At 31.8% G+C, this 115,343-nt stretch carries 119 protein-coding genes (2 of these 119 only partly in view); 42 read left to right on the top strand and 77 right to left on the bottom strand.

Annotated features, from left to right (window positions below):
* The 10 genes from Q0829_RS19420 to Q0829_RS19375 form a co-directional block, all read right to left on the bottom strand.
* A protein-coding gene (locus Q0829_RS19420; protein ID WP_298546169.1) for a site-specific DNA-methyltransferase crosses the window boundary here: on the bottom strand, positions 1-1,212 show its 5' portion. It extends 669 nt beyond the left edge of the window; the window shows 1,212 of its 1,881 coding nt (coding positions 1-1,212); the start codon lies at positions 1,210-1,212; its stop codon lies beyond the left edge, outside the window.
* Position 1,213: 1 nt separating this feature from the next.
* On the bottom strand, positions 1,214-3,199 hold the full coding sequence (locus Q0829_RS19415) for a DUF262 domain-containing protein (protein ID WP_298546167.1): 1,986 nt from the start codon (positions 3,197-3,199) through the stop codon (positions 1,214-1,216).
* A 1-nt stretch (position 3,200) separates the two neighbouring features.
* The gene (locus tag Q0829_RS19410; protein ID WP_298546165.1) at positions 3,201-4,091 is read right to left on the bottom strand and encodes a PD-(D/E)XK nuclease family protein; all 891 of its coding nucleotides are present in this window, start codon (positions 4,089-4,091) and stop codon (positions 3,201-3,203) included.
* A complete protein-coding gene (locus tag Q0829_RS19405) occupies positions 4,088-6,691 on the bottom strand; it encodes an ATP-dependent helicase (protein ID WP_298546163.1) in 2,604 nt (867 codons plus the stop codon). Before Q0829_RS19405 ends, Q0829_RS19410 begins: the two co-directional genes overlap by 4 nt.
* 331 nt (positions 6,692-7,022) lie before the next feature.
* Complete coding sequence (locus tag Q0829_RS19400) at positions 7,023-7,544, bottom strand: FKBP-type peptidyl-prolyl cis-trans isomerase (RefSeq protein WP_298546161.1); 522 nt, start codon at positions 7,542-7,544, stop codon at positions 7,023-7,025.
* A gap of 161 nt (positions 7,545-7,705) precedes the next feature.
* Positions 7,706-8,305 carry a hypothetical protein gene (locus Q0829_RS19395; protein ID WP_298546159.1) on the bottom strand — a complete coding sequence of 200 codons (600 nt, stop codon included), beginning with the start codon at positions 8,303-8,305 and terminating at the stop codon, positions 7,706-7,708.
* Position 8,306: 1 nt separating this feature from the next.
* Entirely contained in the window at positions 8,307-8,543 is a 237-nt protein-coding gene (locus tag Q0829_RS19390; protein WP_298546157.1) for a hypothetical protein, read from the bottom strand.
* Between the two features lie 10 nt (positions 8,544-8,553).
* Positions 8,554-9,135 carry a hypothetical protein gene (locus Q0829_RS19385; RefSeq protein WP_298546155.1) on the bottom strand — a complete coding sequence of 194 codons (582 nt, stop codon included), beginning with the start codon at positions 9,133-9,135 and terminating at the stop codon, positions 8,554-8,556.
* Positions 9,136-9,145: 10 nt separating this feature from the next.
* Positions 9,146-11,377: a hypothetical protein gene (locus Q0829_RS19380; protein ID WP_298546153.1), complete on the bottom strand. Its 2,232-nt coding sequence runs from the start codon at positions 11,375-11,377 to the stop codon at positions 9,146-9,148.
* Positions 11,378-11,394: 17 nt separating this feature from the next.
* Complete coding sequence (locus Q0829_RS19375) at positions 11,395-12,867, bottom strand: tetratricopeptide repeat protein (RefSeq protein ID WP_298546151.1); 1,473 nt, start codon at positions 12,865-12,867, stop codon at positions 11,395-11,397.
* Positions 12,868-13,535: 668 nt separating this feature from the next.
* Here Q0829_RS19375 and Q0829_RS19370 point away from each other — a divergent pair.
* From Q0829_RS19370 to Q0829_RS19235, 28 genes are all read left to right on the top strand, one after another.
* Entirely contained in the window at positions 13,536-13,706 is a 171-nt protein-coding gene (locus Q0829_RS19370; protein WP_298546150.1) for a hypothetical protein, read from the top strand.
* 103 nt (positions 13,707-13,809) lie between these two features.
* Positions 13,810-14,718, top strand: coding sequence for a hypothetical protein (locus tag Q0829_RS19365; RefSeq protein WP_298546149.1), 909 nt, complete (start codon positions 13,810-13,812; stop codon positions 14,716-14,718).
* 111 nt (positions 14,719-14,829) lie between these two features.
* Positions 14,830-15,471 (top strand): hypothetical protein, encoded by a 642-nt coding sequence (locus tag Q0829_RS19360; protein WP_298546148.1) that lies wholly within the window; start codon positions 14,830-14,832, stop codon positions 15,469-15,471.
* Positions 15,472-15,487: 16 nt separating this feature from the next.
* Entirely contained in the window at positions 15,488-16,222 is a 735-nt protein-coding gene (locus Q0829_RS19355) for a hypothetical protein (RefSeq protein ID WP_298546146.1), read from the top strand.
* A gap of 25 nt (positions 16,223-16,247) precedes the next feature.
* Complete coding sequence (locus Q0829_RS19350; protein ID WP_298546145.1) at positions 16,248-17,033, top strand: hypothetical protein; 786 nt, start codon at positions 16,248-16,250, stop codon at positions 17,031-17,033.
* A complete protein-coding gene (locus Q0829_RS19345; RefSeq protein WP_298546144.1) occupies positions 17,017-17,244 on the top strand; it encodes a hypothetical protein in 228 nt (75 codons plus the stop codon). The genes Q0829_RS19350 and Q0829_RS19345 overlap by 17 nt, the downstream gene beginning before the upstream one ends.
* Before the next feature lie 25 nt (positions 17,245-17,269).
* On the top strand, positions 17,270-17,728 hold the full coding sequence (locus tag Q0829_RS19340; protein ID WP_298546143.1) for a hypothetical protein: 459 nt from the start codon (positions 17,270-17,272) through the stop codon (positions 17,726-17,728).
* 30 nt (positions 17,729-17,758) lie between these two features.
* Positions 17,759-18,514 carry a hypothetical protein gene (locus Q0829_RS19335; protein ID WP_298546142.1) on the top strand — a complete coding sequence of 252 codons (756 nt, stop codon included), beginning with the start codon at positions 17,759-17,761 and terminating at the stop codon, positions 18,512-18,514.
* Entirely contained in the window at positions 18,511-20,226 is a 1,716-nt protein-coding gene (locus Q0829_RS19330) for a hypothetical protein (RefSeq protein ID WP_298546140.1), read from the top strand. The genes Q0829_RS19335 and Q0829_RS19330 overlap by 4 nt, the downstream gene beginning before the upstream one ends.
* A gap of 5 nt (positions 20,227-20,231) precedes the next feature.
* Positions 20,232-20,690, top strand: coding sequence for a TIGR02594 family protein (locus Q0829_RS19325; RefSeq protein WP_298546138.1), 459 nt, complete (start codon positions 20,232-20,234; stop codon positions 20,688-20,690).
* 38 nt (positions 20,691-20,728) lie between these two features.
* Positions 20,729-21,232, top strand: a complete 504-nt coding sequence (locus Q0829_RS19320; protein WP_298546136.1) for an N-acetylmuramoyl-L-alanine amidase — start codon at positions 20,729-20,731, stop codon at positions 21,230-21,232.
* A 2-nt stretch (positions 21,233-21,234) separates the two neighbouring features.
* Positions 21,235-21,423 carry a hypothetical protein gene (locus Q0829_RS19315; RefSeq protein WP_298546134.1) on the top strand — a complete coding sequence of 63 codons (189 nt, stop codon included), beginning with the start codon at positions 21,235-21,237 and terminating at the stop codon, positions 21,421-21,423.
* Positions 21,424-21,433: 10 nt separating this feature from the next.
* Complete coding sequence (locus Q0829_RS19310; RefSeq protein ID WP_298546132.1) at positions 21,434-21,892, top strand: hypothetical protein; 459 nt, start codon at positions 21,434-21,436, stop codon at positions 21,890-21,892.
* Positions 21,889-22,383 carry a hypothetical protein gene (locus Q0829_RS19305; RefSeq protein WP_298546131.1) on the top strand — a complete coding sequence of 165 codons (495 nt, stop codon included), beginning with the start codon at positions 21,889-21,891 and terminating at the stop codon, positions 22,381-22,383. Before Q0829_RS19310 ends, Q0829_RS19305 begins: the two co-directional genes overlap by 4 nt.
* Positions 22,384-22,393: 10 nt before the next feature.
* Complete coding sequence (locus tag Q0829_RS19300) at positions 22,394-22,915, top strand: hypothetical protein (RefSeq protein WP_298546129.1); 522 nt, start codon at positions 22,394-22,396, stop codon at positions 22,913-22,915.
* 41 nt (positions 22,916-22,956) lie between these two features.
* Positions 22,957-23,445: a peptidoglycan-binding protein gene (locus Q0829_RS19295; RefSeq protein WP_298546127.1), complete on the top strand. Its 489-nt coding sequence runs from the start codon at positions 22,957-22,959 to the stop codon at positions 23,443-23,445.
* Positions 23,442-23,870 (top strand): hypothetical protein, encoded by a 429-nt coding sequence (locus Q0829_RS19290; protein ID WP_298546126.1) that lies wholly within the window; start codon positions 23,442-23,444, stop codon positions 23,868-23,870. The genes Q0829_RS19295 and Q0829_RS19290 overlap by 4 nt, the downstream gene beginning before the upstream one ends.
* A gap of 5 nt (positions 23,871-23,875) precedes the next feature.
* A complete protein-coding gene (locus tag Q0829_RS19285; RefSeq protein ID WP_298546124.1) occupies positions 23,876-24,115 on the top strand; it encodes a hypothetical protein in 240 nt (79 codons plus the stop codon).
* Between the two features lie 8 nt (positions 24,116-24,123).
* The gene (locus Q0829_RS19280; RefSeq protein ID WP_298546122.1) at positions 24,124-24,453 is read left to right on the top strand and encodes a hypothetical protein; all 330 of its coding nucleotides are present in this window, start codon (positions 24,124-24,126) and stop codon (positions 24,451-24,453) included.
* A gap of 32 nt (positions 24,454-24,485) precedes the next feature.
* On the top strand, positions 24,486-24,845 hold the full coding sequence (locus Q0829_RS19275) for a hypothetical protein (RefSeq protein ID WP_298546120.1): 360 nt from the start codon (positions 24,486-24,488) through the stop codon (positions 24,843-24,845).
* Positions 24,751-25,170, top strand: coding sequence for a hypothetical protein (locus Q0829_RS19270; protein WP_298546119.1), 420 nt, complete (start codon positions 24,751-24,753; stop codon positions 25,168-25,170). Before Q0829_RS19275 ends, Q0829_RS19270 begins: the two co-directional genes overlap by 95 nt.
* A gap of 6 nt (positions 25,171-25,176) precedes the next feature.
* Entirely contained in the window at positions 25,177-25,962 is a 786-nt protein-coding gene (locus tag Q0829_RS19265; RefSeq protein ID WP_298546117.1) for a hypothetical protein, read from the top strand.
* Between the two features lie 11 nt (positions 25,963-25,973).
* On the top strand, positions 25,974-26,606 hold the full coding sequence (locus tag Q0829_RS19260) for a glucosaminidase domain-containing protein (RefSeq protein ID WP_298546116.1): 633 nt from the start codon (positions 25,974-25,976) through the stop codon (positions 26,604-26,606).
* A 4-nt stretch (positions 26,607-26,610) separates the two neighbouring features.
* The gene (locus Q0829_RS19255) at positions 26,611-26,937 is read left to right on the top strand and encodes a hypothetical protein (protein WP_298546115.1); all 327 of its coding nucleotides are present in this window, start codon (positions 26,611-26,613) and stop codon (positions 26,935-26,937) included.
* On the top strand, positions 26,924-27,082 hold the full coding sequence (locus Q0829_RS19250; protein ID WP_298546198.1) for a hypothetical protein: 159 nt from the start codon (positions 26,924-26,926) through the stop codon (positions 27,080-27,082). The genes Q0829_RS19255 and Q0829_RS19250 overlap by 14 nt, the downstream gene beginning before the upstream one ends.
* A complete protein-coding gene (locus Q0829_RS19245) occupies positions 27,069-27,563 on the top strand; it encodes a D-Ala-D-Ala carboxypeptidase family metallohydrolase (protein ID WP_366893614.1) in 495 nt (164 codons plus the stop codon). The genes Q0829_RS19250 and Q0829_RS19245 overlap by 14 nt, the downstream gene beginning before the upstream one ends.
* A gap of 13 nt (positions 27,564-27,576) precedes the next feature.
* Positions 27,577-28,116: a hypothetical protein gene (locus Q0829_RS19240; RefSeq protein ID WP_298546114.1), complete on the top strand. Its 540-nt coding sequence runs from the start codon at positions 27,577-27,579 to the stop codon at positions 28,114-28,116.
* A 5-nt stretch (positions 28,117-28,121) separates the two neighbouring features.
* Complete coding sequence (locus Q0829_RS19235; protein ID WP_298546113.1) at positions 28,122-29,105, top strand: hypothetical protein; 984 nt, start codon at positions 28,122-28,124, stop codon at positions 29,103-29,105.
* Between the two features lie 27 nt (positions 29,106-29,132).
* Here Q0829_RS19235 and Q0829_RS19230 read toward each other — a convergent pair whose 3' ends face one another.
* The 22 genes from Q0829_RS19230 to Q0829_RS19125 all read right to left on the bottom strand — a co-directional run bounded on the left by Q0829_RS19230 (position 29,133) and on the right by Q0829_RS19125 (position 51,571).
* Positions 29,133-31,229 carry a hypothetical protein gene (locus Q0829_RS19230; protein ID WP_298546112.1) on the bottom strand — a complete coding sequence of 699 codons (2,097 nt, stop codon included), beginning with the start codon at positions 31,227-31,229 and terminating at the stop codon, positions 29,133-29,135.
* A gap of 149 nt (positions 31,230-31,378) precedes the next feature.
* Positions 31,379-32,596, bottom strand: a complete 1,218-nt coding sequence (locus Q0829_RS19225; protein WP_298546111.1) for a hypothetical protein — start codon at positions 32,594-32,596, stop codon at positions 31,379-31,381.
* Between the two features lie 235 nt (positions 32,597-32,831).
* Positions 32,832-33,788: a hypothetical protein gene (locus Q0829_RS19220; protein WP_298546110.1), complete on the bottom strand. Its 957-nt coding sequence runs from the start codon at positions 33,786-33,788 to the stop codon at positions 32,832-32,834.
* Between the two features lie 226 nt (positions 33,789-34,014).
* Positions 34,015-34,962, bottom strand: a complete 948-nt coding sequence (locus Q0829_RS19215) for a hypothetical protein (protein ID WP_298546109.1) — start codon at positions 34,960-34,962, stop codon at positions 34,015-34,017.
* Positions 34,963-35,138: 176 nt separating this feature from the next.
* The gene (locus Q0829_RS19210) at positions 35,139-36,191 is read right to left on the bottom strand and encodes a hypothetical protein (protein ID WP_298546108.1); all 1,053 of its coding nucleotides are present in this window, start codon (positions 36,189-36,191) and stop codon (positions 35,139-35,141) included.
* A 2-nt stretch (positions 36,192-36,193) separates the two neighbouring features.
* Positions 36,194-39,136, bottom strand: a complete 2,943-nt coding sequence (locus Q0829_RS19205; protein ID WP_298546107.1) for a hypothetical protein — start codon at positions 39,134-39,136, stop codon at positions 36,194-36,196.
* Positions 39,137-39,157: 21 nt separating this feature from the next.
* The gene (locus Q0829_RS19200; RefSeq protein ID WP_298546106.1) at positions 39,158-39,640 is read right to left on the bottom strand and encodes a DUF4280 domain-containing protein; all 483 of its coding nucleotides are present in this window, start codon (positions 39,638-39,640) and stop codon (positions 39,158-39,160) included.
* Positions 39,641-39,650: 10 nt separating this feature from the next.
* On the bottom strand, positions 39,651-40,607 hold the full coding sequence (locus Q0829_RS19195) for a hypothetical protein (protein WP_298546105.1): 957 nt from the start codon (positions 40,605-40,607) through the stop codon (positions 39,651-39,653).
* Positions 40,608-40,636: 29 nt separating this feature from the next.
* Entirely contained in the window at positions 40,637-42,406 is a 1,770-nt protein-coding gene (locus Q0829_RS19190) for a phage baseplate assembly protein V (RefSeq protein ID WP_298546104.1), read from the bottom strand.
* Between the two features lie 200 nt (positions 42,407-42,606).
* On the bottom strand, positions 42,607-43,467 hold the full coding sequence (locus tag Q0829_RS19185; protein WP_298546103.1) for a hypothetical protein: 861 nt from the start codon (positions 43,465-43,467) through the stop codon (positions 42,607-42,609).
* Positions 43,468-43,494: 27 nt separating this feature from the next.
* Entirely contained in the window at positions 43,495-44,424 is a 930-nt protein-coding gene (locus Q0829_RS19180; RefSeq protein WP_298546102.1) for a hypothetical protein, read from the bottom strand.
* A 16-nt stretch (positions 44,425-44,440) separates the two neighbouring features.
* Positions 44,441-45,457 (bottom strand): grasp-with-spasm system SPASM domain peptide maturase, encoded by a 1,017-nt coding sequence (gene gwsS, locus Q0829_RS19175; protein ID WP_298546101.1) that lies wholly within the window; start codon positions 45,455-45,457, stop codon positions 44,441-44,443.
* Between the two features lie 181 nt (positions 45,458-45,638).
* Positions 45,639-46,622 (bottom strand): grasp-with-spasm system ATP-grasp peptide maturase, encoded by a 984-nt coding sequence (gwsG, locus tag Q0829_RS19170; RefSeq protein ID WP_298546100.1) that lies wholly within the window; start codon positions 46,620-46,622, stop codon positions 45,639-45,641.
* Between the two features lie 73 nt (positions 46,623-46,695).
* Positions 46,696-46,866 (bottom strand): hypothetical protein, encoded by a 171-nt coding sequence (locus Q0829_RS19165; protein WP_155839674.1) that lies wholly within the window; start codon positions 46,864-46,866, stop codon positions 46,696-46,698.
* A 27-nt stretch (positions 46,867-46,893) separates the two neighbouring features.
* Entirely contained in the window at positions 46,894-47,070 is a 177-nt protein-coding gene (locus Q0829_RS19160; RefSeq protein ID WP_298546099.1) for a hypothetical protein, read from the bottom strand.
* A gap of 461 nt (positions 47,071-47,531) precedes the next feature.
* On the bottom strand, positions 47,532-48,026 hold the full coding sequence (locus tag Q0829_RS19155) for a hypothetical protein (RefSeq protein ID WP_298546098.1): 495 nt from the start codon (positions 48,024-48,026) through the stop codon (positions 47,532-47,534).
* 119 nt (positions 48,027-48,145) lie between these two features.
* The gene (locus tag Q0829_RS19150) at positions 48,146-48,700 is read right to left on the bottom strand and encodes a hypothetical protein (protein ID WP_298546096.1); all 555 of its coding nucleotides are present in this window, start codon (positions 48,698-48,700) and stop codon (positions 48,146-48,148) included.
* A gap of 230 nt (positions 48,701-48,930) precedes the next feature.
* Positions 48,931-49,422 carry a helix-turn-helix transcriptional regulator gene (locus Q0829_RS19145; RefSeq protein ID WP_298546095.1) on the bottom strand — a complete coding sequence of 164 codons (492 nt, stop codon included), beginning with the start codon at positions 49,420-49,422 and terminating at the stop codon, positions 48,931-48,933.
* A gap of 469 nt (positions 49,423-49,891) precedes the next feature.
* Positions 49,892-50,380 (bottom strand): asparaginase domain-containing protein, encoded by a 489-nt coding sequence (locus Q0829_RS19140; RefSeq protein ID WP_298546093.1) that lies wholly within the window; start codon positions 50,378-50,380, stop codon positions 49,892-49,894.
* A 16-nt stretch (positions 50,381-50,396) separates the two neighbouring features.
* Complete coding sequence (locus Q0829_RS19135) at positions 50,397-50,726, bottom strand: hypothetical protein (RefSeq protein ID WP_298546091.1); 330 nt, start codon at positions 50,724-50,726, stop codon at positions 50,397-50,399.
* Between the two features lie 12 nt (positions 50,727-50,738).
* Positions 50,739-51,314: a hypothetical protein gene (locus tag Q0829_RS19130; protein WP_298546089.1), complete on the bottom strand. Its 576-nt coding sequence runs from the start codon at positions 51,312-51,314 to the stop codon at positions 50,739-50,741.
* A gap of 35 nt (positions 51,315-51,349) precedes the next feature.
* Positions 51,350-51,571, bottom strand: coding sequence for a hypothetical protein (locus tag Q0829_RS19125; RefSeq protein WP_298546087.1), 222 nt, complete (start codon positions 51,569-51,571; stop codon positions 51,350-51,352).
* A 229-nt stretch (positions 51,572-51,800) separates the two neighbouring features.
* Here Q0829_RS19125 and Q0829_RS19120 point away from each other — a divergent pair, with 229 nt between their 5' ends.
* Positions 51,801-52,232 carry a hypothetical protein gene (locus Q0829_RS19120; RefSeq protein WP_298546085.1) on the top strand — a complete coding sequence of 144 codons (432 nt, stop codon included), beginning with the start codon at positions 51,801-51,803 and terminating at the stop codon, positions 52,230-52,232.
* 4 nt (positions 52,233-52,236) lie between these two features.
* Here Q0829_RS19120 and Q0829_RS19115 read toward each other — a convergent pair whose 3' ends face one another.
* The 11 genes from Q0829_RS19115 to Q0829_RS19065 form a co-directional block, all read right to left on the bottom strand.
* On the bottom strand, positions 52,237-52,431 hold the full coding sequence (locus Q0829_RS19115) for a hypothetical protein (protein WP_298546083.1): 195 nt from the start codon (positions 52,429-52,431) through the stop codon (positions 52,237-52,239).
* 17 nt (positions 52,432-52,448) lie between these two features.
* Entirely contained in the window at positions 52,449-53,279 is an 831-nt protein-coding gene (locus tag Q0829_RS19110; RefSeq protein WP_298546081.1) for a hypothetical protein, read from the bottom strand.
* Positions 53,248-53,478 carry a hypothetical protein gene (locus Q0829_RS19105; RefSeq protein ID WP_298546080.1) on the bottom strand — a complete coding sequence of 77 codons (231 nt, stop codon included), beginning with the start codon at positions 53,476-53,478 and terminating at the stop codon, positions 53,248-53,250. Before Q0829_RS19105 ends, Q0829_RS19110 begins: the two co-directional genes overlap by 32 nt.
* Positions 53,479-54,175: 697 nt before the next feature.
* Positions 54,176-56,008 (bottom strand): ABC transporter ATP-binding protein, encoded by a 1,833-nt coding sequence (locus tag Q0829_RS19100; protein WP_298546079.1) that lies wholly within the window; start codon positions 56,006-56,008, stop codon positions 54,176-54,178.
* A gap of 30 nt (positions 56,009-56,038) precedes the next feature.
* Positions 56,039-57,766 carry a phospho-sugar mutase gene (locus Q0829_RS19095; protein WP_298546078.1) on the bottom strand — a complete coding sequence of 576 codons (1,728 nt, stop codon included), beginning with the start codon at positions 57,764-57,766 and terminating at the stop codon, positions 56,039-56,041.
* 388 nt (positions 57,767-58,154) lie between these two features.
* Positions 58,155-59,102: a glycosyltransferase family 2 protein gene (locus Q0829_RS19090; protein WP_298546077.1), complete on the bottom strand. Its 948-nt coding sequence runs from the start codon at positions 59,100-59,102 to the stop codon at positions 58,155-58,157.
* A gap of 1 nt (position 59,103) precedes the next feature.
* Positions 59,104-59,613, bottom strand: a complete 510-nt coding sequence (locus Q0829_RS19085; protein ID WP_298546076.1) for a DUF4199 domain-containing protein — start codon at positions 59,611-59,613, stop codon at positions 59,104-59,106.
* Between the two features lie 185 nt (positions 59,614-59,798).
* Entirely contained in the window at positions 59,799-60,326 is a 528-nt protein-coding gene (locus Q0829_RS19080; protein ID WP_298546075.1) for a DUF4199 domain-containing protein, read from the bottom strand.
* Between the two features lie 138 nt (positions 60,327-60,464).
* The gene (locus Q0829_RS19075; protein ID WP_298546074.1) at positions 60,465-60,974 is read right to left on the bottom strand and encodes a DUF4199 domain-containing protein; all 510 of its coding nucleotides are present in this window, start codon (positions 60,972-60,974) and stop codon (positions 60,465-60,467) included.
* Between the two features lie 54 nt (positions 60,975-61,028).
* A complete protein-coding gene (locus Q0829_RS19070) occupies positions 61,029-61,556 on the bottom strand; it encodes a DUF4199 domain-containing protein (RefSeq protein ID WP_298546073.1) in 528 nt (175 codons plus the stop codon).
* Between the two features lie 46 nt (positions 61,557-61,602).
* A complete protein-coding gene (locus Q0829_RS19065) occupies positions 61,603-62,172 on the bottom strand; it encodes a sigma-70 family RNA polymerase sigma factor (RefSeq protein ID WP_298546072.1) in 570 nt (189 codons plus the stop codon).
* Between the two features lie 215 nt (positions 62,173-62,387).
* On the opposite strand from Q0829_RS19065, the gene Q0829_RS19060 reads away from it, so the two are divergent.
* Positions 62,388-64,121, top strand: coding sequence for a helix-turn-helix domain-containing protein (locus tag Q0829_RS19060; protein WP_298546071.1), 1,734 nt, complete (start codon positions 62,388-62,390; stop codon positions 64,119-64,121).
* Between the two features lie 40 nt (positions 64,122-64,161).
* Here the strand turns inward: Q0829_RS19060 and Q0829_RS19055 are convergent, their stop codons facing one another.
* On the bottom strand, positions 64,162-64,692 hold the full coding sequence (locus Q0829_RS19055) for a DUF4199 domain-containing protein (protein ID WP_298546069.1): 531 nt from the start codon (positions 64,690-64,692) through the stop codon (positions 64,162-64,164).
* 233 nt (positions 64,693-64,925) lie between these two features.
* Here Q0829_RS19055 and Q0829_RS19050 point away from each other — a divergent pair, with 233 nt between their 5' ends.
* The 3 genes from Q0829_RS19050 to Q0829_RS19040 all read left to right on the top strand — a co-directional run bounded on the left by Q0829_RS19050 (position 64,926) and on the right by Q0829_RS19040 (position 67,341).
* Complete coding sequence (locus Q0829_RS19050; RefSeq protein WP_298546068.1) at positions 64,926-65,372, top strand: hypothetical protein; 447 nt, start codon at positions 64,926-64,928, stop codon at positions 65,370-65,372.
* A gap of 193 nt (positions 65,373-65,565) precedes the next feature.
* Positions 65,566-65,817 (top strand): type B 50S ribosomal protein L31, encoded by a 252-nt coding sequence (locus tag Q0829_RS19045; RefSeq protein WP_027392055.1) that lies wholly within the window; start codon positions 65,566-65,568, stop codon positions 65,815-65,817.
* Between the two features lie 345 nt (positions 65,818-66,162).
* Positions 66,163-67,341 carry a GlmU family protein gene (locus Q0829_RS19040; RefSeq protein WP_298546066.1) on the top strand — a complete coding sequence of 393 codons (1,179 nt, stop codon included), beginning with the start codon at positions 66,163-66,165 and terminating at the stop codon, positions 67,339-67,341.
* Between the two features lie 97 nt (positions 67,342-67,438).
* Here Q0829_RS19040 and Q0829_RS19035 read toward each other — a convergent pair whose 3' ends face one another.
* Both Q0829_RS19035 and Q0829_RS19030 read right to left on the bottom strand, forming a co-directional pair.
* Positions 67,439-68,506, bottom strand: coding sequence for a hypothetical protein (locus tag Q0829_RS19035; RefSeq protein ID WP_298546065.1), 1,068 nt, complete (start codon positions 68,504-68,506; stop codon positions 67,439-67,441).
* 123 nt (positions 68,507-68,629) lie between these two features.
* Positions 68,630-70,261, bottom strand: a complete 1,632-nt coding sequence (locus tag Q0829_RS19030; protein WP_298546064.1) for an ABC transporter substrate-binding protein — start codon at positions 70,259-70,261, stop codon at positions 68,630-68,632.
* Between the two features lie 137 nt (positions 70,262-70,398).
* Between Q0829_RS19030 and mtaB the strand changes: the two genes are divergently transcribed.
* Positions 70,399-71,724: a tRNA (N(6)-L-threonylcarbamoyladenosine(37)-C(2))-methylthiotransferase MtaB gene (gene mtaB / locus Q0829_RS19025; RefSeq protein ID WP_298546063.1), complete on the top strand. Its 1,326-nt coding sequence runs from the start codon at positions 70,399-70,401 to the stop codon at positions 71,722-71,724.
* Positions 71,725-72,015: 291 nt separating this feature from the next.
* Here mtaB and Q0829_RS19020 read toward each other — a convergent pair whose 3' ends face one another.
* Positions 72,016-72,318: an N-acetyltransferase gene (locus tag Q0829_RS19020; RefSeq protein WP_298546192.1), complete on the bottom strand. Its 303-nt coding sequence runs from the start codon at positions 72,316-72,318 to the stop codon at positions 72,016-72,018.
* Positions 72,319-72,613: 295 nt separating this feature from the next.
* Here Q0829_RS19020 and Q0829_RS19015 point away from each other — a divergent pair, with 295 nt between their 5' ends.
* From Q0829_RS19015 to Q0829_RS19005, 3 genes are all read left to right on the top strand, one after another.
* A complete protein-coding gene (locus tag Q0829_RS19015) occupies positions 72,614-73,273 on the top strand; it encodes an alpha/beta hydrolase (protein ID WP_298546061.1) in 660 nt (219 codons plus the stop codon).
* A 72-nt stretch (positions 73,274-73,345) separates the two neighbouring features.
* Entirely contained in the window at positions 73,346-74,293 is a 948-nt protein-coding gene (locus tag Q0829_RS19010; RefSeq protein ID WP_298546060.1) for a lytic transglycosylase domain-containing protein, read from the top strand.
* 70 nt (positions 74,294-74,363) lie between these two features.
* Positions 74,364-74,732 (top strand): sulfite exporter TauE/SafE family protein, encoded by a 369-nt coding sequence (locus Q0829_RS19005; protein ID WP_298546058.1) that lies wholly within the window; start codon positions 74,364-74,366, stop codon positions 74,730-74,732.
* A 5-nt stretch (positions 74,733-74,737) separates the two neighbouring features.
* Here Q0829_RS19005 and Q0829_RS19000 read toward each other — a convergent pair whose 3' ends face one another.
* The 3 genes from Q0829_RS19000 to Q0829_RS18990 form a co-directional block, all read right to left on the bottom strand.
* Positions 74,738-75,394 (bottom strand): hypothetical protein, encoded by a 657-nt coding sequence (locus Q0829_RS19000; RefSeq protein WP_298546057.1) that lies wholly within the window; start codon positions 75,392-75,394, stop codon positions 74,738-74,740.
* Between the two features lie 18 nt (positions 75,395-75,412).
* The gene (locus Q0829_RS18995) at positions 75,413-76,225 is read right to left on the bottom strand and encodes a redoxin domain-containing protein (RefSeq protein ID WP_298546055.1); all 813 of its coding nucleotides are present in this window, start codon (positions 76,223-76,225) and stop codon (positions 75,413-75,415) included.
* Positions 76,226-76,374: 149 nt separating this feature from the next.
* Entirely contained in the window at positions 76,375-76,890 is a 516-nt protein-coding gene (locus Q0829_RS18990) for a DUF2892 domain-containing protein (RefSeq protein WP_118457170.1), read from the bottom strand.
* Between the two features lie 171 nt (positions 76,891-77,061).
* Between Q0829_RS18990 and rpmH the strand changes: the two genes are divergently transcribed.
* From rpmH to Q0829_RS18975, 3 genes are all read left to right on the top strand, one after another.
* Positions 77,062-77,220, top strand: a complete 159-nt coding sequence (gene rpmH, locus Q0829_RS18985) for a 50S ribosomal protein L34 (protein ID WP_081414554.1) — start codon at positions 77,062-77,064, stop codon at positions 77,218-77,220.
* Positions 77,221-77,329: 109 nt separating this feature from the next.
* Complete coding sequence (carB, locus tag Q0829_RS18980; RefSeq protein ID WP_298546053.1) at positions 77,330-80,182, top strand: carbamoyl-phosphate synthase large subunit; 2,853 nt, start codon at positions 77,330-77,332, stop codon at positions 80,180-80,182.
* A gap of 118 nt (positions 80,183-80,300) precedes the next feature.
* Positions 80,301-80,807 carry a nuclear transport factor 2 family protein gene (locus tag Q0829_RS18975; RefSeq protein ID WP_298546052.1) on the top strand — a complete coding sequence of 169 codons (507 nt, stop codon included), beginning with the start codon at positions 80,301-80,303 and terminating at the stop codon, positions 80,805-80,807.
* A gap of 16 nt (positions 80,808-80,823) precedes the next feature.
* Here the strand turns inward: Q0829_RS18975 and Q0829_RS18970 are convergent, their stop codons facing one another.
* The 14 genes from Q0829_RS18970 to Q0829_RS18905 form a co-directional block, all read right to left on the bottom strand.
* The gene (locus tag Q0829_RS18970; protein WP_298546050.1) at positions 80,824-81,501 is read right to left on the bottom strand and encodes a methyltransferase; all 678 of its coding nucleotides are present in this window, start codon (positions 81,499-81,501) and stop codon (positions 80,824-80,826) included.
* Positions 81,502-83,022, bottom strand: coding sequence for a radical SAM protein (locus Q0829_RS18965; protein WP_298546048.1), 1,521 nt, complete (start codon positions 83,020-83,022; stop codon positions 81,502-81,504).
* Positions 83,019-83,714 carry an FkbM family methyltransferase gene (locus Q0829_RS18960; RefSeq protein ID WP_298546046.1) on the bottom strand — a complete coding sequence of 232 codons (696 nt, stop codon included), beginning with the start codon at positions 83,712-83,714 and terminating at the stop codon, positions 83,019-83,021. The genes Q0829_RS18965 and Q0829_RS18960 overlap by 4 nt, the downstream gene beginning before the upstream one ends.
* A gap of 30 nt (positions 83,715-83,744) precedes the next feature.
* Complete coding sequence (locus tag Q0829_RS18955) at positions 83,745-84,632, bottom strand: glycosyltransferase (RefSeq protein WP_298546044.1); 888 nt, start codon at positions 84,630-84,632, stop codon at positions 83,745-83,747.
* On the bottom strand, positions 84,632-86,296 hold the full coding sequence (locus Q0829_RS18950) for an ABC transporter ATP-binding protein (RefSeq protein ID WP_298546043.1): 1,665 nt from the start codon (positions 86,294-86,296) through the stop codon (positions 84,632-84,634). Before Q0829_RS18950 ends, Q0829_RS18955 begins: the two co-directional genes overlap by 1 nt.
* A gap of 30 nt (positions 86,297-86,326) precedes the next feature.
* Positions 86,327-87,883, bottom strand: coding sequence for a glycosyltransferase family 87 protein (locus Q0829_RS18945; protein WP_298546042.1), 1,557 nt, complete (start codon positions 87,881-87,883; stop codon positions 86,327-86,329).
* Between the two features lie 336 nt (positions 87,884-88,219).
* Positions 88,220-89,362, bottom strand: coding sequence for a hypothetical protein (locus Q0829_RS18940; protein ID WP_298546040.1), 1,143 nt, complete (start codon positions 89,360-89,362; stop codon positions 88,220-88,222).
* Entirely contained in the window at positions 89,343-90,875 is a 1,533-nt protein-coding gene (locus tag Q0829_RS18935) for a hypothetical protein (protein WP_298546038.1), read from the bottom strand. The genes Q0829_RS18940 and Q0829_RS18935 overlap by 20 nt, the downstream gene beginning before the upstream one ends.
* A gap of 6 nt (positions 90,876-90,881) precedes the next feature.
* Positions 90,882-92,258, bottom strand: coding sequence for a radical SAM protein (locus tag Q0829_RS18930; protein WP_298546036.1), 1,377 nt, complete (start codon positions 92,256-92,258; stop codon positions 90,882-90,884).
* Complete coding sequence (locus Q0829_RS18925; RefSeq protein WP_298546034.1) at positions 92,255-93,046, bottom strand: class I SAM-dependent methyltransferase; 792 nt, start codon at positions 93,044-93,046, stop codon at positions 92,255-92,257. Before Q0829_RS18925 ends, Q0829_RS18930 begins: the two co-directional genes overlap by 4 nt.
* The gene (locus tag Q0829_RS18920) at positions 93,039-94,502 is read right to left on the bottom strand and encodes a radical SAM protein (RefSeq protein WP_298546033.1); all 1,464 of its coding nucleotides are present in this window, start codon (positions 94,500-94,502) and stop codon (positions 93,039-93,041) included. The genes Q0829_RS18925 and Q0829_RS18920 overlap by 8 nt, the downstream gene beginning before the upstream one ends.
* Positions 94,495-95,394, bottom strand: coding sequence for a nucleotidyltransferase domain-containing protein (locus tag Q0829_RS18915; RefSeq protein WP_298546032.1), 900 nt, complete (start codon positions 95,392-95,394; stop codon positions 94,495-94,497). Before Q0829_RS18915 ends, Q0829_RS18920 begins: the two co-directional genes overlap by 8 nt.
* 287 nt (positions 95,395-95,681) lie before the next feature.
* Positions 95,682-96,221: a YceI family protein gene (locus Q0829_RS18910; RefSeq protein ID WP_298546030.1), complete on the bottom strand. Its 540-nt coding sequence runs from the start codon at positions 96,219-96,221 to the stop codon at positions 95,682-95,684.
* 12 nt (positions 96,222-96,233) lie between these two features.
* A complete protein-coding gene (locus Q0829_RS18905) occupies positions 96,234-96,602 on the bottom strand; it encodes a hypothetical protein (protein WP_298546029.1) in 369 nt (122 codons plus the stop codon).
* A 127-nt stretch (positions 96,603-96,729) separates the two neighbouring features.
* Here Q0829_RS18905 and Q0829_RS18900 point away from each other — a divergent pair, with 127 nt between their 5' ends.
* Together Q0829_RS18900 and Q0829_RS18895 are read left to right on the top strand one after the other, a co-directional pair.
* Positions 96,730-97,113: a hypothetical protein gene (locus tag Q0829_RS18900; protein WP_298546028.1), complete on the top strand. Its 384-nt coding sequence runs from the start codon at positions 96,730-96,732 to the stop codon at positions 97,111-97,113.
* A gap of 33 nt (positions 97,114-97,146) precedes the next feature.
* A complete protein-coding gene (locus tag Q0829_RS18895) occupies positions 97,147-98,001 on the top strand; it encodes a DUF5777 family beta-barrel protein (RefSeq protein ID WP_298546026.1) in 855 nt (284 codons plus the stop codon).
* Between the two features lie 47 nt (positions 98,002-98,048).
* Here the strand turns inward: Q0829_RS18895 and Q0829_RS18890 are convergent, their stop codons facing one another.
* From Q0829_RS18890 to Q0829_RS18830, 13 genes are all read right to left on the bottom strand, one after another.
* The gene (locus tag Q0829_RS18890; RefSeq protein ID WP_298546024.1) at positions 98,049-98,870 is read right to left on the bottom strand and encodes a heparin lyase I family protein; all 822 of its coding nucleotides are present in this window, start codon (positions 98,868-98,870) and stop codon (positions 98,049-98,051) included.
* Positions 98,871-98,892: 22 nt separating this feature from the next.
* Positions 98,893-100,020 (bottom strand): T9SS type A sorting domain-containing protein, encoded by a 1,128-nt coding sequence (locus Q0829_RS18885; RefSeq protein WP_298546023.1) that lies wholly within the window; start codon positions 100,018-100,020, stop codon positions 98,893-98,895.
* A gap of 271 nt (positions 100,021-100,291) precedes the next feature.
* The gene (locus Q0829_RS18880) at positions 100,292-101,656 is read right to left on the bottom strand and encodes a T9SS type A sorting domain-containing protein (protein ID WP_298546021.1); all 1,365 of its coding nucleotides are present in this window, start codon (positions 101,654-101,656) and stop codon (positions 100,292-100,294) included.
* Positions 101,657-101,836: 180 nt separating this feature from the next.
* A complete protein-coding gene (locus Q0829_RS18875; RefSeq protein ID WP_298546020.1) occupies positions 101,837-102,517 on the bottom strand; it encodes a bifunctional 4-hydroxy-2-oxoglutarate aldolase/2-dehydro-3-deoxy-phosphogluconate aldolase in 681 nt (226 codons plus the stop codon).
* Position 102,518: 1 nt separating this feature from the next.
* Positions 102,519-103,523 carry a sugar kinase gene (locus tag Q0829_RS18870; protein ID WP_298546019.1) on the bottom strand — a complete coding sequence of 335 codons (1,005 nt, stop codon included), beginning with the start codon at positions 103,521-103,523 and terminating at the stop codon, positions 102,519-102,521.
* A gap of 18 nt (positions 103,524-103,541) precedes the next feature.
* Positions 103,542-104,303, bottom strand: a complete 762-nt coding sequence (locus Q0829_RS18865; protein WP_298546018.1) for an SDR family NAD(P)-dependent oxidoreductase — start codon at positions 104,301-104,303, stop codon at positions 103,542-103,544.
* 65 nt (positions 104,304-104,368) lie between these two features.
* A complete protein-coding gene (locus tag Q0829_RS18860; protein ID WP_298546016.1) occupies positions 104,369-105,673 on the bottom strand; it encodes an MFS transporter in 1,305 nt (434 codons plus the stop codon).
* 4 nt (positions 105,674-105,677) lie between these two features.
* Positions 105,678-106,046: a cupin domain-containing protein gene (locus Q0829_RS18855; RefSeq protein WP_298546015.1), complete on the bottom strand. Its 369-nt coding sequence runs from the start codon at positions 106,044-106,046 to the stop codon at positions 105,678-105,680.
* Between the two features lie 3 nt (positions 106,047-106,049).
* Positions 106,050-108,311: a heparinase II/III family protein gene (locus Q0829_RS18850; protein ID WP_298546013.1), complete on the bottom strand. Its 2,262-nt coding sequence runs from the start codon at positions 108,309-108,311 to the stop codon at positions 106,050-106,052.
* A gap of 45 nt (positions 108,312-108,356) precedes the next feature.
* On the bottom strand, positions 108,357-109,904 hold the full coding sequence (locus Q0829_RS18845; RefSeq protein WP_298546012.1) for an IPT/TIG domain-containing protein: 1,548 nt from the start codon (positions 109,902-109,904) through the stop codon (positions 108,357-108,359).
* 18 nt (positions 109,905-109,922) lie between these two features.
* Positions 109,923-112,340 (bottom strand): polysaccharide lyase 6 family protein, encoded by a 2,418-nt coding sequence (locus tag Q0829_RS18840; protein WP_298546011.1) that lies wholly within the window; start codon positions 112,338-112,340, stop codon positions 109,923-109,925.
* The gene (locus Q0829_RS18835) at positions 112,340-113,851 is read right to left on the bottom strand and encodes a RagB/SusD family nutrient uptake outer membrane protein (protein WP_298546010.1); all 1,512 of its coding nucleotides are present in this window, start codon (positions 113,849-113,851) and stop codon (positions 112,340-112,342) included. The genes Q0829_RS18840 and Q0829_RS18835 overlap by 1 nt, the downstream gene beginning before the upstream one ends.
* A 77-nt stretch (positions 113,852-113,928) precedes the next feature.
* A protein-coding gene (locus tag Q0829_RS18830; protein ID WP_298546009.1) for a TonB-dependent receptor crosses the window boundary here: on the bottom strand, positions 113,929-115,343 show its 3' end. It continues 1,729 nt past the right edge of the window; 1,415 of the gene's 3,144 nt are visible here — the last part of the coding sequence; its start codon lies beyond the right edge, outside the window — the gene reads right to left on this strand; the stop codon is at positions 113,929-113,931.

Genomic DNA, 115,343 nt, shown 5'->3' with positions numbered 1-115,343 from the left:
AACTATTTGAATTAACCTTTCCATCATTTCTAAGGGCTTTGGATAATCAAACAATTTTAAGCCATCAAATAAATCCCTTAAATCTCTTGCTGCTTTTTTATTACCATCAATATCATCCCATAATGGAGATGGTCTTTTTGTTCTTCCTTCTAAGTAATATTTAACATAAGGCCACCAAATCTCTGAATCACCTCTTTTCGATTTTTTCCACAAAATGAAATTATCATCTTTTAGTTTTTCGAAGGTTTTCTTTTCAAATCTCCATCTTCCTTCATATCCAGCAGGAGCAATTGGAAACACTTCCTCTCCATCAGGATTTATTACAGGATAAAACATATTTGGTCTATCTTCTCTTCTATCTACACTACCAGTTTTTCTCATTTGGTCATAGGCATATTTACCTCTTTCATCCTCATTATCAAAACGCTTTAAATCTTTTTCAGTAAGTGGTAGACCATTTAATTCAGATTCAGGATTTTTTGTATAAGTTAAAATATAATCAAAAGAACTACCTAAACCGCCACTATCTTGACCAGTAGTTTGTCCTGTAGCTCTAACAATACTACCCATATAATTTTCTTCTCCATATATTTCATCACAAACTTTTTTTAGATTATCAACTTCCTTATTATCAATAGAAATAAAAATAACTCCATCGTCTTTTAATAAATCTTTTGCTAACCTTAACCTCGGATAAATAAAAGAGAGCCAATTAGCATGGTATTTTCCAGATGATTTTGGATTAGATACTAATAGTCCTTCATCAGATTTTTCTCCAGTTTTTCTTAAATAATCTTCAGTACTATCTGCAAAAGTATCATTGTAAATAAAGTCGTTACCTGTATTGTAAGGAGGGTCTATATAAATCATCTTTATTTTACCCATATAAGATTTTCTTAGAATTTTAAGTACTTCTAAGTTTTCTCCTTCTATAAAAATATTTTCCGTATTATCTTCATTTACCCCTTCACCAATGCAAGGTTTTAAAGTGCCTGTAGGTGGTTTGGCTGCAATTTTTCTGGCATCTTGTTTTCCTACCCAGTTTAAACCAAAGTGTTCTTTTACAGTATTGTCTGTGCTAAATTCTCCAATAAGTTCTTTTAAGGTATCTACATTAAAAACTCCATCTTCCCATGCTTCAGGAAACAATTGTTTTAATTCGTTTAATCTATCTTCTTTAAAGGTATATTGTGGTGTAAATTCTTGTGCCATGTTATCTGTTTTTTAAAATGAAACTTTCATTTGCATCTTGTCTATTAAAACTATCTACTTTTATAAAGTTTTCCAGTTTTTCATTAGGTAATGCCCATCTTTTAAGTGCAAAAGTTATCATTTCTGTTTCCCTTTTATCATTAATAAAAGTACTTAGTTCTTTGTAGTAATTTTTCTTTTTCACTTTCCAGTTCCTTTCATTTACTAAGAATGAAATAGCTCTTTTCAAAATTTCATTTAAATCTGCTACTTGTCTTAAGGATATATAGCCATAATCATTATTTAACTCTTCTATTTTATGAGGTATATCATTATTACTTAATTGAATGTTTTTTGATAAGCCTAATAAAACAAAATTTCCAAGCCTTCTTTTTTCTTTAGGATAATATTCAAAATCATAATATTTATTGTTGGCAGCCCATATATGCTCTAAAGACAAAAAATCATTGTTTTTTACAGTAACATCTGCTCTTTGTTTTAAAATGTTTTGGATATCAAAAGTCTGTTGCTTTTCCTCTTGTTTGTATTCTTCAAATGAAGCTAAAAAATAGCGTATTCCTTTCCAGTGGTAATAATCATCAGCTTCATCTTCATCAAGAGTTAAAGATTGAATTAACTTCTTTTCTGAACAGTTATGTTTTGTAAAACCTATAATATCAAGACTAATTCTATCAAAAATTCCTCCTTCAATTTTTAATTGACCATATTGAGTATAGAAGAAGTCTTCAAAATTTGATGAGTGCCAATTTCTATCATGATACAACCAATATGCCCACTTAAACATATCTCCTTGCATTGAATCTGCCCTTGATGTAATTTTAGGTAACAGATAAACTCTAAAATTTACTATTTCCAGTAATTGCAACATTTTTGCTGTATTTTCTGGCTGTTCATCTAAATAGCTCATTGTAGCTATGAATAAAGGCATAATGGAAGCCTTTGTAGGCTGACATCTTATTTGTGTAAGTGTTTTGCTTATTTCATTTTTAAATGATTTATCATAATTATCATTAAATGTATTTCTGTTAAATAGATATGAATAATGTAATGAAGCATTTTTAAGAAAACTAACAAATGAACTAATACTGTTGTAATCGTTTTTGATTATTTTTTCATCTGTTTCTTCTGGATTAAAACGTAATTTTAGTTGCTCATACACATGCCAACTTTTTGTTTTGTTAGTATCAAAAAACACTAAGTAGCAATTCCTTAAGAAACTATTTTCATCATTATTAGAATAAATATGAGCATTACTTAAATTAACTAATATATCACTCCATGAAGTATTTATTTCTTTTCTAAACTCATCATATCCATGAATACTAGCATAGTAGATAAAGAAATTTTTAATTTTTTCTAGTTCCGATAATGCTTTTCCTCTATTGTTAATTACTTCAAACATGATTCCTATTTCTTTTGAATCTTGTGGAGTAAAAAAGATAAAACCAAATTGCTGTGTAACTATATCCACTACTTTCTGGACATCTACCTCATTATTGGAAAACCATTTGCTGAAAAAAGTTTGAGCTTCTCTAATTCTTAAATGAGATTTTACTTTTGGTGTAGGAGATTCATTTTTTTGTATCAAAGACTTAAAGAAGTCTTTAGTTTCTTCATTTGTTTCTAACACATATTTTTCTCTTCCAAAATCACCTCTTTTTATATAGGTTTCTTCAATAGTTTTTTCATTTAAGATTTTGTTTGCTTCACTCAACAAAATAATGAGTGTTGTTAACCTTTGTTGACCATCTACAATATGAAATAAATTATTACTTCCAGTTTCTGTTGCTACAATAGTACCTGTAAAATGTCTGTAGCTTTTTGTATACAGATTCTCGATATCTTTTTTTAAATCTTCTAATTGTCTCTTTTCCCAAGAATATCCTCTTTGGTAATCAGGGATTTTAAAAAGGTGCTCTAAAATTATTTCTTCAAAAGAAACTAATTCAGTTCTTACTTTTTGTTTAGTTACAGTTGATATAGTCATTTTATATTAAGTCGTTTATGTCAGTTGGTGGTGCTTTTACAAAGGCATTGGTATTTGTAGTGTTTTCAACTTCATCAGCATTACCTAAATCACTAATGTATTCAGCAAAACCTCCACTAAAAGAATTGGTTACTTGTGCATATTCTCTGTAAGCATCACAAGAAAACCTTGCATCACAGTTTCTGCAAACTCTAGTTGCAAATCGTTGTTTAGTTCCTTTAATTCTTTCTTGTAACTGTTGAATACTTGGTGGAGAGAAAACTCTACCTTCGATGTTATCCACTACACAAGCAAACTTATGTATGGTTTCTTCTACCTTTTCTTGTGAAAACGGAATAGGAATTACAGGATTCCATTTTTCCATTTCCCTTTCTAATTTTACTTCATCATCAGCATCTATAGCCTTCTTTAATGTTCTTGGAAACTGAGTAGCAATTACAGCAGTACCATCTAACCTTTCATTTCTTAGATTTTGCCAGATATGAGTATATACATTTAGTTGGTCTATATAGTCATCTTTATTGGCTTTTACATAATCTGCATCATGTGTTTTAATATCATACATAGTGGTTGAATTATTTTCCCTTATAATATCAACTACACCCTCAATTGTAAATTTGTTTCCATTAGGAGAAACTTGTTCTGGTAATGTTAACTTTACTTCTGTTTCTGTAACTGTTTCTGCTACTTCTCTCATTTTTTTGAAATAAAAAATGATTTGAAGTAACCCTTGTCTTTTAACTTCTGGTGTGAGAGCATGACCACCTTCAAGTCTAAGTCTTTCATAATTCATTTCATACTGTTCCTCAATCCATTCTTCCATTTCTATGAGGTACTGTAACTCCTTTAAACGAGCTTTATCTTTCCTTATTAATTTGTCTTGCTCTCTCATCCTTTTTGCTCTCTTTTAGAAATTAATAATTCATGTAAATCCTCAATAGTATTATGTACTAATGAACCAAAAAACATAGTTTGGCTTCGAGAAGGAATAAATCCGTATTTTCTGTAAATCATATATTGTCTTGGACATCTATCATAAGCTAAATAATCAGCAGTATAAGAATATGGTTTACTTAAAGCAGAATCTTTAACACCACTAATTTGTAAAGTACTTTTATTGAAATTTTGCATATCTAAAGTACCTGTAGAAGATAAAGTATTATTAATGTATGAAATAGTACATTGTCCTTTCTTAGATTTCACAGGCTTTAATTTTGGCAAAATCAATAGCTTTTCCGCTCTTGATAATCCTACATAAAGAATCCTCATTAAATCAAATCTTCCTATTTTTTCTAAAGGTTCACCATCTACTTCTTTTAAATTTCTAATAATTACCTCTTTTTGGTCTGCATCTACAAATTCTCTTCTTTTAGGATACATAAATACTACAGGAAATTCTAAACCCTTAGATTGATGTATAGTAAGTACTTGAATATTTCCTTTTGGGAAAGGGTCATCTTCATTTTCAAAATCACTTTCTCCCATTCTATGTAAAGTATACAGATAAGAAGAAAAGAAAAGTCTAATAAATCCCTCTTCACTTAAAAAACTTGCAGAGAGTATAGAGGAATACAATTCCATAAACCTTGTAAGGTATTCTGTAATTTTGGATAGATTGCAAATCGGAGCCTCATTATTTTCATTTTCTGCTAAATCAAAGTAATGTTTAAAATGCGTAAAACCTGAAAGCTGATAAAACAAATCCAAAATACTCCAGTCTAAAGAAGTGGCTCTATTGATGATTTGAGATAACTTAAAAGGTTTTTGACTATCATCATTCATTTTCTCATTAACGATTCTTGCTAAATAAGGACTTAAAATTGCCTTTTTAGCATTTTCAGAAAGGTTATTAGCTTCTGATAATTTTCTTCTCATCAAGTTCAAATCAAACTCTTGGTCTAACTCCCAATTATTTTTTTCGGTTACTCTAAGAAGTGCTTCATAATCCTTAGTTATTTTTTCTAATTCAATCCTTTTGTTATTTACAAAACGTTTTAAATCATTGTCATTTTCTATAATATCTTTTCCTGTTTTTTCTGCTTTTTTAAGCCATGATTTAAACTTATTAAATTCAAAACCAGAAAATTCAGATACATCTGGAGTTCCAAATATATTCGCAAAAACACCAAATAATTCTGTAGATTCTTTTCCTTCAATAAATCTCCCTGCTCTTGGAGCATAAACATTTAATCCACTTTCTCTTAAGGCTCCAATAGTTCTTAATGCATCTGTACTGGTTAAAGATGGAAATAAAAAGGCTATCTGGTTAGCATCATTTACAGTATTAGTTTCTATTAGTTCTTTACAGAATTGGGCAATTTGATCTATCCAGTTATCTTCTACAGAAATTACAGAAGCACCAAAATCTTCAGAAAACGCTGTAATACCCTTGTCATGTACTCTATATTGGTTTTCAATATCTCCATTTTTAGTCCAGTCTTCTTGTTCTATAAAGTTTGTGTAAAAATCTACTATATTTTTTCTTGACCTATAGTTAATTGATAGTGCTATTTTTGTTGTATCTATTTTTAAAAATTGTGAAACTCTAACAGGAAATTCAACAAAATTTTCAACTGTACTACCTCTAAATCTGTAAAGAGCTTGGTCATCATCACCAACCACACAAATATTTTTATTTCCAGCTAATGCAAAATAAAGTTGTTCTTGTATGCTATTGGTATCTTGATATTCATCCACAATTATGTACTTAAAAATTTTCTGTGCATTCTCATAATCTTCAATTACCTCTAAAGCTTTATTTTGAATTAGAGATAAATCACACCTATCATATGTTTCATCTTCAATTAGAATATTTCTGTATTCTTTATACATTTTCAAAATGGCATATAAACCATCTGTTTTATCTGTTTTATCTAATGCTTCTTGAATATTTAATCTTTCTTCAGAAAATCGATTAAAAAGAGATATACATTCTGTTAGAGCTTTATGCTTATTAGGAAAACTTGGAGTCTTTTTTTGAAAAAATGCATTAATATCAATTGTCTCCAATTCTGCAACTTGTAAAAGTCGATTCCAAATAGAATTTCTTTTGATGTAAAAATATTGTTCTAACTGATCAATAGTTTTCACAGCTTTATTTCTTCCTCTGTTTTTGTAAAACCTTCTATCACCAATTAGTCTATTACAGGCAGAATGTACAGTACCTATATACATACTTGCTAAATCATATTGTTTTCCAGTATGATTACTTGCAAGTCCTAAAAGTGACTGTAATCCTTCTTTCAATTGATGAGCAGCTTTTTCTGTAAATGTGGTTAAGAGTATTTCATCAGGTTTAATGTTATGAAAAACAATAAGGTTTAGTGTCTTCCATAAAAGTACTCTTGTTTTTCCTGAACCTGGACCAGCAGTAATATATAACGCTCCATCAATATGTTTTATGGCTTTTTCTTGTGAATTATTTGGTGTAAAACCAACTTCTAGCCAAAGAGTTTCAAGACTAAAATTATTACTTGTGGTACTTTCTTTCAAAAACAATTTGATTTTTTTTGGTTAAAATTATTAAAAGGTAAAATAATAATAATAATTCCCTAAAAAAAACTTTTTCAATGCACAATTGATTAACAAATCTACATTAAAAAAAACTTTTACTACACCCTGTCCTTTCGCATCTATCATTATTGCTGAGTTCCTCATTTTTTTGAAACACTGTAGTAAAGAATGTGCAATGAATGAAAAGTATTTATCAAATCTTCGATGATCTGAAAATAGCAGTTTGGGGAAAATCCAAGCCAACAATATAGTTCTAACAATAAAAGAAAAATCAAATATTGATTTTGGTCACAGAATTTTTCTACTTCTGCTAATTTTTCAGTACAATATTCAATTCCATATCATAAGTCATGATAGTTTCTGGAGGTATGGATCCATCAAAACTTCCAAGTTTTCCATATGCCAAGTAAGAAGGTACAATCATAATAATTTTAGAACCTTCATTAACCTGTTTAAAACCTTCTCTGACTCCTTTTAAAAGAGACTGAATAGGAGCCGCAATTCCATAATCGTTATTTTCTCTGTTGGATTCTCCAACAACTTCGCCTGTTTCTGCGATACTGGTTTTAAAGTGAAATATAACGGTATCTTCATCCGCAGGCGTTAATCCATTACCTTGCTTAATCACGATGTAATGTAATCCTGAATCCGTTGCTGTAGTAGAAAGATTGTTTTCTAATACATAGTTTTCTATCCATTGTAATTCTGCATCTTTTTCTTCTTGGGTATATTCTAAATTGATAGGTTCTCCAGGATCAAAACCTTGATCATCGTCAGAACTGCAGGATAAAAAAAGGAAAGATACTGTGAATATTATAAATATATTTTTCATAAGTTTTTTTTCTATGTTTTAAAGTTTTATGTGAGTAAAATAGATGAGTGAAGTAAATCTATGAACATGCAAATAGATCTAATTTTTAAGTGATCTAGATTATATAGTGCATCTTCTTTTGTTTATTAAAAATTAAAAGGAGATGCACTAAAAATAAATTGTTAAGAAATGCTAAAGGTATCTATGTTTTTAATTTTCCAGATACCGTTGATCTTTTCCAAAAATACTAAGGATGTATATCCATTCAATGGTCCCATACCAACTCCTATAATTGTTACAGCTTTAGTACCTTTTTTATTATAAGATACATTGTAAAAACTTAATAATTTATCAAAGTTTTTTTCAATATATCTCCTATTTTCCCTCATCTTCATTGTATCAACTATTGATAATTGATAGGGTCTATCTATCTTAATTTTTGAAATATCAATTTTCTCAACAGTATAACTATTTTTTAAATCACTAACTAACTTATTAAATTCTTCATCATATTCTTTTTTATAATTGAAATTATTGTTATTTCTTCGAAATATAGGGAATATGCATATTTCTTGTTTCTGATTAATAATTGAATCTATCTGATTATCAGTAAGAGGTTTTAAGTGGCTCAACTCCTTAGGAGGTGGTGGTGGAATAATAGGCTTACCAAACTCATCTATTAATAACGATAGTATCTGGTATGTATTCTTTTCCTTGACCTGTTTATCGTTACAGCCAAAAATAAAAAATGAACAGAATAAAATTAAAAATGTTGACTTCATATTAATTACAGTTTCGAGGATCAAAATTGGTGTTATTGAGAACTACAGCTTTTAATTCATCAAATCGATTACTGTCTTCATTTGATAAAAGTCCAGTATAAGCGTATGCTCTCAATCCATCCCAACCAAAACCCACATAATAATCTAAGGGATATACATTAGAATCTAATTTCCGTATTGCTATGGCAATTGGCTTTGCATATTTTTCTGTTGTATATAAGATAGATTGTATAGGCAACTTCTTTTATTTAAGAAATCTCTAGGAATTCTGAATCTTTAATCACCCATTGATCATTCTCTTTTTCAAGATATAATAGTATACTTGATCCGTTTAAGTAACCCAAAATATTTCCAAAAACTGTAACCGCCTTTGTAAATTCTTTGTCAAAAGCTATTGGCGAAAAATGCAGCATGCGATCAAATTTTTTTGATATATAATGTCTATTTGCTTTGTATTTAATAGTATCTAATAAAATTAATTCATGATTTATTTTATTATTAATTAAGGAGATGTCGATTTCATCATTATCTAATCTGTCAAGGCTTTTAATTAGTGAATAATAAGGTTTTGTTTTTAGTACTTCTCTTTCCGAAAGCCCTTTTGTTCTTTTTCTAATAGGATAAATCGCAATTTTTTGTTTCAGCTTGCTAATTGAATCTTTTTGACTTTTGGTCAATGTGTAGGTTTTACCAGGTGGAGGCGGAGGTGGCATAGCACGACCAAATTTCTGTGTTATTAATGAAATAATTTTGTAAGTATTTTCATTTTCTTGAAATTCATTACAAGAAAATGCTATACAAAACATTAAAATTAAGCTGATTTTTTTCATGTTTTTAATTTTAATTACAATTCATAGGATTAAAAGTAGTACTGCTATTAATCCTGTTTTTAATGTTTAATAAATCTTGGAACTGCTCATCAGAAATTAAAGATGGATGAGCAATTCTTTTTAAACCATCCCATCCGTATCCTAAATAGTCATTTAAAGGAAACCTATTTCCGTCTAATTCCCGTACTGCTTTAGCAATAGGAATAATATAGTTTTCAGTCATATAAGTATGTTGAGCCAATGTTGGTATTTCATTGTTATCCCATCCTAATTGCTTATAAATTCCATATAAATTAATCAGTCTTACTTTATCTTCAGTATCAACTTCTCCATCGTGAAATTGCTTTACAAACCTGAACATTTCAGCGTGTAGACCTTCGTGTAAAAGTAAAGCAGCCGCCTCCAAAGAATTAATATTAGTATTTTCTAATTTTATAGTAATTAAACCTTCATTTATACTTGAGGTTCCATCAGTACATGCTTGATCTGTTCTGATACACTCACCAACAACAAACTTAAGGTTATATTTAGGATCATCAATAAAAGAACCAATAGTCTGACGAAATAGATTACCATTTGTTCTTTTAAGTTCATTATAAACACAATAAGCTTTAGTGCTCAGGAATGATGAATCCAATATAACTTGATCATCAAAGTCAACTTTTCCTTCGTTGATTAGTGCTAAAGCAGCTTGTTGAGCAAATGGACTATTTAAAAATTCCTGTAGAGAATATCCGTTAGCCCATAACTGTTCTCCTATTCCATATTCAAAATAAATCTGAATAACTGAAGATATTTGTGGGATAAAATTAAACGTCCTACCTAACATTTCATTCGTAATATAGTCAGGTATTTGTAATCCATTTGCTAAAAATACGGCTCTTACATTGTAACCCTCGTGATCATAATTTTGTCCTTGCAAATATGTTGGATTGAATAAGTTTGTGAGATTTGTCATTCCTTCTCTAGCTTGCCCTGTGCTTGTAACTGCTCTTAGTGCTAGATATTGTTGGTTTTCATTCTGATATCTTGGAGAAGCTCCCCAGGCAGAAGCATATAGATTTCTATCTATATTAAAATATTGATTATCCAAATAAGATGTGAAAAATCTGTTTGCCATTGCTAAAGATTTTGCTGAATACTCATTCTCATAAAGATATCCAGATGTTTTACTTTTAAGATAAGTATTTCCTAATACAAGATTACTTACTCTTGTTGGTAAAGATTTTATAGCGTATCTAGCAATAGCCTCTTCCGAGCTCAAATTAGTATCTGTAGCGGGAGTAGAAGTAATACTCTGACTATTAGTAACGCTTACCATTTGGTCATAAAAATTATAATCCCCAGCCCAATATACGTTATTCGAAAAAAAAGTGTTAGGAGGTGCTATTACTCCAGATCCCGGCCCAGAAAAGTCTGTTATTAAGTAGACTATCATTAACTTAATTGCATCTCTATAACCTAAAGAATAATATTGATTTAGATATTGTTGCGATATCCAGTTTTCAAAAGCCTTTGTTTCCTTAGCTTTATCTAATTTTTTTCTCCAGTTAATAGTGTTTGTTTTTTTGTTTAATTCCGTGTTTAATTTATTTAGTTCATAGCTTTTAGAAGTTGCTAAAGTTATAGTATGTCTTAAGTCTTCTATTTTAACATTGTTAACATATGGATTGCTATATCTTAAATCTCCGAATTTATGAACTCTTGATTGGCCATTTCTTATTCGATTGTACTCGTTTTGCCAAGCAGAAATCGATTTATATCTTGCCTCAGTTTCAACAATCTTTCTATTACTGTAAGAAAAATTTGAACTCACATAATCACCAATTTGATTATAGTATGGACCAGTGTGCCATCTTTCAGCTATTCTAGAGAAAAATGCTTTTTGGGCAGCGTAATGAGTAGGAAAAGTTTTTCCTAACCTTTGTTCCATTTCATATTTCTGCGCTCGTTCCATACCTTCAAACCAAAGCTGCTCATTACTTGTCGCTTGCAGATCATTTTGTATCCCGAAATAATTATAATAATATTGACATTGACACGATACTTCAAATGCATTATCTTCATCTTCATCTACAGGTGGTCTTGGAGGTAAAGGTAGTAAGATTTGATCTTTATCCCCATTAATTGGATACGGTGTTATTAACTCTGAACTTGGTGATATGATAATATCTTGTGCGGACAAATTAGAGATAATTAGATGTAAGAATCCTACAACTAAAATTTTATATAATGTTTTCATTTATATTTTTTAAAAGCTTATTTTTTTACTATTAATTTGTTATGGTTTATACCATTTACTATTACACTTACTACATAGAGCCCCGAAGGCAATTCTCTACCATCAAGAGTGTATAACTTCTTTCCTATAGACTGTATAGATGAAGTTGTTATATTTTTATGTATGTTATTGGAAACTCCTTGAATTGCTACGGATACTGTGGCATTTTCCTTTAATTCGTACTGTATTAATAGATCATTTACAAATGGATTAGGATATAATTTTATAAAACTATTGCTTTGAGATCCAAGTGCTAACAAAGCTTCATCGGATAAGTTTGGATTATCAGAAAAAGGGTGTAGGATAATTTTAATTGGAGCACTTGGTTCATTCCAATTATTTATATGTGCTTCTAATGTACCTACAATAATATTTAATTCTTCTATGGACTTTTTCTTAAAATCGATAGAAAAAATAGATAAATTGATTTTGTTGTTTGAAGACTGATCCAAATATTTTCTATCTATTTGAATATTAAAATTCTCGAAGCTAGCACTTGTATCATATACTAATCCTTCTCCCTTTATTGTTTCTTCATTTATAATTAGTTTATAATCAAGAGTATCATCGTATGCATCATATTTTAAATCTAATCGAATAGGTACTGATTGTACAATGTGTTTTCCTGACCAGTCATATACTACTAAGCTTCCCTTATATTCATTGGTAATATCACTTATGTAAAAGTGCTGATTTGTTGAGCTAATGTTATTGGTTTGTTGATTTTCAGTATAGACTTGGACAAATGAATCTGCATCTATTTGGTTAGAATTTGTTTGTTCACTTATAATTTCTTCTTGAAATTGAGTAAGCAATGTTTTGCTGTTATTAATTTTATTTTTCTTTAAAATATCTATTGCTTTTTCAGTGTTTTTTTGTACACCATATCCTTCACGATAACAAATAGCTAACCAATGTTTTGCCATTGGATACTTGCTTTGTTCAAACCATTTAATTGCCTCAAAATAATCCTGTTGAACACTTCCAAGTCCTTTTAGGTATAGATATCCGATTTTAAAAGCAGCTTTTTCATCACCTAATTCAACAGCTTTTTTATACCAGAATAATGCTTCGTCAAAATTTAAAGAAACACCCGTACCATTTTTGTATAAATCTCCCAATAAACTTGTAGCATACAGGTAATCGTGTTCAGCTGCTGATTTTATTAGTTCAAATCCTTTTTTTTGACTTTCCTTATCAGGATTTTTAATTAGTAACAAAATTCCATTAATGTAGTCTGTAATTATACTCTGAGTTTTCATGCATTCTGCAGCAGCATTGGAAATCTCATCTATAATTTCAGTATCTGCATTTTGGTTTACGGTAAGATAGGCTGCTGTCATATCTAATTTGTAGGAGCAAGGGTCGTATACCTCTTGGGCATTCGTAAATTTGGGAAATAAGAGGTTGCCAAATAGAAATAATGTGATTAGTAGTTTTTGTTCTTTCATAAGTTTTTAATTAAAAAAATAATTGTGGTTTATTTTAAGTGTCTTGAAATCCGTATTTGTTACCATCTAAGTTTACTTTTTTTCTCTTTACGAAAAAAAATGTAAAAAATTAAGGCAATAAATAAGTGTGAGATTATCGTGATTTTTATAAATCGGGTGCAATAATACTTTTTTTGCGTGGTATCAATTAAGAAAAATTCCCTTTTTAGATAAAAGGCAAGTATACTCGTCCAAGAAACTAGTAAGGAAATTATAAAATATTGTTTAAGTATATCTTGTTGTTGTTTAGCAGATATAACTTTATCAATAGACGGGGTCCTCTTTCAAAACAATCATACTCTTCTAAAATTTTAAAAGAGTATCTAATTCTGCTGTACTTGAATTCAATTCTGAAATCTTAAAAAAAATAGTATTCGTTCTTCTGTTTCTACTAAGATCAATAAAGTATTATTTATACCTTAAAATTAAATTTCTACCTATTGAATTTATTTTTAGGTAAAAAAGTTTTGCTACACCTTGTCATTTCATAACTCCTATTATTCTTGATTTCCTCATTTTTTTGAAACACTGTAGTAAAGAATGTGCAATGAATTTCCAAAATACCTTCTGAATTTAGCGGTCAAAGGTTTAGAGACCATCGCCAAATAGTCACATAAAATATAATGAAAATGGCAAACGAAAAAGATTTGGATTACAAAGCTATAGGAGCAGTAATCCTTGTATCAGCAATAGCTTTTACCGCAGTTGGAGCATTCTATGTACGCCCAATGCTAGATAAGAGAAAAGCTAAAAAATTAGCAGCAGCTAAAGAACCTCAAGTCGCAAACAAGAAAGGATAACCCTTTAGAGAGGGGCATCACGGATGCCATTTGTTATAAAAAATTTGGAAGGGATTTGAGGGAAAAAGTCAAACGCTGTCTATGACAGCAAAAATCAAAGGAAATGAGTTACAATGATGAATTAATGAGATATCAAGACGATGCAGAAGATCGTTATGATGATTATGACGGAGATATGGAGATGCACGATGGGTATGACGACTATGAGGATGAAGAAGATGATTTCGATTCAGGCTTTGAAGGCAATGAGGATGGATATGACGATTATGACGAGGAATACGAAGATGAGTATGTAGATGATTATGAGGAGGATGGTTATGATGATTACACCCGTACTTCCATAGGTAAGATTGATCCCAATGACCGTACTCTTACCGTAGTTGTAAGAAATACATCTGCAGAGGCTGCCGAAGCCATTGTGTTTGGTGGGAACGAGAATGCAGCACAGCCTGCAGGAGTTACAGTTAATGTTGAGGAATCTAGTCACAATGAGGTAAAGGAAGAAAGTAAAGCGAATCCTTTCAAGATTTCAGGGATGAAGTACTCAGTGTCAAACCCATTACAGTTTGATAACGTACTTAAGCTGACCAAAAGGACGGCTACTGGATCGAATACCATTCGTGTATACCAACCACGTAATGCAACTTCTCCACAGAACTTTACCCAACAGCTTATTGATGATGATAACTTCGAGCTGAATGTTACGGGTCAGGATTCTTTACGTGTAACGGTTAATCCAGATACTACGGCAGTATTCACGTTTACCATTAAGGCGAGAGCGAATATGGGTAACCTTCTTAAAGGAAATAATGTTGCGGAGTTGTCCAGAGTTCCGAGAACTACAGGGCTTCCGCAGATCGATTTGATCCGTAGAAGAAAACGACCTACAGCTTTTGGAATCCGTCCGCGTAGACGAAGACGTGTTCGAAGAAGACCTGTACGTAGATACAGTAGACCAAGACGCGTAAACAGATATCCAATATCCAGTTTACGTAGACGTAGACTTCGATAGTTCCCTATAAGCACAGGTAACACCTGTTTTTAATAACCAAGATCCAGCCAAAGCGATTAGGAATATTCCAAGGCTTTGGCTGGTCTTGTTGAGACACTAATTAAAAAGCTTATGAAAATATCGAAGAGAAATAGAAACAAAGGCTTAGCACAAAATAGCATTGACTATATCGTTCTGAGTAACCCTGAACCCATACGTAAGATCATTTTTGATTATGGATATGAAATTCCAAAAGATTTGCACACACTGGTAAGGGCAACTAAAGAGCTGATACAGAAAAAGGGTACTTCTTTAATTTCAGAAGTACTACAGCATCATCCAGATAAGAAAGCGATACTAGCCTTGAATACAAAGGAAAAGAAAAAGCCCTGTAACTCTTGCAGTAATTATAACTACAATAGTGAAGATAATTTTTGTGGAGCATGTGGTCATTCAAACTATAATGGATCAGGAGATGAAGATAGTTTCTTAGATCAATTTTCAGATGCAAGTGACAAAGAGGTTAAAAGCTATTATGACCGTATTGTAAAGAAATCTAATGCCAATCCAGAAGATCAAAAGTTGGCATCGGAAGTGCAAATGGTCTGGAATGAAATGCGCCAGAGAAAGGGTGCTGAAAAAGATACCGATAGCGCCTCTACTATTCCAGAACCTCAAAAGGCATCCGTATTTGGAAAAGATGAAATAGTGCTTTTAAGTGTGGTATTTATCGCAGGATATTTAGTTGGTGCTACTCGTATGGGTACTTCATAATTAAAAAAATAAAGAGATGAAACAGAGTTTTCAAAAAAAATATAATGATTCGATTAACCTAATCAGTCATTTGATTCTAACCAAACCCAAACCCGTAATTGGTTTGTTGGCTATACATGGGGTAGTTTTTAAAGGAACACCCAGTAGAAATCAAATTATCGATGAAGTGGTGGAACTGCTAAAATCAGATAATGGAAAATTTGAAGCTGATTTAGGGAATCTGTTAACAGTGCATATCCAATATCAAGGTAAGGAAATGCTCTCTTTAGAGCAAAGCGATTTCAGTTCCTACGATGATAGAGACGAGGATGAAGATGCGTTTTGGGGAGCGCTTGCAAAAGGAGCCATTGGTATTGTTGGTGGGCTTTTCAAAAAGAAAAGACGTAGACGAAGTAGCGGTGGTGGAAATGCTGCACTTGCAGCATCACAAGCTGTTGCACAAAGACAAGCAGCTCAAGCTAAAAGAGATATGCAGTTGCAGATGCAAAGGATGCGAGAATCAGCTGCACGTAGAGCTAGAGAAGCAGAAGAACATAGAGCAAGAGAAGAAGCAGAACGTAGAAGACGTGAGGAAGAAGCTAGAAGACAAAGGGAAAGAGAAGCAGCAGCAAAGAAAAAACAAACCAATACGATGCTGATGGCGGGAGGTGGAATTGCACTTTTAGCAATTGTAGGTTTTGCAATGGCTAAATCGAACTCCCCCAGACAAACAGCGCCTTATGTTGCTCCACAGCCTATTTCCAATAGATAATTTAATGATGTAAATCAAGGAAGATATGATTGAATACCCAATAGCTATAGACGAAAATGACACTAGCGAGTATGATCCGTTTTTACATCATGTGATTCGTCATAAGCTTCGAAAAAAGAAGAATCGAAGAAGGTTAAAAAAACTCTTTCGTAAACATCCTAAAACAAGGATATTACGTTCCATTGGAATTGGTAGAAAAAGGCGTAGAATCCGTCCAGTGGGACGTCCCGTAAGAACACTAGACAAGCGATATCGCAGACCTACCAGTCGCCCTGTTAGAAATAGACAGGTATCAAGACAGGGGGCTATTAAAAAACCATTTCGAATGCCACCTATCAAGTTTGGTAACCCGATACATCGGGATTTAGAACGAAATAGAGGGATTTCAAAAATAGGGATAAGAAAACCTCTTTATAAGGGAACACCTATTATGCCAGGTGATCCTTCGAAGCGTACAAGACCATCTGCAGCTATTCCAAATAAAAAAGGACAACCAAAGGTATCCAAGGATATCGTCATCCCCTACAAAAGAAGGTATGGAAGTCGTAAAGGTAGCGTAGCACCAGTTACACCCAGAAGAACTTCGAAAGAAGCTATGCCAACGCTAGAGGAAGAACTACCGATAGTAGCACAAGATATGATAGCATCCAATATGGAAGTAATGGATGAAAATGAGCAGAAACCAGAAAAGCCAAGTAATAAAAGAAAGATACAAAACATCATTGGAGTTGTTGCTATAGGGCTTGTAGTTACTGGATTTGTACTATATAAAATGAAAACTAAAATCGAAGCAAATGGACGTACTAGCTGATACTATAGAACAGGCATTTACGGATGTAGGAGAAATTCCATTAGGGTTTCTATTTGCATCGGTAAAAAACATTGGGAATTCCGAGGCAATTGTAAATAATGTGCCATTAGCTCCGGGAGATGCAAAATCATACCCTTTTGTTGGAAAGCCACATAATGCCAAATCGTTCGATCCATTGGATTCCACCTTACAGGTGATGTATATTATTTAATAAGAATTACTAAACGAATACTATTATGATAGCAGGAGAAACAGAAATGTTAATGACGGATCACTTAGACGATGAAGCCTATGATGAGTTCATATTTGGGAGTAAAGAGAAAAGAGCTAAAAGACGTGCTGCCAGAAAAGCAAGGAGAGCCAAAAGACGAGCTAATCCTAAACGAATTGCTAGAAGACAAAAGAGAAAAAACTTCTTCTCGCAATTAGGACAGGCGTATAAGGACTTAGGAGGTGGCGCAGCTATTGGTGGGGCAATAGATACTATTATTAGTAAACCTACACCGATACCACTGCCAGAATTATACGCAGATCAGAAAGGAGATACACCTTCTGATTTCAGAGTAGGAATTGGAAATGAAGCGACCAACCAAACTCCTAAAAAAGATCCCACTACCACAATACTGTATGTTGCTATTGGAGTCCTTGTGGTTGGAGGAATTGGAGTATTAGCCTATAAAGCTCAGAAGAAATAGATATCAGCACCGTAATCAAAGTTAACGATCATGATCATTCCCATTCCTTCCCTTAGAAAACGCTTTACTATTGCTATTACGGTAAAAGTTACTAGGACGATGTCTGTAGGATTTAAAGTATACGATCCTTTATCTCCAAACACGCACTATTTCCGTAGAAAAGCCTATTTGGGACGAGGACAAAAAAGAAGTGTTAAAATTCCTTTACCTGTTTCTCCAGATGAGTTGGAATTGGAAGTATATGATAAAAGTACAGGTGATGATAAGGGTATTGATATTCTTGATTTTAAAGTAGTGATGATGGAGGAACCTAAGATTTGGACGACTCCGGAACAACAACGGTTTATGGAGTTTGCGATTCAATTTGCTCAGAAGGCAGGATACGTCCCTACAGGTTTTTATGATAGCTCACAAGGTGAGTTTTTGTTTCAATACCTACCTAGCATCGTTGATGCTTTTGGAAAGGAATTGATTACTCCGGCAAGAATACATCGTAAAATGCCAAGAGTTCAGATATCACAACGATTGTTTAAAACCTATACGATTCCTGTACGAGTGGCGATACTGGCTCACGAAGGATGCCATTGGTTTTTAAATACCCGTAGCGAGACGACAGCAGATTTATGTGGGATTCGACATTATTTAGATTATGGCTTCCCAAAGATTGAAGCGGTATATGCTGCTACAAAAATTTTCAGCAAGCATCCTGAATTGGTGGGTGAAACACAGGTGAAACGAACAAAAGATATAGTCCAATTTATAGATACCTACAGACTAGCACAATGAAAAAGAACACCGAAATAGTACTTTTAACAACAGGGATTACCCTTGCTGCGCTTTGGTGGGTGTTATTGGATCATGATGATAAGGATCGGACTGATACTACTAAGAAGAATAATGATGATATGCCTTCGCAAGAAGAAGATGTTATAGTTGCAGAAGTGATACACGCAGATCAGTATGATTCTTTTGCGAAAGTAAATCGTCCGTTTGCTAAAAAAATATTCAAAAGAACCCTTAAAAGCTTAGATAGAAGTGCTATAAAATTAAGCAATGAAGTTTTCTATAAAACGCTTCAGGAAAAATATGAAACTACACAACTAACTATTACCAATACCTCAGATGTAGAACGTGAAGTTCGTTTGTGGGCAGGCAATAAAAAGCCACCACTTAGTCTCACATTACCTGGAGACGTAGCAGATCATGTTTTTCGGACAGTAACCGTCAGTTCAAGTTTAGGAGCTGGTATTTACCCTCAAGGAATCATTGTCAATCCATTTAATGGATTTACTTATATCGCCAATCAGCTATCAAATAATATTAGTGTACTAAATACCGAAGGGGTTTTGGTTTCTCTTATCCTTGTACCTGCTAATGGCAGTAGTTTGCCAAATCCAGCCTATGGCTGGGGGCCTGTAGACCTTACCGTGAATAGCCAATCGAGTTCCCCAAACTTTGGTAAGGTCTACGTGGCAAACGTAATTGGAGATACCATAACGGTGATTAATAATCAATTGGAGGTGGTAAATACGATACAAGTTGGGAAACGCCCAATTGCTATAACCTTTAATCCGTTTAATTCCAATGTGTATGTGGCTAATATTGCTGAGGATACGGTTAGTGTCATTGACACTACTACAGAAACTGTAATAGAAACGATCGGAGTTGGAAAAGCACCTAGAAACACGGCTGTAGTTCCTAGTACTGGATCGGTCTATGCGGTCAATTCTGGTGATGATAGTATTTCAGTAATTGATTCTAACAATCAAGTAACAAATACTATTGATAATGTTGGAAGTGGACTAACTACAGCAGTATATCATCCTATAAATAATAGCCTATACGTAGTTTCTTCTGAAGACAATACAGTAATCCCAATTGATCTAGGGTCAATGACCCTTAGAGATAAAATTGATGTAGGAGCTGATCCGTATCGTATTGTTTATAATCCTAGTAATGAATTACTCTATGTAGGGAATAGAGTAGATAATTCCTATTCCATAATAGATACTACCGATACGGTGATTGATACGCTTTTTTTAGGTTCAGTAGGTACAGGTTTAGCAATAGATTCTACTGGTGGTATGATCTATAGTAGTGATAGCACAAATGGAGCTATTAATATCATTAGTTATAGCAAGGAGAGTAATAAAGTACTTATTAATGATGGGTACTATGGAAAGCGGGAGGATTTTACGTTTAGCCCCGCCATTGTTAAGCATGTCAAGTTTGTTTTATCGGGAACGGAACGCTTTAGGGTATTAAAACTCGAAGAAGAAACAGTGACTGGAACAACCCTTGTAAAGCCTATCTCTTTTTCAAGCTATAACAATCCTCAGAATTTCGGAAATGTAGCAGAAGTATTCGAAATGAACGGAGCTATCATTGACGGTAAAAATGGATGGGTATTTAAAATTGCGGGAAAACAGACCATTACCATACTCACCTATTACAAACAGCCCCATAGGGGCATCTTAAACCAAATAATTCAAAACTAAGAAAGATGAACAGCATATTAGATATAGCCTTAGCAGAATATGGAGTTACAGAAGTGGTCGGTGACCACCACAACTCCCGTATACTAACCTATTTTAAAGAGATCGGTCACAAGTGGGTCACAACGGACGAAACAGCTTGGTGCAGCGCGTATGCTAATTGGGTCGCTTTAAAAGCGGGCTGCGCACGCAGTGGTAAGCTTACCGCACGATCTTGGTTAACGGTTGGAAAAAAAATAGCTAGCCCTGTCCTTGGCAGTGTAGTGGTCTTTTGGAGAGAAAGTAGAAGCAGTTGGAAAGGACACGTAGGTTTTTTTATTGGCTTTAGCCAAGATGGTAACTATGTATATGTACTTGGTGGGAATCAAAATAATATGGTGTGTATTAAGGCATACCCAATATATAGAGTATTAGGCTATCGAAATATTCATAAACCTTCATTCAAACCCATACTAGATGCTGCATAGTAGCACAAAATAAAAATGAACATTTAAAATGATAAAAGATGAAAAAAGTAGATTATTTAATTATTCAGAGTACAGCATCAGGCGAAGGGATTCCAGTAAGTAAAGCAGATATTATTGAATTACATACTACAGAGGAAAGACTTGGTGGATTTGGATTTAATCGTCCTGGTATTGATTACCTGATCCAGCCCGATGGAACAATGGAAACCTTAGTTTCAGAAGACAATCCGACCACAGTCGACCTATGGGGGATTTCTGAAGGAAAGCAAGGAATCATTGGTGTTTGCAAACATATTGCCTACGCTGGAGGTAGGACTGAGAAAGGAGTCAAATCAAAAGATAGCCGTACTACCGCGCAGCAACAAAGCTTGGAGGCTATTGTCAAGTTTTACGTCCTGAAATTTCCAAAAATCCAAGTGCTTGGATTGAACGAAGCTCCTGCAAAAAAAGGAGAGGAAAACCCTGCCTTTGATGTGTCCATTTGGTTAGAGGAAATAGGTGTCCCAGAAATTAACATTTTTAAGAAAGTCAAAAAAGCATAGCAATGAAGAATACCATTTTAGCATTGGGTGTAGGTTTTCTTATTGGTAGGCATATTTATAAAAAGTATGATAAGAAAGAAGCCAGCCTCAAAGAAGCACAAGTTAAGAAAAGATTGATAGATACTTTAGAAGAGCTTGGGCTCTCAAAACGTGAAGTTACATCACAATCGAATCACATTTTAAGAAGATAAAATAATTCTTATGCCAATTGAAATCAACATACATAACAAAACATTTCTAGTGCCAGAATCTAATGATCCTTGTGAGCTATGGGTAGGTTATTTTAATAGCCTCAAGGCTGATTTAGGAAAGGATAACGCAAGAACAATCTGGCTAGTGACTTGGAAGACAAACGGATCATCCAGTTGTACCACCAATGGAGATTTCAATAAGTGGCTTCAAAAGAACAAAATTGATGTATCGAGTGCAGCCACAAGAGCTATTGCAGATGCTTCTGAGATAGGTAGCAATTTTATGGGGTTAGGAAAGAACCTTTCGAAAGTGGTATCCATAGCTGTTCCTGTAACATTAACTTTTTTACTGGCAATTATTGCCCTGATACTTTGGAATACTGCAAAGAAAGCAGATGTAACTGATCTTGAAGCGATTACGCCAATGGGGAGATCGGTTGGAGCTGGAATCAAATTTTTGAACAAATGAAAAAGGTAGTTGGATTACAAATCACCGCATCCGCAGTAGGACTGATATTAGTTGGTACTACCTATATCACTTTGCGCAGTAAAAAGCGAAATAAACTTGCCAGTACTCTATTGAGAGAATTAAGTAAAAGTTTGAATCCAGAAGGTAAAGGATTAGAAAGTGCAGCAGCTTTAGATGTTAAATATGTGGATAGGGTTTTTAATTCTCGTTCTGGAAAAATAGTTGTACTCAAAGAATCTACAGCAACACGATATGCGAACGAGATTCACCAAGGTTTTAAACCATGGTATATAGGAGGAGATGATGAAGAATTGATATATAGTGTTTTTAGAAACTTAAAGGATAAAGTACAAGTATCTCAGGTGGCTAAAGCATATCAAAGAGATTACAAGGTGTCCCTCAGGGACCAATTAAAGGATCGCTTTGACAAAGATGAAATCAAAAAGGTGTTAGGAATTATCGGGAGATTACCAGAATACAGAACAGTATAAAAGTAAAATAATGAAAATAACAAAAACAATGTGGTGGGTAATTGGAGGTGCAGGAATAGCTGGATTGGGTGTTGGGATTTACTTTTTTGTAAAGAAAAGTAAAAGTAATACCAAGATTTCAATCTCAGCCGGAGGAAATAAAGGAAAACCTGTAAAAGTAATCACAGGTGGTAGTGCCACCCCTGTGGCAGAACCGAATTGGAATGCACCTTTTAATATGAATTATATAGGAGATGTTAAACAATGGTTAGGAACAAAACGTATCAAGGAATTGTCTGCATCTGCTGCTAAAAAGTATGCGCTGGAATTGAAGAATGCCAAAGGAGTATTTGATGATGATGAAAAAGCAGTTGAACGCGTGTTTAGAAACTTACAAGATAAAACACAGGTCGCAAGTCTATCCAAAGCATTTTATTTTAATCACGGCAAAAAAGATATGTGGCAGCACCTTAGAAGTTTCTTAAGTGATAGCGAGATTAAAAAACTAGTTAGTGATCCCGTTAGGAGACTACCAAATTACAGACTCGTCTGATTGCTTACAAAGCAAAAATATTGCCATTAAATAAAAAAGTTATGGATATAAAAAATAAAAAACCAATTGCGAAAAAAACCAAGAATGATGATAAAAGTCTATGGATCATAATTGGAGTTACTACACTGGCTTTAACAGGGATTGGGTATTGGTATTACAGAAAAAGCAAAAAAAAATCAGAGATGTTCCCCAGCGGAGCGGAAGATCTTGATCGCGAAATAGCAAGTACCATTGCCAACAATACAACAAGAAGACCCGCTATAACAAGAAGACCAACACGGTTTAGGTGTAATAGTAGCGGATATCCTTTGGAGTATGGTACTTGTTACAAAGATGTAAAGATTTTACAATCCTACTTAAGTAAAATCTATAAAGCAGATTTAGGGCGTTCTGGAAGCAATAAAGATGGAGTAGATGGAATGTTTGGAAACAAAACAAACAAAGCAGCTAAAAAACACTTACAAAAAACATCTTTTAGCAAACAAGATATCGATGGAATGAGAACAGCAATTAAAATGATAAAGAGATGATACGTACAAATGATTTGATTATAGCAGGCGTTGGCATTGGTGTTAGCATTTTGGCGGTTTACCTTATAAAAGGTCAAAAAGGAAAATCTGAAAAGGTAGCGCCTGTATTGCAGAAAAGACAAATTGTGGAAGAAACTATAGCACCTGAACCTATTAAAAAGGTAACAGCTGAAACCAATTATGTTGCTCCAAAACAGGAAGCAAAGAAAACTTGGTTCTTGGCTAAAGGAAGTAAAGGTAAAGAAGTTGAAAGGTTGCAGATTTGGCTCTTAAGGCATCATGGTTGGAAAGGAACAATAACAGGCATTTATGATGCTCAGACAGAAACATTGGTTAGAAAACGCTTTAAAACTGAAGGTATTGATAGAGCCACTTATGATAAGTATCAAATGGGAATCCCGATACATGAACTTATTAAAGCTTAAGATAGATGGAACTAAAAAAAAGAAACCTGAATACCCTACTGGATGCACTAGTAGACAAGGATGGACTGAAAACGGAGGTAACAATTACGCTTACCAATCAGACCTTACTAAAAATCATTTTAGGAATGCTGTTAGCTGGTGTAGCCATTGTTGTGGTGGCTAATATGGTTAAAAACCTATTTCCAAGCTCGCAATTGGCAGCAATAGAAAATGAAGTATTAAAAATTAAACAAACCCTTAAATAAAAACAGTTATGGAAATCGTATTGGAACAGTTTACAAATTTTTTGAATTCCCTTGATTGGGCGTATATATTCTCTTTTATGCTTATTACGTATGTCATAAACTATTATAAAATACCTGAGTTTATAGGCAGAGGGTTAGGGATTAAATTGAGAAGCAGATACCAGGTACTCATCATAGGGTTTATATATGCAGTGGTAGTCTTTTGTATTAGAGGATATGAACTATCAAAAGTACTATGTCTTTTTATCTCTTTCCTTTTTGCAACAGCGTTTTATAAGTTCTTGCTTCAGGTTGTAGTTGAAAGGTTTCTTCCAAAGAAGACAACAGAAAGCCCATAATGGGCATTTAAAAACTTATTTAAATAATATTTATGAAACATTATAAATGGATACTGCCCTTAACAGCAATTGTAGGGATAGTGGTAGCGCTCTTCTTTATCATTCCTGCAGAGGATGATGTAACCAATCAAATACAAAAGATTGAGATTGAAGAATTGAAGCGAGAAAATGTGACACTTATACAAACTAATGAATTATTAGATAGTAAGGTTGAGCTATTGGAATCCATGGCAGATAGCCTAACGGTTTTGATTAACGTTGATAGCCAAGTAATAAAAAAATTAAAAGAAAGGAAAGATGAAAAAGTTAGTGCTATTGATGACTTTACTGATGACGAGCTATATCAGTATTTCTCAAGATTTAGTACCAAAGGTACAACTAATAGAAAATGAAAAACATTATTGCTTTACTATAGCTCAATCGCGCAAGATTGCAAAGCTACTAGAACTTGGAAAATACAATGATTCTCTTGTAAATAATTTATCCTTGAATATCAAAAGGTTCGAGTTAGTAACTCAGAAGAAAGATAGTATCATCTCTTTTCAGGCTGACCAATTAGAGAATTATACAATGGTTATAAATAATAATGACTTAACTATTCTACTATTAGAAGATAGTATCAAACGAAAAGAAAAAAAGATCAAAAGAAGCAAATTACATAAGATACTACTTGGAATAAGTTTAGTAGCGCTTGGAACTTTAGTAATCAGTAAATAAATAGGTATGGGAGGTTATCAATCAGATTTTAGAATATCAGCTCTAAGAGGAGAAGACAATGTACCACTTGAAAATAGTTTGGGTGGTTATGGAGTTACGACTGGAACGGATGACAATGTATATGAACTGGTACTAGATCCACCATTAACTAAAGAATATGCAGTAGGGTTACCGTTGGAACTAAAATTTCACGAAGAAAATACCGATGAAGCTACACTAAATATTGACAAGCAGGGAGCCGTACCATTAAAAAAGTTTGATGGGGAATCATTGATTCCTATTGCAAATGGTGATTTAAAAACAGACTTGATTTACAAGTTAGTTTTTGACGGGGATTGTTTTCAGGTATTAACGGGGATTTTTTTATCAACTGGAATTAGTGAAAACAGTTTGGAAGTATTAGAAGTGATTGATCAGAATATTAATTCTGATGATGTTTTTTATGTAAACAATAAGAACAAATATGCAGTAGTTAATGGGAATTTGATTGTACCTCAAAACCTTCGATTAAGAAGGCTTGGCGGAGCTGGACAATTAGGTGGTACTGCAAGTGGAGGGATTGTTTTAAAAATGCCAGTAGCTTTAGGTGTTGGGGGAACAATAGCTTGGACTACACAATCAAGTGAAGGTAATTTCTTTTTTTGTCAGTTAAGTGGATTTGGTGCGCTAAGTATTACTGGAGAGTTTACTTCAGATTTGGATGAAGTAGCGATTAACTTTCCCGTCTATATTGCCAAAACCCCTTTGGAGTTTCCTGCTACTCCAATTTTTAATGTTCCACCAGTACCATAAAAATTTGAGTTATGTCATCTATCAAAGAAACTTTTGTACTTCGATACTATCCGTATGCTAAAAAGGCATCGGAAAAAACGGGAATCCCAGTGATTTTTGCCTTGGCGCAAAGTGCTTTAGAATCTGGTTGGGGCAAATCTGCAAAAGGAAATATGATGTTTGGAATAAAAAAAGGATCTGGAAGAAATTACGGAGGGTGGCAGGGTCACAGCCAATTAATTACCACTACCGAATATTCGTCTGTGCCGACACGCCACTTCCCTTTTATTTATCCAGGGTATCCAATTCAGCAAGCAAGTGGTAAATGGAAGTATAGAATAAAAGATGCTTTTAGAGCGTACCCTAATCCGTTTTTCTCATTTATCGATTGGGCTGGGTTGTTATTTAAAAATAGCAGATATAGCTATGCAATGGGTTTTAGAAAAGATCCGTATCGATTTGCAGAAGAAGTAGCCAAAGCTGGATACGCTACAGATCCGAACTACGCCAGCAAGGTCAAAAGGATTATGAAGGAGATCGAGCAGATTGTTGTTCTGAACAAATTAGATAAAAAAGAAGGTAGCATTGTGCTTCCAATGGCAATTATGGGGATGAGTGTCATTGTAATCATTATTGCAGTGTTTAAAAGTAATTCGAAACAATAATCGTATGGAATATTTAAAATTAGCAAGTATCGTTTTGGGAGCGCATGGTTTGTGGAAGCTCGCAGAAACCCTATTGCAGCATAGAACACAAAAAAAGTTTAAAAAAGCTGAAATCAATAACCTAAATGTACAGGCAAATGATGTGGTAATTTCCAATTTACTAAAGTGGTCTGAAAAAATGGAAGTTAGAATTGACGAATTAGAGAAGAATAATAAGGAGATGAAGGCCATTATCGTTAAACAACGTAAACGGATAAGTGACCTTGAAGTATACACCGAAAAACTAGAACATAAATTAAAAAAGCACGAAGAAAAAAATGAAAGCAGATAAAGGAAATATAACAATGAACGTTCTTTTTGGTGTTTTTTTGGTCGTAAATATCATTAGAATATATGGAAATATTCAAGATCGTAATCGAAGGATAAAAGAAGAAGGTAAACGCGTGGAAAGATGTAATTGTAGTGGTAAAGAATAAGTATATATGGTTTGGAATAGGAACAGCTTCTGTAGTCATTATAGGAGCTATTGCTATTACTAGATTAAAATCAAAACCAAAACAAAAAGTTGATCTTACCAAATTTGAAAGCCCTGATATTAAAGGATCTGGCAGATGTATGGACAAGGAATTTATTGAGATGCTTCAAAAGTTGGCTAAAGTTACCAAACTACCAATTTTCGATATGATTAACTCCGGTGCAAGATCATCCTATTGGAATACTAAAGTTGGAGGTGTTTCGAACTCATCACATAAAATACCCAAATGTCAAGCAGCAGATATCAAAGCGCCTACCACCACCATAAGAAATAAAATTGTGGTAGCAGCAAAATTGGTAGGATTCAAGCGTATTGGAGTAGGTAAAACCTTTGTGCATTTGGATAATGATAAAACCAAAAGGCAGTATGTAGCTTGGGGATATCCATCAGGAACAAAGCCTCCAATCAATCCTTTTGTCTAAAAACAGAAATAATATGCTTAGAGATCGAATTCAAAAACAGACATATCCGCAAAGAAGGAATACCGCGACCATCCTAAATTATCTAGAGGAATTAGTACTTATAAATGCTAAAGAAGTAGGACTAGTTCCAATAGATCAAGATGATAACGGCTATCAGGATATCTTTCTTTCCTTTGGAGAGCTTATTTCTTTAAAAGTTCCAGAAGAAGCTGTATCCGCAACTCTAATGGTGGAAGAAGGTATCCTTACCATCATATCAGATCCTGATCTGGATGAAACAGAGTCAATAGTAGCTATGGTGGAAGTTGATAAAAGTAAACGTTCCTTAGCTTTAAATTTAAAAGAACTATCAGGCACAAATTCCTCAGCAGTCATACGATTCAAAGAAAACGGATCACAACCGAGTATTAATTCAGGTTTTGGACTAGGAAACGGGGATATATTCGAGCTAGTGGGTACTACAAATCTTAAGAATTTTAGAGCGATAGGAGTACAACAAAATGCAACTCCAGTGATTCGTATTCAATTTTACAAAACAGCACAATTTGAATAAATACTATGAGAACGATTAGAACACAACGCTTTGTAAGAGGAGGTCAACAGACTAGAAACAATGAAGAGAATGCTACAAATGGTTTAGCTCCTTTTATCTCAGAGGTGTGTGGAGCTAGAATGCCCGTTAAAGGAATACGAAGAGTACAAATCAAAGGATACAACTTCGCTCCAAATGTGACTATAGACTCTGGAGAACAAACAAGTAGTTCTGAGTTTAGAAAATCAGGAGACTTACCAGTTGTTATAAGTCAAGTAAAATTTATCAATCCTACCTTATTAGAAGCTGTAGTATTTGCAGGAGATACTGAAGGTAGATTTAATATTGTAGTACGAAACGGTGAGCTAGATTCAGGTGATACTGGAAATGAAGCTATTATAGTAATCAATCCAGTTTGGGTAGATTTAAGAACAACATCAGTACTAGATTTAGGATTACAAATTAGTCCAGAAGTTATTGTGAATAGAAACTTAGAAAAAGGGTTATGGGGTATTAATAGAGGTAGTGAATTCGAAGGTGTTGTAAAATTTCGAGCTTTCCCTTGGAAAAGATGCGATGATCTTTCTTTTAGTATCGTTTTTACCTTGAGCGAAATAGAGGGGATTAGTCTTTTTGGAATAGGTGAGTTTGATATTAATGTGAGCGACTTAGGTACTGATCCGTTATTTGAAGCAGAATCACATTTGTTTGTTATCAATGGAACTGCTAATCAAATGTATGGTGGTGGATCGAGATATAGAAAATGGACACAAAACATTGGTGGAACAGCTTCTTTTCAAGTGTCTAAATTTTATAAGCTGAATTATAATTTCAGCGCAACTAGGACATTAATGACTATATCCGAAGTAGATCCTCTAAATTTTGACAGAAATGTACTTTTTCTGCGTCAATGGTTTTTAGATTCGCCTAGTGATAGTAGAGTATTGGTACCTTATTGGACGGTAGGGAGTAATGAGAATTTATTTCTTACCGCTTTTAAAATAGGGTGATTTTTAAAAGTATTTTCTACAACTGAACTAAACCGATGTCCATTCTTTATCCAGAAGAATGGATAAACTATTTAACTTTCTTAATTTGTTTTTAGCAAAAGCATTAATAGAATGTAATTCTTTTTGAGATCTAAGCCATTTTTTATGAGCATCCTTAATTTCACCTTCTTTGGATAAAGAAATTGCAATAGCTGCTATTCTGTAATTGAAAGCTTTTTTTTCATCAATAATTAATTCGGCATCTGCCCCTATTTGCTCATTAAGGGTTTGCAGTTTATTGAGAGTGTTTTGTGATACTTCAGAAGAGGTATTGTCAAAACGTATTCCTCTGCGTCGTAAGAATCTTGTCTGTGCAGGAGTGATCGTTTTTTTTGATATTAAAAGTTCTTTTAAAAAGTCATCGAGTGCTCTTTCTTTTTTATATAAACGCCAATCATATTTTAAATATTTAGTTAATGAATTTAATGTTTTAAGCTCTTCCTTTGAATACGTTACCAGACGATCTCTATATTTTTTTCGTATTTCCAAGAGCCATTTAGTATCCTGTGAAGATGGTTTTCTTCCAACTTTAATTTTTTCTTTTATTTCCTCACAGTGCTGTTTTAGTGATTTTCGTTCCTGCTGGCCAACGTAATAATGATTCCACTTATGTTCGAGATATGGGTTCAAAGAATTCAATAGGTCAATATCTTTTTTTGAAAAAGAATTAGGATCGTTTGCATATCTTTTTTTTGTTCTGAAAAGCCAAGATTCAATGCGTTGAGTGATCTCTTTATCTTCTTCTATAAGTTTCTTTAATATTGCTACACTCTCTGACAATGTTCTTTTTTCTGGAGCTGGTTTTCTTAACGTTTTCCAATCATAACCCAGGATTGGAATTAAGGAATCTAATGCTTCTTTTCTATCATTATCAAAGCTATTGGGTTGCTTACGATAAGACGTACTTTGGACTTGAAGCCATTGCAATTGTGGTTTGGTAAGATTTTCTCCCGTCCGCCTCTTTTTTTGTATCTCTTTAATATGTTGCTTATAAGAAGTTTTCTTTTTGGGTGGACGTTGTAGCTTATTCCATACATATCCTAAATCATTATTGAGACTATTTAATAATTTTATCTTCTCAATTTTGAATTTTTCAGGTTGTTTTATGTAAAGGGCTCGTTGACTATATAACCAGTTTTTTTGTTTTCTTGTAAGAGGAATACTTTCTTTTAAACTGATCTTTAAAAGATCTATATGTTCTTCAAAAGATGTTATTTTCCTTGGTTTAGTTTTGTTCTCTTTCCAGTCATAGCCGAGCATTGGTATTAACGTATCCAATTGTTGTATTCTATGATTGGTCATTAATCTATGTTGTTTTTTAAGGTATTCTCTTTGTCTTTGTAGCCAACTTTTCTGACGTGTATTTAATTTCTTTTTGTCAGAAAGTTTTTTTAAAACTTCGTTAAAATGTTGATTGAAACTCTTTGGTTTTGCTGATGCTTGCTCGTATTCTTTCCAATCATATCCCAATAAAGGAATTATGGAGTCTAATAATCTACGATGTACTTTAGTAAATGTATCTGATTGATTGTGGTATTGTTTTCTTTTTTCCCAAAGCCATTTTTTGTTTTTCGCTGAGATAGTTTGATTCGCTTTTAACTTTTTTGAAATTTCAGAAAAATGATACTCAAAAGGCATCCGTTTTGACACTTTGATCAAATTATTGCGCCAATCATATCCCAATAACAGAATCAGTTGATCCATTTTATGAATCTCTATTTCACTAAGTTTTCTTGACCCTGATCGAAACTTAGAGCGTACGTCTTTTAACCATAATTTGTCACGAGAATTTAATTCCTCTCTCTTTTGTAATTTATTGAAAATGGATTTATATCTATCTGAGAAAGACTTTCTAGATGTTGAAATTTTCATTCTATAGGCCTTCCAATCATAACCCAAAAGTGGAATTAATTGATCGAGTAAGGCAATATGTTCTTCGCTGATTTTTCTTGGTTCAGCGTTGTATGCTGCCCGCTTGCGTAATAACCAATTCTTTTGAGGTCTTGAAAGTACCGATCCGTGTTCTAGTATTTGTTTATAAACTGCTATGCGGTCTTCAAAAGATATGTTTATTTGTTTTTTCATGAATTATTGGAGCAGAAATTAATTTATTTGCGCTTTCTAAAATGTTTTAGTTCGATTCTCTGGGTCATTCTAATCCGAAGGAACTTATATTTTCTAATATTTAGAACTGCAAATGAGTTAGCAATTCAATCTCACAACTTGTTTTACCTTTAATAAAAAACATCTATCCCTTTTTCGAAATTTTTAAACAATTCAAAATAAATATCCATATTATCATCTAACTCCGAGTATTCATAATCATCAGATACGCATATTAGCATTAGTTGATCATTCGTTCTATGAAAAAATACTATTTTTTTCTTTTGACCATCAGAGAGTAACAACTTATTGTTTGCTCTGTTTAATACATTTATTTCGGAATCTGTAAATATTGATTTAATAAAGTTATTCGTTGTTTTTTGAAAAGATTTACGAGTTTGCAGGCTTACTATATTTGCAGTTCTAAATGATTGAAAATCTTGTTGTACAGTGTCTATATTTTTACCTCTATGGACATCTATAGTTATATCGAAATCAGGTAGTGTTAATTCAACTTTCTTTTCAAGCGGGACATTATTAGGGATTTTTTTGATAACATCGAAAGTTAAATTAGCTACTTTTCTATGATAACGTGACATAGTGGGAATAACATAGTTCCAATTATCTGTCTCGTCAAGACTATCCTTATTATGAAAGTTTTGAGCCATTTTTAACTTTGTTAGTGCTAATGAAAACAAATCACGAGAGGATAGATCAGAAAATGGACCAGATTTTTGATAGCTTATAAAAACCTCCATCTTTTTGATCGATTCTAAGTAATTAAGATGAATTACATTAAAATTTTTGTTGTCACCATAAATAATAAAGCTTTTATTATCGGTATAAAAAATTTGTTCTTTATCAATTCCTGATTCTAAGTGTCCAATTATACTCTCAACTGTTAGAATTGAACGGTTCTTTAATGGGATGTAGAAAAAATTAGAATAATCCTGAAATACCATATCTTCTACATTAATATCTTCGACCTCAATTCTTTCAAATTCAGGCTCATTACTATCAATAATTACTTTCCCTAAATCAATTTTGAAGGTTCCTGTTTTTTCCTCTCGCAAATCAAAATTAATAGGAGTAGTAACAGTAAAATTGTTAAGCTCCCAAATTCTACTTGTTGACTTTTGTAGTAGTGCTTTGTTAATTTCTAAAGTATCAACAATACTGTCATTTTCTTCTTCAGTATCATAAAATTTCGATAAGTTCTCCCCTGTAATGGTTAGAAATTCGGTCTTCTTGATAGATGGCACATCAGCACATGAGATGAAGGTAACTGAAATTATAAGAGCTATAGTAACTCTAATTGTTTTATACACAGTAATTCGTTGTTTTTTCAATTTTATAGTTATTGTTTAGTAACTTCAAAAGGATCTGCAATAATTCTCCACAATTTGTTTTGATAATCTAAAATGTGTATCCGGATCTGAATAAGGAAATCTTTTTGATTATTCGGAGTCAAATTATGTTTTTTAATTAAACCAAAACATAACTGGATCAAGATTTTTTATCATTGAATTGCTTCTTTGTTTTACTTGATGTATAGGAATGAATAAACAATTGGATACTTACATTTTAATCAAGTAAATCTATAGGGTACATTAATTTTTGATCTTTTACGTATCTATGATCAATTATAAAAGCTTTTCCCGAAAATGAAAAAAATCTTACACCTTTGAATTTGTTCACAATTGGTTTTTCTATAAGGATTTTCTTTTTTCTTCTTTTTTTTCTATAAGATACAATTGACTTCCCATTCATATATTCGACATCAAATGGTTTGGGTAAATCATATTGTCTGGGGCGCATTCCAGCCATAAAAGGGACATCGCAATTAAAACAATTAAGATCTATGTTTTTTACACCTGTGATCTCAGAAAAAATCTTCAACATGTTTTCAGTACTTTTATCCTTAGGTTTCTTAGCTATTTGTTTACCTTCATAGGTATAAATAAGTTTATAATCATCCAAATCAAATACATATCCCACATAGTTAGAACTATCATTATCATTTATAAAATCCAAATTTCTAATGGCAGTAGGAGTTACTAAAGCTAATTTTCTGTTGTTAAAGTACAATTTACCAAGCCCTGTTTCAATTTCTCCATAAATATATTTTATACTAGCCTTATTCATTGGATTTTGAACAAAAATGTTGTACAACTTTTCATATTTATCTTGTAGCCTTATAGTGTCATTTTGTTCATGATTGATTAAAACTGTTTCTTGTTCATTTAAAAAACAACTATAAATTTTTCCATCTACAGTAAGTTCATTTGTAAACCTACCAAGAGCTTTTGTAGAGATTCCTTTATTTAAATCAAATAACACTGCATTATCAAGTACTACATAGTCTAAATCACCTACAAAATCAATGTTGTTAAATGAAGGTTTAAGAACAACATTTTGTGTAGAATCAACAATACCCCATAAGTTATCGTATTTGAAAGGCAAATAGTTTTTATAGTTACTTTCCTGAGAAAATAGGCTGCTTGTTAATAAAAAAAGGACAAAGGTTATTTTGTTAAACATTATAATATTGTTTTATATTTATTACTATGATTATCTGATATACATATTAGCACTTATAACTTGTTTTTTACACACAGACCGCTGATTGAAAACATGTCGTGGGACTCATCAATCACACTTAAATTCTAATGACCCGCTTTCTAGTAGATGGTGAATGAATCAATAAACAGAACATTCATCTCCAACTTATCGGCAAGACTAATACATTCGAAGCTGACAATAGTTTTTATTTGTAAGTTCTGGTTAAATTACCATTTTCGTCATAATATTTTACATCGTAAATATTTTGATTATTAGCCATTCCTTCAGATTCAATTTTTCCATTTGGATAATAAGAAATAAATTGACCTTTTTGTATGTTGTTTTTGTATTCTTGCTGAAATGAAATTGTTCCATTTTCAAAATAAGTTATTTTTAGTCCTACTCTTAGTCCATCCTTGTAATTTGTCTCTGTTTTCAACACGCCATCTTCATTGTATTCTTTTATAACACCGACATATTCTTCGTATTGATTTAAAACACCCTTTAGCTTAATATTTCCATTTATATGATAAAATTTGAAATAAATACTAGAGTTCTTGTGTTCTTTTATATAATGATGTTTTTTGTTATTGTAGAAATGCTCTTCTTTGATTAGTTTGTTTTTATCGAAAGTCTCTTTTGTATTGTAAAGTAAATTATTTGTTACCCCGTGCTTTAAACCATTTTTATATTCTATGGTTTGCTTAATTTCTCCATCATAATCATAAAATTTCCAAAGACCTTCTCTTTCATTATTTTTCAGGTTACCTTTTGAATGTATTTTTCCATCTTCATGGAATTCTTTATACAGACCATTTGGATGTAGTGATTTGAATTTTAACCCTCCATTTTCATAGTACTTTTCTTCGCTTTCCAAGGTTCCATTGTTATACTTTTGAATCCCTTTTATTTTATTGTCTCTATAATATTTTACCCATGCGCCGTGTTTTTCTCTATTTTCAAAATTTCCTGTGATATTAAAATTTCCATTTTCATAATAAAGTTTTGCTTCTCCACTAGGTAATATATATTCTTTTTCTAATTCCCCATTTTTATAGTAATGCTTCCACTTACCAATTTTTAGGCTGTCAGGAAAAGTTATATATCCTTCTGTTTTAATATTACCATTGGAATATTTTTCAATGAATTCCATTTTTTTTAACTCTTGAGAATTACAAGAATAAAAATTCAGTATTACTAATAAATTTAAAAAGACTTTCCTTATTTTTTTTTGCAACATTATTGTTAATATATTAAGGTTTGCTCTTTTGTAAACTTGTCCACCTATCCGATACAAAGTCTAAGCTACTGTACTTGTAGAATACCCCATCAATCAATCACTCTTAAATTCTCTAATGTCTCGCCTTCTGGTAGGTATAGGTTATACCAAATAAAACGAACACTAACATCTCCTTCTTCATCATTGTATTTAAACCAAAAACCGGAATACCCGCGTAATCTGTAATCTACAGGTTCTAAACTAGGATGTTTTAAGGCGACCAATCTACCATTACCATAAAACTGCATATCATAATCTTTATACTCTCCCTCATTACCATATTCGATAATATCCCATTCTAATTTTTCAATAGTTTCTTGCCAAGCTTCTTTAATATCTTCTTTTGTCCAATATTTAGTTTGTGCATGTACTATATAATTACCATAAATCAAACGAGCTAAGGCATCTTTATCCTTGGTTTCGTATATTTTTTGAATTCCTTTGTAATAGGATATTATTTGTGCTTTTAATTCATCCTTGTCAAACTCGGTTAAATCTTGTCCTTTGCTCCACCCTTCTATTTCATAGGGCACTTCAGCTTCAAAGGTAAAGTTATATTCATAGTAGGGTAGTCCAGCTCCTTTAAATTTTCCTTCTTTATTGGTAGGAGCACTATGGGTAATCACTTCTTTTTCTGCATCCAGATTACTATCTATATTAAAAGCATCGTACTTAACCACCTGCACATTCATCTGTGTTTTTGGTAATAGCGTTGTCACCGTTTCTCCTTCGCCGTAGGCATCCTTGATGGCATCTCCTAAAGGATATAAACGTACTGTAACTGTTTGTAATCCGCTTCTATGGATACTAGAACTGATATCGATAGGGGTAGCATACTGTTCTATCCCGTACTCTTGAATCATCAACTTATCATTGACTAAAATTTCATACACACAATTTCCCTGTGCTGGACGAACAAAGTATTTAGGTTCCTTAGCAAATCGCTGAACTTTTTCAAAAATTTTTTCTTGAATATTATCTGCTGTTATCATTTGATTATTCATTGATTTTGTATTATTTATTGGTATTGCCTGTTGCTTTTTTTGTGCACACGCATTAAATAACACACTTATTAATGTGAGATTGATTAATACTTTTTTCATGGTTATTCCATCGTTTGTTTCCAGGTTTCTTTGTCAAAAATAGCAGTTTCTGTCATATTAATGGTAAAGGGAGGGATCAATTCCATACTCACCATATTTTTTCTCGGAACTATTTTTTCTGTAACTTCACAGGTTTCTGGATCTTCTACTTTTTGTTTTACCATTTCTTTCTTACCTATTTCTATTTTCTTTTTCTTTTCCCATTTACCACCTTTTTCTTCTTCTTCAAATTTAACCATTACATACCCTTGCAATACCACCCCAGTAAAAATCAGGGTATCTCGATATGCTGGTTTTGCGTGGTTGATATAGGTAAATGTACGCTCAAAGTTAAGAGAACCTCGTACTTGTCCTTGTATATCTGCGGTTACTCTGGTATCTTTTAATGTTACCCCAAGAAAGTCAGGGAGATAATTGTTCATTCTACTCCATTTTTGGGTCTGTAATACGTTAGCATCCAGTTTTATCAGCAGATCAATTCCGTAATCTTGCCCAAATGTGAGTTGTCTGGGGTGTTCATATTTAAGTAAACCATAGTCATTATCTTGGATATCTAACTCTAATGTTTTCTTATGCAAGTTAAGCCTAAATTCATAGTCAGCAGTAAAAAAACCAGTAGCTTCTAATTCTACTGATACACTTGCTCCCAGCTTCTTTTTGGTATACTCTTCTAGTCGTTTATGAATGATTTTTTCTAAACCATCCAAACCTTTCTGTAAGTCTCTAAACTTAAATAATTTTTTCCAATCAAAGCCTTCATCGTCATCACTTATATCTGCGCTTTCATTACTACTTCCTTTTCTTTTTTTGGACGCTTTTTGGATATCTTCTTTTGCACTCTTTAAAGTTCTAAGATGACCAACCACACCTACAGCTTGTTCTGCGGTATCAAATATTTTAGTAATACCTAAAAAACTAGCGATCAGGGATCCCAAAGTTCCTTTCATCGTATGTTGCATCGCAAACAATGGCGAGGCACTCAGTTTATGAGTTAACTCTAATCCTACAGAACCATCCTCATTATTAACATAGCCTATGCCTCTATGTTCACTTAATTGAGGCCACATGAACTCAGTTTCTTCTCCATTTGGTTTAGCTGGATCAATGAGGTTTCCTGTGATAATGGCCTTTGCTGTTTTTTGATATCGTTTTAATTTTCTATAGGTTTTATATCCTTTTTTGATACGAACAACTAATGTTAGTTTTTTTGCAGTTTGCGCACCTTTTGCAAAGGCATATCGACCTCTAGTAAGCCATAGAATTAATGCATCTACTGCTACGGATACCAATAAGCTATATCCAATTACTAATTTGGACAAAACTTCGTATTCTTTTGCGTAATTGATTAGTTCTGCTTTCTTTCCATCCTCGGAAAAAGTATGATATGCGTGGAGTCCGATAGCAAACTTATTCGCTTTTTCTTTTAAATAATCTAATAGAATTTCTTGCGCAAATTCGCTAAAAGGGTTTTGGGGTAAGTATTTACCAACTTCGGCTCGCATTTGTTTTGCCTTGTCAAACTCTTTGTCTAATCCACGTACTAAATCATTCTCCAGATCAATATTTCTATAATAAATTTTGTTTTGATCTGTAAAGTCTTTGGGTTTGCCAATTTGAAAATGAGTTGCAAAAGCTACATCCGGCAGTACAGATAGTTGTATCTCCTTTTCAAAAGCACAGGAGTTTACTAAAATTTTATAGTTTTTTTCACTCCTCTTAAATATTGGAAAATATGTAACGAAAAAATTGTAGTAATTTAATGGATCGAGATATTCATATTTATAGGTAGGTACGAAGGTAAGTTTGGTGTCACCTTCTATTTTTGCCTTTGGATAATCTTCTTGTAAATGGGTGATATCAATCGTAGTGGGTTTACTATGCGCATCTCTTAGACATTTCTCTACATCAAGGTCTTCTATAGAAATACTTAAGGTGTCTGTGCTATTTTGAGCAACTACCACACCGATATCAATGTTTTTTATTGGTACATTTATATTTTCTGAAGTACTAAATAAGGTTTCTGGCGTAGTACTGCCGTATTCTTTGATAATTTTATCGTATCTACAGGGATTAAATTCAAAAATACTGGTTGTGAAATCAGAAATTTGCACGGCTTGATTGCCTTGCTTTTCTATAGAAGTGGGTGCTGCATCCTCGTACTGTTTCACTTTTACTTTGATGGTATCACTTTTAAAGGTTGGGCAACCCTTTACTGTGCTATCAATGATAGCTTTTAGTTTAATTTCTTCATTGTATTGGAGTCGCCAACGCTGTTCTAGACGAACATTTACTACAGTTTTTTGTATGTAGGTGTTTTTTCCACTACTTCCTACTTCTTCAAAGGCAAAAATAGTACTGGTGTATTTATCCATATACTTTTTTTCTGAAGTTCTATTGCCTTTTTCATCCTCTGTACTTTTAGATTTAACTTCTAGGTCAATGTTTTCATTGTTCCCGTTTCTGAGTTGAACGGTTACATTTTGCCCGTACAAGCCTTTTGTATATATGTGTAATTGAATGAATTCTCCAAAATATTTATCACCTTCTATAAGTGCGCCATTGTCGTATTTACTATATTCTCTCCATTCGGTACTTATAATCTCAGGCTGATCGAAGCCCTGAATATAATATCCGTGTGAAGTTTTGTACGTAGGTTTTTCTCCTTCTTTAACAGGTTCTACCCATCCTATCCCACCTCCTAAATAGGCTGTAGGAATAAGAAAGGAAATTTTTTGCTTATTTATCTTAAAATAGTTGTTGTTTTCTCTAGGGTCATTTTGAAACATATGACATAACCAATTCATATTGGTAGACCTGTTATTTTCATCAAAGGACGAAGCTTTAATAATTTGTGATCCACGTACCGTAAGCAAACGATCCTTATGGTTTACCTTTATTCTTGAAGTTTCATTATCGTTAAATATTATTTTATAGGATGCAGCCATGTTTTTTATCTTAATTACTGATTAAGCTTCATCGAGAAGACAGGTGGTAATTTGTTTGTATTTTTTCGCATTTGCTAATGGATTCAATTGACTATGTACTAGCTCCTGTTCTTCAGATATTCCTGTTGCTCCAGGTGCAGCAGTCTGTCCATGCCAAGTGAATTCTACACAAGGACTACCTGCTATGGCACATATAGCTTTACTTTTTTCTGTAAGCACTTTTCCATTATTAGGTAATGTTACATTTTCATAAGGATCTTGCCATTGAGTTATAGAAGGTATGCAAGGTAGGTATCCACTTGATGACGGCTGTAGTTTACACTGACCAAACGTTTTAGCTTGGAAAGGCATTCCTATATCCATAGTGTTGCCTATTAATTTTTGACTTCCTTCACTATCGTTTACATACCCTTTGGTTTGTGTTTGTACTACCAAAGTATCGGGCACATTACCAAATTTACATTTACACATAGCTCCGTGAACTATTACATGTCCTTTACTCATAGCTATAATTTTAAATTTTTATTTCTTTACCAAAAAGAAAATATTTCTTTTTCTTCTTTTTCTCTTTTATATCCTTTTCTAATTCCTGATCCTTTTGGTTTGCCTTTTCTTGATTAGTTTTTGGAATTTCATTTCTAAGATTGAATATTTCAACTTTAACAAATTCTTTTTTGTTAGAAGGGAAACGCAGTTCAACTTCTCCTATAATTACATCTACCAAGTTACTACCACGAAAAATTTGATAGGTGAAATTACTCTTTCCAGAAACTTGGTTTTCATTTTCATTAGAAATCGTTTTTCCTTGAAAGATCTCTTGTTCGCTTCGCTCATCTGTGCAAGTTCCTTGTTTATGGATAACAATGTCTCTTTTTCTTTTTATATGGTAATGAGCAGTATTTCTGAATGTATATGCAATTCCTCTTTTATTGGCAATTAAAGGAAGATGTTGTTCAAAATTTCTAGTCCCTACAGGGTTGAAAAATAGAATATAAAACCAATCATTTTCAACTAATTTTCTTTTTATAGCATCTGAATCACTAAGTATTTTACTTGTTTCATCAATTATAGAATCAGCAAAATTTCCTTCAAATGACTTTTTGATCTCTTTTTTTAGATACTCCCATCTTTTTACAATCGTACTATGATTAGCAATCTCTAAAAACTTCAAGTTTTTATTGACGCTAATCTCTAATGGATATAGAACTTCACCACATTTTTCCATCAATAAGTCGACAGACGAGGAAACTCTTTTTTCATTGATATATAATTCTTGTTTTTGAATTTCTATAATAAAATTTTCATCTTCTGTTTCCTTTTTATAGATGAGATCAATTTTATACTGAATTTTTGTTAATTTATCCTTTCCATAAAATAGGCTGACTCCATACGTTCTTCTTAAAGATAATGGATCAAGTTCTATGGCATTTAATGGTATTAGAACTTCTTGTGAAGATTTTTCTTCTTTCATTTCTTTAGGGATAAATTCTAATCGCACTATTAAAACAATTTAATATTGTCATTCCCCTTAATGTCTACTTGTTTAGAACTTACAAGCTCTAAATTTTCCTTGGAACTTTCTATGACAACTTTATCAGCATTTTCTAAGATCTCCTTCGCTACCAAAGTTTTATTCTCTTCAATCATTTCTGTACCATTTTTAGCATTGACAGAAAAATCTTCAGTAACTCTTGCAATCATATTAGTTCCTGCATTCATTTTAATTTCTTCCTGAGCATTTATCTCAATATTTTTAGCGTTCAATGTCATGTTTTCCAATGCAGAAATCTCAATATTGTTGTTAGCAGTATCAATACGTACTAAGTTACTATTCTTATCACTAATAACAATTTTCTCACTCCCATCAGTATCATTTAGTTCTATAAGATGACCAGATCTTGTACGTATTGCTTTGATGTTATTTGCATCTGTCTGCCAATTGTCTGGTTTAGCTGAGCCACTATATAAAGCTCCCATAACGAACGGTTTTTCTGCATTACCTCCCTCGAAGCCAATAATTATTTTTTCTCCAATTTCTGGAATAAAGTGAAACCCTTTGTCTGATCCTGCGTGAGGAGTCATCATACGTAACCAAGGGGTTGTTACTCCTGATGCTTTTTGCCAAGGGAACTGAGCTTTAATTCTGCCTATTCCATCTGGATCTGTGTTTTCTACTACCGTAGCAGTCTGAACGTTACTTATAGGATATCTGTTGATATCCATTTTTGGATAGGCTGTAAAATTAGCATCTACGGCTTCAAACGTATTTTTATAAGAGCCCCCTTCAATATTAGTATGTATAATTTTTATGATTCTATAAGTACCTTTTCCTTTGATCTTTATGACTTCTCCTAAATTTACTCCTGGATTATCAGATGAACCTTTGGCGATCACTTGTTTCATAGCACGTGCCTTGGTGTACTGATCTACCTGAGTGTCTAATCTTAGTTTTGTAGAAGTATCATAATAGGTGTTATGAAATACCTGTGTCTGTTTATTGAATAATTCTTTTGATTTATTATCGGTAAATCCGTGATACCCCTCCGAAGGGATAGAAATATCGGCACTTGATTTACTGTGGATTTCATCAACTATGTAATCATTGGTAAAATAGTCGAATGAATTGGGAACAGTGTTTAATTCTATCGAGAAGTTTTGTAAGTCTATTCCATATTGTAGCTCTGTCTCCTCATTACTCGGACTCCCAAAAATAAGTTTTTGCCCATCATAATAGAACCATTCGTTATAATAAGCTGCTAATCTACTGGCGTAACTAAAGGCGCTCTGATTATGTTGTACAGAATAGTGAATTGTATCAGAAGATACTGGCGAAAAATTAGTTTCGAGCTTCCCTTTGTCATATCCTTGAAAAGTTTGCTCTAAAATTTCAGAAAGACTCATATCGCTGAATGAATCATAATGGGCACCATCATCTGATAGGATAGAAGTACTTTTAGCTTCTATAGTAACTAAGTCTCCACTAGATTGATGGAATCCTTTAGTTCCCATAACTTTAGTAATAACCCCTTTGAACTCTAATTCTTTATATCCTCCAAAATCAGTTACGGAACTTATTTTTACAGAAATAACACCTCCTAGATATTCTTTGCTATCACCTATTAATTCTTCAGAAAACTGCTCTACAACGTCTGTTCTGCATACTAATTCTAAAGTATGATGATCTTGGAGTTGTTGCTGGAGTTTCAAAGAAATGTATGATTGGATAGGTGTTCCAGAGATAAAAATTTCAGTAGTAGTTTGTAAGGCCATATGCTGTATTTATTTAGGGTTCTATATATAAGTGTCTTAATTTGATGATTTGTTACCTGTTACATAGAGATATTATAATGCAAACTTACACTTATTATTGTATTGACTTATAGTAATAGGGGGTATTACCCCTGCTAAAATTTAACATTTTCGATAAGTAACTTGTATATTCGTTTAATAACATGTGTATTTATATTAAATCAATTTGCATCTTGTCTATTTTGTTTAAATTCAGTTAAGGATAAAACAGTTTTACTTTTATCAATATTGACGTAATTTAACCTAACAAAGCCATACTCCTTACTAAATAATGCAGTCAGTTCTGTTTTGCCTATTTTATTATTTGCATATGCGTAAATTTCAAAGCATTCTAATTCTCCTAGTTTTGTTTTAATTCTTTTCTTACCAACAATTTCATAGTCGTACTTATTTTCTATTCCTCCTTGCCATACTTTCCATCTTTTATCTCCCCAAGCGCTCCCAATCTTAAGATTCCAATTCCATTTGTTTCCAACTTTATATGGAGCTTTAATAAAGGGAAAAGGGTTTAACTCAAGAATTCTAAAATACTTGTCTCTTGGAGGGTGCATCCATATATTCTTTTCGTTTTCTATTAGTCCCGACACCGAATTAAAAGGAACTTGATTATTAGATGTCAAGTATTCATATTGAATAATTGTTTGGTTATATTCAGGATTTTGTTCAATCATCGGAAATAACCCTTTTCGCACCTTTATACTTATTTTTTGAATAGTATTATTGTTTATTGAGTCAACTGGAACAAACTTCCAAGAATATCTTCTATCTGAAACAGTATGATCTTCTTCAAACAAATAGACTTGATCATTAGCATTGATATGTTTATATGAATAGATGTATTCGTTTTGATCTCTGAATGTTTTATTATTTTGGGTATACCTGTTTTCATCCTTATTACTTTCATCGAATACCTCTACAAGAATACCATCTTCCTCTACTAAAGTATATCCCTTTTTGTCTAGTTTACAACCAAACATAGTAAGTGTTAGAATAGATAAAAGCATTTTGTAGGTCATTTTCATAATTAGGTTGTCTTAGATTTCAAGGTGTTATTTTAACAAGTTTTTGACGATGCTTATTGCATCGTTATAATCATTTGGCAATGCAATAATTAGATCAAGGAATTCTTTAGTATTCTTTGTGTTTTGGAATAGTTTTTTTAATGTAAAGTAATCATGACTATAACTTTTCGTTCTGAGAAAATAAGCATTATTTACTGGATACTGATATCTATCTCGTAAAAACAAACCTTTATTCTGTGTTAAATCAAAAATTTCATTTTCGCAGATTTTATATATATCATTGGTATCCTTATGAGAATTGATATGAGAATAAAAGTGATTTATTATTTTCTTTATTTGTTCTATTGACTTGATTTGATATTTAACTTTTTTGGTATTTAGATTTCTGTAATTATCGGAGAAATTGAGGGATTCATAATTTGCAATTACATCACAAGTAGCTTCCTCAATTTCATAAGGAATCTTACTATTCTTCTTTATATACTTATGGGTCAATTCATGAAAAGCGATAAAAGATATACTCTCTAAAGAATAAGATAGCAATCTATCAGTCAAAAGCGTTAACATTGTCCCAGCTGTTTTATATAACAGCGTATGATATCCTAAAGCATCTAGTTCTTTCTTTTTTGTAGCAGCTTTTTCGGTTGAATTCCCATAATAAACATATTTGGAGAACTCTTCGGTTTCTTGAATTTTATCTGGTTTCGAAATATATAAATATTCAGTCATTTGATTACTTCGAGTAAAATTTCTGTAGAAATTTTTCGTAGTAAAATTCATTTTACTCTGAAAGAATGTTTGTATATCCTCAATTAATTGACGTTTTAATTCAATGTCATTACCAACTTTTGAATTTGGTATAACATTCTGGTAGGGCGCAAGAATAGAAAACAAAGCAAGCTTGCTGCTTAACAGTACGAATTCTTTACGATTTATATGTGTTCTATTTCTTTTCAATACTATTTAATAACTATTATTCGTTATATGGATCGTAAGTACAAGCTTCTTCAAAATAATACTTTTTTTCCTTTTTCAATGGAATTCTACCATCATTACAAACATATCTGAATTCACAATCTTTGCAGACGGCAATTTTATCTTTTGAAATGTCCCATATTTCTTGAAAATCTAATTCTTCGACTATCTCTTTTAATGAGTTTTTAAAAATAGTACCCATTGAATTATTCGCAAATGGAGACTGAAAAACTTCACCATTAGGAGCTATATACGCTTTTTTATTATAATACAAGTTATGACTTTTTGCTTCTGAATACGATATGATGTTTGGCTGAAAATGATTAAACCGAAATTCATTTAAACCAGTGAACTTTGGAAAATCTGTCTTTTCATAGTAAACAAGATCATTAGGGTCTGAATTTTTACTAGAATTGTTCTCTGTTCCAAATACTATAATTTGACCGATAAGAGGATGTTTTAGTATTTCCTTAGAATCACTGTGGTCAAAAATACTTTGATGTATTATTAAATTCAACCCTTTAAAAAAGGTGTTCTCGAAAAATAGAGTTAACACCTTTTGAAAAATGGAAGAATTAAAATCAATACGAAACCTTAACTGAAGATATTTACATTTCGTGTCAACTACATTAGCTATAATATTTTCGACATATTTTAGTATTGATTCTGTTGGTTTTAGGGCAATAATAACATTAGACAAAAGACTAGGGTAATTAAAGCTGAAATCTATTTCGGGGAAATTCTCAAACCCTTGTTTACTTTCCATAAAGAAAATCAGATCGTTTTGAGTAAGAAGATCAAAATATTCGCGTAGAGTTTCGTGATCTTGCGGATACTCATCATACAAGTTTGATACCTTTATTATTTCAGATGAAGTCAAAATCTCATAAAAACTCAAAGGTATATGGAATAACTGTTCTCTTTGTAAATCATAAATAGCAGCTTTTGTAGCTCCAGGTACTAGAATACAATTGCTAAATAATTTAAAATAACTGTTGCGTTGAATCTGATTCATTAAAAGATATTTTTATAGAATGAAAAACACACCATTTTATTGGTTTTGTATACTGAACTTTTGAAAGTTTTTATGATTACTTTGTCGTTTTGGTTTACACTTTCAATTTTATGAAGAATCACAGGAACCTCTTTGGATATTTTATTTCTTTTGATATAATCAGATATCTTTTCTTTTTTATTCATATATGTTTGTCTTTAGAAATGAGGAATTCGGCTATCTTTTTTTCTATTTGAAAATTGCACGGAATTGATGTCATTCCGAATTGACCTATAGGGTTAATTTCTAAAAAATAATATTTCCCGTTTTTTGATTTTATAATGTCTATAGATCCGGTATTGAAGTTAAATTTCTCCATTAACTTTATTAGTTTCTTTTCTAGTTCTTTGGGTAAACTATACGGAACCGTTCTATTTGGTTTGGAAAAATTGTACCGCCTGAAATCTAATTCAGTTTTATCATCAAATTGAGAAAAAATAGCCATGCTATAAAATGTGCCATCCAAATAGAATGATCTGATTTCATACTCTTTTTCTATTTTCTCTTGAAACAAAGAGACAAAGAATGTTTCTTCCAGATTCTCTAAATCACTCTCAGTAATTTCATCCGTGTATGGAATATGTGTTTTATTGTTATATTTTATTTTGTGGGCATTTCCGAGACTTTTAGAAATGAGTTTAACTCCTGATTTCAGTATATCTGTTAACTTTTTTTTATTATTTAATAAGAAGGTGTTTGGGATTGTTATATCTAATGACTTAGCTGCTGATAAATAGAGGAATTTATCTTCTATTATATGACTTTTTGGTTTTGATAGCCAATATGAATCTTGGAACAAGGAAAACAAAGCCAGTGATAGATGCTTATTTTCATCTAATAGGTAATTATTAAGCGTTTTATGAAAATCAGTATCATCGCTAATTTTTACGAAAGGCATTGGTTTACCAAGATTCCCCCATCTTCTATACCATACAACATTAACATCAGAAATATCGCAGGGGATACCTGTTAAAAAGTCACTGGATGATTCTGATATCTCCAAATAGAACTGGTTTAGATCAAAATTGTCTCCATTAAACCTTATGTATTCAGCATCACTATATTCCAACCAGTCAATTACACTATTGGTAGATTCTTCTTGCTCTTTGGATAAAATTAATATCATATGGATGAGAATTAAGCCTAAATTTTGAAAAAAATTTAGGCTTAAAGTTTTAAATTAATTAAGAAGTTACTCCTTATGCAATAATTGAAGTTGAATCCTCTGGATCATCCTCCCAATCTTCGCAACCTGTTTTTTCTCCACAACAGGTTCCAAAACAAGTTCCAACTCCCCCAAAAATGTGGTTGGTTTTTTTAAGTTGAAATTCTTTAAAATTTTCAAGTTTTAATTTTTGTAGTTTTTTCATTCTGATTTGTTTTATTTAATGATATGACTAACATTCCGCTGGTTCGCAATGTTGCTCATCGATTTCGGTGTCTTCGTTTTCTCCTTCACCACAGTTGGTAATGATTACACAATGCGTTCCACCTCCCATAATGAATCTACCTTGTCTTGTGTCTAATGCGAACCTAGATTCTTTGAATTCGCTCAATGATTTGATTTTTTTCATAAAATTCACTGTTTAATTTAGCCTACTCTTTTTTTAGGTTTTTCGGCTTCCACCTATTTTAATGTAAAGATTGTTGTACAATTAATTGAATATTACATTAAAGATATTAGGGGAAATAAAAGTATATTAAAGATTGTAAAATTGAACAAAAAAACAACGTATTTACATACGTGAAAAGGCGTATTTTACATACGTACTTTCTTTCTTTTAACTGATAGTCAATTGTTTGTGATTTTCAGGTGTTGTATTCTTTTATTAATCACTTAAATTACCATTTGTTTTATTCTATGTCATCTGTTTTGTGTGGCAAAGGTCTTTTCTTATTATGAAAAGGAGTTCTTGAAAATGACTTTATTATTTATAACCCCAAATAATATAATACCTCTCAGTATTCCACTATATCAAGCACCCCATAATTACTAACGCAAATTCAACGCAACGGCTCTTACGTATTTCATATATTATTTCGTTTTTTGAAAATTTTTAGGATCAATTTGGTCAAGTAATTCCATAAGCAATAACCGTTTGGTTCTTGAATTTCGCTTACTTACTTTATTATCTTTTAGAAATTGAAGGATCACATATTTTAGATGCGTATTTTTAAATGTGTCCTCCATATTCTGATTGGTTAATGGTTTTAATTTATGCTCGTTTGGCAAGGTGTAATAGATGGTTTTACCTGTAATAAAAGTGGGTAACGTGGATTTAAACTCATATACTTTTAAATAATTGCAATCATCTATTAAATAACAATATCCCTGATTACCAACTGGGAGTATGGCATTTTTCAGGAATAATTTTTCCTGTGCCATTTTGATACGATTAAATTGAATAGGAGATGTTTGTTCGTTCAATAGAATTTCTATTTGATGTAAAATATCGAAGGCTTCTATCTTAGTCATCCCGTCAAATAGTTGGAGTACTTTTTGTATCATATGATCTTGATGAGTTAGCATGTTTATTTATTTTAGTAAAATTTATAAAAGATATTCGGGTACTTTAGAGTAGTATACACGGGGAGATACAAAAAATAATCACTTATAAGCACCCGATATCTCTGGTTGGGGTATCAATACTAATTATTATTTTTAAGATTTCTTTTTCTTCTGTTTTCCCAATACTCGTTTAGATTCCATTTTCTAACAGCACTCATTATTTTATTGACCGTAATTCTAATAAAAGCTACTTGATTCATTTGTTTATCAACCGATACATTGGGATTTATTTTTTCTAAAACTTCTTCTATGGCTTCTATACGCGCATTATTATTAAACATCTCTGCTACTTTTTTCTGAACAATTAGTTTTGCTTCGGGATCAAGTTTGTTGTATTTAGGATGTTCATTCATCATAGTAAGTAATTTCTCTAAAGTTAGATTCGTTGTATATCTATTTTGATGATAAGTTTTAGTCATTAATACTAGCCTTCTTGCCTTATGGATGACACGAATAGCATAATCTGTTGTTGTTCCTTTTTCATAGAGTTGATTAGACCATTTATAAATCAATACTTCATAACACTCTTCACTTGCCACTCTTCTAATAAAATCGTCCATTTCTATTTGCATCGAAGTAATAATGACAAGAAGAAACTTATTACGTTTATTATTTAGTTCTATACTGTTGCTCATCGATTTTCAATTTTCTAATCACTAGGTTCAGGTCTGTTAAACTTCTGTGTGAAAAGTTTAAATAATTCTTGAATTTTATCATTTCCCAAATCAACTACATGACTGTTTTAACAAAAATATTAGGGGAATAAAACTAAATTAAAGATTAAGAAGTTAAGCGAAATAATAACGTATTTACATACGTATAAAGGCGTATTTTACATACGTAAATCCTATTATTTAATTGATGATCAGTCAGTTGATTTTTTTTTATTTTTATTCTCAATGTTTAGTCTATTATCAAACTTGCTAAAGAATTCTGCTTTATTTTTCGCCCCTGTTTTTTTGAATATATTAGAGGCGTGTTTGGAGGCTGTTCTTTCAGCAATAAAGAAATTTTCTCCTATTATTTTATAAGATTTGTTGTCTAAAATGGATAGTGCTATCTCAAGTTCACGTGGAGTTAAATCATAAAACATAAGTGTTGATTCAACAAGCTTATTTTCATCCCGTTTTTTGACGGTGGATAAGTCTAATATTTTATGTTTATTCTCTAAAAAATAAAGATATCTATCAACTTCCATTGTCGTAATGGCATAAAAAGAAATGTTCATAATTGTGAAAGTAATCCATTGATAGTCTCCAATAACAGTCAATAAGGGAAGAAGTACAACGGCACTAACACTGATAATTGAAAGATTGCTGCGTCTAACTATAAATTTATTTATTTCATTCGATCGCATAACCTTATGATAAAACGCCCATAGAAAGTAGCACCCAATTATAGCAATCGGTAAAGTGAAGCTTAGCCTTGCAATAAATAGGGAATTTGTAAGAAAATAGGGTAGCAGAAATAGCATAAAAAAACAAGAAGCAAGTAAAATAATGATATTACGAATGGAGAAGTAGAATTGAATGATAACTATATCATATTCCTTATACAAATAGTATATGATAAATATACATAGACCGATAGCTACACTATAGGTTACAATGTATTGTATTATGAACGTTTCTGGAAAACTATTTAGAGGTAAAAATCCTCCTGTAGCATTATAAAGAATGAATAAAACGCCTAAAAGAACGTATCGTTTTCGGTTAAAGGACTTTAATTTGTAGGATCTGCTAACTACAAATAAAACGATAAAAAAATCTATTAACAAATAGAAAAATGTAGTCCAATGTATCGAAGTTCCAAACATGTAATAAGGGTTAAGTTAAGGATTCGAACCTATTTTTTTCTATATTTTTATGGACGTTTTTCCAACCGAAAATTGCACCATTCATAACAATATAAACGCCTTTATTTAAAAAATTTAATGATGAGAATGCGAACCCTAAATTAAAAGGGGCATCGGTATGTAGATTATTTCCTAGAACAAACGAGCCGACCAGAACAATAGTTTTGTTTATGTTTAGCTCTCCCAAATATTTGGCAGTTTTATCCATAGTAAATGTTCCGTGAGTGATTAAAATTTTATCTTGTTCAGAGCGCATTACTTTTTTCGAAATAAGTTCTCTATCATTTTCATCTATTAAACGGCTATCCTTGTCAAATACCTGATCAATATGGTATTTGAAAGATACATTGGCATTTTCTAAAAAAGAAGCGATATTCACTTGAGAATTATCTGCTTTTTCTTCATTTTGATTAAGATCTCGTCCACCTATGGTTCCCCCAGTTGTGATTATATGTATCATTCTACTATTATTTTATTCAATTGTTATCTTCAGGATTCAATGGGTTTAACAGTACGTTTTCGCAAGCATTATCAATTTCATTACTATTTTTAAAGATTTTGATTATTAATGGTAAGCTTTTGACAAGTGAGTATAATGTTATTAAAAATAACAGAATGAAATACCCAATAAACCCATACATAAGATACAGAACTATGTCCATATATGGAATTTCAATGATTGTATCATAAAAAGTGTCAAATAGGAATTTGGATATTCCTAGAAATAGTGATGGCATGAATATCCCTATAAGAAAGTCTTCTAATAATAGTTGGATCATTAATCGCGATAGTGAATATTTTTTCATATTAATTTAAAACTAGTCCCAGTTGGAATGCACACTGGAGCGCTTGAAAAGGATGCTATTATTCAAAGTTTTATAGTTCATAATTTTATCTACTTTAGAAATAATCGCAAGGTCATTTATATTTCGAACATTATTAGCTTGTCCAGTTCTGTCTGGCATAGTATTCTGTATCACCTTAAGAATTATATTGACCACATCGTTTGGAGTGTATAAATCTGTTTTAACAAAAGCATCAATTCTATTTTGTATTGAGTGTTTTTCATCAGTATTTAAAGAATTATAAATAAGATTAACTTGAAGTAAATCCATTACTTTTTGATGATTCTTAATGAGAACTAAATGTTGAGGATTGGGCTTTGGCTCTGTGGAATTAGATAAAACTAAGCTGATTCTTTGGTTAACAATTTTTATTGCTTCTTCAGATGTTTTACCTTCATTAAAAAGATTGATTGACCATTGATATAACGTAACTTCGAAGTTTTCCTTAGCAAATAAGTTTTGGGTAAATTTGTTTATATCCATTTTTAAAGATCTTATTATAGATGTAATGTATTTACTTTCGTTTGGATTTAGCTGTAGATTCTTCATATAAAATTATTTTGGTATAATTTGACTTCCTAATTCTAAAGTTTACCTTTTTTTAGATTTTCAAACAGTTCGGTAAGTTTGGTTATTTCTCTATATGCCATATTAATTTTATTTTTATTTAAAGGAATGTTGTATTTAAAAAATTTTTGCATTGTTCCTTCAGGAAATTTCAACCATCGATCCACTCCGCTTCCTTTAAATATATCCTCATATTCTCTGAACCAACTCTCAACTATTAGTTTCCTATTTTCTTTCATAAAACAACTTTTTATGTTAAAGTTTATAAACTATTTGCAACTAAATTTTGATAAGTAATTAGATGAGGATTATTTATGTTTTTCTTAAAATTAGAATTTATATTTTTCGTGTACAGATAATTTATTATCGAATTCAGCTGAATTTTCATATTTTTACCTTTTAACCTCAAGCAAATATACATATTATATATGTAAAATACATATATAATATGCATTGTTCACACAAAAAATGAATAATATAGCAAAAAATTTAAGTTTTTTACTTCGTCAAACTGGGCTTGGCAAGGATGCTTTTGGTGAGACAGTTGGTTTAAGAAGAGGTAACATTGGTTCGTATATTGATGAGAAGGCGTTACCCAAGATTGATACACTTCAAAAGATTTCTGAGACTTATCAGATCTCATTAGATGATCTTGTCAATTCAGATTTATCTAATAATAGTTTAAAACCCAGAAAAGTTGATAATGATGAAGAACTTAACAGTTATTCGGTAGCCCAGATTATTGAGAACATGTATATAAGAGATACAGAGTTTACTAAAAGTGGGCTACTTTGGATGTACATTAAAATGAAGATACTAGACGGTAAAATAACTGATGAGGAGTTGATCATAGAACGACTTGAAGAAGTTTCAAAAAAACACCTTGAAAAAGTAAAATGATTAGTTACTCTTCATTGGAGGAAATTCCTTTGTTTAGTAGTTCTTTTTTAAGTGTAAGTTGATTTAGTTGTTGTTCCTTTTTTACTATCTCTTCTTCAAACAAACTCATAAGAGATTGACTTAATTCATCAGCATCTGATTCATAAATTAAGCCTTGCTTAAAAATTTTCTTGTATAGCTCACCTTTCTTAATTTTCATTTTTATTAGCTAATTTATTACCCTTCATTTTTAGCTACCTTCATCATTGTTTCCTGTAATTCCTCTTCAAACTCACCTAACTTAACTTTAATATCATTCTTTAGGTTAGGGTCTGCTTGGGTCGCTTTCACAGCAAAATCTAAGACATAAGTTTTTCGAAGTTGAGTTATAAACCTCACTAATTCTCTTACTTTAAGACTCAGATGAAAATCTGTTTTTCGACTATAATAATATTTAAGAAGAAAAATAGAGCATACACTACTTAAAGTAGCCAGAAACCCAATTAGAATATGATATGCTGTAACTGGTAAATCGCGGGGTAATAAAAACCAGATAGTCATATAAAACGAAATTAAGAAAGCTATAGAATACAGAAATCTTACTGCATTGTATAGATAAATGTTTTTCTTTAATTTTTCCCTAGAATAAAGTACAAAAAATAGAATAATAGCAGAGAATAGGATGTAAGGTAAACGAATACCAAATCCAATTAAAAAAACTCTTAAACTTCTAAAACCAAAAACTCTATTGTTATCAACTATTTTATCTAACTCATAATCCAATAAATCGTTTTCTACATCCTTGTCAATTTGAAATGCTTCTAGTAAATTTATGTATTCATAAGAAGTGATTTGATCAGTTTCAAATTGTCGTTTTAAATCACAGAGTGCCAAATCTTTTTCTTCATTAAAATCATTTATTTTGGCTTCAAATTCTATTTGATTATTTTGTTTTTTTGGAAAGTATATATGTAATAAAGGTGCAGTAAAAATTATTACTGCACCTAAAAGTATGAATATTGGTAAAATTAGATTTTTAGTCTCTGTCGTCTGGATCTGGTTCTTCATCTTTATCTGATGCTAATAAACTATTTTTTCTGTCGTCTGGATCTGGTTCTTCTTCTTTATCAGAAGCGAATAATGCTAATTCTTCATTTTCCTCTAATGTATCATCGGAACAAGCTGTTAAAGACAACGTTAAAAATAATAGAAAAAAGCTTACAAAAAAGAGATTTAAAAATTTGGATTGTGTCTTAGTCATTTTCATAACATCTGGTAATTTTAAAATTGTTAAATAAGTAATTGATTTACAAGGTAAAAGTATGCTTATAAATCAAAAAAGGCACTATTATTTTTTAACTAATTTAGTTGTAAATTCGCGGAATTTTCAGATGATTTTGGGGGATAAAACCCGTTTTTTTTGTTAAAAAAAATACAAAAAAAGCAGATTTGATCTGAAAATTACATTTTTTCTATGTAAACAGTTGATTTAAAGTTAATTGCAACGATAAAATAACCGTATTGTTATTAATGTTTTACCGTAAAAAATGAATCATAAGCTCATATAATAAAATCGAGTTATTTTTCTAACTCTTTTCTAGTTTTGTTGATATTCGTGGTAAAGGAGTTACTGAAAATCTAAGCTTATAAGAAATGTTTTAAAAGTGTAGGATAATTATGTATTTTAATTTCTAGCTAGTAAAGAATGATATTAATAGTTTGGATTGAAAAATTTTAAAACCATAAGTAAAATAAATGGTATAAAATGGTGTTTTTACTCAAAAATTAAGCAGGGTTTTAAAGCGGGGTTTTTCATACTTATCAATAGTTTTTTCTTTTAAATATTTTTCTAACTCCTTGAAAACAAGTAGTTAGAAAAATACACAAAAATTAAGATGATTTGTGTGAAGAAAAAGAGCGTGGAGACGCTCTTTTTTGTTTTGTATATGCTTGTTATTCAGTAATTAGCTGTCAAAAGATTGCATAGTAACTAATTTTTGATAAGCACCATTACTAGCTATAAGTTCTTCATGGGTTCCTTGTTCTACGATATTTCCTTTTTGCATTACAACGATTAAATCTGAATTTTGTATAGTAGATAGTCTATGTGCGATTACGATGCTGGTTCGGTTTTTCATCATATTCTCTAAAGCAGATTGCACTAATCGTTCACTCTCGGTATCTAAAGATGAAGTAGCTTCATCCAGAATCATAATAGGAGGGTTCTTTAGTACTGCTCTTGCAATCGATAGACGTTGTTGTTGTCCTCCACTTAATTTATCTCCACTATCTCCAACAATACTGTTTATACCTTCTGGTTTTTCTTTTACAAACTCCCAGGCGTTAGCAATTTTTAATGCTTCTATCATTTCTTCTTCGGTAGCATCAGGTTTGCCTATTAAAAGGTTGTTTTTTATGGTATCATGAAAAAGTATTGACTTTTGAGTAACTAACCCCATGAGTCCTCTTAAGGAATTTTTACTAAGGTCTCTAATGTCTTTTCCATCGATTTTAATTACTCCTTTATTTACATCATAAAATCTAGTAACTAAATTTGCAATGGTAGATTTACCGCTACCGGATTGCCCAACTAATGCTACAGATTGCCCTTTTGGAATATTGAGAGTAAAATCATTTAATACATACTCCTCTTCATCTTCGTATTTAAAGGAGATGTTTTCTAAAAGAATATTTGACTCAAAATTAGTTTTATCAATTGCTTGTGGTTTATCTTTTAATGGAGATTCGGTGTTAAGGATTTCCAGTACACGTTCTGCTGCTGCATTTCCTCGTTTCACACCATAACTGGCTTTAGAAATTGCTTTGGCAGGAGTTAAGATATTGTATGCAAGACCCATATAAACAATAAAAAGACCTGGGTCTAGAGATTTTTCTACCAGTACCATCTGTCCTCCATACCATAATAGTATAGCAATTACAGTAATTCCTAAAAACTCACTAGTCGGTGACGCTAAGTTTTGTCTATTTAATAATGAATTCGAATAATTATAAAACCTTAAAGTAGATTCTTGAAACTTTTTACCAAAAATACGTTCCGCATTAAAACCTTTAATAGCTTTTAGTCCACCCAGTGTCTCTTCTACAATGGATAAAAAATACCCTTGTTCTTGCTGTACTTTATCAGAATGTTTTTTAAGTTTTTTTCCGATCAAGGAAATCAAAAAACCAGAAACCGGAATAAAAATAAATACAAAGATGGTCAGCTTTACACTAATTAACAGCATAGCGAAGATGGTAAATATAATCATCAACGGTTCTCTAACAATCAGTTCTAAAATAGATAGAAAAGAATGTTGTATTTCCAGTACATCTGTAGAAATTCTGGCAATAGTATCTCCTTTTCTTTTTTCTGAAAAGTAGGAAAGAGGAAGATCTATGGTTTTTTGATATAATTCATTTCGAATATCTTTTAGCACTCCATTCCTTAAAAATGTAATGAAATACATAGCCAAATAGCTAAAGATATTTTTCATAAAAAACATGCTAATAACTAATGCGACCATAAATATAAGCACATCGTCATTTCCTTGTTCTGCTTTTTGGGTTACAAAATAGTTTAAATAACTTTCTGCATATTCTCTAATTTTTAGAATACCGTGCCATTCGGGTTCTTGACTCACTCTTTTCGTTTTGTCAAAAAGAACGTTTAGCATCGGGAATAAAGATACCATGGCCAGCGTACCGAATAAAGCATAAAAAATATTCGATATGATATTTAATATTGCATAGATTCTATAAGGTTTCGCAAAGCGAAGAATTTGTTTAAAATAGTCCATTAATTTTTAAGAAGTGGTTGATACCACTATTTAAGTTAATTGCAAATCTTTTTTGATCGCGTCTATTTTAGTGTTCAGTTTTTGTTCCACAGATTCAAAACCTGACAAATCGTCAAGAGTTTCTTGCACGCTGATATAAAATTTGATCTTTGGTTCCGTTCCACTTGGTCTGGCAGCGATTTTACTTCCAGATTCTGTATAAAAAATCAATACATTGGATGAAGGGATATCTATAGTTTGTTCTGTATTTTCAAGAATGTTTTTAGCAGTGCTTGTCTGATAATCCTCAATTAATACTATTTTTTCATTATTTAGGTGTTTCGGAGGATTGTTTCGTAAATCAATCATGGTTTGTTTGATCTCTTCGGCTCCTTTAATTCCTTTTTTTACAAGAGAAATTAAACTTTCTTTATAGAAACCGTGATCGGTATATAATCTTAATAATTCTTGATAAAATGAACTACCTTGAGATTTTGTAAATGCAACAATTTCACAAGCTAATAGGGTAGAAGTAACAGCATCTTTATCACGAACAAAATCACCTACCATAAAACCAAAACTTTCTTCTCCACCACCTATAAAGTGTTTTTCAGGGAAGTCTTTAATGAGTTTAGCAATCCATTTGAATCCTGTAAGAACTTCTTTGTATTCTGTATTATAGGTTTCGGCAAGATTTTTCATCATCGGAGTAGAAACGATAGTTGATGCAATAAATTCATTGCCTTTCAGTCCTTTTTCTTTATAATGTTTTAACAAAAACCAGGTCATTACTATCATCGTTTGGTTTCCATTAAGTAATTGTAGTTCTCCATCGGTATTTCGTACCGCGATTCCTAATCGATCACAATCGGGATCCGTACCAATTACAATGTCGGCATCTACTTTTTTTGCTAATTCCATCGCCATAGCCAGTGCTTCAGGTTCTTCTGGATTTGGAGATTTTACAGTAGGAAAATTACCATCAGGTATTTCTTGCTCTTTTACGATGTGTACATTTTTATACCCAGCCTTTTTTAAAGTCTCAGGAACTGCGGTAATAGAAGTACCATGTAATGAAGTGAATACAATGGTTGTATTATCTTTTGCTTCCTGAGTAGCAGCAAAACTTCCTTTTTTTACACTATTTTCTATAAAAGGGATATCAATTTCTTTGTCAATTTTCTGAATTAAATCGCTGTTTGCATCAAACTTAATATCAGCATAATTTAAAGAGTTAATTTCGGCAATAATCTCGCCATCTTGCGGAGGGACTAATTGTCCTCCATCTTGCCAGTATACTTTGTATCCATTATATTCTGGTGGATTATGGCTGGCAGTTAATACGATTCCGCAATGACAACCTAATTCTTTTACAGCATACGATAACTCTGGTGTTGGTCGTAAACTAGAAAACAAATATACTTGTATTCCGTTAGCCGAAAATACATCAGCAACAAGTTGGGCTAAGGTGTCACTATTATTTCTGCAATCATATGCTATAACGGCTTTTGTTTGTTCTCCAGGAAATTCTTTTTTTAAATAATTACTTAAACCTTGTGTGCTTTTTCCTAAAGTGTATTTATTAATGCGATTTGTTCCTACACCCATGATACCACGCATACCACCAGTACCAAATTCTAAGTCCTTATAAAAACTCTCTTTAAGAATTTCGGTATTGTTTTGTTTTAATTGTGAAATTTCTTCTTGTGTTTGAGTATCAAAAGTAGGTGATAACCACTCTTCAACTCTTGTATTTAGTACGGAATCTGAAATCTGCATTCGTTTAGGTTTTGTAGCAAAAATACTATTTAATACCATTTCTCATATGAAATAACCGTATAAAATTGCCTCTTTTGACTTGATGCTTTGTTAGAAAATTGATCGATAGCTATGGCTGTCCATAAATTTTATGCCTTGCCCTAACTCAAAATAGTTCAATTTCGTATTTAAGTAATTTCATATAAGAACTGGTATAATTTTGTTTTGTAAGCTCCTTTAAAAAGGATCTCCCACATTAAATTTAAGTTATGTAAGTAGAAGAGAGCTTCTTTTTTTAAGAAAAACCTTCTAAATAGAAAGTTCTTGGTTTAAAACTATGTCGGCTTGAGTAAAATTCTATAAGAATTTTATGCCCAAAAGAAGTAATTTTTTTAGATCGATTTAAGATTTAGAGGTGTATTTTCTCAGAAATGTTATATCGTTCTTTATCTCGCTTGCTGGTTAAAATGATTTCTCCCAAAAATCCAGCTAAGAAAAATTGTGTTCCCAATATCATAGATGTTAATGCCAGATAAAATTCTGGTCGTTGGGCAATTAACCTTCCTGTTTTTTCAATAAGTAATTTATCTATTCCTAGATACAGTGAAAAACAAAAACCTACAATGAAAAGAATGGTGCCAATCAGTCCAAAGAAATGCATTGGGCGCTTACCAAAACGCGACATAAACCAAATGGTAATTAAATCTAAAAAACCATTTATAAAACGACTCATCCCAAATTTCGTTTTACCATATTTTCTTGCCTGGTGCAGTACTACCTTTTCACCAATTTTATTGAAACCTGCATTTTTGGCCAACACAGGAATATATCGATGCATTTCTCCATGCACATCTACGTGTTTTACAACTTGATTTTTATAAGCCTTTAATCCACAGTTAAAATCATGCAATTTTAAGCCTGATGTTTTTCTTGCTGCCGCATTAAATAATTTGGAAGGTAAATTTTTAGCGATTACAGAATCATATCGTTTCTTTTTCCATCCAGAAATCAAATCATAATTATCTTTAGTAATTAGGTCATATAATTCTGGGATTTCTTCTGGGTTGTCTTGTAAATCAGCATCCATGGTAATGACTACATCACCTAGTGCTTCTGCAAAACCTGCATGTAATGCCTGAGATTTGCCATAATTTCTTAGAAATTGTATTCCTTTTACGTTTTGATCTTTTTTAGATAAAGTAGTAATGACGTCCCAAGATCCATCCGTACTACCATCATCAATAAAAATGATTTCGTATGAATAAGAATTGGATAGCATTACTTTTTCTATCCAATCATATAATTCGGTAAGCGATTCCTGCTCGTTAAGCAATGGTATGACAACAGAAATATCCATATTATGTTGATGCTACTTTAGTTTTAAATACAGCGCCTGCAATCAAAGATATGACAGCTCCTAAAAACAAAAAATAAATAGTGTACATAATGACACCAAAATAGGACTTGCTTGTATCTTGATTTTTAAGATTTTCTTTTACCTGGTCTAACTGCTCTGGAGAAAACTGTTCTGTAAATCGTATTGTTGTATTAGATACAAAATCCGGATCAATATAGGTATCATATATATATGCCATAGTGCAGTAACATATTCCAATCACTCCCATGATGATGATACCTGTTTTTAATGCATCAAAAATGGTTAACGTACTTTTTGTTTCTTTATACTTTTTAATAACAAATATAATAACCCAGATTTCTAGTATAAAAGCAATCAAAAAGGTAGAATAATATAAAATAGGAGAAAGCTCTAATATTCTGGATAGGTAGTCTAAAGCTACTCTGGCGATACCGGATAAAATCGCGATACCAAGGATATAGTTAAGAAAGTTTTTCTGAGTTAACCCCATGAATTATTTAATAAAATGATTTGGTTGACAAATATAGGTATTCCTTTTATAGAAAATCACATAAAAAAAGACCATCTAAGAAGTAGTTTGTTGTTATTAAACTGAGCCCTTCGTCAAGCTCCGGATAGCAACCTTAGGTTTCACTACTTCTTAGATGGTCTTTTTGTTTCTAAGCTGTTTGTATTTTAATATAGAGGTTCTTTCTTTTTTACCGCCAAACACGCTAATAGTCCGATGATGATATAAATAAGTATTCCATATACCCATCCTTTTAGTTGTGAAACCAAACTGAATTGATTTTCTCCTTCCATTTTTACTACTGCTTTTTCAATTTCAGATTCAGGAGCGCCAAATTTTTCCATAAATCCAACTGTAGATTCTATGATTTGTTCATTTATTCCTGTTGCTGCATCCGGATCGATCACTACATATATCAATATACTTACTGCCGAACTTATCAGTGTTCCAATGGCAACAGTTATCAAATAAGATGTAAACGCTTCTTTGAATCCGATAAAACCTCCTAAAAGCTTTCTACTTTTTACAGCGGATACGATACCGAATACTATGATCATAATAGCTAAGCCAATTCCTGCCATCCAGTTTGTATACATACCTTGATATACAGTATAGGCAATAACAGTAATAAGCGATAGAATTACACCAAGTATAACTCCAAGAGATATAGCACTAGATTTAACAGATTTTTCCATAATTATATTGTTTTGGTTATTTAGATATAACACATAAGTATACAAATGTAGCGAATTGTTACATTTTACTTTTGAAAAAGATGACAGAGGAAAATTCTGGAGGAAGTGTTTTTTATTACTTATTATTTATAAATAGTTCTAATTAAAAGGGTCTCTCTTTTTTCTTATTATTAATCCGCCAATCAAGCCAAATACAATGCCAAGCAATAAATTTTCAGTAATAGCCGAGCCTATTTGAATTAAGGGAGAAGTATATTTTCTCGTAATTGCAATTTGCTTTTCAATATTTTCCTGTGTGAAATCAGAGCCACTATCTATAATGTGTTTAATATTTTTTTCTTCCAATTGGGTTATGATATTAGGGTCAATTACTTTTATTAATAATAGGTTCCATAGAATTGCAAGTAAACCTCCTAAAATAGCTATTCCAATTCCAATTTTTAAAGCTTCTCCAAGACTAATGTAATTGTCATTAGTTTTTTTAAACATTACCATTCCTCCAAAAATACTACTCGCCGTGATTAATAATAGAATGGTGACGTGAAACGAATTTTGTTTCGTATAATTTCCGTTTAAATAAATTAAGAACTTAAAAATAATAATTCCTGTGCCATAAATAAGGCTATAATTTAATATATGTTTTATCATCTATTCTTATTAGTTTTGAGCTATTAGAGGTGTCAATTGAATTCTAAGGGTAACTTATTTAATTTGAATTCTCTTTTTTCTGATGATAAGCCCACCAATAAGACCGAATACAGTGCCAAGAAATAAATTTTCTACAATATTAGCAACAATTTGAATCAAAGGAGAAGAATATTTTCTAGTAATTGCAATTTGCTTTTCTATGTTTTCTTGGCTAAAATCATAAGAATTATCTATGATATGTTTGACGTGTTTTTCCTCTAGTTGTGTTATAATGTCAGGATCAATCACTTTTATTAATAATATTTTCCATACAATCGTAAGAAATCCTCCTAATATAGCTATTCCTATTCCTGTTTTTAATGCTTCTCCAAGGCTGATATAATTATCATTAGTTTTTTTAAACATTATCATTCCTAGAATAATACTGCTTGTAGTAATTAGTAAAAAAATGATGGCATGAAATATGTTTTGTTTTGTGTAATTTCCCATTAAATACGTTAAGAAATTAAAAATGATAGTTACCATACCACAAACAAGACCGTATTTTAGTATATGTGTTTTAATTGAAATTCTTTGTTTCATGTTTTGTTTTTTCAGTATAAAGATAGTAGGTTTTAGATAACATCAATTATATATCTGCTAGTTCTCTGTACAAAGGATCCTGTGAAATATTCTGTATCATCTTTTTCTTGGTTTCGCATTTCTGTTTTCGTATATAACTTTCAGAATATCCTGTAATTATAGCTATCTCTTGATGACTTTTTTCTTCAAAAAAGTGTAACCATAATTGTTTGGTCGTATTCTGTAAGGCAGTAAAATAGGTGTTAAATAGGTTTCTACGATCTTTTTGAAAGAGCTGCTCTGTAATTATTAATTCATTGTCTTGATGCTCATCGGTTAATATATCTGCCATGATCCATTTTCTTTCTTTCCGCGCGTGGTTTAGCCATAATTTTTTGCAAATACCATAAAAATACCCGTGTACAGATGTGTTTATAGATGTTTTATTAGAACGTAATTTTGAGTATAGTATTAATAATGCATCTTGAAATATATCTTCTGTATCTTCAATACTTCCTCCTTGTTTTAAGATGTGATTCTTTAAATAGGGAAGGTTTTTACTATAAAATGATTTTAATACAGTTTCATCTCCCGATATAATGCCATGTATGATCTCTGTTTGATTTATCGTCTTCATAGTATTGTTTTATTTCCCTTGTTTATTGATAACAAATGTATAGTGAAGAACGCTATGAATACAAAGGGGATCAGTCTGTTTTTATAAAACTAGACTTGCTTTTTGGTTTTTAAAACTCTTATTTTCATTGCGTTATGGTGATAGTAATAGAATCTGTTTATGGCTGTTGATTTTATAAATTAATAGTAGTTTTGCAAGGCTTTAGTTTGTAATATATGATAGTTTTTAAAGTGTATGATTTTAAGTTTTTAATGGAAAAGGTGCTATTTCTTTTTTTTCTTTCAACTTGGACTTTTTTTGGGCAAAATGACTACTTGGATAAAAAATCTTTTGACTCCATTACAAATCTTAAATATGTAGAGTTGTATCAACTATTCTTTAAGTACCAAGAGCAGAATACGGATAAAGCAAAGTTGTATGCTATGGCATCGATAGATAAAGCCAAAAAGGAAGATAAAGGTTCCTATGTTGCGCATGGGTTTACATTGATTTCTAAACTATATCCTGACGATGAAATAATTCTTAAATATGCGGATAGTATTATTCAATGGACTGAAAATAAAATTAGCAAAGAATTTCCTGCGAGAGGGTATCTGATAAAAGGTGATTATTTTTTCAGAAAACAGTTGTTTTCTAAGGCTTTTCATAATTATAGTTTAGCAAATCATTTTGCTATGCAAAAATCTAATCCAAAAATAATTTATGCGTGTAATCGATCTTTGGGATTGATAAAAAGTAATTTTGGGCTACACGAAGATGCACTTAAAATTTTTAAGGAATCTTATGAGTATGCTTATAAAGAGGAAATCAAAAGTGAATTGGAAGACTTATATTTTTTATCTTATGAATTTAATAAATTAAGATTATCAGATTCTGCATCATATTATAATGCTATGGGAATTAGAAATTCTTTGAATACAAATAATATAGAATTACATAACCTTTTTGTTCTAAATTCAGGGATTACTAATTACCATAAAAAGGTGTATCAAAAAACAATTGACAATATTTCCAAAGCTATACCTTATCTGGAAGAACAGAATAAAACAATAGCTTTATTAATGTCTTATTTATATTTAGGAAAAGCTTATTCTGCAGTTAATCTAGAAAAAAAAAGTGTATACTATTTTAGAAAGATGGATTCTATTGATGTTACATTTCAAAAAGTAAATCCAGAGATAATTGATGGTTATAAAATGTTAATTAATTATTATAAAAAAAATGAAAATTTTTTAAAAAGAGTACATTATTCTAAAAAACTATTTCGATTAGATAGTGTATTTCAAAGCCGACAATATGATTCTTTGAAAATTATATTGAAAGACTATAAAACACCTTTAATAATGGCTGTTACAGATAGTTATAATAGAGTTAATGATCTGCGAGATAATAAATTTAATTATACCATAATTATACACGCTTTAGGAGTTGTTTTTTTAATAATGATAAGTGGCTTAATCTTTTTTTACAAAGATCGTAATCAGTATAAAAAGAGTTTTAATGCTGTAGTAGCGTATACTGAAAAATTATCAGAAGAAACAGAGCCTAAAGTAAAAGAAGAGAAAGATAAAAAGCTTAATGATTTAAATATATCTCAAGAAACAGTAGATGTGATTCTTAAGGGTATCAGTAAGTTTGAAAAGAATAATCGATATCTTAATAAAAAGTATAGCCTTAATGTATTGGCTAAAGAAATAAATACTAATTCTACGTATTTATCGAAAGTGATCAATATTTATATGGAGAAAAGTTTTTCTAATTACCTACATGATTTAAGAATTGGTTATGCTGTTGATAGACTTAGAGAAGATAGGCAATTTAGATTGTATTCTATAAAGGGAATCTCTGAAGAAGTAGGATTTAAAAATAGCGAATCATTTTCAAAAGCATTTCATAAAAAAACAGGGATATATCCTTCCGCTTTTATAAAAAAACTACAAAGCACTTGAATTTTAGAGTTTTACTGTTTTTAAAAGTTTATCAGTAGCACTAATTAAAAGGATCTCGCTTTTTTCTAATGATGAGACCTATTATTAGGGATAAGAAAAAGCCAACTATGATATCTTCTAATAGAGCAATTAGTAGCATTATCATAGGAGAGCTAAATTTTTCGACGATCTCTATTTTTCTATCGATATTTTCTTGGGTAAAATCGGTAGAAGTTTCTGCGATTTTCTTTATCTGAACGTCGGTAAGTTGATTAATAATATCAGGATCAATTACTTTAGTAAGCAAGATTTCCCATAGGGTTATTAATAGACCGCCAAAAACAGTTATTCCTATTCCTATTTTCAGAGCTTCTCCAAGATTTATAAAAAAATTATTATCTTTTTTAAATGAAATCAAACCGATAAGAATACTAAAAACTGTAAGCAAAAATAGAATTAGGTAGTGCAGTAAATTTTTCACTGTATAATTCCCGGTTACATACATTAAGAAATTATAAATGATAATTAAAATTCCCAAAAGAAGGCTATATTTAAAAATATATTTTTTTATAGGAATACTCTTACTTTTCATTATTCTCTTTAGCTTTTTTTTAAAACTTTAAGACTCAAATATAATAAAATGTTAATAGTAAACTGCTTAATTTCCTGTTTTTTAATGGATAATTGTTGGAAAAAGATTATATTTACGTTATTAAATTACGGTTAAACCATCGTTTTTATTGTTTTTTACAAGTAATACGTAATAAAGATGTAAATGTAGTTTAGCTGTTTTTTTTAACTCTTTAACTCCCAAAATATTGGCTTATGAAAACAAAATTACTTTATCTGACAAGTTTATTTCTTGTATTTATGACTTCTTGTTCGTCGGATGAGAATCTTGATGAATTACATACGGATGAGAATAAGGTGGTAGAACTTTTTGATATGTTTTCTAAAAACATTGTAAATTCTGAGAGCTATTCAAAGTTTTTAGAGGAAATACAAATTAAGTCTTCGTCTGGATCTACGGAAGAGGAGCTTAATGAATTAGAGCAAGAATTTCTAAGTGGTCAAAGTGCGGAATTTATTGCACTCTATTATTATGTGTTAGATTTGGATTTATCCAAAGATGAACTTAGATATATTGTCTTAAGACATTTTGGAAAATCAAGTTCTAAAAATGGAGATTGTGGTGCAGGTCAAACTAGTACAACTTCCCTTTTAGAAATTTTAACCGAATTAGTATGCGAGGTAATTAACGATAAGGACTGATAATTTTTTGCATCTAAGTAAAAATCACGTCGATTGGTGATTCAGTTTATTTGTGCGGATCTGTTCACAAATAGATTCATATTGTATTTTTAATAAAATTCTAATAATATTTTTACTCAAAATAATTTTATTTAGGGTTGTTGTTTTGTAAAAAATGTTTAAATTTGCACCTCGAAAATGATAATATAATACAATGAGAAAAGATATTCACCCAGATAATTACAGACTAGTTGCCTTTAAGGATATGTCAAATGATGAAGTTTTTTTAACTAAATCTACTGCGAATACTAAAGAAACACTTGAAGTTGATGGTGTTGAGTATCCGTTAGTGAAATTAGAAATTTCTAGAACTTCTCATCCTTTCTATACAGGTAAATCTAAACTAATCGATACTGCAGGACGTATCGACAAGTTCAAAAATAAATACGCTAAATTCAAAAAGTAATTTAGTTCGTAAGAATTATTATAAAGCCTTTCTTCGTAGAAAGGCTTTTTTGTTTTTAGATGTTACCGTATTTTTGAAACTTGACGACATAGAATAATTGAATTTTTGTAATGTAACTTGAATAGTCGATAGCGGTATCATACGGTTAACCAAGTCACTTCGAGTGATCCGCCTCAAGCTGATTGTGTCGAGAAGCTTTCAAAAACGAAAATTTACTTGTCTTCAATATAATTTTCTATCAAAAATTACTCTGACTGACGTAAATTTTCTGATCATTATTCGCGTTAATATGGTAATATTGATAATCTGAGTAAAACAACAATACAAATATTTCATTTTACAACTATGAATTATATTCTTTTTGATGGAGCTTCCAGAAATTCACTACTTCCTTTTACCTATACCAGACCCGTGGCGGATATAAGAATCGGGATTTTAACTATTCGTGAGAAATGGGAACAATATTTAGGGTTTACAACTTCTACAATTACCGAAGAGTATCTTAGTGGTAAGTTTCCGATGGTAGAATTAGAAGAGAATGTAATGATCAATGCATCTTATTTACCAACAGAGAATCTGGTAATTATGGTGAAGAATTTACAGCCTAATCAAGCTATATTTTTTGAAGACGAACCGATTGCTTTTTATACAAAAGAAGATCAGGAGGTAGATTTTGATACCTATGATGTGATTCAATATAGCTATGATGTATTAACGGTGAAATATACCTGGGATATTTTTTCTAAAAATGAACGAGCAATCAAAGAAGATTTTGCATTACTAACCAAGGATCGTATAAGTCAGCCAATTCCTGAAAGCAATAATGTGATCGCTCCAGAAAATGTTTTTTTAGAAGAAGGTGCTACATTAGAATTCACAACACTTAATGCATCCGGAGGACCAATATATATAGGAAAAAATGCGGAGATCATGGAAGGTAGCCTTATTAGAGGACCTTTTGCCCTATGTGATCATGCAACCATAAAAATGGGAGCTAAGATATATGGTGGTACTACTGTTGGGCCACATTCTAAAGTAGGAGGAGAGGTTAATAATTCTGTGATATTTGGATATTCTAATAAAGGGCATGATGGATTTATTGGAAATTCTGTATTAGGCGAATGGTGTAACCTTGGAGCGGATACGAACACCTCTAATCTTAAAAATAACTATGCAGCTGTACGATTATGGAGTTACGAAACCGAAGGTTTTGCTAAAACAGGATTGCAATTCTGTGGATTAATGATGGGAGATCATTCTAAATGTGGTATCAATACCATGTTTAATACAGGAACTGTAGTAGGTGTTAATGCTAATATTTTCGGTAGTGGATTTCCACGTAATTTTGTACCTAGTTATAGCTGGGGAGGAAATAGCGGATTTACTACTTATTTAACCAAAAAAGCTTTTGAAGTAGCAAAAGTGGTGATGTCCAGACGAAATATAGCGCTAACAGAAGAAGATCAAAAGATTTTGGAGCACGTTTTCGAAGAAACAAAAACTTGGCGTAAGAGTTATGATTAGTGCTAAAAAAGCCGCTATAGAACAAAAAAAGGTAGTAATTTAATTACTACCTTTTTTTGTTCTGTTGGTTTGGTAACAGTTATTTATTAAAAATTTATTATTGCTTTGTGAAGAATGATTTGATGGCTTCAATTCCAGGGTCATTTACAATAAAAGTTGAACCAGTTACTTCTTCTAGCGTAACAGAATATGCATCACCATTTTCATAATTAATAACAACTCCGTCATCAGTTTCGCTAAAAATAACTAATGTTAATAATGATTCTTCTTCATCATACGCCCAATAACCGGTAGCGGAATAGTTGTCTTCTTCAGCATCATAATAAACAGCTTCACAGTTTTCGATGGTTGCAGAGTAATTAAAGTCTCTACTGGTATCGATATAGGTTTCTGATAGTGTTCCATCCGCATTAAACGTGATGTTAGCTAAGTTGATGGTATAGCAATATGCATCTTCAATAGTAAGACTAGAATCATTATTACAATTAACTGTGAAAGATTCACAAGTTTCTTCTCCGACAACATCTGTATCGGTTTCACCTTCATATGTGATTTCTTCTTTAGTAAGAGTCCAAGTACCAACTAAATTAGGGTTTCCTGCCCAAGCTTCAACTTCTACACAAACTTCTACAGGTTGGCTAATGTTACCATCTGTATCGTAAATACAAATTAAGTAACAGAATGTTCCTGGAGCCACAGCATCCTCAAAATCTACATCAATTTCTACTTGTTGATCGTTTGATTTACCTATTTTTTGATTGAATACTCCCGTTCTTTTTTCATTGTTAATTACGTTTGATCTACCAGGTACTGCAACGTTCCAGTATTCACCAGCCATTGTTCCATCAGAAGATTGTAATTGAATATACGCACCTGCATAATTGGCTGGTGCATTAAAAGAAATATCAAAACCGTTTTTCTGGAAACCAGATTGCGTTGTTTGATCCATAGTAAAAGGTAGTGTACCTGTAGGAGTCGGAGCATTACCGGGAACTATTGTTCCGTTGTTAATGATAATGTTTCCAGATACATCATCAGGGTTTAAAGCAACTTCTTCTGTAGGATCAGGGTTTACGGTTACAATTCCGCCAACTGAATCATCATCACTACAGGATGTAGCTACTAGAAATAATGATGCTACTGCACATAGATAGGTTTTTTTCATAAGATTTAGGTTAAAAATTTATGTTAAAAAAATAATAATTGATGGCGAATATACTTAAAAAACATCGATTAATAGTGTTTTTTGACCGATTAAAGGTGGTTTTTTAGCTTTGAAAATTGAAGATTAGGGTAGTTTTTCTTTCCAAACTCGTTTTAGGACTAAGAAGTTTTGCGGGTTATTAGTTAATCCTTTTACATTTTTTCTTGTAAAACGAACTACCTGATCATAATATAGTGGTACGATAGGGGCATGAGCAATAATAATAGAATCCATTTTTGCATAATATGTTTCTCTTGTCGTAACATCTGTTATAGAGAAACTCTCTTCATAAAGTTTATCAAAAGTTTCATTCTTAAAATGGGTATAGTTAGGACCGTTAGGAGTAAAGTTTTTACTGTAATATGGAGATAAGAAATTTTCTGCATCTGGATAATCTGCGATCCAACTGGCTCTAAAAACGTCCAATTCTCCGCTCCATTTCTTTTTTCTGATAGTAGAAGGTGGCATTACATCCACAACAATGTTTAATCCAATTTTTTCTAATTCGCGCTGAATGAATTCGCAAATACTTTGGTAATTACTGTCTGTAGCGATACTAATAGTTGGGTTCTGATCTCCGGTAAGTTTGATATACTCTTTGATAAATTTACGAGACTTTTCTGGATTGTATTCATACCCTTTTTGATTGTTGAACCCCGGTAATCCCTTTGGTATAAAGCCACTGGTCGCGGGAGTGCCTACTCCGTTTTTTAAGTAAGTGATCATTTTTTCTCGGTCAAAACCATAATTAATGGCTTTGCGAAGAAGTTCTGATTGTACTTCCTTTTTATCTCCATCTAGATAAAAACCTAGATACTCAGAATTTAGATAGGGTCCTTTGGATAAGTTTACCCGATCCTTATACTTATCTCTAAGTTTGCCACTAGGTGTAAGCAATTCATCTTTGTAGGAAGCATCCAAGCTATTTAAAAAATCAATATTTCCTTTTGCGAATTGCAGAAATTCTGTTTGTTTATCCGGTAAAAACGTAACTGCAACAGCTTCGAGATATGGTAATTGTTTTCCGTTTTTATCTTTTTCAAAATAAAGCTCATTTCTGCGTAAAATCAATTTAATATTTTCTTCCCAAAGTTTAAATTTAAAAGGCCCGGTTCCAACTGGGTTTGCTCTAAAATTAGTACCATAAAATGTTACAGCTTCTTTTGGAACTACAGAACAATATCGCATACTCATTAATCCTAAAAATGCAGGAAAAGGTTTTTTTAATTGTATCTGGAAGATAGTGTCATTAATTGCCTTATAGCTTTTTACATTTTTTAATACCCAATTTCCAGGAGATGCAACTTTGGGATCAATAAGTCTATTAAAACTAAACTCAAAATCCTTTGCTATCACATTTCGTGTACTATCTTTAGTTTTAAAAGCAGAATGCTTATGAAACTTTATGTTGTTTCGTAAAGTAAAAGTATACGTTAAATTATCATCAGAGATTATCCATTTTTTTGCAATATCTGGTTGTACGTGCAATGAGTCGTCTAATTGCACAAGACCATTGAATAACTGATTTGTTGCCCAAATAATTGGTGGATTTCGTGCAAATGCAGGATCTAAGGTAGGAATATTAGAGTATTCATTATATCGAAATACCATATGATCTTTGTCCTCTTTAGAAGAATTTCCGCAAGAACAGCAAAGAACACATAGGTAAACTGTTGCTAAATAGTGAATTATAAAAGTTAATCGATTGATTTTCAATTTTAGTAAACGAATTATTGTTGGTATCTTTGACGGCTTTTAATTATGATGCTAACGAAGGTCGGGATCTTTTAATTAAAAACAAGTGTAAATATAAACAGATTTCTGCCTTTGCAGAAATGACTTCATATTTGTTAATGAGAAAAAAAGTAGCTTTTTATACCTTAGGTTGTAAACTAAATTTTTCAGAAACCTCTACGATTGCCAGAAACTTTACGGATGAAGGCTTTGATCGCGTAGATTTTTCTGAAAACGCCGATATTTATGTAATCAACACCTGTTCTGTTACAGAAAATGCAGATAAGAGGTTTAAAACCATTGTAAAACAAGCACAAAAAGGAAATCCGGATGCGTTTGTGGCAGCGGTAGGGTGTTACGCTCAGTTAAAACCAGAAGAATTAGTGGCTGTAGATGGTGTTGATTTGGTATTGGGAGCAACTGAGAAATTTAAGATCACGGATTATATTAATGATTTATCTAAAAATGAATTTGGAGAAATACATTCCTGCGAAATTGAAGAAGCAGATTTTTATGTAGGAAGTTATTCTATAGGAGATCGTACCAGGGCATTTTTAAAGGTTCAGGATGGTTGTGATTATAAATGTACGTATTGTACGATTCCGTTAGCGAGAGGAATTTCTCGTAGTGATACTTTAGGGAATGTATTAAAAAATGCGAAAGAAATTTCTGAACAAGGAATCAAAGAGATCGTGTTAACAGGAGTTAATATAGGGGATTATGGTAAAGGAGAGTTTGGTAATAAAAAACACGAGCATACTTTTTATGAATTAGTGCAGGCATTAGATGAGGTAGCGGGTATTGAAAGATTGCGTATTTCATCTATAGAACCTAATTTATTGAAGAATGAAACGATTGATTTTGTTTCAAAATCCAGGACATTTGTACCTCATTTTCATATTCCGTTACAATCGGGGAATGATGAGATTCTTAAGTTAATGCGCCGCAGGTATCGGAGTGATTTGTATGTAGATCGTGTAAATAAGATTAAAGAAGTGATGCCACACGCTTGTATCGGAGTAGATGTCATTGTTGGCTTTCCTGGCGAAACGGATGATCATTTTCTAGATACCTATAATTTTTTATCAGCGTTAGATATATCCTATTTACACGTATTTACCTATTCTGAAAGGGAAAATACAGTGGCAGCTTCATTAGAAAATGTTGTTCCTCAAGATGTAAGAAAGAAAAGAAGTAAGATGCTCCGTGGATTATCTGTAAAGAAAAGGAGGGCTTTTTATGAAAGTCAGATAGGAACAGAAAGAACAGTATTATTTGAATCTGAAAATAAGGAAGGATATATTCACGGGTTTACAGAAAATTATGTAAAAGTAAAAATGCCTTGGGATCCCTCTTTTGTTAATACCTTACATAATGTAAAGCTTACGGATATTGATGATGATGGTATGGTGAGGTTTGAATTACTGGAGGTTTTAGAAAATTAGTACATAAGTAATGTGAGTTCTATATAAGAAAATTTATGTTAGTCAGAGAGATCTGCCTCAGGCGGGTCGTATCGAAGGCAAGTGAATTTTCGATCAAAAGTCTTGTCGTCCTGAGCTTGTAGTCGGGTCGATATTCCACCTAAGGCGGACGAACAGGCTAGTTTTTCTTCGTTTCACTAAAAAATCACTCAATTTGATGGCTTTTTTAAACCAAACGCTTAGATTTAACTTATTTTAAGGAATAAAAAAACCTGCTTTAGGAGCAGGTTTTACTTTTTTAAAGCGGTATTTCTATATGTTAATTCCTACAGGAAGTAAGTCTTTGTATTTTCTTCTGTTCTTTCTCATAAATTTAGCAATAATAGGACTAGTTGGCACTAGTCTGATATTACGTTCTTCTATAATATTAAAAACCGCTACTATAAAATCTTCAGAATACCCTTTTTCTATTTGTTCTTCGCTCATAACGAGCTTAGTAAGGAATATTTTTCTCTCTTGTTGAGCATACTCGATCTTTGCTTTTTGACCTTCAATAGTAGTCTCGAATTGTCTCAAAAATTCATTATCTACTATTTCTAATTCCACATCGCTCATGTTCTCCATATTTTTTTAATTTACTATTTAATAAAAATTAAAAGGGGTGTTTTAAAATGTATAGTTTTTGATTTTCAGAAATTCAATAATTGTTCTGAAATTAGTTCATGATTTTGCATCGAATTTTATTGTTGTTTTTTTTAACCTAACTAAGATTTGTTAGTTCAATTTTTCCCTTTTACAATAATTTAATACACTGTTTACTTTTTTCTAATAAAGTATTACTATAATTTTGAATTGCAAAGATAAGAAAATTAGCGCTTTAAATACATAAACCACTGTTAAAATACCTAGTATGAAGGAAGTTACCCATGTTTATTTTGTTCCCGGTATGGCTGCAGACGTTTCTATTTTTGAATACATAAGCCTTCCGGAAGATACATATCGGACACATACACTGCCTTGGAAGATTCCTGAAAAAAGGGAATCTATTGAAAATTATGCGCAACGTATGTGCGAAGAAATTGCACATAAATCGTGTGTGCTTATAGGTGTTTCTTTTGGGGGAATGATAGTTCAGGAAATGACTAAGTATCTCAATGTTAAGAAATTGATTATTATTTCCAGTGTAAAGAATAAGCATGAGTTACCAAGAAGAATAAAATTAGCAAGAAAAACGAAAGCCTATAAGTTAATGCCTACTTCATTAGTTTCTAAGATAGATAATTGGGAAAAACTTGCTTTTGGTGATTTTGCAAAAAAGAGAGCTGCTATGTATCAGAAGTACCTTTCTGTAAATGATAAGACATATTTGGATTGGGCAATAGAGAATATTGTATGTTGGGACCAGGAAGAGTCAATCGAAGGAATCATCCATATTCATGGTGATAAGGATATTGTGTTTCCGATTTCTCACATTAAAGATTGTATTACTGTAGAAAAAGGCACACATGTTATGATAATTAATCGAGCAAGATGGTTTAATACCCATTTGCCAGAAATAATTGAGAATTAATTGCCAATATTCCAATATTTTACATTATTTTGGAAACATAGAAATTATTCCCCAATAAAATCTACTTATAAGATGAAGATGATAAGAAAAGTTTTAGTTTTTTTAGGAGTACTATTTACCTTTGGTATATTAGTGAATGCAACACAAGAAGAACCTCAGAAACCAATTGCACAAGAGCTTTTAGAAGAAAAGTTAATTAATGACTACAATGTCTACGCAGTACCAATGCCAGATAATATAAATTTTGCTGGAGAGTTGGTTCCCGTAGAAAATCCGGATATCCGTGAACGAATGGATAGAGAGTTATTGGTTAATACATATTGGCAATCTAATGGATTATTGCTTTTTAAAAGAGCTAATAAATATTTTCCTATCATAGAGCCTATACTTAAAGAAGAAGGAGTTCCTGATGATTTTAAATATCTAGCTGTTATAGAAAGTAGTTTGACTCAGGCGGTTTCTCCTGCAAGAGCTACTGGTTTCTGGCAAATATTAAAGAACACAGGAAAAGAATATGGTCTGGAAGTAAATAATAATGTGGATGAAAGATACCATATTGAAAAATCAACTAGAGTTGCTTGTAAATATTTAAAGAATGCAAAGAAACGTTTTGGTAGTTGGACATTGGCTGCTGCTGCGTATAACGCAGGTCCAGCAGGTATTAATAAGCAATTAAAGAGACAGAATGCAACTACCTATTATGACCTTTTGTTAGGGCAAGAAACAGGGAGATATGTGTTTAGAATTACAGCAGTAAAAGAAATTCTTAGCAATCCTAAAAAATATGGTTTTAACTTTACCAAAGAGGATTTGTATGAGTATATCCCAACATTTAATGTTTTAGTGGATGAACCTATTACTGACTTTAATGAATTTGCAGCTAAGTATAATATCAATTATAAGATTTTAAAACTTCACAATCCTTGGTTAAGAGAAACAAACCTTAACAATGCAACAGGCAAGGAGTATTTGATTAAGATTCCTAGAGAAGGATATTATAAAACTGGAGTAGGTCAATAGTAATTAGTATTCGGATAAATTAATTCCATCTTTTATAGCGCCGTAACTACAATTATTGTAAAATTGTGGTATGGATACAATGACAATTATTTCACTAGTAATAATAGGTCTTTTAGCAGGCTTTTTAAGTGGAACTATGGGAATTGGTGGGAGCGTTGTAATGATACCACTACTGATTTTATGGGTTGGTTTTACACAGCATCAAGCGCAAGGTACTAGTCTTGCAGTACTCTCCATTCCGGTTACATTATTAGCAGCATTTAATTATTATAAAGAAGGTCACGTGAACCTGAAATTTGCAGCGATAATAGCAATTACCTTTATTTTAGGTGGTTATCTAGGAAGTAAGTTTGCAATTTCTGTTAATCAAGCAACTTTAAAAAAGATTTTCGGCGGGATTCTTTTATTAGTTGCCTTGAAAATGATTTTTGGGAAATAAGTAAACTAATTTTTTAGATTATTCCACTCTTCTTCGGTGTGAATGTGATATAAATACAGTTCTGTCTCGGAGTGATCCTCAAAAACTCTTTTATACTTAACAAAACCAATATCTTTTATATAATAACTGTATTGATAGTATGTAAATGTTTGATTTTGATCTTTAATTTTAAAAACATACTCACCCTTTAGTTTGATCGCGTTATAAGTCTTATCTAATATTTTGATTTTTTCGAGACCTTGATAAGTTCTGGTTTTTTCAAAATATACTTCGCCATATCTGGAATCGTATTTAGTGGAATATTTATAGGGTCCAGGATTGTTCCATAAGTATACATTTTGTTCAATTGGTTTAGAAACTTTAGTAGAGGAGGAATCTTCAAGAAGTAAGAATTCTAGCATCTTTGCGCCAGATTCATCAAATTTTTCTTTAAAATATTCAATTTGTTTAAAACCCGAATTAAAAGTTTCAGTGATTAATTCTTTATTTATAGTGTCGGAAATTATTTTCCAATATTCAGTGTCTAAAGAATTTTTATTACTTCTTTTGTACTCGTATATTTTAGGTTCTTGAAAATCCTTTAAGTTGTAATAATATGATTTATAGTCTATTTGGTAACTAAATATATATCCAGGTATTAGGAAGAGGATTAGATTTTTCAAACCGTAGGAATTTGAAAATTAGTTTCTATTATTATTCAACGAGTCTTTTTCTCTTCGATAACGTTCATATTCTTCATCAATGTCTCGTTCTTCTTGAGAACGTGAATCTCTCTCTTTAGTTTCTTTTTTCTTTTCTTTTTCAGAAGCAGTTAATTCACCTTTAGCATCTAAGTCGGCAATCAAGAGAGAAACTCCTTTAGATAAAGAGTTATAATGAATCGTATATGAGTTGCTTAGTGTTTCGCTAGAGTGATGTGTCACAATTTTACGAATGTCTAATAATTTTTTATCACTATCCATAAAATACATCATAGGAAAACCAAGAGAATGTTTTAAATTATTAATGATATAAGAATTTTGATTGGTTTTTTCGTTTACATATAGTAACTGAATATTCTCGCTATATTCACCAACTTTTTCTTTAAGTCTTTCTTTTGTATCCCAAAACAAGACAATAAAATCAATCTGATCATGAAACTTATCTGATAAGTCGTTTAAAGCAGGTATTTCTCCTATACCTGGAACACACCAAGTGGCATATGTAATTAGAAATATAGGTTTTTCAATTTCTTTAAAAGAAATTGGTTCTCCTTTCATAGGACTCATTTTAAAATCGTCCATATAAGTACCTACAAAGTGATTCTGAACAAGCGAATCAAACAAAAATTGTGCATACTCAAGATCTTGATCCTTATATGCTTCATTGCTTTTTAGGTTGTATTTTTTAATATGAGCCGCAACAGCTACAGAAAAAGGAATCTTTCTTTCCAACTGCGCATAAGTACTTCCAAAATATAAAAAGAGTATTCCTAGAATTAATATTTTCTTCATTACAACTTTATTACGGTAGCTAAAGTACTATAAAGTCTTTAAAAATAACAGTTTTAGCTAGGTAAAACCATTTTTTTTGCTTGTTTAGCATTAGACTTATTTTCCCTTTGAACTACTAGATAACGTAATTATAGGTACAATTAGTGTGCCTAAATCTTTTTCATTTGCTGTTTCATCATGGTAATCTGTTCCTTTAACATGCCATGCTTATCTAGTTTCTTAGCTTCTGTCAGGAGATTTTGTGCCTCTCTTTTTCTTCTTTTAGTCATTGCGATCCCTGCAAGATTGAGTTTAGCCACTGCGAGATCCTGATTCATAGATAATCCTAATTTGATAGCTTTCTTGAGGTATTTTTCTGCCTGTGTGATATTAGTCTGAGAAAGCATGATACCCAACAGGTAGTTATAATAACCGTGTTGTTTAGTTGTAAGAGCAGTTTCTGGATTTTTAATTTTATCTAACCATTTCTTGGCTCCGGCAAAATCTTGTTTACGCAATCTTAAGAATGAAAGAAGAATTAATTCATTTTTAAAATATAAAAAGACAAAAATTGAAGCAAGTAAAATTAGCATTATTCCGTTGCCAATATATCCTTCTATCATCTGCCAAATAGCCGTTCCAACAATTAATGCTGCGATTACTAATTTAATATTTTTATTATACATGAAATGTGTTATATTTTTTGTCGCGGCAAAGGTAATAAAAACAATTAAAAATATTTTGATATTTAGGTTTGTGAAAGTAAAAACTCTTTGTATATTTGCCCGCAGTTTTGGGATGACATCCCATTAGTTTTAAAAAAGATATTTCAAGAAGAGTTATAAAGATAGATAGCAATGAAAAGAACGTTTCAACCATCGAAGAGAAAGAGAAAAAACAAACACGGTTTTAGAGAGCGTATGGCTTCTGCTAATGGTAGAAAGGTCCTTGCTCGTAGAAGAGCTAAAGGTAGAAAAAAGTTATCTGTTTCTTCTGAACTAAGACATAAGCACTAATGATTCTAGTGCAATGAAAATATTAAGGTGTTACTTTTAGGAGTAACGCCTTTTTTTGTATCTAGTCGATTCCTAAAAATATTTTTAATACTTCAATACCAACACCAAAATGCCAAAAAACGAAAAACTCAAAAGTATATTGATCATCGGATCAGGACCAATTATCATAGGTCAGGCATGTGAGTTTGATTACTCAGGATCACAAGCTTTACGTTCTTTAAGAGAAGATGGGATAGAAACCATACTAATCAATTCTAACCCGGCAACCATTATGACGGATCCTTCAATGGCGGATCATGTATACCTGAAACCATTGAATACTAAATCTATTATCGAAATCCTTAAAGAGCATCCGCAGATTGATGCCGTATTGCCTACTATGGGAGGACAAACTGCATTAAACCTTTGTATAGAGGCTGATGAAAAAGGAATTTGGAAAGATTTTGATGTAGAAATTATAGGTGTAGATATTGACGCTATTAATATTACCGAAGATCGTGAGCAGTTTAGAGAGTTGATGCTTAAAATAGGTATCGGAATGGCACCACAAGAAACCGCAGGATCTTATTTAAAAGGAAAAGAGATTGCGCAAGAGTTTGGTTTTCCTTTGGTTATTAGAGCATCTTATACATTGGGTGGTGATGGAGCATCGATTGTATATCAAGAAGAAAAATTTGATGAATTATTAACTCGTGGTTTGGAGATTTCACCAATTCATGAGGTAATGATTGATAAAGCATTAATCGGTTGGAAGGAGTATGAATTAGAATTATTAAGAGATGCTAATGATAATGTAGTAATTATTTGTGCGATTGAGAATATGGATCCTATGGGGATTCATACAGGTGATTCTATTACTGTTGCACCAGCAATGACTCTTAGCGATAAAACATATCAGCGTATGCGTGATATGGCAATACATATGATGCGGAGTATTGGAGATTTTGCTGGAGGTTGTAATGTACAGTTTGCAGTTAGTCCTGATGAAAAAGAAGATATTATAGCTATTGAAATTAATCCGCGTGTTTCTCGTTCTTCAGCACTAGCGTCCAAAGCAACAGGATATCCTATTGCAAAAATAGCAGCGAAATTAGCGATCGGTTATACTCTAGATGAGTTAGATAATCAAATTACAAAATCTACTTCTGCGTTATTCGAACCTACTTTAGATTATGTAATTGTAAAAATACCACGATGGAATTTTGATAAATTCGAAGGATCTGATCGAACACTTGGACTGCAGATGAAGGCGGTTGGAGAAGTAATGGGAATCGGACGTTCTTTTCAAGAAGCTTTGCACAAGGCCACACAATCTTTAGAAATAAAAAGAAACGGTCTCGGAGCAGATGGAAAAGGGTATAAAAATTATGATCAAATTATAGAGAAACTTACCAATGCTAGTTGGGATCGTGTTTTTGTGATCTATGATGCAATCCAAATGGGGATTCCATTGAGTAGGATTCACGAGATTACTAAAATTGATATGTGGTTCTTAAAGCAGTATGAAGAATTACATTTATTAGAAAAAGAAATTTCTACATATACAATTCAGTCATTAACTAAAGATTTAATTCTGGAAGCTAAGCAAAAAGGATTTGCAGATAGACAAATTGCTCATATGCTTGGTTGTTATGAAAGTGAAGTGTACAACAAAAGAGATGAATTAGGAATTAATAGGGTGTATAAGTTGGTAGATACTTGTGCGGCTGAGTTTAAAGCGCAAACACCATATTTCTATTCTACTTTCGAGGCGGAGACGCAAACTGCAGATGGAGAAGTTATCGTAGCTAACGAAAGTGTGGTAACAGATAAAAAGAAAATTGTGGTTTTAGGTTCTGGACCTAATCGAATCGGACAAGGAATTGAATTTGATTACTGTTGTGTTCACGGAGTTTTAGCATCTGCCGAGTGTGGTTATGAAACGATTATGATTAATTGTAACCCTGAAACAGTTTCTACAGATTTCGATACAGCTGATAAATTATATTTCGAACCAGTATTCTGGGAGCACATCTACGATATTATTCGTCATGAAAAACCAGAAGGTGTAATCGTTCAGTTAGGAGGACAAACTGCCTTGAAACTAGCGGAAAAGCTAGATCGTTACGGAATTAAGATCATAGGTACAACATTTCAATCCTTAGATCTTGCTGAAGATAGAGGAAGTTTCTCTACATTGTTAAAAGAAAACAATATTCCTTATCCAGAGTTTGATATTGCAGAAACAGCTGATGAGGCATTAGAGGTTGCGGACCGATTAGATTTTCCGATTTTGGTACGCCCATCATATGTATTGGGAGGACAAGGAATGAAAATTGTGATCAATAAGCAGGAATTAGAAGAACATGTAGTTGATTTGCTTCGTAAAATACCGAATAATAAATTGTTGCTTGATCATTATTTGGATGGGGCTATTGAAGCTGAAGCAGATGCAATTTGCGATGGAGAGAATGTTTACATCATTGGTATCATGGAACATATAGAGCCTTGTGGAATTCACTCTGGCGATTCTAATGCTACCTTACCACCATTTAATCTTGGAGAATTTGTAATGCAGCAAATCAAAGATCATACACATAAAATTGCTTTAGCATTAAATACTGTTGGATTAATTAATATACAGTTCGCAATCAAAGATGATACTGTGTATATTATAGAAGCAAACCCAAGAGCTTCTAGAACGGTTCCATTTATAGCTAAGGCTTATGGAGAACCTTATGTAAATTATGCTACTAAGGTAATGTTAGGAGAGAAAAAGGTTACGGATTTTGACTTCAAACCACATTTAGATGGATATGCTATCAAGCAACCTGTATTTTCTTTTAATAAATTCCCGAATGTAAATAAGAAACTTGGACCAGAGATGAAGAGTACAGGAGAAAGTATTTTATTCATTGATGATCTTAAAGATGATCAGTTTTATGATCTTTATTCAAGACGTAAGATGTACTTGAGTAAATAATTATAACAATATATATAATTTTAAATCCCGCTGTTATAGCGGGATTTTTTGTTTATTAATAATTATGTCTTAAAACTAAAGAAAGTTTTAACTTTATACTTTTACCAATACATATATTATGATTAGAATTTTCATTCCTGTTTTTATATTCTTTAGTTCCGTTATGATCGGACAAGTGAACAGTTTAGAAATCCAAAAACACATTGATCAAACGGTTTGGTCACCCTTTCAGAAAGCGTATGAAACTCTGGATGCAGTATCATTAAATGCTATATATGCAGATGAAGTATTACGTGTTACACCAGAGGGTATTGATACGAAGAATGTGTTTAAAACTAAGAATGTAGAACGTCTAAAAGCCTCTAAAGAAAGTAATACACAAATAAAGCTAGATTTCTGGTTCGATAGTAGACATACTAATGAAGATACTTCGTATGAGGTTGGTTTTTATGAGATAGAAATTACTGCAGATGGTGCTACTCAATATATTTATGGACAATTTCATATTGTACTCAAAAAGATGAATGATCAATGGAAAATAACGCAGGATTGGGATACCACCACGATCAATGGCAAATCGATCACTAAAGAAGATTTTGAGAAGAAGAAATCATTGAGATTTTGAATGAAATAGCGCTGGTTTATTGTTGTATTTTTTTATTGGTATTGATTTTAAAAATATAATTGGTTTCTCCAAATATCTTTTTTTCTAAAACAGTTTCAAAAGTATGATTTGATGTTAATGCTATACTTTTTATATATTGAATATTACAATCTTCGGACAGAATCATATAGGTGCAATAAGATTTTGCAATATGGGTAGAAAGTTGCTCAAATAATTTTTCGAAGTATTCGAAATTCTCCCCACAAAACCAAGCTTGTTCTTTAATGTTTTTAGGTTTTTTGGGGTAATACGGAGGGTTTATGATAATATATTCAAAAGTTCTATTTTTTAAATTATCAAATAAATCCGATAAAACTAATTCAACTTTTAAATTATTATTTTCAGAAGCTTTTTTTAAATATTGTAATGCTGTTTGGTTAATATCAGTTGATGTAACAATAGCTCCTTTTTTTGAAGCAAATAACGAAATAATACCAGAACCGCAGCCAAGTTCTAGAAAAATCTTATTTTTTAGGTTCATTGGTTTGATAAAATCAAGTAGAACTTTTGTACTAAGTGTTAGGTGAGGAGGGAACACATCTGGATGTACTTTTACCTCAATTTTGTCATACGTGTATTTTCTAGGTTTTAAATAGAATAATTTTAAACCTAATTTTAAAAATGGATGTGTTATTTTTTTTAGAAAACGTCTCACTTATTCAGAATAAAATCCTTGTATTTCTGGCTGTCGATATTTCCATATTTTATGCATTGCTTTTATTTCATATGGATAGTGATAAATTTCACTTCGATATCTAATACTAGCCACTGTACGTAGTATTTTTTTCTTTACACCTTTAATTCTAAAATCGGATGCTGTAGGATAATATCCATTTAGGACAGTTTCGAAATTTTTAATTTTGTCTACCATTTCGGGTCTTAGCCAGGGTGTTAATGGATTTTTACGGAGATCGAAGTTTTCCCATTCAGGATTTAACCAGTCTTCTAATTTTTTTGGAAAACTAAAACCTGCTTTCTGAATTTGATCATATAATTCAGAACCTTCAGTAGCTACAGGACTGTACAGATAGATAATAATTTCTGAATTAGGGTTTAATTCTTTGATTTCTCTAATAAATTGAATATCCCAATTAATTTGATCCATTACCTTTTTAGGAGAATCAGCAGGCATTCCTAATACAAAAGAAAACTCAGGAATGATGCCAATCGGAGCTAATCTCTTAGCAAAATCTTTTATGGTTTGGCCAGTTTGTGTACCACCTTTATTCATTTGCTTTAATATATCATCATTTCCAGTTTCTGCTCCAAGGAATATCATTTTACACCCTGCATTTTTCATAGTGATTAAATCTTCGTCGCTATATTTATTTATAGTGTCGATTCTTCCTTCTCCCCACCATGTAATGCCGTCATTCATTATTAGTTTAGAAAACTCGACAACTCGTTTTCTGGAAGTGAAAAAATTATTGTCATGAAATTCTATGGCGTCAACTCCATAAGTATCTTTAAAGTATTTTACATCGTTATATACTGTTTGTGCGGATTTTGCTTTCCAACGTCCTTCATATATGGGGACCACAGCGCAGAAAGAGCAAGTAAATGGACAACCAAGACTAGAATGATACGAAAATGTTCGTTCACCAAGAAAAGTCTTACTTAGATAATGTTTTAAGTCATAAAACTTGTTTAAATGTTGATAAGGTAATGGAGGTAATGAATCCTGATCTAATAATTTTTCTTTTTTTGTTTGTATAATTTTTCCATCATTATCTAAGTAAATAAGGTTTTTTATATCATTAATTTTTAAATGATCATTGTTTTCTAAAGCATTCATTAAGGAAGGAAAAGCAACATCTCCAGGACCATTAACAATATAATCAACAAAGTTAGATTGGATACTTACTTTATACTGATTAGATGCAAAATAACCTCCCCAAATGGTTATACTTCCTGGGAATTCCTCTTTAACTTTTTTTGTAAAAGGAATAGCTTGTCTTAACTGAGGACCAGGCATTACAGTAGAACAGAAGTATTTAAATGCTCCGGTATCAAAATAACTTTTAATTTTTTTCCAAGGATCTTTTTCTAGATTTCCATCTATAAACACAAAATCGTGTTTTCCATAAATAGAAGCTCCTACTTGCAGAATGGAGTTAGGTATTCTATGTTTTGCGTTAGCACTCCTTGGGTTGAATATGATGATTTTATTATTCATAAATTTTTTACAAAAATATTACCGTGTAGGCGATCAATAGAAAGTTCTTTAAAAACTGAAATCATTTCATCTTTAGATACCCATTTATTAAGTTCAAATTTTGGTTTTTCATTTAAATTGAAGTTATATATTGTATTAGATTTATCCAATAGTTTTATGATTTCTATAGTATCTAAAATAAAACCTCCTGTAAATTCAAACTCAATTAATGGTATAATATAAGTTAAATTAGAAAGAATTTCTAATTCATATCCTTCTACATCTATTTTACAATAATTAGGAATTCCATAGGTCTCAATAAGCCAATCTATTTTTTTTACTGTAACTTTTTCCGACTGATTCCAGCTTAGTGAGTCGTTACTAAAATAGTCAATAAATTTATTGGAAAACGTTGCTACTTCAATATGACTTCCTAGTCTTAGTTCTTTAGTTTCATTAATACTTCCTACTGCATATTTGTGATATTGAAAATTATGATGCACAATCTTGTCAAGATAAGTATGACATATTGATTGAGGTTCAAAAGCTACTACCTTAGCTCCCAGAGATAAAAAAAGTTCACTTTTAACTCCTTTATTTGCTCCAATATCAAAACACATATCATTTGGGTGAATAAGTTTAGCATAAAACTTCTTATTCTTATATCGATGTAAACTGAATAAGTGCTTAATTTTTTTAATTATTTGAATCACTTAAAATCTATTTTTTTATCATAATTAATATCATTCATTGATAATGAATTTTTGATTAAGTCTAAGTATTTGTGTTTTTAGAAAACGTTTATTATACCATGAGGTCAATTCTGATGTTTTATCTAAAAATTCTGTTGTCTTTTTATGATCTTTTTCTTTTATAAAAAACCGGGCTATTTTAAAGTATACTTCACCTTTATACTTCTTGTATTGATTTTTTGTTATTGCGCTACTCTCAAACAATTTTTTTAAAGTAATTATATAGTTTGTTAATGCAGATACTCTGAGGTTTTTAGATAAATTGTTGTCATGTTCTATTTTATAAGATAAAATCTGAGAACAGTAATAAAAAGGATATTTTGCTGCAGCTCTTAGGAAAAAATCGTGCTGTCCATCGATCATATTTTCATCATATAGATCTATTTCTGATAGTATGGATTTTTTAAAGCTATAAAAAGGATAAGGTAATACTTTATTGTGTAATATTTTTTTAAGGATATTTTGGAAAAAGTCTTTTTTAAATGAATAAATATTGGAGATGCGAGTTTTGTTTGCTCTTAGTATACTTACATTATGGAAAATGAAATTGATATGCTTTTCTTGATTAAATATACTAAATAGCTGAGATAACTTATTTTCTTCCCAGATATCATCAGAGTCTAGTATGCAGATAATATCACCAGATGATTTTCTAATCCCTTCATTTCTTAAAAAACTTCTATGTTTACTTTTTTTGTATTTATGATATATTAATCTATCATCTTTAAAGTTTTTAATGATAAGATTTGTGTTATCTGTAGAGCCATCATCAATAATGATGTGCTCATAATCCTCATAACTTTGCTTCAATACACTAGAAATAGTATCTGTTATCAGATGTGCTCTATTGTGTGTTATGGTGATAATACTAAATTTCATTAGTTGTTATTTAATTCTACAATTTTGTCATATATATTTATCATATTCTTTATGTGGTGCGAAACTAAAATAACGGTGGTTTTGTTTTCAATCGCAAAAGACTTAAGAAATTTTAAAACTTCAACTTCTGTTTCTTTATCTAAATTATTTGTTGCTTCATCTAAAATTAAAATTTCAGGTTTATTAAGGATTGCTCGAATAATACATATTCGTTGGAGCTGACCACCAGATAGATTCGTTCCATCGGATCCAATATAGGTTTCTAGTTGGTCAGGAAACTGTTCTATGACTTTGTCGATCTTGAAAACCTTTAGCAGCTTCTGTATCTTTTGGATATCGTATGTTTTTTTGGATAAAATTAAATTATCAAGAATACTACCTTCATAAATAAATGGACGTTGTGTTAGATAAGTAAAAAGATCAAAGAAGTCATACTTGTTCTCTTCTGTGATTTTGGTATTGTCAACAAAAATTTCACCAGCTGTAGGATTAATTAGTTTAGCTATAATATTTAATAAAGTAGTTTTTCCAATCCCTGAAGCTCCGGATATTGCAATAAATTGCCCTTTGTCTATAGTAAGATTAATATTTTTTAATATTTCTTTTTCATTGTTATAAGAAAAAGAAATATCCTTTAGTATAATTCTATTATCAAAAGAAATAGGAGGCTTTGATACTTCTGTTTTTGTATTTTCTATTGTTCTTTTTTCAATAATATCTAACGTATAAATATTAGATTTTAAGTTAGTAAAAGCTACGTTTAAACGATTTACGGATGGAATTGATTTAAAAAGTAATGAAGCAAAAACTGATAAAAAAACGATAGGAGTTACTCCTCTTAAAGAAAAAGTATTTATTGAAATAAAAATGAAACAAACTAAGAAAACTAATATGATTTCAGTTTGCCTGGAACTATTCAATCTTTTGGATTGTAAGATGGCATAACTTCGATTTAGTTTTTTGTTTGAAACATTAAATTTTTCTAAAAAATGAGCTATTAAACCAGAAGACTTTATAGATAAATATCCATTTAGTAAATTCGTCAGATTACTAATATTGTTATCAAAATCAGAGGAACGGGTTTCATTAATTTTATCAATATCTTTCTGATTATGTCTTTTATAAATGAAAACAATAATCCCCAATATGATAATGATTAGAATCGTGATGGTGTAGTTATAAAACACTCCGATTATACCAAGAATTAATAATAGTGTTACTTCTGAAATAATTATATTCACAGATAATAGAACATTTCCAACAAAGTCATTGGCTACAAAAATGATATCCTTTATGATAGTAGATTTTTTTTGTTGTTTAAATGTGCTATAATTACCTAGTATATAGTGCTTTGATAGTGATAAGGAGTATACAGATCCTAAATCATAGGCTGTTTTCGTCTGAAACTTATTTATTACAATAGCGACATAATTTTTTATTAAAAAGAAAGCTATTACTATGCCTGCTAGTAATAACCTGTTTTTCCCTAAAATTTCGAAAGGTAAAAAGTTAAAAGAACTGTCCTGATCTAACAATGAAATTATTAAAGGGATTAACAGAAATACAGAAAAAATATCTAGAACCAGAAGGATAAATGAAAGTATAAAAAATCGCACAGAAATATTTTCATACCCTCTAGGAATTACCTTTTTAATTCTGATCAAAATTTTATAAAATTTCAACATGTTTATTATTTAATTATTGATCAATGTTTTATGAAAATTGTAAAAACCAAATCCTCTTTGATAATCTGAAAGATAAATTAATGTATTTCCATTTACAATAGCTGGTTTCAACTTATGGGCTGTATCATCTGTTATTTGTTTATCTAAATAATAAACATTGTTATCTTTTAAATAAATATCATTATAGTTAATTGATGTTATCTTGTAATCCGTTTTTTTTGTCTGACTTCCTTTTTCAGACCAATATTTATATACTAGATATCCATTTTTGATAGTATAATCATAAATAATTGATTGTTGCTGATCTTCAAACAACATGTTAGTCTTAGTTAGCATAGCAGGCTTTTTATGTGATAAAGAAGTGACAAGTAAACTTACTATAATACTAATGCTACCTATGGTTAGATGTAATTTATACGATATATGTTTCTCTAAGATTAGAACTAGCCATAAACTTATAAATAGAAATAGTTTAAAAAAAGATAAGGGTAAAGGGAAGTCGAAAAAATATTTTATAGGAAGGTTGCTAATTAGAAATAGTAACAAAAGGATACCAATATTGTTTTTATTTCTAAAATCGAAAGTGTCGGAAAACACCATTATTACTATAAATATTAGTAGAAGACTACTATAATTACTTCCGTAAGGTGATAGTAGATAAGTGGCTAGTATCCAATAAGAGAATCCTTGTATAGCTTGTTTTTTTTTGTAACTAAAGTATAGTCCGTATCCTACTAGAATGATTTTAGATAATAAAAGAAAAAAATGATAATAATATGAATTATCAATTAATGGAAAAGGGTTTTTCGTCTGATGATACACGAAGATGTGTTTTAAAAACATTAAAATAGATTGATAGTTTTTAATGAATTCTCCAGATATTTCACCTTTAGTTGCTTTTGGTAATATGTTTTCGAAGAAAAACATCCAAGAATCAATACCATTTAGATAAATGGAAATTCCTAAAAACCCAAGAGAACAAAATGCAAGAACAATAAGTCCTTTGATTTTTTTTCTAAAGAGTAAGAAAGCAAAAAGTATAATTGGAAAGATTTTTAAAAGAATGGCTAATCCCCATAATCCTCCCATTTTATAATAATTATTTTTTTTGTAAGCTAAAAATCCTTCAGAAATCAAAAAGAAAAGCAATAAATAAACTTGTCCAAATAGGATGTTGTTTTTAATAGGAAAAAAAAACAATAAAAGAATGGTAAGGTAATGGATATATGGAATCTTATATTCATTGAATAAATTCCGTAAAGCGTAAATAAATAAAAGAAGACTAGTAATGTTAAAGACAAGTTTAGCTGTGCTAAAGCTGACTAAAGTAAAAGGCCAGAAGAACATTGCTAAGAAAGGAGTATTTGGAGCGTAACTCGCAAAAACGTTTTTTTGAATCTCGAATATATGTTGATTAAACCAGATCGGGTCATATATGACTGGAGAAAAAAGTCCACGATCTAGAAAATAAGCACCAAAATAATAGTTTGCAAAATCGTGTGGTAAGAACCAGTAAGATTTAATTAAGTAATAGATCCCAAATATTATAAATGGTAATATATACATCCAGAATTTATGTTTGTCTAAAACCCTCATTACCTATATAAATTCGATTTTGTTATTTTATCTTGATGTAAAAAGTATACAATCGAAACTCTAACCATAATGAATCCATATTTAACGCTTCTTTTGAAATTTATAAAAGAAGTTTTCCTAAAGTATTTAGTAGGATATAAAACCTTTCCTAAACAACGATTATAGAAACAAAGTCCTACTAACATTTTATTATCGAAAATAACATCATTCATAATATCAAAGGGAATATCATTATATGTTTTTTGTAGCCTTCTTTTCATGGTATATGCGGGAAGAATAATTGCTATTTTTTTAAAATTCAGCATGTTAATTTATGTAATTGATCTCATTAGGTGATTTTTCTCTAATGTTTTCTGGAACCTCCAGTGTTTTCCAAGGAGCTAAAGCATCTATCTCTTTTCTATGATATAAGTCACCCAAAAAATCAAATTCGTGATGTCTATGGGTTTCAAGTTTATGTAATTTTGTTTGTATTTCTTCAATAGTCATTCCCCATTCATTAGATAAGTGTTCTGCAGAAGGCTCCATAAATGCTATGTAAGATACTTCCATTTCGGTATGTAATCTTTTATTTCTTATTTCCTTATCCTGCCATATACTGTCTTGATATGATCTAAGCTGTTTATTGTAGTGGTCTAGAGTGTCTTGTAATTTTTGGAAGGAAAGATAACCATCGTGATCCTTTTGTTTTCTAAATACGGGCTGTATACTAGTTTCATGACACCAGATACATTTTGCTGGTTTTCCTGCCCTGGTAATTTGATTATCAGCGGCATCCTTTAGATTTCCATTACGGTCATAGATACCAAACTTTAGTTGTCCATTATTCATAACCTCTACTGTTTCATATTCAAATATCTCTTTAGTGATAGAATCGATTTCTGCAGATATATAAGCTTGTTCTTTCTGGGGATTAGATTTTGAGTATGAAATTATCCGATCTACCAGAGATACGCTAGAATTATCGATATAACCATTAATAGAATCAAAAACATATAAAGAATTGTAATCTTCTAATTTATTAGGGATATTAACGATTCTGTAGTAATGATAAGAACTACCAATGGTAAGTGCTATATATCTTCCTAGATCAATAGAATTGTTGTTTTGATATTCTTCTGTTTTTTTTAGTTTAGAGTTCAGTTTTTGTAGATATCTAGAAGCGTTCTTATTAAATTTAAGTTGGTTTAGATTTAGAGAAATAATCTTTTGGTTATCGGTAGAGATACCTTTTGTAATACTATCAGATGCTAAATCTGAACCTAGAAAGGATAAACACCATTTTAGAGCTATCACATTTTTGGTGAATGTGTCAGAAGGATAAGATTTATTCCATTTTAAATTAATTTTTTGGTTCTTGGCAGAAGAGCTGCAAGAAACTACTAAAATTAATAATGTAATCGTTATTAGAGTAAACGAAATAGGATGTTTATATTTTTGATATTTCATATATATAATAACTTTCTTTTGAAACTATATTTTTAGTAAAACTTTTTAGGAATTTATATTTCAAATTATTGCTAATTGCTTTATATTCTTCTATCGGTATTGCCGCAATTGATATAAAAATAGCACTTTGACCTGCATTATTTATGATGTTTTCTAAAGAATTAACTAATTCAGTTTTAGAGTTAGAAATAGTAGAGTTTCCTCTATTCCAAGTACAATAACTTTGAAAACTATTCGTATTTGTGAAAAATAGAGGAGTCTCAAGATAACTGCTTAAGGGTGTTCCTTCGCACCATTGTGTAATTACTATTTTATCAGTAAGTTTTGATTCTTGTAAAAACTCTACGGTTTGTTTGGAGCTAGAGAAGGGTAGAAGAAGATCAAAACTGTAAGATACAATTCCCGAAAACATTTGGATTATCAGGATACTATAAATAAGAATATTCTTTATTTTCTTATGTGTTAGTAATGAAAACCAAGAGTTAAATATGTTTTTTTTTAATGGATAATCATTTTCCATCCATAATCCTGTAATTATAAATAAAAAGTTCAAACCAAAATATCTTGGTGCCGATAATTGGGTAATAAAAAAGAATAGAGAAGTGCCTAAAATCCCTAGGTACACGTATAACAAGGTCATTTTGTTTTTATAAAAAATAAATAGAGGAAAAAAAATACTGAGTATTCCCAAAACCGATGACAAGGGTTTACTAATATTTACAATGAAATGAGAATTCCAAAAATGTATTGTCCTGAAGTCTGGAATGGTGAAAATTCCTTTAAAAAAGGTGATAAAACTTCTAGTAACCTTTTGAAATAAAGAAAAATCTTCAGCTCTTTCAAAAAAAGAAGTATCAGAAGGAGGTATAATTTGAATAATTGCTAAAAGGATACCAATGGCAAAAATAGATACACCAAATATCATTTTAGTAGAAATATATGGTTTGGTTTTTTTGATATATTCTAGGCATACAATAAACATTATACAAGTTGTGATTATAACAAAAATGGCGTGCGTATTGCTAGCTATTGCAAGAAGTATTGAAAAAAGTAGAATCTTTTCTTTACGATATCTATAAATACTAAGGGCAAGAAACAGGAAAAGTATTCCTAAATTATAATTTCTACTTAACAAAGTATATTCAAAGAATATAAAATAACCAAAAATGAATAATACTTTGAATAGTAATGTAAAAGGAGATTTTGTAAGAAATACAAGAACTAATATAGAAGATATAATTATGTGAAGCAATTGCATCCAAAATGGATTTAAGGAGAACTTACTAATAAAGAAAAGTAGCATATTCCATAGTATTGGATGGCCTTCGTATTTTGTATTGTCTATTAAATCTATTATCGATGTACTATCTCTAGCTAATAACCAATGATGAGATTCATCTAACCACAATTCATGATGTAATATCCCGATTAAACTAAGCGTAAAGAATACACACGTAATAAAGAAATAAATTAGATTTTTTTTATTCCAAAATGTGGAGTCAATACTACCCATAGGAGTCTATCTCAATTTATAATACTTCATTAGTAGTAAAGCGGCGATCGATTTTACTTTTAATTTTAATTTTTCTGTTATATTATTTCTGTTTTTAAAATAGTTTACTTCATTAACAATTCTTCTTACAGCAAAATCATAGAATTTACGATGGTAAGTCCGTTTAAAATCGATATCTCTATCTGTTGAGGTATTCCAATCAGGTTGTACGGTAATATCGTTTTCAATTTCATTATACAGAGAAGTACCTTTAATAGGATATGCGACAGTGATTGTAAAATGAGTAGGATTAGCCACTTTTAAATGATGTATAGTTTCGGCAATATCTTTTTCATCCTCACCGGGATATCCTACCATGATGAAAGTTCCTGTTTCGATACCTAATTGATTGGTTTTCTGAATAGCTTCCCTTACCGTTTCGACTTTAACTCGTCTATCCATTGCATCCACTATTTTTTGTGAACCACTTTCTGCACCAATCCATATCCGATAACATCCAGCTTCTTTTAACTGTTGTAAAACTTCGTCATTCAAACGTTCTGCTCGAGTAATACATTCGAAAGGGATAACAGCATCTTGCTGTATTACTTCTTTATGGAATTCGGCTAACCATTTATGACTTACTGTAAATACATCATCTACAAACCAAATTGTATCGGGATTATACACTCTTTTAAGCATTGCTAATTCTTGTGCTACAAGATTAGCCGGTCTTCTTCTATAACTCTGTCCATAAACAGCAGTACTACACCATTTACAGGTGTAAGGACAACCTCGTTGCGTACTAATAGTCATAGAGCTTTGCCCATGATTATTTTTCCAAGTATCTAAATATTTTTGCATATCGATAGCTTCTCTGTTTGGCAGTGGAAGCACCGATAAATCTTTCATTTTTATTCTTGCTGTAGTTTTTACTACTTTGTTATTATCCAAATAAGCAATTCCCGAAACAGCGCGTATATCAGTTTTGTTTTTAATCGCTTGATGAAGCTCATATAAAGTCTCTTCTCCTTCACCAATTACGATATATTGAGCACCAGATCTTAGGTAATTTTCGGTATTGTATGTTACATCAGGACCTCCTAGTACTATTTTTGGAAAACCATATGAAGCTTCTGTTTTAAGAACTTTGATAAGTTTAATGACCTCTACTTTAGTCATTAAATTGGCATATATAGCTACTACATCGGGTTTTTTAGATGCTATAAAATTTAGTTGTTCTTTTTTAGAGCTAAAGGTGGTATCGAAAACATAGTTTTCTAATCCTTGTTCCTTTAAATACCCGGAAATATAAAGTTGTCCCAAAGGTGGGTAAGGCTTCATAATCCTTTGTTCTTTAGGATCAGTACTTAGATAATATGCGTGGGTAAGTATTATGCTCATTTTTTGATGAGGGAGATTAAATAATGATCACTATATTTTGATAGAAATGAAAAACGATTAAACAGTGTATCGAGATTTTTTAAAACTCTTAAGAACCTTAATTTGTTTTTGAAAAAAGGTTCTAAATAGGAAGGTGGAATACAAAAACCAATAGGATTTACCTTATCTACAGAGAATACATTCTTAACTATTTTTTTAATGTTATTAGGATTATAATACCAGGTACTGACATCGGTCCCATCGACATTAGCCATTACTACGGTACTCGTATTTCTTCTGAAGGCTTTTTTTAAATCTCCTTTCATTACAAAATAACTATTTTCTATAATGCAGTGTTTGGGCATAATAACACCAATGATCCTACCGTTTGGTTTTAACTTTTTCTCTGCAGTAATAAAAAAAAGTTTTAATTGATTTGGGGAAAGACAATTTAATCCTCCAAAATCTGAAAATATTAGATCATAAGAACGTTCAGGCTCAAAAGCTTCTAGTTTATTAATGTCTAATTGCTGGAATTCTAGATCACTATTTTTATGTTGTAATTTTGATCGAGCAATCGAAATCATTTCTAAGGATATATCTGTTGCAATAACACGATGGCCTCGATTAGCTAACCATATTGCATCATGACCTGTACCACAATTAATTTCTAGAATATCTAACTCTTGATTAGATGGTAGTATTTCTGTTAAGTGATTATAAACCAAATTTCTTTGGAGTTTACCAATTTTGCTATGTGTAAAAGTACTATCATAGGTTATGGCTGCTATGTCAAAACTTTCATTCATTAAGATGTTCCATCCTTTTTAAAATTTGTGAATCCATAAATGCACTGGGAAAATAATATAGTAAATACGATATTCTTTTTAAGGCAATAGTAGAAAGTTTGGAAGGGTTCTTTAGAGTTGTCTTTAAGAATCGTATTCCTTGACTTTTTCTATATTCCTTATGTACGTATCTATGTAATTTTTTATAGTATTTAGAATTATAGGTGCTTTTAAACATCATTGCTAAATCATCAGAGTCTGTCCAATTTGCTTTGAACCGAAGATCATCTTTTACCTTATCATAGAATTTAGTGCCAGGAAGTGGATATGATACGGATATCCCTAAATCATCAGGAATTAATTCTTTAATCATTTTTATGGTTTTGGCAATATCGCTTTTCGTTTCTCCTAGATATCCAAATTGAATAAAAAATGCCACTCGTATATTTTTCTCTTTTAATAATCTGGTAGCGTTGTATATTTCTTCTACTTTGGTTCCTTTATCCATAGCATCAAGGATCGATTGAGAACCACTTTCTGCTCCAACCCAAACTTCTTGTAAACCGGATTCTGCAAGAGCATCAATAGTATCTTCTTTAAGTAATAAATCTACTCTACTCTGTATGTAATACTTTAGGGTAGTATTCGTGTTTTTTAGTTCTAAATTAAAATCTTGTACCCATCCTGGAGTCAAACCAAAAATATCGTCACACATCCAGAAACGTTCGACCTTATAGTTTTTCTGTAAATATTGTATATGTTTTACAATATATTCTGGAGAATGAGTATTATACCGATTACCATAAATGGGTTTAGCACACCAATTACATTTAAACGGACAGCCTCTGGTAGTAGCAAGATTTAAGGTGAATTCTTTACCACCATTGTTCCAAATTTTTTTATAAGAATTAATATTTATCAGATCCCAGGCAGGGATTGGTAATTCATCTAGATTTTTTAAAACTTCCCGTTTAGGATTGGTAACAGTGTTTTCATCTTTTTTATAGACAAGACTTTTGATTTTTTCTATAGGTTGATCATTTTTAAGGGCAGAAATGAGCTCTAATAAAGCTAGTTCTCCTTCTCCTTGAATGATATAATCAGCTCCATTGAATAAATACTTTGGATAATGATCCGTAGCATCAGAGCTGTTAACAATGATGGTGCAATCATGGCTTTTTCCTATTCTCATCATTTCAAAAGCGGCTTCACGCATGGTGGTAAGGCACATTTTTGTCAAGTAGTTGAAACCATCATCATATAATACCAAAAATTTTGGTTTCTTCTTTATGATCTCTTTTTCAATATCATATGGGTTATCTCTTAGATTGGTGTCAAAAAGATCAACTGTAAAACCCTTTTCTCGCATTAAAGAAGCAGCATAAATAGTTCCTAATGGAGGATAAGGTGTTTGATTCTTCCATTGTTTAAGATCTAAGGGGTAGTAATAAGAATGTGAAAACAAAATATCAAGCATGCTCTTTTTCTAATTCTATATTGTACTTTAATTGAAACTCATTATATCTTTTATTAAGCCTGTCAATGACCTTTTTTTGGAAATTTCTTGGATGGTGCTTAGATACATCATTAGTTGATTTCATTGCTATATCAAAATCATCTTTTTTTAAGGTTTGAAATTTTGTATTCCATTTTTTTAAAGTCATTTTAAAAAAAATATTCTCTAAAATATTACCTATTTTCGTATTTAATAGTAATTCTATTAATTTGGTAATCAACGGTCTTTTTTTTACCTGTTTAATAGAAGATTTACCTATTTCTAAGTTGGGTAAAAAGTCAGAGACCCATTGATTTTGATCATAAAAATTAGTAAAATCGCCAGAAACAGGAATTAATGTCAATAACTCTGTTGCTGTGAATATATTCTTTTCGGATATCTCTAAGGAGTTTTCTGAAATAAAGTAATTAATACAAAAGAATTTCCTGGAATTGAATAAGAATATTTTTTTATAAATCATTAGTAGCGTTCTTGCAACCCATAAGCGTTCGGATTTTGTAATTACAAAAAAATCAACATCACCATCTTTATCATGATAGTTTTTAGACAAAGCACCAGAAATGCCCACAGCTTTCACATAAGGAAACTTGGCAATTAAAGTTCCTTTTTTTATTGCTTTTTGCATAACAGATTTAGCCATTTTATTTCCTTCTATACGTCGAGAAACAGATTGTAAGTTTCCGTCAAGAAAATAGTAACTGTTATCAGAAGAAATGACCCCCTTTTTTTTGAGATATTCTAATTCGTTTTTGATTTCACTTTGATCCGTAGCTGCCGAAAACAAATAAATCTCTTCGGCTGAAAGGGGATATTTGAAAATAGAAAAATATAACAAGGTTTTAAGAGATTTCACAGAGAGTTGAGTTTTAATTAGAACATCATATTAAAAATAATGTTATGCTTCTTTAACTAATGATTATTGTGTTGGAATCTAAATATATTGATTTTAAGGATAATTACATGAATGTTGATTAGATATATAGTTAATACTTAGATAAATTTTGAATGAATTAACATTCGAGGTTTATTACTGCTAATAAACAAGGTTGTGCTATATATATTCAATTAAAACTTACTAAGAAGGAAAAATTGAATTTAAAAAAGGAATATTTCTGGTTGAAAAAATAGAATTAGAAAAAATTATTTCTTTTTTAAAACAAAATTTAATGATACAGAAATATCTTCTGCTATCTTTTTACTAACGATACTAGGAATCTTAATATCAAATTCTTCTGGTTTGGTTATAAAGGATGAAGTAATTGAAATTGTATCATCACTATCTTTATTCAGAATACCTTTTGCCTCAATTTCTTTTGACTTTCCGTGTAATGATAAGGTTCCTTTAATAGTATATTCGTTCTGTATATTGGTATTGTCGAAATTTACAAGCTTGCCTTTAAAAGTTGCTTTAGGATAGTCATCTGATTCAATATAGTTTTCATTAAAATGCTCTTCCATTAAGGCATTTTTAAAACGAAATCCTTTCATTAGAGCTAAAGCTGCGAACTCTCCATTATCGGTATTTAGAATAGCAGTTACCGTTGTGTTTTTCGCTTTTACCTCTTCAAAAGCCGGTACAGAAGCTTCAAAATTAATAGTACCTTTTTTGGTAATAAACTTTCCTTGAGCAAGAATAGATCCTGAAACAAATAGTAATAAAAAGAATAAGAAATTTTTCATAGGTATGTAGTTTTATTGTTCTAATAATCCATCGGTATTCCATTGTAAAATAATATCTATGGTAGCTTGTGGTAGTCTAGGCCCTCCAGAAGGCATTAAAAAATTTATATCTTCTGAAGAAACTCTATCAAGCAATCCTCTATTGTCTACTGCTTCTTTTACTTGATCAAAGGTTAGAAGTGGCATGGGAGCAAAGTTAATTGGAGGATTATTGTGACAAGAAGTACAATTATTATCAATAATAGCTTTTACATTGTTTTCATAGGTAACAAGTGTAACAGGCGGTGTCACATCTATTAAATCATTTTCACTATCATTTTCACAACTTATACTTATTGTAACTAAGCAGAGAATCAAAAGTTTAAAAAAATATACTTTCATAAATTCCTTTTTGAATTTTAATTTTGAATGGTAGAAATTAGATCAAATTTAATTGATATGCAAAAATAAGTTTCATTAGGACGATAATTTTCATACTTTTAAAACAAGTTTAAACGGAAAAGGCACAATGAAAAAACTACTCATAGTAATTTTAATTTTAGGAATTGCGGCTTTTGTTGGATATAAATATGTATACCAATCTCATAGAGATATTCAAGGAGAGAAGGCAGAATTTACAGTGGATGCAACCGAATTGGCAAAAGAGTTTTCTGAAAATTCTGATGTAACTTCTAAAAAGTATTTGAATAAGACAATTATTGTACAAGGAGAGCTAACAGAAATAGAAACGAATTCTTTAATGCTTAATGATGCTGCATACTGTACTTTTGATACTAATCATAATATTTCTGATTCAAGTTTAAATTCAAAATATACCATAAAAGGGCGATGTATCGGTTATGATGAGCTTCTGGAAGTGGTTAAATTAGATCAAGCGTCCATTATTAAATAATTTGTCTTTATTAGTATTTTTAAAAACACTTTCATGAGAAAATTTCTATTAGTTTTATTTCTAATCCCTTACATAACAATAGCTCAAGATGATCTATTAGACGAGTTAGAGTCTGATGTTCAGGAAGACAATTATGTTACATCTACTTTTAAAGGACTTAAGGTTGTAAATTTTGAATCCACAAAATTAGTTAATAAGAGAAGTTTATTTTTTGTAGTTGCCCATCGTTTTGGTAGTGTAGAAAATGGTATTGATGATTTTTTTGGATTAGATCAGGCAGTTACGCAGCTTAAGTTTATCTATGGTATAACTGATGGTTTAAATGTGGGTATTGCTCGTAGTTCGTTCCAAAAAACATATGGGGGACATGTTAAATATAGGATTGCTAGACAGAAAAAAGGCGGATTTCCTTTAACCATTGTAGGATACAACTTGTTAACTATTAATACAGGGTTAGAGAAAGATCAATTACCAAAATTAGAGTTTAGTAATAGATTATCATATGTTACTCAAGTTTTGATAGCTAGAAAAGTTAGTAAAAGACTTTCGCTAGAATTGGCACCTTCTTATTTACATGAAAATTTTGTTAGGTTTGATGACCAGGATAATTCTCAGTTTATTATGGGAGTAGGAGGGCGTTATAAATTAACGAAACGTTTTAGTCTTAATCTAGATTATGGATATCATTTTAATAGAAGTAGTAGTTCTGCTTTTAAGAACCCATTATCTATCGGTTTTGATATAGAAACAGGAGGGCATGTATTTCAGGTTCATTTTACAAATGCGCAACCCATGTTTGAAAATGGTTTTTTAGGTCAAGGATCTGGAGATTGGGGAGATGGTGATTTTTTCTTTGGATTTAATCTAAGTAGAGTTTTTGATCTTTAGAATATAGAAAATTTATTTTTACAAATAATTAATTCCGCTAAAGTCAATTATTTACTTTCTCTGATAGAAAAATCTGCAAATAGTACTTCTTCATCTCTAAGACTTTGTGTATTTTTTAAACTTCTATAGATACCCCATTTTGGCCTAACGAATTCTGCACCTGCATTCCATATTTGTAGGGTGTTATTGTGGTATTCCAAAATAATATTTTCTGTTTTTACATTAGTGATGGATATATTGTAAGAAGTTTTACCCGCGTTTCCATAAGTAACTTTTTCTGTAACCATTACCCAATGCCCTCTTAATAAATCCAAATCTACTTTTTTAAGTGTATTTTGATTTTTTCCGCTAGAATGTCTAAGCTCTAATTTATCGACACTCCCTTTTCTAGCTGTAAGGGTGATAATAGGTTTTGCTTTTTCGGTTTCTCCTACAGATTTCAATTGATGGAGGTGTGTAAAGTTCTTAGATGGTTTAAAGTTTTTATCTAGTTTGAATTTCCATTTGTATTCTACAGTTTCTCCGATCGTAGCTTTTAGGTTATCTGGGGATGATTTGTAACTTTTTATTTCGTTACGCTGTCTATCAAAAGTTTTGCAACGGTCATTGTCTTCTTTAACGTGGATGACAAATTTAAATACATTCTTAGCCAGTTCATTATCAAAAACTTCACTGATGTGTTTACCATAATTAAGATGGTTATCACAGTCTTCTCTCATCATTCCTGGAGCTTCTATTGGATTATATCCTGGCGCTAACTTAGAAGTAATAAGCTCATAGGTGTTTCCCGGACCATCCGCAGTAAGAGTAACCTGAGCATATATAGAAAAATGTGCTAAAAAAGTAAATAGTATTACCACTGATCTCATAATATTTTGGTTGAAGCTTTTACTAATTCGTTTTGATAACTTTTTTTATCGTAAAAGTGTTGGTTAGTTTATCTACTAATTTTATAAAATATAGACCATTAGAAAGGTTGCTGATGTCTAATTTATTATCTATTCTTAATCCATTTAATTTATTAACCAATTTTCCAGATCCATTGATAATTATTACTTCATAATCATTTATGTTCTCTAGTAAATTAAGGTTAATAAATGCTTTTGTAGGATTTGGGAATACAGTAAACAGTTCTTTTTCTGATATCGATGGCACCGATAAGGTAGAGTTTTCAGTTACAGAAAAGTTAGCATATAATACTTCTTCGTCTCTTAAATCAGAAGAAGAGTTTAAACTTCTGTATATTCCCCATTTTGGTCTAATAAAATCGGCATTTGTTTTCCACATTCTTAGTTCAGATGAGGAATAATTCAATATTTCAGCTCCTGTATTTACGTTAGTAATAATAATATTATAGATCGCATTATTAGTTTCGCCGTAGGTAACTGTTTCTAAAACTTCTACCCAATTTCCTCTTAATAAAGAAAGATTTACTGAGGTAAGAGTAGATTGTGAGGTAGTAGGAGCGTATCTTAATTCTAATCTATCTGGACTTCCTTTTCTGGCAGTTAAAGTAATTAATGGCTGACTTTCTTCTGCGGAATCTGCTCCTACAGATTTTAACTGATGAAAATGAGTAAAACTTCCTGAAGGTTGAAAATTAGCATCTATCTTAAACTTCCATTTATATTGAACAGTTTCTCCTATTACACCTTTAAGATTATCTGGAGATGGAGCATACGTCTTTATTTCATTGCGTTGTCGATCTGTGGTAGAACATTTATCTCGGTCAATATCTTCATTGACATGCATGATAAATCTAAAAACATTGATTCCTAAATCGGTATTAAATATCTCATCAATATGACGATTTCCGTCAGTACCAGAATATGTAGAATGATTATCACAAGTACTGCCTGTAACTCCTGGGGCTTCTATAACATTTCCACTAGTTGGAGCAAAAACGCTATTAATGAGTTCATAGGTGTTGCCTGGTCCGTCTGCATTTAAAGTTACTTCTTGTGCTACGGATTTAGTATAGAACAAAATGGAGAATAGGATAGGAGCGATTAATTTCATGGTAAAGGTAATTTAACGTATGTAAAAACTAATAGGTAATGGATAAAGTAGCATATGAGTCTTCTTTTTTGCTAGATTTCTAATGTTTCAATGTTAAATAAGTTTATAATACTTTTCAGAACATCCTTATTATGTTTAAATTCATTAAAAAAATATTGAATAGAGGAGCGGATTGATTTTTTATTTTTAAAATTAAGAAATAAAAAATCTCATTCACTTATGAATGAGATTTTTATAAATATCTTTTACCTTATGTGCATACATGTAAATGCTATTGTTTAACAACAAGATTAGAAGCTTTAGAACCGTTGGATTCAATCTCTAAAATATAAACTCCCGATGATAAGTCAGAAACACTAATTTCGTTATTATTACTTTTAGAAACGATAGCACCAGTTAAGTTATATATCACGGCAGTATCGATCTCTAAACCGCTAACGGTTAATTTATCAATCATTGGTACAGGGTAAGCAGAAAGCTTTGTACCATTAATGGTAAACTCATTGGTTGAAAGGGTAGTAAGAGTTTGTCCACCAGTAAAACCTGTATAACCGTTATTAATATTTCCATAGGTGGTTAAGGGGATGTTTCCTTCTAAAGTGGAAGGAGATTGTCGTGTATCAGTTCCACTTATTGCCCAATCTGGGAAAGAATTAGAATTTGTTCTAGCTGCAATCCAGTCCGTTTCAGCTATGTATGTTGGATCATCTGAAGATCTTGCAACGTAATTAGCATCATCGTCCAAGGGAATTAAAGTGGTAGATACGGTAGGATCAAGATTTAATGGAGAACTTGGAGTATCGTCATAAAAAACTATTTGACCATATGCAAACTCACCAACTTCATTAGCTGACGCATCGTTATCATCATTATCTAAAATACTCACTGAGTCCAGAATAGTCCAATCAGTATGTTGTCCTGTAGGATCTAAAACTCCATTCTCATCCATATCTACTCTATCCATTGAATCTTTTGAAGGAGGAGTACTACTTTGAATAAGCATAAAATTATTACTTTGATCACTAAAATTACCATCATAACCAATATCGTTAGATGTTACCGTAATTGTATTGAATCTTCGTAATGTTTCATTCACGGGAACACCAATTGTTTCTTCATCAGTCCATTCAGGAGTGGCAGTGACTCCAACAGTAATCACGTTAGCGTCTGATGCAGCCAAAGCGGCAGCATAAGGATTTTCAATTGTAGTGGTTACGGTAATCACATTTCCATCTTGATCGGTTGAGCCAGCGGTAAAAGTTACGTTTGCAACTATTGATAAAATTCCATTAGATCCAAAACTTAAACCACTCAGATCAATGACCTCTCTCACTAAACCAATATTATTGCCTACATCACTATCGTCACCGTCTCCATCTATCGTAATAAAATAGGTTCCATTAGGTATTACACCATCTGCAGGCCCTCTAAACTCAAAGTATTCTAATGTTTCATCTGTATCATATAAAAAATCTTGAATGCTAGAATTGTCCGTAATATTAATCAATCCAGAGTCACTGTTGGAAGGACTTGCAATGATTTCATTGATAAGATAAGTTCCGGAATTATCATAAGTTTGAGCCGATATAAAGCTAAAGCTACCCAAAGCAGTTATTAATAGTAATAAGTTTTTCATAATTGTTTACATTTTAATATAAGGTGAAATTTGTTTTTTTCTGGTCAACCAAATTGGTTAACCAAATATATAAAATTATTTTGTTTAACACAATTTTTATTGAAAATCGTGTTTTTGGCTTAATTGTTTAATGATTTTATAAAACAAGAAAAGGGAAAAAGATAAGAATTAAGATTTTTTTTAGATATTTTCTTTCCTAATATATTCGACCGTCTTAAGCGATTCTTTAGTCAATTCTGTCATTTTATTATAGTCGAAATCTCCGTGTTCATCCTTAACTATTAATTTTGATCCCATACCGACACAATGCACACCTGCATTAAACCAATCAATAAGATTATTTTTTTCTGGTGTAACACCTCCACTGGGCATAATACTAGTCCAAGGACAAGGTGCTTTTATACCTTTTACAAAATCAGCTCCACCTACTTGTGCTGCAGGAAATATTTTTACTATTTCTGCACCTAATTCTTCGGCGTAATTGATTTCTGTGAGTGTCGCACAGCCAGGTAGCCACGCAATTTTTCTACGATTACATACTTTTGCTATTTCTGGATTTAGAATAGGAGAGACTATAAAATTCGCTCCTTTTTGGATGAATAGTGAAGCTGTACCAGCATCAACTATAGATCCTATTCCCAGAATCATTCCAGGAAGTTCTTCATTGACCCATTTAGATAATTTGGTAAAAATATCCTGAGCATGGTCACCTCTATTGGTAAACTCAAAGACTCTGGCGCCACCATCATAACAAGCTTGAATAACTTTTTTTGCAATTTCTATATCTTGATGATAAAATAAGGGAACAATTCCCGTGTCTCCCATCACCTGTGCAACTTCTATTCTTGTATATTTTGCCATATTATCTTTTTATTCGTCCCGAAATGTTACCTTCAATGATACTTAATACTTCTGCTTCTGTTACTAGATTAGCGTCTCCTTCTATAGTATGCTTTAAAGCGCAAGATGCATTTGCAAATTGTAATGCTTTTATATCGTCATAATGCAATAGTCCTTGAATTAATCCTGCGGCATAAGCATCACCAGTTCCTATTCTGTCAATTACGTGTGTTATTTCTAGTTCATCGGTTTCATAAAATTCTGCGCCATTCCACATTCTTGCTTTTATCTTATGCCAGCTAGCATTAAGAGAAATTCTTGTTTTATCAAAAACTCCTTTGATACTAGAATATTTCTCCATTAAAAGCTTACTTGCTTTTATAAAGTTATCGTTATCGAAAGAGAAATTAGTCGCAAGTAGTTCATTGATTTCGTTAGGTCCTCCTATAAAAATATTAGATAACGCTACCAATTCATTAAGAATATCTTTTGCTTCTTTACCATAATTCCATAAGCCACTTCTGTACGCTGGATCTGCAGATATTGTAATTCCTTTTTTATTAGCAATTTCTAATCCTTGTTTTAGCGCTTTAAATGCATTTAAGGATAGAGCAGGGGTAATACCCGTCCAGTGGAACCAATCACAATCTTCTAAAGCTTTTTCCCAATTAATCTCATTAGGATCTATGTTACAAAAAGCTGAGTTAGCTCTGTTATAAGCTATAGTGCTTGATCGCATGACTGCACCAACCTCCAGGAAATATAATCCCAGAGGATGACGCGAGTCAATAATCAAACCAGTATCTACTCCCAGTTTCTGCAAGTAGCTCTTTGCTGCATCACCAACAAAATCGTTGGATACTGCTGTAATATGTTGTGTACTGTTTCCGAATTGAGCGAGCGATATTGCTACGTTCGCTTCGGTTCCACCAAAGTAGTATTCTAATTGGTTAGATTGTTTTAATTTTTTGTTCCCTAAAGGAGCTATACGCATTAAAACTTCTCCAAAGGTTACTACTTTTTTCATTTTATATTTTCTTTATATTTAAATACCTAAGGCTTGTCCTCCACCAATCTGGATAGTTTCGGCAGTGATAAAAGCAGCGTCTTTACTAGCTAAGAAAGATATAACACCAGCAACATCTTCAGGCTGACCTAATCGTCCTAACATAATATTATTTGCCCAAGAGGCAAAAACTTCTGGTTTCGTTGCCTTAATCTGAGCGTGGAATGGAGTGTCAATAGTACCAGGAGATACTGCATTTGCTCTAATACCATATTCTGCAAGATCCTTTGCTAATGCTCTTGTTATAGCATGTACACCAGCTTTAGATGTTCCATAGATTCCTGCTCCAGGTCCTCCAGCGGTCCATCCTGCATTAGATGTATAGTTAATTATAGAGGGGTGTTCCCCTTTTTTAAGAAATGGGATAGCAGCTCTAGAAGCAAAAAAGGTTGAGTCAAGGTTTAACGCCATTACAGATCTGTAAAACTCTGTTGTCATTCCTTCAAACCTGGATCTTCCTCCTAATCCACCAGCATTATTTACTAGTACATCAATTTTACCATACTTTTCTCCAATTGCCTCTATATTAGAAGTTACAGCTTCTTCATTTGTAACGTCGAATCCGTAGTATTCTGCTTTAATTCCTTGGGCTGTAAGTTCTTTGACTCTTTCGGCTCCTTTATTATCCTCAATACCATTTAAAATTACAGTATATCCATCTTTACCTAATCTATTTGCAACAGCGAAACCAATACCACCCGTGGCACCAGTTACAACGGCAATTTTTTCTTTTGAACTCATATTTTTCTTTTATTAATTTAAAAATTATTCTAGTTGATTAAATATTTATTTTTCTAAGGGTTTTATTATTTCCTAGCTTTTAATGGCTGAATATTACCGCATAAAATCCAAACGCTTGCCAATACTATTAAAGTCAAAACAGCTCCTACTATAAATGCAGGAGTGTAATTTCCTCCAGCTGTTAGTGTAGAAACCAATGCGGTAAGACCTACACCGGCAAACTTTGCCGACATTCCGGATAAACCAGCTAATGTTCCAACTGTTTTTTTACCAAATAAATCACTTGGTAATGTTTGTATATTACCAATAGCTGTTTGGAATCCAAAAAGAATAATTGCCATAATTAGTACAGCATTAACAGGGCTTCCTGGATCAGTTAGTAAATAGAAACATGGTAACATAATTAAACAGCCTAAGGTGATAACAAATTTTCTGGTTTTATTAATATTCCAACCTGATTTAATACGATTTTGAGCTAGAAGCCCCCCAAACCATGCACCAATCATCGCTCCAACATAGGGTACCCAACCATAGATTCCGACTGCTTTAACATCCATCCCGTACACTTCTGATAGATAGATAGGAATCCAGAATACAAATAACCACCAAATCGGATCGATTGCTGCTGAGGAAAGAATTACTCCCCAACTCTCTTTGTGAGATAGCATTTTACCAGTTTCCGGATTATATTCATCAAGTTGATTGTCATCTTCATCTTGACCTACATTATTTGATTTGTCAAGGATATAGTTTCTTTCTTTTTCTGTAAGCCAAGGGTGTTTCCCTGGAGGAGCTTTCACAATTAACATCCAAGGGATTAACCATAGTAAGCCCATAAGTCCAATAATTATGAATATCATTTGCCAGCTAAAATGAATGGTCATAAAAGCAATTGCAGGAATCGATATGATACCTCCAATGGCAGCTCCTGAGTTGAAAATTCCTTGAGCAAAAGCACGTTCTTTGGAAGGGAACCACTCCGCATTTCCTTTTGCGGCACCTGGCCAATTTCCTGCTTCGGCGACACCTAATATAGATCTGAAGATTGAAAAACTAAGAAAACCTTTTGCTAATGCGTGTAATGCAGTTGCCAAAGACCAAAAACCTATTGAAATAGCAAAACCTAATCGTGTTCCTATTTTGTCAAAAATCTTTCCGAAAATTGCTTGACCAAAAGCATAAGAGAATAAGAAAATTGATGAGATCCAACCGTAGATATCTTTTCGTTCATCTGTGGACTTATCTGGATATAGCTCTTCAGCAATATCAGGCCACAATACACTAAGTGATTGTCTGTCGATATAATTAATTACGGTAGCTAAAGCAATTAGCCCGATAACCCACCAGCGTAAGCCTTTAATTTTTTTCATCTAATTACTTCTTTTGAAATGAAAGATCTAAAAAATCTTCTCTAATGGGACTAAATACATCGATTAGGATTCCTGCTTCTAGGCAGACTGCTCCGTGAGGAACATTTGGTGGAATAAAGAATCCATCGCCGGCATTTAATATTTTTTTCTCATCTCCAATAGTAACTTCGAAACTTCCAGATTCTACATAGGTTGTTTGAGAATGAAAGTGGTCGTGGATATATCCTATAGCTCCTTTTTCGAAGTCGACTTTTACCATCATTATATTTACGTCATAACCGATCATCTGACGCTTAATGCCTTCAGCGGCTTGTTCCCAGGGCTTATCTTTTGTTACAAAGAATACGTCGCTTTTTATTTTTGAATAGCTCATTGTTTAGTTGGTTTTTAAATTATAATTTCCTGTCCATTGATATTCTTGATCATCAACAGTTATTTGATGTTTTTTATGTGGATCGTGTTCTTGATTAACAATTGCTAAAGTGTACTGTTCATCATTTTTGAATGTAATTTTAACAATCGTATAATTATCGTCAGAATGAACTAATTGAATAGTATTAACATCAGAATGTGGGTTTTGGACTGATTCCAGTTTTGGGTCAAAATTTCCGTGAGGTTCTATAACATTAATGAATACGTGATCTTTTTTATCACTTTCTCTTAGCATATAAGAAGAATCATTTCTTAAGTTAAAGTTAGGGTCATTAGCTCCTAACTTAGAAAAAACCATCTTACTTTTTGGGTTTATAAGACTAGAGATAGAGTAGAAGCGATTTTGGTTTAACCAGGTTAAAGTTGCAAAGTTTCTATCACTCTTGCCTTCAGCTAATTTCCATAAATGTTGGTATCCATTTTTAGCACCTAATTCGGACAATGTATTTTCTTTTACATATTCAAAATTAGTTTCCATTATATGTCCTTGGTACATAAAGTTAAGATCATATTGATGTGCTTCTTTAGATTTAATAGTATAGACATCAATGATGAAAGGAGGCCTTTCTGTACTTTGGTTTTTAATTAAAGTTAATGTCCGTTGCATTTTAACTCCTTGGTATGCATTATCTTCTTTTGCACTAACAATTTGAAGATTTGGATCTTTTAGATTAGAAAAAAGCAATTGAGGGCTCACTTTGCTTGATGCTTTTACATTAGCGCCAAATTGAGAGCCTTGATCAATAGTTACAGTATTATGAGCTATTGTTTGTTTTGCCCAGGTATTGTTTTCTGGTAAATAGCGTCCACCTTTTTTAGATTCTACATTCAGAAATCTTGCGGCACCATAATCTTGTAGTATTTCTTGTTTACCATCATATAAGAATAAAGAAAGTCTATCGAAATGCCCATGTCCCATTCCTTGAGAAGCAAATTTAAATACAGAAGTGATTTTTTCATCTTTTCTTCCATTAGGCATTCTTAATAATCCTAATCCGCCATCTTCTCCATCTTTTCCATCAGTAATTAGTAATGGTTTTTTTTTATAAACTGTTGGATTAAAGTTTTTTAATGCTTTGGCAACTTCTAACCCTGCACCTGAGATACTGACTTTTTCGTGTGCTAAGGTAATAGGCAGTAGCGAGCTATCTTTGTAATAGGCGTAGGCAATATTGCTGGCAAATATCAATTCACTAGTTAAATAGTTTTTTTCTTTTAATGCATCATTAAAAGGAAAAAATGCTCCATTTTCATCAGTTAGTTGCAATACTGTGGTTACCGCTTTACCTAATAATTGATTTCTGTATTCAAAGATTTTTAGATCAGGTTGATTGATTTGGATCGCTTGTGCAAAAAGCATGAATGGCATCATTGCATATCGCTGATAATAAGGGCCTTCAGAATAATATCCTTCTGGAGAAAAAAGCATATCTATCTGTTTAAGAAAGCCAGTTTCTTTATCCTTATTACTTCCGTACAAAGCACGGTCGACCATATCCTGATCTTTGAGAACATATCCTGTCATACCAACGCCCGCTACTGCCCAGGTTCCATGATTATGTATTTTATTAAAAGTTTTTTTAGAATCCACACTAATAAACTCGGCTACTTTCTTAAAAACATTATTTTCAATTATTGCTTTGTTTTCTTCAGAGATAACATCGTTTACCAGATTATATGCTTGTATCGAATTTACTAACCAAACACTTTCATTGAGTCCTTGCCAGAAAAGTTTTCCAGCTGGATGATTCTCTTTGCTTTTAGGATGTAAGGGTAAATTAGGATACATTTTTGCATATCCTAATAACATATCAGTTACAAATTTGGAATATTTAGTGTCACCTGTAATTTGGAACGCAATTCCTGCGGAATACATTTCTCCATAGTTGCGTTTGTGTTTTTCGTGTGTATATCCACCACCAGGATCTTTGGGCATAGGTATTTCTACACCGTTAATAATTGCCTTATCTGCTTTTTTCTGATGTTGCTCAAATGAAATTTTTAAAACTTTATTTTTAGCTAATAGCTCTTTGATCTCTTCTGCTTCAGAAATAGATAAGGAAAGTACAGGGTTTTGTTTTTTGAGCTCTGTTTTGCTTTCGGTCTTACCTTCTTGATTACAGCTAAAACTTAGAACACCTAGGATTAGGGTTAGGCAAAGAATGCCTAACCTTAACCGTTTAATATGTAAAGGTGATTGGATCATTTTTCCGTTTTTTTGAAACTATTCTTCTTTTCTAGATATTGTTTTTTAACCTTGATCTTTCCAGTTAGTTTGATCTGTAATTGAAGCTGCCGAGTAATCTACAGCACCAAACTCAGTAAGTACTCTATCGGTTACAATTATCCAGTCGTAATCAGCAGATCTAGGAATGTTATCAGATGAACTACCGGCAGTAAGACGAAAGTGGAATCTTGAAAAATCAGCTGCACTATCCATAAAACCATTAAGTCTTACAGCAACTAACACCCATTCTCCTCCTGTGTCTAAAAGGGGACCATTAGATTCTCTACGTTGATCACTAGAAGTTCCTAAGTAGATTTTAGTTCTACAATTTGCTCCATTTATTCTTAACCAAAAATGTAACACAGGGTTTCCTCCAAATCTACCAGCGGGATCTAATAAAGCTGCAGATTCTTCTCCCATTTCTTCAGTACCAAAATCATCACTAAAATCATAACAATATATAGATGCTAACGTGCTAGTTGTGGCTCTAGGGTAATCTAAATGTAAATATCTATTTCCAAAAGGCTCGGTCATTCCGGTAAACCTTGGTTGCTCTGATTCTTCTTCTCCTAATGATAATACAACTTCTGTAGGATCATTTTTGTTATCTCTTACGGTTTCTAGCGCTTTGGTGTCAAAGTCATAATATTCATAATATGGCCCATTAATGTAAGGTATATTAAATACATTTTGACGATTTTCGGTATCTGTTATAATAACTTCTGTGATACCTGTTGTTACTCCAGAAGGAACCATAAAAGTTAAGTTGGTTGGAGTAGTAGTAATTGCTGCTTCAATACCATCAACTGTAACCGAGGATGTAAAATTAATATTATCTCCAGTGATTGTTACCATATTATCTCTTGTCATTATCCTAGGTACATTACTTGGCTCTGGTGTTGGTATGTTTACTAAAAAAGAAGAACTCAATTCTTGTTCAATTTCTCCACTATTACTATTGTAAGTTAAATTTACAGCAACGGGTGCTAAAGTTCCTGGATTTGGTACTGTAACCACAATCACTCCATTTTCCTGAAAAGATATTACACCGGCCACTCCTCCAAATGTAACGCTTGATACTACACCGAGATTAGCACCTTCTATAATTAACAAGTCGTTTGCTGTAGCTTCACTTGGGATTGCACTTGTAACGGAAGGGACAGGGTAGGATACAGTTAAACTCTCTGTTGAGGTTGCTGTAAACTCTAAGTTTTCTGCACCTTGTCTACTTAAATCATTAATTAGCACAATGTCTCCTGAGACTGCCGCAGGAACAACTGTAAGTAAAATTTGAGTATCACTAATCTTACTTTTGATTTCTGTAGGTACTCCACCAATAGTTGCTCTATCTACAAATTGTAGAAATTCTCCTTCCACCAGTACTTCATCAAGTATTTCTACACTAGATGGAGAAAAACTATTGATTATAGGAGTAGCAGATTCTATTTCTTCAACAGTTTGATCTACTTCGATATCCGCATCACAAGATGAGGATATTACAAATATCAACATTAAACAGAAAACCAGTAGCCCTGCTAAGATTCTCTTGAAATATGCTTCGTAATTTTTCATAATTCTATGGTGTTAATTTTATTTTTTTGCTTCCCACTTCAATCCGATACGTTGTGTTTTAAGTAACGGTGATTTCTCACTTGGAATGAAATTGTTTTTATCTTCCCATTTTGGGTTTTTATACATTACATCTTTAGCAGATGCTCCTTTTGTTATTTTTACAGTACCACAGTCAAAAATGACACAGTTACTAATACTATTTTTGTTTCCTTTTAGATTAACAGGATTCACAACTTTATAGCTTTTTTCGAATACTGAGTTTTTGATGTTAACGGATACAATACCTTTATTCCTTATTACGGTACCTTTTTCGGTATTACCTATATTGCTGAATACCGAATTGTCGATTAGGAGTTTTCCTCCTAAAGTCGATTCATCAGTTCCACCACGATAATAATTCACAGCCCATTGGTCAATATCCTTAAAAATTGTATTATCGATATGTACTACTTGAGCACTGTATTTTCCATTATCGTCTTTTTCTTCAGATAGATTAATACCTCTATAAGCATTTTCAATTCTAGAATTAACAATACTTACAGTATCGGCAAAGGTTCCTTTATAGGCCTTATAAACACTACCTCCCTTTTTGTTTTTAAAGCCATGGATATGACAATTGTCAATAAATACAGAATATGTGTCAGATATGTCTTTATTAGGAGAGACTACGGCGTATTTTATTGGAACACTTAATTCTCCTGATATTTCAATATTATTTAGTCGTAATGTATTACCTCCTTCAACTCTGAAGAAATAGGTCGGATTTTTTTCTAAACCTTCTTTTACTTTTAATAAAGGTTTTTTGTCCGTAGAGTTTCCTTGGATAGTAACACTAGTCGAAACTTTTATACCTTTTTCTAAAATATATTCTCCAGATTTTAAATTTAGAATACTACCAAAAGAAGCTTTTTTCAGTGCTTTACGTAAAGTTCCCACACCTGGTTCTACTTCAATAATTTCAGCTTCTACAATTGTTTTCTGAGGTTTTACTTTTGAATCCCAAGAAGTACCACTTTTTAAAACAAGTGCTTTTGGAAGTTTGTTGTTTCCAAGATTATATGCTCCGGCAACAAAAGTATTTCTCTTAGCTCCTGTAATATCAAGCTTAGGTGATTTGCTTTCAGGTTTAGATTTTTTTATTAATTCTTCATTAGAAGTTTTCGGGATATAAAGAATGTTTTCTAAAGTACCCCAATCTACTTTGACTTTTGAAAAACCTGATTGGTTGAAGTCTTTTTCGGAATCAAGAATGTTTCCATAGAAGTTAAAACCATCTAATTTATCGTGTACTGTCGCAATATCACCGTTTTTATCATTGAAAATTAAATTATTAGCAAAGACAGTGTTTATAGGAGGTAATGATCTTTCCTCATCACTTCCAGCACAAAACTGAATTGGCGAGCAATTGATAATTGTATTATTCAGGATTTTTACATCTTTAACCTGATGATATCTATTTGCAGGGCTATTAGGCACACCATTCATGACTACAATTGGACCTCTAAAACCATCACCAGTAAGATTCATCATCAAATTATTTCTCACAACGTGACCAGCATTAATAATTCTAATACCTCCCGTATTTGATTTTTGATTTCCAATAAAAACATTACTTTCTATAAGACATTTATTTCCGTGTCTTAAAGTCAATACACCTTCACTTTCTAAAAAAAGATTATTTCGGTATACATTATCACAAGATTTATTAGAAATAATTTCTACTTCTCCATTGCATTTTTCGAAAACATTATCTTCTACAATAGTTCTTGATGATAGTAAAGAGTTTTTGCTAGTACCTATTCTGATGGTTTCTCCACCATTAAATCCTAAAGCCGGTCTTTCTCCGAAATAATTATGATCAATTCTATGATTATTATTGATATGCTTTTCACCTTTTAGCCAAACCACTAGAGTAGTACCAGAATTAGCTTTACCAGCAAAATAATTATGATCTACTCTGTTGTTTTTACCCCAAACGCTTATCCATTTATAATCTGTTGCTTTGGAGTTAGGATTATAATAAGTAATCGCACAATCGGTTAGTCTAGAATGATTTGCAAATTCTTTAGAATTTATTCTAAAAGAGATTACAGATTTACCCGAAGTATATCCATTCTTAAACCATAACCCTTTAACTACTATATGGGTTCCAGCTATTTTTAAGTTAGAATCTCCAGTAATGAATACTTTACCAGATTCTTCTGCTTCGATTATAATTGGATTTTCTGAGCTCCCTTGACCTTTAATTACTAATTTAACATCTTTCCACTCTCCATTTTTTAGTATGATGCGATCGCCTGCTTTTACAGATTGGATAGCACTATTGAATTCATCAATAGTAGCTACTTTAATCTCATTAGCAAAACCAATGCATCCAATAAAAAATAGTTGGATTGACACTATTGCTATAATGATATGTTGTTTACTTATAGTCATTAATAACCTATGTTTTGTGCCAAATTAGGGTTTAGATCAATTTCACGTTGAGGGATCGGTAGTAATAATTGAAAATCAACTATAGGATCAGCACCACGATCAGGATTATCCGGATCGTTATACGCAAATTCTGTGGTGAAATGACTATTAATTACAGTTAATGCTCTATTCGTTCTTAGTAAATCAAAAAATCTATGATTTTCAAAAGCAAACTCTACACGACGTTCTTGTTCTAATGCTAGTTTAAATGCAAAAGTCGAAGGAACATCCGATTCTGCAAGAAGAGGAAGCTCTGCACGAGCTCGTACTTTATTCAGTTCAGTTAAAGCTTCCGTAATCCCTCTGGCATCTACATAGGCTTCAGATAACATTAAAAGAACGTCAGCAAATCGTGTGATTGGCCAGTCTACATCACCATCATTTAGTGCACTAAAGGATGAATTATATTTTGTAATATGATTATCATCTCTAAATTCGTCGTCCTCTGGTCCTGGATCATTTTCGATAGTAAAACCATCTGCCATAGAGCTGTTTAATCTAGAGTCCATTTCCTCATAAGCAGCTAACATATCTTCTGTCGGGATATTACGACTATCCCCATCTCCGAAAACAACAATTCCTGCGCTTCTTCTTGGAGCAAATAGATTAGGAAATGGTGAACCTAGACCAATAAGTCCTTGTTCATAACGAACAGAAAAAATAACTTCGCTATTTGTTTCGTTACCTGGTTCGAAAAGAAGATCATAATTTGATATAAGATCTCTATCACTCTGGTCTCTTACATATTCTAATTGTGTAATAGCCGCTTCCAAATCTTTATTGGGACTTGATAAATAAACTTTACCTAAAATTGTTCTAGCTGCGATACCAGTTGCTCTTCCGAACTCTGATTCGTCATATGTTTCTGGTAATAAATTTACTGCGTCGCTTAAATCTTGAATAATAAAATCATAAACCTCGGTTTGAGCTTGGCGTGCCAGGTTCAGTCCGTCTTCTCCAATAACGATTTCATCTACAATAATAATACTACCGTATAATCTGGTTAGATTAAAATGGATCAAAGCTCTAATGAATTTAGCTTCTCCTTCTAGTTGATTTCTTAGATCTTGATCTTCTGCTACATCCAGATTAGCTATTACTCTATTGGCAAGTGCAATAGTTTTGTAACAAGCTGCATAATATTCTTGATTTATAGAATTGTTAGTATCTACATCGAATCGATCTAGTGTAAATCTTTGAAAATCTGATTCTGGAGATGAGTCTGGGTCAGTGAATGTGTTATCAGATCTCATTTCTGTAACATTCCATTCTACTTCCAGTACTTCGTATAAACTAGAATACGTAGCTATCATTCCTCTATTTAATTCTTCTTGGTCTTGATAAAAGTTATTATCCGTTCTAAAGGATATTACGTCTTCCTCTAGATCGCATGACACAAAGCATAATGTCAGGACCAATGCACAAACTTTAAAGTTTATGAGTTTATTTTGAAATTTAAAAATATGTTTCATATTACTATATTTTTTCTTCTGTATTTCATTTAACGTTAAGTAATTCTTGCTAAATTAAATCAGCAATGATTACTTCTTTAGAAATTTATATCTATCCCAAGAGCTAACTGTCTTTGTACAGGTGTTACTCCTCTTTGGTACCCTCTAATTAATACATTGTTTCTATTAGTTTGTCCTTCTGGATTTGTACCGAGATATTCATCGGCAGCATTATACCATAAGTTTTGTCCTGATAGATAAATTCTCATTTTTTCTAATCCAATTTTCTTGGTAGCTAATGAAGGGACTGAATATCCTAATACAACCTCTCTTAATGATATATAAGAAGCGTCTTGTACGGCAAAATCTGTAGATAAATATTCAATTCCGGTTCTTATACCAGGATTACTAGCGGGTATATCTGAACTAAAAAACTGATCTTGAGCATATACAGCACTATAACGTTGAACTTCAGTATAGAAGGCTTCTCCCCATACAACTTCACCGCCTTGTGATCCTTGGAAAGAAAAGTTAAGATCTAAATTCCCATAGGTAAAAGTATTGGTGAATCCCCATATAAAATCTGGAAAAGGATCCCCAATTACAGTTCTATCGCCTGCATCAATAATTCCATCACCATTTACATCAACTCTCTTAAGACCACCTACAGCATCTCCATCACCTGTAGGGCTATTATCAAATTCTTCTTGCGAGTTAAAAATACCATCTGTAACGTATCCGAAATATTGGATATATGGTTCTCCAACACGAGTAATATATTGATCAGTACGTTCTCCATTATTGATAACTCTTTCTGAACCACCGAATGAAATAAGCTTATTTTCGTTAAAAGAAATATTAGCGTTGGATTGCCATTTTAATTTCCCTTTTCCTATATTGGTGGATAGGTCAAATTCCCAACCAGAGTTTTGTACCTTTCCAATATTATTCCATTGTTCGTCAAATCCTGTAGCATTTGATATTGGTCTTTGTAACAATAATTTTTCTGATAATTTATAATAGTAATCTACAGTAAGGTTTACAGCATTTCTAAAGAAACCAAGATCAATACCATTGTTGAATTCTGTATTGGTTTCCCAGCTAATATCCGGGTTACCTTGTAGATCTCCTACTTCACCTTGACCTGTTGTTACTCCTCCGTCACCTAGACCATAATTTCCGAAATCTACTAATGTTCGTGCTAAGAAGTCAAATAGAGGAGGAGCAGATCCACTAATTCCCCAACTAGATCTTAGTTTAAAATTATTTACAGTATTACCAATACTGTTACGCCAGAAGTTTTCATTAGCGACATTCCAACCTATAGAAACAGATGGAAAAAAACCATACTTGTTGTTTTCACCAAATTTATTAAAACCATCTGCTCGTCCTGCTAGTGAAATTAAATAACGATCTTTATAAGCGTAATTAATTCTCGCTAGGTATGATGATAATATAGTTTCATCCTTTAAAGTTGATGTACCATTAAGGTCAATTATAGATGCTCCGTTAA

The sequence above is a fragment of the uncultured Aquimarina sp. genome, assembly GCF_947492405.1.
Lineage (GTDB): Bacteria > Bacteroidota > Bacteroidia > Flavobacteriales > Flavobacteriaceae > Aquimarina.
Note: the sequence above shows the minus strand (reverse complement) of the source record. Positions and strands in the feature narration are given on the sequence as shown.

Bases quoted from the DNA above. Each gene is read 5' to 3' on its own strand.
- Q0829_RS19415 (WP_298546167.1), bottom strand. From the start codon at position 3,199: ATGACTATATCAACTGTAACTAAACAAAAAGTAAGAACTGAATTAGTT.
- Q0829_RS19410 (WP_298546165.1), bottom strand. From the start codon at position 4,091: ATGAGAGAGCAAGACAAATTAATAAGGAAAGATAAAGCTCGTTTAAAG.
- Q0829_RS19400 (WP_298546161.1), bottom strand. From the start codon at position 7,544: ATGAAAAATATATTTATAATATTCACAGTATCTTTCCTTTTTTTATCC.
- Q0829_RS19395 (WP_298546159.1), bottom strand. From the start codon at position 8,305: ATGAAGTCAACATTTTTAATTTTATTCTGTTCATTTTTTATTTTTGGC.
- Q0829_RS19385 (WP_298546155.1), bottom strand. From the start codon at position 9,135: ATGAAAAAAATCAGCTTAATTTTAATGTTTTGTATAGCATTTTCTTGT.
- Q0829_RS19380 (WP_298546153.1), bottom strand. From the start codon at position 11,377: ATGAAAACATTATATAAAATTTTAGTTGTAGGATTCTTACATCTAATT.
- Q0829_RS19375 (WP_298546151.1), bottom strand. From the start codon at position 12,867: ATGAAAGAACAAAAACTACTAATCACATTATTTCTATTTGGCAACCTC.
- Q0829_RS19370 (WP_298546150.1), top strand. From the start codon at position 13,536: ATGGCAAACGAAAAAGATTTGGATTACAAAGCTATAGGAGCAGTAATC.
- Q0829_RS19365 (WP_298546149.1), top strand. From the start codon at position 13,810: ATGAGTTACAATGATGAATTAATGAGATATCAAGACGATGCAGAAGAT.
- Q0829_RS19360 (WP_298546148.1), top strand. From the start codon at position 14,830: ATGAAAATATCGAAGAGAAATAGAAACAAAGGCTTAGCACAAAATAGC.
- Q0829_RS19355 (WP_298546146.1), top strand. From the start codon at position 15,488: ATGAAACAGAGTTTTCAAAAAAAATATAATGATTCGATTAACCTAATC.
- Q0829_RS19350 (WP_298546145.1), top strand. From the start codon at position 16,248: ATGATTGAATACCCAATAGCTATAGACGAAAATGACACTAGCGAGTAT.
- Q0829_RS19345 (WP_298546144.1), top strand. From the start codon at position 17,017: ATGGACGTACTAGCTGATACTATAGAACAGGCATTTACGGATGTAGGA.
- Q0829_RS19340 (WP_298546143.1), top strand. From the start codon at position 17,270: ATGATAGCAGGAGAAACAGAAATGTTAATGACGGATCACTTAGACGAT.
- Q0829_RS19335 (WP_298546142.1), top strand. From the start codon at position 17,759: ATGATCATTCCCATTCCTTCCCTTAGAAAACGCTTTACTATTGCTATT.
- Q0829_RS19330 (WP_298546140.1), top strand. From the start codon at position 18,511: ATGAAAAAGAACACCGAAATAGTACTTTTAACAACAGGGATTACCCTT.
- Q0829_RS19325 (WP_298546138.1), top strand. From the start codon at position 20,232: ATGAACAGCATATTAGATATAGCCTTAGCAGAATATGGAGTTACAGAA.
- Q0829_RS19320 (WP_298546136.1), top strand. From the start codon at position 20,729: ATGAAAAAAGTAGATTATTTAATTATTCAGAGTACAGCATCAGGCGAA.
- Q0829_RS19315 (WP_298546134.1), top strand. From the start codon at position 21,235: ATGAAGAATACCATTTTAGCATTGGGTGTAGGTTTTCTTATTGGTAGG.
- Q0829_RS19310 (WP_298546132.1), top strand. From the start codon at position 21,434: ATGCCAATTGAAATCAACATACATAACAAAACATTTCTAGTGCCAGAA.
- Q0829_RS19305 (WP_298546131.1), top strand. From the start codon at position 21,889: ATGAAAAAGGTAGTTGGATTACAAATCACCGCATCCGCAGTAGGACTG.
- Q0829_RS19300 (WP_298546129.1), top strand. From the start codon at position 22,394: ATGAAAATAACAAAAACAATGTGGTGGGTAATTGGAGGTGCAGGAATA.
- Q0829_RS19295 (WP_298546127.1), top strand. From the start codon at position 22,957: ATGGATATAAAAAATAAAAAACCAATTGCGAAAAAAACCAAGAATGAT.
- Q0829_RS19290 (WP_298546126.1), top strand. From the start codon at position 23,442: ATGATACGTACAAATGATTTGATTATAGCAGGCGTTGGCATTGGTGTT.
- Q0829_RS19285 (WP_298546124.1), top strand. From the start codon at position 23,876: ATGGAACTAAAAAAAAGAAACCTGAATACCCTACTGGATGCACTAGTA.
- Q0829_RS19280 (WP_298546122.1), top strand. From the start codon at position 24,124: ATGGAAATCGTATTGGAACAGTTTACAAATTTTTTGAATTCCCTTGAT.
- Q0829_RS19275 (WP_298546120.1), top strand. From the start codon at position 24,486: ATGAAACATTATAAATGGATACTGCCCTTAACAGCAATTGTAGGGATA.
- Q0829_RS19270 (WP_298546119.1), top strand. From the start codon at position 24,751: ATGAAAAAGTTAGTGCTATTGATGACTTTACTGATGACGAGCTATATC.
- Q0829_RS19265 (WP_298546117.1), top strand. From the start codon at position 25,177: ATGGGAGGTTATCAATCAGATTTTAGAATATCAGCTCTAAGAGGAGAA.
- Q0829_RS19260 (WP_298546116.1), top strand. From the start codon at position 25,974: ATGTCATCTATCAAAGAAACTTTTGTACTTCGATACTATCCGTATGCT.
- Q0829_RS19255 (WP_298546115.1), top strand. From the start codon at position 26,611: ATGGAATATTTAAAATTAGCAAGTATCGTTTTGGGAGCGCATGGTTTG.
- Q0829_RS19250 (WP_298546198.1), top strand. From the start codon at position 26,924: ATGAAAGCAGATAAAGGAAATATAACAATGAACGTTCTTTTTGGTGTT.
- Q0829_RS19240 (WP_298546114.1), top strand. From the start codon at position 27,577: ATGCTTAGAGATCGAATTCAAAAACAGACATATCCGCAAAGAAGGAAT.
- Q0829_RS19235 (WP_298546113.1), top strand. From the start codon at position 28,122: ATGAGAACGATTAGAACACAACGCTTTGTAAGAGGAGGTCAACAGACT.
- Q0829_RS19230 (WP_298546112.1), bottom strand. From the start codon at position 31,229: ATGAAAAAACAAATAAACATATCTTTTGAAGACCGCATAGCAGTTTAT.
- Q0829_RS19220 (WP_298546110.1), bottom strand. From the start codon at position 33,788: ATGTTTAACAAAATAACCTTTGTCCTTTTTTTATTAACAAGCAGCCTA.
- Q0829_RS19215 (WP_298546109.1), bottom strand. From the start codon at position 34,962: ATGGAATTCATTGAAAAATATTCCAATGGTAATATTAAAACAGAAGGA.
- Q0829_RS19210 (WP_298546108.1), bottom strand. From the start codon at position 36,191: ATGAAAAAAGTATTAATCAATCTCACATTAATAAGTGTGTTATTTAAT.
- Q0829_RS19205 (WP_298546107.1), bottom strand. From the start codon at position 39,136: ATGGCTGCATCCTATAAAATAATATTTAACGATAATGAAACTTCAAGA.
- Q0829_RS19200 (WP_298546106.1), bottom strand. From the start codon at position 39,640: ATGAGTAAAGGACATGTAATAGTTCACGGAGCTATGTGTAAATGTAAA.
- Q0829_RS19195 (WP_298546105.1), bottom strand. From the start codon at position 40,607: ATGAAAGAAGAAAAATCTTCACAAGAAGTTCTAATACCATTAAATGCC.
- Q0829_RS19190 (WP_298546104.1), bottom strand. From the start codon at position 42,406: ATGGCCTTACAAACTACTACTGAAATTTTTATCTCTGGAACACCTATC.
- Q0829_RS19185 (WP_298546103.1), bottom strand. From the start codon at position 43,467: ATGAAAATGACCTACAAAATGCTTTTATCTATTCTAACACTTACTATG.
- gwsS (WP_298546101.1), bottom strand. From the start codon at position 45,457: ATGAATCAGATTCAACGCAACAGTTATTTTAAATTATTTAGCAATTGT.
- gwsG (WP_298546100.1), bottom strand. From the start codon at position 46,622: ATGATATTAATTTTATCCAAAGAGCAAGAAGAATCTACCAATAGTGTA.
- Q0829_RS19165 (WP_155839674.1), bottom strand. From the start codon at position 46,866: ATGAAAAAACTACAAAAATTAAAACTTGAAAATTTTAAAGAATTTCAA.
- Q0829_RS19160 (WP_298546099.1), bottom strand. From the start codon at position 47,070: ATGAAAAAAATCAAATCATTGAGCGAATTCAAAGAATCTAGGTTCGCA.
- Q0829_RS19155 (WP_298546098.1), bottom strand. From the start codon at position 48,026: ATGCTAACTCATCAAGATCATATGATACAAAAAGTACTCCAACTATTT.
- Q0829_RS19150 (WP_298546096.1), bottom strand. From the start codon at position 48,700: ATGAGCAACAGTATAGAACTAAATAATAAACGTAATAAGTTTCTTCTT.
- Q0829_RS19145 (WP_298546095.1), bottom strand. From the start codon at position 49,422: ATGCGATCGAATGAAATAAATAAATTTATAGTTAGACGCAGCAATCTT.
- Q0829_RS19140 (WP_298546093.1), bottom strand. From the start codon at position 50,380: ATGATACATATAATCACAACTGGGGGAACCATAGGTGGACGAGATCTT.
- Q0829_RS19135 (WP_298546091.1), bottom strand. From the start codon at position 50,726: ATGAAAAAATATTCACTATCGCGATTAATGATCCAACTATTATTAGAA.
- Q0829_RS19130 (WP_298546089.1), bottom strand. From the start codon at position 51,314: ATGAAGAATCTACAGCTAAATCCAAACGAAAGTAAATACATTACATCT.
- Q0829_RS19125 (WP_298546087.1), bottom strand. From the start codon at position 51,571: ATGAAAGAAAATAGGAAACTAATAGTTGAGAGTTGGTTCAGAGAATAT.
- Q0829_RS19120 (WP_298546085.1), top strand. From the start codon at position 51,801: ATGAATAATATAGCAAAAAATTTAAGTTTTTTACTTCGTCAAACTGGG.
- Q0829_RS19115 (WP_298546083.1), bottom strand. From the start codon at position 52,431: ATGAAAATTAAGAAAGGTGAGCTATACAAGAAAATTTTTAAGCAAGGC.
- Q0829_RS19110 (WP_298546081.1), bottom strand. From the start codon at position 53,279: ATGAAGAACCAGATCCAGACGACAGAGACTAAAAATCTAATTTTACCA.
- Q0829_RS19105 (WP_298546080.1), bottom strand. From the start codon at position 53,478: ATGAAAATGACTAAGACACAATCCAAATTTTTAAATCTCTTTTTTGTA.
- Q0829_RS19100 (WP_298546079.1), bottom strand. From the start codon at position 56,008: ATGGACTATTTTAAACAAATTCTTCGCTTTGCGAAACCTTATAGAATC.
- Q0829_RS19095 (WP_298546078.1), bottom strand. From the start codon at position 57,766: ATGCAGATTTCAGATTCCGTACTAAATACAAGAGTTGAAGAGTGGTTA.
- Q0829_RS19090 (WP_298546077.1), bottom strand. From the start codon at position 59,102: ATGGATATTTCTGTTGTCATACCATTGCTTAACGAGCAGGAATCGCTT.
- Q0829_RS19085 (WP_298546076.1), bottom strand. From the start codon at position 59,613: ATGGGGTTAACTCAGAAAAACTTTCTTAACTATATCCTTGGTATCGCG.
- Q0829_RS19080 (WP_298546075.1), bottom strand. From the start codon at position 60,326: ATGGAAAAATCTGTTAAATCTAGTGCTATATCTCTTGGAGTTATACTT.
- Q0829_RS19075 (WP_298546074.1), bottom strand. From the start codon at position 60,974: ATGATAAAACATATATTAAATTATAGCCTTATTTATGGCACAGGAATT.
- Q0829_RS19070 (WP_298546073.1), bottom strand. From the start codon at position 61,556: ATGAAACAAAGAATTTCAATTAAAACACATATACTAAAATACGGTCTT.
- Q0829_RS19065 (WP_298546072.1), bottom strand. From the start codon at position 62,172: ATGAAGACGATAAATCAAACAGAGATCATACATGGCATTATATCGGGA.
- Q0829_RS19060 (WP_298546071.1), top strand. From the start codon at position 62,388: ATGATAGTTTTTAAAGTGTATGATTTTAAGTTTTTAATGGAAAAGGTG.
- Q0829_RS19055 (WP_298546069.1), bottom strand. From the start codon at position 64,692: ATGAAAAGTAAGAGTATTCCTATAAAAAAATATATTTTTAAATATAGC.
- Q0829_RS19050 (WP_298546068.1), top strand. From the start codon at position 64,926: ATGAAAACAAAATTACTTTATCTGACAAGTTTATTTCTTGTATTTATG.
- Q0829_RS19045 (WP_027392055.1), top strand. From the start codon at position 65,566: ATGAGAAAAGATATTCACCCAGATAATTACAGACTAGTTGCCTTTAAG.
- Q0829_RS19040 (WP_298546066.1), top strand. From the start codon at position 66,163: ATGAATTATATTCTTTTTGATGGAGCTTCCAGAAATTCACTACTTCCT.
- Q0829_RS19035 (WP_298546065.1), bottom strand. From the start codon at position 68,506: ATGAAAAAAACCTATCTATGTGCAGTAGCATCATTATTTCTAGTAGCT.
- mtaB (WP_298546063.1), top strand. From the start codon at position 70,399: ATGAGAAAAAAAGTAGCTTTTTATACCTTAGGTTGTAAACTAAATTTT.
- Q0829_RS19020 (WP_298546192.1), bottom strand. From the start codon at position 72,318: ATGAGCGATGTGGAATTAGAAATAGTAGATAATGAATTTTTGAGACAA.
- Q0829_RS19015 (WP_298546061.1), top strand. From the start codon at position 72,614: ATGAAGGAAGTTACCCATGTTTATTTTGTTCCCGGTATGGCTGCAGAC.
- Q0829_RS19010 (WP_298546060.1), top strand. From the start codon at position 73,346: ATGAAGATGATAAGAAAAGTTTTAGTTTTTTTAGGAGTACTATTTACC.
- Q0829_RS19005 (WP_298546058.1), top strand. From the start codon at position 74,364: ATGGATACAATGACAATTATTTCACTAGTAATAATAGGTCTTTTAGCA.
- Q0829_RS18995 (WP_298546055.1), bottom strand. From the start codon at position 76,225: ATGAAGAAAATATTAATTCTAGGAATACTCTTTTTATATTTTGGAAGT.
- Q0829_RS18990 (WP_118457170.1), bottom strand. From the start codon at position 76,890: ATGTATAATAAAAATATTAAATTAGTAATCGCAGCATTAATTGTTGGA.
- rpmH (WP_081414554.1), top strand. From the start codon at position 77,062: ATGAAAAGAACGTTTCAACCATCGAAGAGAAAGAGAAAAAACAAACAC.
- carB (WP_298546053.1), top strand. From the start codon at position 77,330: ATGCCAAAAAACGAAAAACTCAAAAGTATATTGATCATCGGATCAGGA.
- Q0829_RS18975 (WP_298546052.1), top strand. From the start codon at position 80,301: ATGATTAGAATTTTCATTCCTGTTTTTATATTCTTTAGTTCCGTTATG.
- Q0829_RS18965 (WP_298546048.1), bottom strand. From the start codon at position 83,022: ATGAATAATAAAATCATCATATTCAACCCAAGGAGTGCTAACGCAAAA.
- Q0829_RS18955 (WP_298546044.1), bottom strand. From the start codon at position 84,632: ATGAAATTTAGTATTATCACCATAACACACAATAGAGCACATCTGATA.
- Q0829_RS18945 (WP_298546042.1), bottom strand. From the start codon at position 87,883: ATGTATATATTACCATTTATAATATTTGGGATCTATTACTTAATTAAA.
- Q0829_RS18940 (WP_298546040.1), bottom strand. From the start codon at position 89,362: ATGAAATATCAAAAATATAAACATCCTATTTCGTTTACTCTAATAACG.
- Q0829_RS18935 (WP_298546038.1), bottom strand. From the start codon at position 90,875: ATGGGTAGTATTGACTCCACATTTTGGAATAAAAAAAATCTAATTTAT.
- Q0829_RS18930 (WP_298546036.1), bottom strand. From the start codon at position 92,258: ATGAGCATAATACTTACCCACGCATATTATCTAAGTACTGATCCTAAA.
- Q0829_RS18925 (WP_298546034.1), bottom strand. From the start codon at position 93,046: ATGAATGAAAGTTTTGACATAGCAGCCATAACCTATGATAGTACTTTT.
- Q0829_RS18920 (WP_298546033.1), bottom strand. From the start codon at position 94,502: ATGCTTGATATTTTGTTTTCACATTCTTATTACTACCCCTTAGATCTT.
- Q0829_RS18910 (WP_298546030.1), bottom strand. From the start codon at position 96,221: ATGAAAAATTTCTTATTCTTTTTATTACTATTTGTTTCAGGATCTATT.
- Q0829_RS18905 (WP_298546029.1), bottom strand. From the start codon at position 96,602: ATGAAAGTATATTTTTTTAAACTTTTGATTCTCTGCTTAGTTACAATA.
- Q0829_RS18900 (WP_298546028.1), top strand. From the start codon at position 96,730: ATGAAAAAACTACTCATAGTAATTTTAATTTTAGGAATTGCGGCTTTT.
- Q0829_RS18895 (WP_298546026.1), top strand. From the start codon at position 97,147: ATGAGAAAATTTCTATTAGTTTTATTTCTAATCCCTTACATAACAATA.
- Q0829_RS18890 (WP_298546024.1), bottom strand. From the start codon at position 98,870: ATGAGATCAGTGGTAATACTATTTACTTTTTTAGCACATTTTTCTATA.
- Q0829_RS18885 (WP_298546023.1), bottom strand. From the start codon at position 100,020: ATGAAATTAATCGCTCCTATCCTATTCTCCATTTTGTTCTATACTAAA.
- Q0829_RS18880 (WP_298546021.1), bottom strand. From the start codon at position 101,656: ATGAAAAACTTATTACTATTAATAACTGCTTTGGGTAGCTTTAGCTTT.
- Q0829_RS18875 (WP_298546020.1), bottom strand. From the start codon at position 102,517: ATGGCAAAATATACAAGAATAGAAGTTGCACAGGTGATGGGAGACACG.
- Q0829_RS18870 (WP_298546019.1), bottom strand. From the start codon at position 103,523: ATGAAAAAAGTAGTAACCTTTGGAGAAGTTTTAATGCGTATAGCTCCT.
- Q0829_RS18865 (WP_298546018.1), bottom strand. From the start codon at position 104,303: ATGAGTTCAAAAGAAAAAATTGCCGTTGTAACTGGTGCCACGGGTGGT.
- Q0829_RS18860 (WP_298546016.1), bottom strand. From the start codon at position 105,673: ATGAAAAAAATTAAAGGCTTACGCTGGTGGGTTATCGGGCTAATTGCT.
- Q0829_RS18855 (WP_298546015.1), bottom strand. From the start codon at position 106,046: ATGAGCTATTCAAAAATAAAAAGCGACGTATTCTTTGTAACAAAAGAT.
- Q0829_RS18850 (WP_298546013.1), bottom strand. From the start codon at position 108,311: ATGATCCAATCACCTTTACATATTAAACGGTTAAGGTTAGGCATTCTT.
- Q0829_RS18845 (WP_298546012.1), bottom strand. From the start codon at position 109,904: ATGAAAAATTACGAAGCATATTTCAAGAGAATCTTAGCAGGGCTACTG.
- Q0829_RS18840 (WP_298546011.1), bottom strand. From the start codon at position 112,340: ATGACTATAAGTAAACAACATATCATTATAGCAATAGTGTCAATCCAA.
- Q0829_RS18835 (WP_298546010.1), bottom strand. From the start codon at position 113,851: ATGAAACATATTTTTAAATTTCAAAATAAACTCATAAACTTTAAAGTT.